The sequence below is a fragment of the Hymenobacter segetis genome (assembly GCF_054776495.1).
On the sequence record NZ_BAAHBV010000001.1, the window covers coordinates 2,070,931 to 2,186,273 of the forward strand.

Annotated in this window: 97 protein-coding genes, 1 tRNA gene and 1 pseudogene (1 of these 99 running past the window's edge); 35 read left to right on the top strand and 64 right to left on the bottom strand. The window is 59.5% G+C overall.

Annotated features, from left to right (window positions below):
• Positions 1-88: 88 nt before the first annotated feature.
• The 3 genes from ACYU70_RS08580 to ACYU70_RS08590 all read left to right on the top strand — a co-directional run bounded on the left by ACYU70_RS08580 (position 89) and on the right by ACYU70_RS08590 (position 2,967).
• Positions 89-436: a HesB/IscA family protein gene (locus tag ACYU70_RS08580; RefSeq protein ID WP_168675019.1), complete on the top strand. Its 348-nt coding sequence runs from the start codon at positions 89-91 to the stop codon at positions 434-436.
• Between the two features lie 93 nt (positions 437-529).
• The gene (locus ACYU70_RS08585; RefSeq protein WP_342300890.1) at positions 530-2,725 is read left to right on the top strand and encodes a penicillin acylase family protein; all 2,196 of its coding nucleotides are present in this window, start codon (positions 530-532) and stop codon (positions 2,723-2,725) included.
• Positions 2,726-2,778: 53 nt separating this feature from the next.
• The gene (locus ACYU70_RS08590) at positions 2,779-2,967 is read left to right on the top strand and encodes a hypothetical protein (protein WP_342300892.1); all 189 of its coding nucleotides are present in this window, start codon (positions 2,779-2,781) and stop codon (positions 2,965-2,967) included.
• A gap of 144 nt (positions 2,968-3,111) precedes the next feature.
• Here ACYU70_RS08590 and ACYU70_RS08595 read toward each other — a convergent pair whose 3' ends face one another.
• From ACYU70_RS08595 to ACYU70_RS08630, 8 genes are all read right to left on the bottom strand, one after another.
• Entirely contained in the window at positions 3,112-3,618 is a 507-nt protein-coding gene (locus ACYU70_RS08595) for a cupin domain-containing protein (protein WP_342300893.1), read from the bottom strand.
• A 66-nt stretch (positions 3,619-3,684) separates the two neighbouring features.
• Positions 3,685-4,569, bottom strand: coding sequence for a ChaN family lipoprotein (locus tag ACYU70_RS08600; protein WP_342300895.1), 885 nt, complete (start codon positions 4,567-4,569; stop codon positions 3,685-3,687).
• Positions 4,570-4,806: 237 nt separating this feature from the next.
• Positions 4,807-6,201, bottom strand: a complete 1,395-nt coding sequence (locus ACYU70_RS08605) for an ABC transporter permease (RefSeq protein WP_342300897.1) — start codon at positions 6,199-6,201, stop codon at positions 4,807-4,809.
• 9 nt (positions 6,202-6,210) lie between these two features.
• Positions 6,211-7,158: an ABC transporter ATP-binding protein gene (locus ACYU70_RS08610; RefSeq protein ID WP_342300898.1), complete on the bottom strand. Its 948-nt coding sequence runs from the start codon at positions 7,156-7,158 to the stop codon at positions 6,211-6,213.
• Between the two features lie 150 nt (positions 7,159-7,308).
• Positions 7,309-7,959 carry a hypothetical protein gene (locus ACYU70_RS08615; protein ID WP_342300900.1) on the bottom strand — a complete coding sequence of 217 codons (651 nt, stop codon included), beginning with the start codon at positions 7,957-7,959 and terminating at the stop codon, positions 7,309-7,311.
• Entirely contained in the window at positions 7,959-8,468 is a 510-nt protein-coding gene (locus tag ACYU70_RS08620) for an RNA polymerase sigma factor (RefSeq protein ID WP_342300902.1), read from the bottom strand. The genes ACYU70_RS08615 and ACYU70_RS08620 overlap by 1 nt, the downstream gene beginning before the upstream one ends.
• A 164-nt stretch (positions 8,469-8,632) precedes the next feature.
• Positions 8,633-9,775, bottom strand: a complete 1,143-nt coding sequence (gene dnaJ / locus ACYU70_RS08625) for a molecular chaperone DnaJ (protein ID WP_342300904.1) — start codon at positions 9,773-9,775, stop codon at positions 8,633-8,635.
• A gap of 145 nt (positions 9,776-9,920) precedes the next feature.
• The gene (locus ACYU70_RS08630) at positions 9,921-10,511 is read right to left on the bottom strand and encodes a nucleotide exchange factor GrpE (RefSeq protein ID WP_342300906.1); all 591 of its coding nucleotides are present in this window, start codon (positions 10,509-10,511) and stop codon (positions 9,921-9,923) included.
• A gap of 178 nt (positions 10,512-10,689) precedes the next feature.
• Between ACYU70_RS08630 and ACYU70_RS08635 the strand changes: the two genes are divergently transcribed.
• Positions 10,690-10,899, top strand: coding sequence for a hypothetical protein (locus ACYU70_RS08635; protein WP_460615959.1), 210 nt, complete (start codon positions 10,690-10,692; stop codon positions 10,897-10,899).
• 1 nt (position 10,900) lies between these two features.
• Here the strand turns inward: ACYU70_RS08635 and obgE are convergent, their stop codons facing one another.
• The 5 genes from obgE to ACYU70_RS08660 form a co-directional block, all read right to left on the bottom strand.
• Complete coding sequence (gene obgE, locus ACYU70_RS08640) at positions 10,901-11,890, bottom strand: Obg family GTPase (RefSeq protein ID WP_460615960.1); 990 nt, start codon at positions 11,888-11,890, stop codon at positions 10,901-10,903.
• 170 nt (positions 11,891-12,060) lie between these two features.
• Entirely contained in the window at positions 12,061-12,684 is a 624-nt protein-coding gene (locus tag ACYU70_RS08645) for an adenylate kinase (protein WP_342301205.1), read from the bottom strand.
• A gap of 75 nt (positions 12,685-12,759) precedes the next feature.
• On the bottom strand, positions 12,760-13,299 hold the full coding sequence (locus ACYU70_RS08650; protein WP_342301180.1) for a phosphoribosyltransferase: 540 nt from the start codon (positions 13,297-13,299) through the stop codon (positions 12,760-12,762).
• A 216-nt stretch (positions 13,300-13,515) separates the two neighbouring features.
• The gene (locus tag ACYU70_RS08655; protein ID WP_342301182.1) at positions 13,516-15,780 is read right to left on the bottom strand and encodes a sodium-translocating pyrophosphatase; all 2,265 of its coding nucleotides are present in this window, start codon (positions 15,778-15,780) and stop codon (positions 13,516-13,518) included.
• A 246-nt stretch (positions 15,781-16,026) separates the two neighbouring features.
• Complete coding sequence (locus ACYU70_RS08660) at positions 16,027-16,941, bottom strand: M20/M25/M40 family metallo-hydrolase (RefSeq protein WP_342301184.1); 915 nt, start codon at positions 16,939-16,941, stop codon at positions 16,027-16,029.
• 120 nt (positions 16,942-17,061) lie between these two features.
• Here ACYU70_RS08660 and ACYU70_RS08665 point away from each other — a divergent pair, with 120 nt between their 5' ends.
• Both ACYU70_RS08665 and ACYU70_RS08670 read left to right on the top strand, forming a co-directional pair.
• A complete protein-coding gene (locus tag ACYU70_RS08665; protein ID WP_342301186.1) occupies positions 17,062-18,315 on the top strand; it encodes a tetratricopeptide repeat protein in 1,254 nt (417 codons plus the stop codon).
• Positions 18,316-18,325: 10 nt separating this feature from the next.
• Positions 18,326-19,687, top strand: coding sequence for a hypothetical protein (locus ACYU70_RS08670; protein WP_342301188.1), 1,362 nt, complete (start codon positions 18,326-18,328; stop codon positions 19,685-19,687).
• Between the two features lie 2 nt (positions 19,688-19,689).
• On the opposite strand, the gene ACYU70_RS08675 is transcribed toward ACYU70_RS08670, so the two are convergent.
• The 28 genes and pseudogenes from ACYU70_RS08675 to asnB all read right to left on the bottom strand — a co-directional run bounded on the left by ACYU70_RS08675 (position 19,690) and on the right by asnB (position 50,443).
• Entirely contained in the window at positions 19,690-20,760 is a 1,071-nt protein-coding gene (locus ACYU70_RS08675; RefSeq protein WP_342301189.1) for a glycosyltransferase family 4 protein, read from the bottom strand.
• A gap of 7 nt (positions 20,761-20,767) precedes the next feature.
• A complete protein-coding gene (locus ACYU70_RS08680) occupies positions 20,768-21,016 on the bottom strand; it encodes a hypothetical protein (protein WP_342301190.1) in 249 nt (82 codons plus the stop codon).
• A 40-nt stretch (positions 21,017-21,056) separates the two neighbouring features.
• Positions 21,057-21,938 carry a formyltransferase family protein gene (locus ACYU70_RS08685; protein WP_342301191.1) on the bottom strand — a complete coding sequence of 294 codons (882 nt, stop codon included), beginning with the start codon at positions 21,936-21,938 and terminating at the stop codon, positions 21,057-21,059.
• Positions 21,938-23,494 (bottom strand): glycosyltransferase family 39 protein, encoded by a 1,557-nt coding sequence (locus ACYU70_RS08690; RefSeq protein WP_342301193.1) that lies wholly within the window; start codon positions 23,492-23,494, stop codon positions 21,938-21,940. The genes ACYU70_RS08685 and ACYU70_RS08690 overlap by 1 nt, the downstream gene beginning before the upstream one ends.
• A 5-nt stretch (positions 23,495-23,499) precedes the next feature.
• Complete coding sequence (locus ACYU70_RS08695; RefSeq protein ID WP_342301195.1) at positions 23,500-24,648, bottom strand: glycosyltransferase family 4 protein; 1,149 nt, start codon at positions 24,646-24,648, stop codon at positions 23,500-23,502.
• Positions 24,641-25,894 carry a glycosyltransferase gene (locus tag ACYU70_RS08700; protein ID WP_342301197.1) on the bottom strand — a complete coding sequence of 418 codons (1,254 nt, stop codon included), beginning with the start codon at positions 25,892-25,894 and terminating at the stop codon, positions 24,641-24,643. Before ACYU70_RS08700 ends, ACYU70_RS08695 begins: the two co-directional genes overlap by 8 nt.
• A gap of 134 nt (positions 25,895-26,028) precedes the next feature.
• A complete protein-coding gene (locus tag ACYU70_RS08705) occupies positions 26,029-27,810 on the bottom strand; it encodes an ABC transporter ATP-binding protein (RefSeq protein WP_342301199.1) in 1,782 nt (593 codons plus the stop codon).
• A 138-nt stretch (positions 27,811-27,948) separates the two neighbouring features.
• Positions 27,949-28,170, bottom strand: a complete 222-nt coding sequence (locus ACYU70_RS08710) for a hypothetical protein (RefSeq protein ID WP_342301201.1) — start codon at positions 28,168-28,170, stop codon at positions 27,949-27,951.
• A 64-nt stretch (positions 28,171-28,234) separates the two neighbouring features.
• Positions 28,235-29,479, bottom strand: coding sequence for a glycosyltransferase family 4 protein (locus ACYU70_RS08715; RefSeq protein ID WP_460615961.1), 1,245 nt, complete (start codon positions 29,477-29,479; stop codon positions 28,235-28,237).
• Between the two features lie 2 nt (positions 29,480-29,481).
• On the bottom strand, positions 29,482-30,495 hold the full coding sequence (locus tag ACYU70_RS08720) for a glycosyltransferase family 61 protein (protein WP_342299579.1): 1,014 nt from the start codon (positions 30,493-30,495) through the stop codon (positions 29,482-29,484).
• 191 nt (positions 30,496-30,686) lie between these two features.
• On the bottom strand, positions 30,687-32,234 hold the full coding sequence (locus ACYU70_RS08725; RefSeq protein WP_342299577.1) for a lipopolysaccharide biosynthesis protein: 1,548 nt from the start codon (positions 32,232-32,234) through the stop codon (positions 30,687-30,689).
• A gap of 177 nt (positions 32,235-32,411) precedes the next feature.
• Positions 32,412-33,374 carry a glycosyltransferase family protein gene (locus ACYU70_RS08730; protein WP_460615962.1) on the bottom strand — a complete coding sequence of 321 codons (963 nt, stop codon included), beginning with the start codon at positions 33,372-33,374 and terminating at the stop codon, positions 32,412-32,414.
• A gap of 7 nt (positions 33,375-33,381) precedes the next feature.
• The gene (locus ACYU70_RS08735) at positions 33,382-33,957 is read right to left on the bottom strand and encodes an acyltransferase (RefSeq protein WP_342299573.1); all 576 of its coding nucleotides are present in this window, start codon (positions 33,955-33,957) and stop codon (positions 33,382-33,384) included.
• Between the two features lie 106 nt (positions 33,958-34,063).
• Positions 34,064-34,780: a WbqC family protein gene (locus ACYU70_RS08740; protein WP_342299570.1), complete on the bottom strand. Its 717-nt coding sequence runs from the start codon at positions 34,778-34,780 to the stop codon at positions 34,064-34,066.
• A complete protein-coding gene (locus ACYU70_RS08745) occupies positions 34,777-35,853 on the bottom strand; it encodes a DegT/DnrJ/EryC1/StrS family aminotransferase (RefSeq protein WP_342299568.1) in 1,077 nt (358 codons plus the stop codon). Before ACYU70_RS08745 ends, ACYU70_RS08740 begins: the two co-directional genes overlap by 4 nt.
• Before the next feature lie 382 nt (positions 35,854-36,235).
• Entirely contained in the window at positions 36,236-37,177 is a 942-nt protein-coding gene (locus ACYU70_RS08750) for a glycosyltransferase (protein WP_342299567.1), read from the bottom strand.
• A gap of 174 nt (positions 37,178-37,351) precedes the next feature.
• On the bottom strand, positions 37,352-38,131 hold the full coding sequence (locus tag ACYU70_RS08755; RefSeq protein ID WP_342299565.1) for a GNAT family protein: 780 nt from the start codon (positions 38,129-38,131) through the stop codon (positions 37,352-37,354).
• Positions 38,132-38,295: 164 nt separating this feature from the next.
• A complete protein-coding gene (locus tag ACYU70_RS08760; protein WP_342299564.1) occupies positions 38,296-38,703 on the bottom strand; it encodes a sugar 3,4-ketoisomerase in 408 nt (135 codons plus the stop codon).
• 23 nt (positions 38,704-38,726) lie between these two features.
• Positions 38,727-39,839 (bottom strand): DegT/DnrJ/EryC1/StrS family aminotransferase, encoded by a 1,113-nt coding sequence (locus tag ACYU70_RS08765; protein WP_342299562.1) that lies wholly within the window; start codon positions 39,837-39,839, stop codon positions 38,727-38,729.
• A 293-nt stretch (positions 39,840-40,132) separates the two neighbouring features.
• Entirely contained in the window at positions 40,133-41,062 is a 930-nt protein-coding gene (locus ACYU70_RS08770) for a glycosyltransferase family 2 protein (protein ID WP_342299560.1), read from the bottom strand.
• A 274-nt stretch (positions 41,063-41,336) separates the two neighbouring features.
• Positions 41,337-41,759, bottom strand: a complete 423-nt coding sequence (locus ACYU70_RS08775; protein WP_342299559.1) for a sugar 3,4-ketoisomerase — start codon at positions 41,757-41,759, stop codon at positions 41,337-41,339.
• A 6-nt stretch (positions 41,760-41,765) separates the two neighbouring features.
• Positions 41,766-42,722: a UDP-glucuronic acid decarboxylase family protein gene (locus ACYU70_RS08780; RefSeq protein WP_198066916.1), complete on the bottom strand. Its 957-nt coding sequence runs from the start codon at positions 42,720-42,722 to the stop codon at positions 41,766-41,768.
• Between the two features lie 67 nt (positions 42,723-42,789).
• Positions 42,790-44,130: a UDP-glucose dehydrogenase family protein gene (locus ACYU70_RS08785; RefSeq protein WP_342299557.1), complete on the bottom strand. Its 1,341-nt coding sequence runs from the start codon at positions 44,128-44,130 to the stop codon at positions 42,790-42,792.
• A 143-nt stretch (positions 44,131-44,273) separates the two neighbouring features.
• Entirely contained in the window at positions 44,274-45,767 is a 1,494-nt protein-coding gene (locus tag ACYU70_RS08790) for a hypothetical protein (protein WP_342299554.1), read from the bottom strand.
• Positions 45,768-45,864: 97 nt separating this feature from the next.
• Positions 45,865-46,083: pseudogene (locus ACYU70_RS08795) on the bottom strand (asparagine synthase-related protein); the annotation flags it as partial.
• Between the two features lie 24 nt (positions 46,084-46,107).
• Complete coding sequence (locus tag ACYU70_RS08800) at positions 46,108-47,724, bottom strand: hypothetical protein (RefSeq protein WP_342299551.1); 1,617 nt, start codon at positions 47,722-47,724, stop codon at positions 46,108-46,110.
• A gap of 37 nt (positions 47,725-47,761) precedes the next feature.
• Positions 47,762-48,472: a glycosyltransferase family 2 protein gene (locus tag ACYU70_RS08805; RefSeq protein ID WP_342299550.1), complete on the bottom strand. Its 711-nt coding sequence runs from the start codon at positions 48,470-48,472 to the stop codon at positions 47,762-47,764.
• Between the two features lie 66 nt (positions 48,473-48,538).
• Complete coding sequence (gene asnB / locus ACYU70_RS08810) at positions 48,539-50,443, bottom strand: asparagine synthase (glutamine-hydrolyzing) (RefSeq protein ID WP_342299548.1); 1,905 nt, start codon at positions 50,441-50,443, stop codon at positions 48,539-48,541.
• A gap of 138 nt (positions 50,444-50,581) precedes the next feature.
• Between asnB and ACYU70_RS08815 the strand changes: the two genes are divergently transcribed.
• Together ACYU70_RS08815 and ACYU70_RS08820 are read left to right on the top strand one after the other, a co-directional pair.
• Positions 50,582-51,016, top strand: coding sequence for an acyl-CoA-binding protein (locus ACYU70_RS08815; RefSeq protein ID WP_342299546.1), 435 nt, complete (start codon positions 50,582-50,584; stop codon positions 51,014-51,016).
• A 201-nt stretch (positions 51,017-51,217) separates the two neighbouring features.
• Complete coding sequence (locus ACYU70_RS08820) at positions 51,218-52,873, top strand: amidase (RefSeq protein WP_342299543.1); 1,656 nt, start codon at positions 51,218-51,220, stop codon at positions 52,871-52,873.
• Between the two features lie 97 nt (positions 52,874-52,970).
• Here the strand turns inward: ACYU70_RS08820 and ACYU70_RS08825 are convergent, their stop codons facing one another.
• A complete protein-coding gene (locus ACYU70_RS08825; protein ID WP_342299541.1) occupies positions 52,971-54,392 on the bottom strand; it encodes an FAD-binding oxidoreductase in 1,422 nt (473 codons plus the stop codon).
• Between the two features lie 89 nt (positions 54,393-54,481).
• Here ACYU70_RS08825 and ACYU70_RS08830 point away from each other — a divergent pair, with 89 nt between their 5' ends.
• The 4 genes from ACYU70_RS08830 (at position 54,482) to ACYU70_RS08845 (ending at position 59,651) form a co-directional block, all read left to right on the top strand.
• Positions 54,482-55,063 carry a C40 family peptidase gene (locus ACYU70_RS08830; protein ID WP_342299539.1) on the top strand — a complete coding sequence of 194 codons (582 nt, stop codon included), beginning with the start codon at positions 54,482-54,484 and terminating at the stop codon, positions 55,061-55,063.
• Between the two features lie 148 nt (positions 55,064-55,211).
• Positions 55,212-58,655, top strand: a complete 3,444-nt coding sequence (locus ACYU70_RS08835; protein ID WP_342299537.1) for a TonB-dependent receptor — start codon at positions 55,212-55,214, stop codon at positions 58,653-58,655.
• A gap of 36 nt (positions 58,656-58,691) precedes the next feature.
• The gene (locus ACYU70_RS08840; protein WP_342299536.1) at positions 58,692-59,261 is read left to right on the top strand and encodes a hypothetical protein; all 570 of its coding nucleotides are present in this window, start codon (positions 58,692-58,694) and stop codon (positions 59,259-59,261) included.
• A 316-nt stretch (positions 59,262-59,577) separates the two neighbouring features.
• Positions 59,578-59,651: transfer RNA gene (locus tag ACYU70_RS08845), tRNA-Ala, on the top strand.
• A 134-nt stretch (positions 59,652-59,785) separates the two neighbouring features.
• On the opposite strand, the gene cysK is transcribed toward ACYU70_RS08845, so the two are convergent.
• A complete protein-coding gene (gene cysK, locus ACYU70_RS08850) occupies positions 59,786-60,709 on the bottom strand; it encodes a cysteine synthase A (protein ID WP_342299535.1) in 924 nt (307 codons plus the stop codon).
• Positions 60,710-60,804: 95 nt separating this feature from the next.
• Positions 60,805-61,653, bottom strand: coding sequence for a serine O-acetyltransferase (locus tag ACYU70_RS08855; RefSeq protein ID WP_460615964.1), 849 nt, complete (start codon positions 61,651-61,653; stop codon positions 60,805-60,807).
• 158 nt (positions 61,654-61,811) lie between these two features.
• On the opposite strand from ACYU70_RS08855, the gene ACYU70_RS08860 reads away from it, so the two are divergent.
• Positions 61,812-62,156 carry a cupin domain-containing protein gene (locus tag ACYU70_RS08860; RefSeq protein ID WP_342299531.1) on the top strand — a complete coding sequence of 115 codons (345 nt, stop codon included), beginning with the start codon at positions 61,812-61,814 and terminating at the stop codon, positions 62,154-62,156.
• A gap of 96 nt (positions 62,157-62,252) precedes the next feature.
• Here the strand turns inward: ACYU70_RS08860 and ACYU70_RS08865 are convergent, their stop codons facing one another.
• From ACYU70_RS08865 to ACYU70_RS08890, 6 genes are all read right to left on the bottom strand, one after another.
• Positions 62,253-65,444, bottom strand: a complete 3,192-nt coding sequence (locus ACYU70_RS08865) for a PAS domain S-box protein (protein ID WP_342299529.1) — start codon at positions 65,442-65,444, stop codon at positions 62,253-62,255.
• Positions 65,445-65,649: 205 nt separating this feature from the next.
• Positions 65,650-66,465 carry a mechanosensitive ion channel family protein gene (locus tag ACYU70_RS08870; RefSeq protein ID WP_342299528.1) on the bottom strand — a complete coding sequence of 272 codons (816 nt, stop codon included), beginning with the start codon at positions 66,463-66,465 and terminating at the stop codon, positions 65,650-65,652.
• Positions 66,466-66,612: 147 nt separating this feature from the next.
• Positions 66,613-68,661 carry a peptidylprolyl isomerase gene (locus ACYU70_RS08875; RefSeq protein ID WP_342299527.1) on the bottom strand — a complete coding sequence of 683 codons (2,049 nt, stop codon included), beginning with the start codon at positions 68,659-68,661 and terminating at the stop codon, positions 66,613-66,615.
• 84 nt (positions 68,662-68,745) lie between these two features.
• On the bottom strand, positions 68,746-69,855 hold the full coding sequence (locus ACYU70_RS08880; protein WP_342299526.1) for a glycosyltransferase family protein: 1,110 nt from the start codon (positions 69,853-69,855) through the stop codon (positions 68,746-68,748).
• A 187-nt stretch (positions 69,856-70,042) separates the two neighbouring features.
• Complete coding sequence (locus ACYU70_RS08885; RefSeq protein WP_342299523.1) at positions 70,043-71,617, bottom strand: T9SS type A sorting domain-containing protein; 1,575 nt, start codon at positions 71,615-71,617, stop codon at positions 70,043-70,045.
• Between the two features lie 174 nt (positions 71,618-71,791).
• A complete protein-coding gene (locus ACYU70_RS08890; RefSeq protein ID WP_342299521.1) occupies positions 71,792-72,286 on the bottom strand; it encodes a redoxin domain-containing protein in 495 nt (164 codons plus the stop codon).
• A 189-nt stretch (positions 72,287-72,475) separates the two neighbouring features.
• On the opposite strand from ACYU70_RS08890, the gene ACYU70_RS08895 reads away from it, so the two are divergent.
• The 7 genes from ACYU70_RS08895 to ACYU70_RS08925 all read left to right on the top strand — a co-directional run bounded on the left by ACYU70_RS08895 (position 72,476) and on the right by ACYU70_RS08925 (position 80,283).
• On the top strand, positions 72,476-73,411 hold the full coding sequence (locus ACYU70_RS08895) for a hypothetical protein (RefSeq protein WP_342299519.1): 936 nt from the start codon (positions 72,476-72,478) through the stop codon (positions 73,409-73,411).
• A gap of 183 nt (positions 73,412-73,594) precedes the next feature.
• Complete coding sequence (locus ACYU70_RS08900; protein ID WP_342299517.1) at positions 73,595-74,071, top strand: nucleoside deaminase; 477 nt, start codon at positions 73,595-73,597, stop codon at positions 74,069-74,071.
• Positions 74,072-74,211: 140 nt separating this feature from the next.
• Positions 74,212-75,756 carry an FAD binding domain-containing protein gene (locus tag ACYU70_RS08905; protein ID WP_460615965.1) on the top strand — a complete coding sequence of 515 codons (1,545 nt, stop codon included), beginning with the start codon at positions 74,212-74,214 and terminating at the stop codon, positions 75,754-75,756.
• A gap of 126 nt (positions 75,757-75,882) precedes the next feature.
• A complete protein-coding gene (locus tag ACYU70_RS08910) occupies positions 75,883-78,174 on the top strand; it encodes a xanthine dehydrogenase molybdopterin binding subunit (protein ID WP_342298712.1) in 2,292 nt (763 codons plus the stop codon).
• Positions 78,175-78,310: 136 nt separating this feature from the next.
• Positions 78,311-79,330 (top strand): hypothetical protein, encoded by a 1,020-nt coding sequence (locus ACYU70_RS08915; RefSeq protein WP_342298710.1) that lies wholly within the window; start codon positions 78,311-78,313, stop codon positions 79,328-79,330.
• 3 nt (positions 79,331-79,333) lie between these two features.
• Positions 79,334-79,705: a hypothetical protein gene (locus ACYU70_RS08920; protein ID WP_342298708.1), complete on the top strand. Its 372-nt coding sequence runs from the start codon at positions 79,334-79,336 to the stop codon at positions 79,703-79,705.
• Entirely contained in the window at positions 79,702-80,283 is a 582-nt protein-coding gene (locus ACYU70_RS08925) for a hypothetical protein (protein ID WP_342298706.1), read from the top strand. Before ACYU70_RS08920 ends, ACYU70_RS08925 begins: the two co-directional genes overlap by 4 nt.
• Positions 80,284-80,411: 128 nt before the next feature.
• Here ACYU70_RS08925 and ACYU70_RS08930 read toward each other — a convergent pair whose 3' ends face one another.
• Positions 80,412-82,820 carry a glycoside hydrolase family 3 N-terminal domain-containing protein gene (locus ACYU70_RS08930; RefSeq protein WP_342298704.1) on the bottom strand — a complete coding sequence of 803 codons (2,409 nt, stop codon included), beginning with the start codon at positions 82,818-82,820 and terminating at the stop codon, positions 80,412-80,414.
• Between the two features lie 359 nt (positions 82,821-83,179).
• Here ACYU70_RS08930 and ACYU70_RS08935 point away from each other — a divergent pair, with 359 nt between their 5' ends.
• Complete coding sequence (locus tag ACYU70_RS08935; RefSeq protein WP_342298702.1) at positions 83,180-83,536, top strand: hypothetical protein; 357 nt, start codon at positions 83,180-83,182, stop codon at positions 83,534-83,536.
• An 85-nt stretch (positions 83,537-83,621) separates the two neighbouring features.
• Here ACYU70_RS08935 and ACYU70_RS08940 read toward each other — a convergent pair whose 3' ends face one another.
• The 7 genes from ACYU70_RS08940 to allB form a co-directional block, all read right to left on the bottom strand.
• On the bottom strand, positions 83,622-85,061 hold the full coding sequence (locus ACYU70_RS08940; protein WP_342298700.1) for a DUF6986 family protein: 1,440 nt from the start codon (positions 85,059-85,061) through the stop codon (positions 83,622-83,624).
• Positions 85,062-85,170: 109 nt separating this feature from the next.
• Positions 85,171-85,509, bottom strand: a complete 339-nt coding sequence (gene uraH / locus ACYU70_RS08945; protein WP_342298698.1) for a hydroxyisourate hydrolase — start codon at positions 85,507-85,509, stop codon at positions 85,171-85,173.
• Positions 85,506-86,015 carry a 2-oxo-4-hydroxy-4-carboxy-5-ureidoimidazoline decarboxylase gene (gene uraD / locus ACYU70_RS08950; protein ID WP_342298696.1) on the bottom strand — a complete coding sequence of 170 codons (510 nt, stop codon included), beginning with the start codon at positions 86,013-86,015 and terminating at the stop codon, positions 85,506-85,508. Before uraD ends, uraH begins: the two co-directional genes overlap by 4 nt.
• Positions 86,002-86,274 carry a hypothetical protein gene (locus ACYU70_RS08955; protein ID WP_460615966.1) on the bottom strand — a complete coding sequence of 91 codons (273 nt, stop codon included), beginning with the start codon at positions 86,272-86,274 and terminating at the stop codon, positions 86,002-86,004. The genes uraD and ACYU70_RS08955 overlap by 14 nt, the downstream gene beginning before the upstream one ends.
• Before the next feature lie 10 nt (positions 86,275-86,284).
• The gene (gene allE / locus ACYU70_RS08960; protein WP_342298694.1) at positions 86,285-87,031 is read right to left on the bottom strand and encodes a (S)-ureidoglycine aminohydrolase; all 747 of its coding nucleotides are present in this window, start codon (positions 87,029-87,031) and stop codon (positions 86,285-86,287) included.
• Position 87,032: 1 nt separating this feature from the next.
• A complete protein-coding gene (locus ACYU70_RS08965) occupies positions 87,033-88,286 on the bottom strand; it encodes an allantoate amidohydrolase (protein WP_342298693.1) in 1,254 nt (417 codons plus the stop codon).
• 4 nt (positions 88,287-88,290) lie between these two features.
• Positions 88,291-89,628 carry an allantoinase AllB gene (gene allB, locus ACYU70_RS08970; RefSeq protein WP_342298691.1) on the bottom strand — a complete coding sequence of 446 codons (1,338 nt, stop codon included), beginning with the start codon at positions 89,626-89,628 and terminating at the stop codon, positions 88,291-88,293.
• A gap of 276 nt (positions 89,629-89,904) precedes the next feature.
• Between allB and ACYU70_RS08975 the strand changes: the two genes are divergently transcribed.
• Together ACYU70_RS08975 and ACYU70_RS08980 are read left to right on the top strand one after the other, a co-directional pair.
• Positions 89,905-91,323: a urate hydroxylase PuuD gene (locus ACYU70_RS08975; protein ID WP_342298688.1), complete on the top strand. Its 1,419-nt coding sequence runs from the start codon at positions 89,905-89,907 to the stop codon at positions 91,321-91,323.
• A 1-nt stretch (position 91,324) separates the two neighbouring features.
• Positions 91,325-92,335: an XdhC family protein gene (locus tag ACYU70_RS08980; RefSeq protein WP_342298685.1), complete on the top strand. Its 1,011-nt coding sequence runs from the start codon at positions 91,325-91,327 to the stop codon at positions 92,333-92,335.
• Between the two features lie 101 nt (positions 92,336-92,436).
• Here the strand turns inward: ACYU70_RS08980 and ACYU70_RS08985 are convergent, their stop codons facing one another.
• The 3 genes from ACYU70_RS08985 to ACYU70_RS08995 all read right to left on the bottom strand — a co-directional run bounded on the left by ACYU70_RS08985 (position 92,437) and on the right by ACYU70_RS08995 (position 95,974).
• A complete protein-coding gene (locus ACYU70_RS08985; RefSeq protein ID WP_342298682.1) occupies positions 92,437-93,051 on the bottom strand; it encodes a DUF4136 domain-containing protein in 615 nt (204 codons plus the stop codon).
• Between the two features lie 221 nt (positions 93,052-93,272).
• The gene (locus ACYU70_RS08990; protein ID WP_342298680.1) at positions 93,273-93,869 is read right to left on the bottom strand and encodes a histidine phosphatase family protein; all 597 of its coding nucleotides are present in this window, start codon (positions 93,867-93,869) and stop codon (positions 93,273-93,275) included.
• Positions 93,870-94,090: 221 nt separating this feature from the next.
• Positions 94,091-95,974 carry an ABC transporter ATP-binding protein gene (locus tag ACYU70_RS08995; protein ID WP_342298678.1) on the bottom strand — a complete coding sequence of 628 codons (1,884 nt, stop codon included), beginning with the start codon at positions 95,972-95,974 and terminating at the stop codon, positions 94,091-94,093.
• A 140-nt stretch (positions 95,975-96,114) separates the two neighbouring features.
• Here ACYU70_RS08995 and ACYU70_RS09000 point away from each other — a divergent pair, with 140 nt between their 5' ends.
• Positions 96,115-96,615 (top strand): hypothetical protein, encoded by a 501-nt coding sequence (locus ACYU70_RS09000; RefSeq protein WP_342298675.1) that lies wholly within the window; start codon positions 96,115-96,117, stop codon positions 96,613-96,615.
• A 211-nt stretch (positions 96,616-96,826) separates the two neighbouring features.
• On the opposite strand, the gene ACYU70_RS09005 is transcribed toward ACYU70_RS09000, so the two are convergent.
• Complete coding sequence (locus ACYU70_RS09005; RefSeq protein ID WP_342298673.1) at positions 96,827-97,105, bottom strand: DUF1294 domain-containing protein; 279 nt, start codon at positions 97,103-97,105, stop codon at positions 96,827-96,829.
• 528 nt (positions 97,106-97,633) lie between these two features.
• Between ACYU70_RS09005 and ACYU70_RS09010 the strand changes: the two genes are divergently transcribed.
• Together ACYU70_RS09010 and ACYU70_RS09015 are read left to right on the top strand one after the other, a co-directional pair.
• Positions 97,634-98,206: a helix-turn-helix transcriptional regulator gene (locus ACYU70_RS09010; RefSeq protein WP_342298671.1), complete on the top strand. Its 573-nt coding sequence runs from the start codon at positions 97,634-97,636 to the stop codon at positions 98,204-98,206.
• Between the two features lie 124 nt (positions 98,207-98,330).
• On the top strand, positions 98,331-98,750 hold the full coding sequence (locus tag ACYU70_RS09015) for a hypothetical protein (protein WP_342298670.1): 420 nt from the start codon (positions 98,331-98,333) through the stop codon (positions 98,748-98,750).
• Between the two features lie 186 nt (positions 98,751-98,936).
• On the opposite strand, the gene ACYU70_RS09020 is transcribed toward ACYU70_RS09015, so the two are convergent.
• The gene (locus ACYU70_RS09020; protein ID WP_342298669.1) at positions 98,937-99,518 is read right to left on the bottom strand and encodes a phage tail protein; all 582 of its coding nucleotides are present in this window, start codon (positions 99,516-99,518) and stop codon (positions 98,937-98,939) included.
• A gap of 488 nt (positions 99,519-100,006) precedes the next feature.
• On the opposite strand from ACYU70_RS09020, the gene ACYU70_RS09025 reads away from it, so the two are divergent.
• From ACYU70_RS09025 to ACYU70_RS09065, 9 genes are all read left to right on the top strand, one after another.
• Positions 100,007-100,813, top strand: a complete 807-nt coding sequence (locus ACYU70_RS09025; protein ID WP_342298668.1) for a DUF4468 domain-containing protein — start codon at positions 100,007-100,009, stop codon at positions 100,811-100,813.
• A 15-nt stretch (positions 100,814-100,828) separates the two neighbouring features.
• On the top strand, positions 100,829-101,218 hold the full coding sequence (locus tag ACYU70_RS09030) for an eCIS core domain-containing protein (RefSeq protein WP_342298666.1): 390 nt from the start codon (positions 100,829-100,831) through the stop codon (positions 101,216-101,218).
• Positions 101,219-101,286: 68 nt separating this feature from the next.
• Positions 101,287-101,910 (top strand): mercuric transport protein MerTP, encoded by a 624-nt coding sequence (gene merTP, locus ACYU70_RS09035; protein ID WP_342298664.1) that lies wholly within the window; start codon positions 101,287-101,289, stop codon positions 101,908-101,910.
• A 10-nt stretch (positions 101,911-101,920) separates the two neighbouring features.
• A complete protein-coding gene (locus ACYU70_RS09040) occupies positions 101,921-102,154 on the top strand; it encodes a GDCCVxC domain-containing (seleno)protein (RefSeq protein WP_425293331.1) in 234 nt (77 codons plus the stop codon).
• 85 nt (positions 102,155-102,239) lie between these two features.
• Positions 102,240-103,484: an MFS transporter gene (locus tag ACYU70_RS09045; protein ID WP_342298662.1), complete on the top strand. Its 1,245-nt coding sequence runs from the start codon at positions 102,240-102,242 to the stop codon at positions 103,482-103,484.
• Positions 103,485-103,625: 141 nt separating this feature from the next.
• Complete coding sequence (locus ACYU70_RS09050; RefSeq protein ID WP_342298660.1) at positions 103,626-105,686, top strand: DUF3857 domain-containing protein; 2,061 nt, start codon at positions 103,626-103,628, stop codon at positions 105,684-105,686.
• Between the two features lie 56 nt (positions 105,687-105,742).
• Positions 105,743-107,794, top strand: a complete 2,052-nt coding sequence (locus ACYU70_RS09055) for a DUF3857 domain-containing protein (protein WP_342298657.1) — start codon at positions 105,743-105,745, stop codon at positions 107,792-107,794.
• Positions 107,795-107,862: 68 nt separating this feature from the next.
• Entirely contained in the window at positions 107,863-109,839 is a 1,977-nt protein-coding gene (locus ACYU70_RS09060) for a DUF3857 domain-containing protein (RefSeq protein ID WP_342298656.1), read from the top strand.
• A gap of 45 nt (positions 109,840-109,884) precedes the next feature.
• Positions 109,885-111,825, top strand: a complete 1,941-nt coding sequence (locus ACYU70_RS09065) for a DUF3857 domain-containing protein (protein ID WP_342298654.1) — start codon at positions 109,885-109,887, stop codon at positions 111,823-111,825.
• Positions 111,826-111,928: 103 nt separating this feature from the next.
• Here the strand turns inward: ACYU70_RS09065 and ACYU70_RS09070 are convergent, their stop codons facing one another.
• Positions 111,929-115,343: the 3' portion of a T9SS type A sorting domain-containing protein gene (locus ACYU70_RS09070; RefSeq protein ID WP_342298652.1), read on the bottom strand. It continues 77 nt past the right edge of the window; the window shows 3,415 of its 3,492 coding nt (coding positions 78-3,492); its start codon lies off the right edge, out of view — the gene reads right to left on this strand; its stop codon occupies positions 111,929-111,931.

Below are 115,343 nucleotides of genomic sequence, written 5' to 3' on the forward strand. Positions count from 1 at the left end.
CTGTTTCCTATCCGACTTGCTACGGCGGGCTACTCCGGTTGCCGCTGTATCTTTGTTGTCCACCTGTTCCTAACATCGTCTTATCATTATGGCTGCTGTTGCCACCCTCGCCCCCATTACCCTCACCGACCGCGCCGTAGTGGAGGTGAAAAACATCATCCAGGAGAAGAACGTCCCGGCCGATTACGGCCTGCGCATTGGTGTGCAGGGCGGCGGCTGCTCGGGCATGAGTTACCTGCTCGGCTTCGACAAAGCCAAGGATGCCGACGAAACCTACGACCTCGACGGCCTGAAGCTCATCATGGATAAAAAGCACGCCATGTACGTGCTGGGCATGGAAGTTGACTTCCAGGACGGCCTCAACGCCCGTGGCTTCGTTTTCAACAACCCCCAGGCCAAGAGCACCTGCGGCTGCGGCTCGTCGTTCTCGGCGTAGCCCTTACTACTGCTTTCAGAACAAAGCCCTGGCCTACCGGCCGGGGCTTTTTCGTTTACTTTCGCGCCGACTGTTTCACCTATTCCCGGCCCGATGCGTTTACTTCTTTCGCTGCTGTTGATTCTTACTGGGCTGGCGGCTCAGGCCCAGAAATTCAGCCCCGCCGAACTGGCGCGTTGGCAGGAACAGGCCCGGCAGGTGAGCATCACGCGTGACACGTATGGCGTGCCGCACATCTACGGTAAGACGGATGCCGACGCGGTTTTCGGCCTGCTATACACCCAGTGCGAAGATGATTTTGACCGCGTGGAGGCCAATTACCTCGATGCGATAGGCCGACAGGCCGAGGTGGATGGCGAAGCCGCGCTGTACCACGACCTGCGTGCCCGCCTGTTTATGGACAGCACGCAGGCCCTAGCCATCTACCAGAAGTGCCCGGCCGACATGAAGAAGCTGCTCGACGCCTTCGCCGCCGGCACTAATTATTACTTGGCCACCCACCCCACCGTGCAGCCCCGGCTACTGCGCCGCTTCCAGCCCTGGATGCCGCTTATGTTCAGCGAGGGCAGCATTGGGGGCAACATCAGCGTGGTGAGTATTGAGCGACTGAAGGCGTTTTACAGCCAGAAAAAGTCAAGCTCATGGATTGATACCGATTTCGGCCGGGCCGACCGTGAGCCGGTGGGCTCCAACGGCTTTGCCATTGCACCCGCCAAAAGCGCCAGCGGCCACGCGCTGCTGCTCATCAACCCGCACACCTCGTTCTACTTCCGCTCCGAGGTACAGATGGTGAGCCAGCAGGGCCTGAATGCCTACGGAGCCGTGACGTGGGGACAGTTTTTTATCTATCAGGGCTTTAATGAGCATTGCGGCTGGATGCATACTTCCAGCCAAGCTGATTCGATGGATGAGTATCTCGAAACCATCGAAGAAAAAGGCGGTAACTTCTTTTATAAATATGGTGGCAAGCTGCGCGCCGTGACGGCGCAGAAAGTGTCGTTGCCCTACAAATCGGGCGATAAAATCCTGCGCAAAACCTTCACCATCTACCGCACGCACCACGGCCCCATCGTGGGCCAGAAAACCGACCAGCAATGGGTGGCGGTGCGCATGATGAACGCGCCGCTGGCCGCGCTGCAACAGTCGTACCTGCGCACCAAGGCTACCGACTACGCCAGCTTTCAGCAGGTGATGAAGCTGAACGGCAACGCGACCAACAACACCGTTTTTGCCGACACCAAGGGCAGCATCGCCTACTGGCATGGCAATTTTATGCCGAAACGCGACCCGAAATTCGACTGGAGCCAGCCCGTGGATGGCAGCAACCCGGCCACCGAGTGGCAGGGCTTCCACCCGGTGAGCGAGTTGGTGCAGGTGCATAACCCGGCCAGCGGTTTCATTCAGAATTGTAATTCCACGCCCTACACCGTGGCCGGCCCGAGCAGCCCGGTCCCGGCCAAATACCCCAAATACCTGGCCCCCGATGCCGAAAACTATCGGGGCCTCAACGCCGTGCGCGTGCTCAGCCGCAAAGCCGTATTCACCCTCGACACCCTGATTGCGGCGGCCGACGACCCGCACCTGACCGCCTTCGACGACATGCTGCCGCCCCTGCTGGCTGCCTACCAGCCTACCTCAGCCGAAAAAGCTGCCGCGCCTGCGGTGGGCGAAGCCGTGGAAGTGCTCCGTGCCTGGAACCACGGCTACAGCCAAACCTCCGTGGCCCAAACCGTGGCCATCTATTGGGCCGAGCGACTGCTGTCCAAGGCCCGCGCCCGCGTGCCCGCCGCCCAGCCCCAGCTCGACTACATCAGCTTCACCCGCTTCGCGCTGGCCAATACCACGCCCACAGAAAAAGTAGCTACTCTCACCGAAACGCTCGACGACCTAACCCGAGACTTCGGCACCTGGAAGATGCCCTGGGGCGATGTGAACCGTTACCAGCGCCTCACCGGCCGCATTGAGGAGAAGTACGACGACCAGCAGCCCAGTCGGCCGGTGGCCTTCACGTCGTCGGCTTGGGGCTCACTGGCGGCTTTCGGAGCGCGGGCCTATCCCGGCACTAAAAAGCGCTACGGCAACGTGGGCAACAGCTTCGTGGCCGTGGTGGAGTTTGGGCCGCGCATCGTGGCGCGCTCCGTGGTCACGGGTGGGCAGACCAGCCGGCCCGGCACGCCGCACTTCACCGACCAGGCCGATTTATACTGCAACGGCCGCTTCAAGGAGGTGCGATTTTATCCCGAAGACGTGAAGGCCCACACCGAAAAAACGTACCATCCCGGCGAGTAAGCCCGAACCGGGCTTACCTTCAACGCCATTCACTCACGCTAACCCCACCACGCATGGACGTTAAATATCTCTCCGACGACAAAGGCAAAATCACCGGCGTTTTCATTGCCATTGAGGAATGGGAGCGGCTGCAAAAGCAGTACAACATCAGCGAGAAAGCCCCGGCCGACTCCGGTGCCAAGCTCCAGCAGTCGCTGGCCGAGGCCATGAAGAAGGTGAAGCCCAGCGAGGAGGCCGAATAGAGGAGGCTGGATAAAAAAGAACGTCATGCTGAGCGCAGCCGAAGCATCTCTACCGCGAGAGTAATTACTTCCTCGGTAGAGATGCTTCGGCTGCGCTCAGCATGACGTTCCAGGCTATTGTGTTCCGGCTACTCCCGCAAAAACCTAACGGCCAAAATCGTCCTGCACGCGCACAATGTCATCCTCATCCGAAGGGTTATCCGCGTCGGTATGCTGCCAGATTTCGGCCAGGATGCCCCAGTCTTTCAGGCCCACGAGGCGGTGGCGCTCCCCCTGACGTAGGATGATGCGCTCGCCCACTTGCAGGCTTTTTACTTCGCCCTGCTCGTCGGTTTCGCTGGTGGCCACGCCCACAGGCCCCTGCACCACTTGCCAGATTTCGGCGCGGCGGTGGTGGTATTGCCAACTCAGACGCTGGTGCGGGGCCACCACCAGAATCTTCGGGCTCAGCCGGCCCGAAATCCGTAGGCTATCCACCAGAAGGCCGTCGAAATAGGTGTTGGCGAACTTCTGGGCCTGGGCTTCGTCAATTACGAAAAACCCGCCCCACGGGCGCGTGGGGTCTTCCTTGGCAATGGTGAAGCCTTGCTGCTTCAGCGTCTCGGCTACCTGGTGGAATAGGGCGCGCTTTTGGGAGTCGGTGTCGGGCATGAGCTTTTTCGTTTGGATTGAAGCAAATATATCAAGTTCATTATTTATAGCCACCTAGCAGCTTAATCAATACGTTTTCGCAGCATCAGCCGGCACCACCACCACATAATCGGCCACGTTCACCTGCTCTTTTTCTAGGGTCTGCAGCTGCTCCTGGGTCACTACGCTGATGGTTTTCACGCGCAGCTTGGGCGCGTACTGGTGCAGCCAGGCCCCGATGCCGTCGTGGTGGTCGGAGTGGTAGCTGCCGTTGAGGTGCAGCATGGTTTGGCCGGGGGCGAGGCTGGCCTGGATGAAGTGGGCCATGGTGGCATCCTTCAGGGCCTGGGCCTGGATGATGTTCTGGGCACCGCCGCCGTGTGCCTGGCCGCTGCCGCCGAACATAGCGGCCATGTTTTTATAGCCGGGCAGGTCGTAGTCTACTTTCAGCGGCAGCGGGGCGAGCAGGGCGCGGTCGTTGGCGGGCAGCTTGTCGAGGGCGGTGAGGCTGCGTTGGGCCACGGTTTTGGCGAAGGGACGCGGGGCGTTGGTGCCGATGACGGGCAGGTGGTTTTCGCGGGCGAAGAGTAGCAGCGGGCGGTAGTCGGTGGCGTAGTTGGGCCACGGGCGGGCTTGGCGCTCGAATGCCGTATCGGCCAGGGTGCCGGCGGCATATTGGGCCACCAGCGGCTGCACGTCGCGCTCAAACATTTCCATGCCTACTACCAGTTGGCCGGGCTTTTTCAGCTTCTGGAGGTCCTTGGCAACTTGCAGCTCCAGCCAGTGGGCGAGGGCATCGTTGTGCTGCTCGCCGAAGAGCACCACGTCGGCCTGGGCCAGTTCCTGGAGCATCTGGTCGTAGTCGGCGGGCAGGCCGGCGGCGCTGAAGAGGCGGTAGGCGGGCCGGTCGGCGGTGAAGGCCAGCAGCGGCAAAAGCAGCAATAAGAAGCGGAAACGCAGGAAACGGGGCATAAATCAGCAGGTAAGGAGTGGGTTTGGCCTTCGGGAGCTGATTAGTGCTCCACAAACGCCTTTTGCACACACAAAAGTCGTTTGTGGAGCAATGCAAATGCTTTTTGCGCGTGCAAAACAGGTTTGCAGCATACTGCAAATGACTTTTGCACTCACAAAATCGGTTTGCAGCATATCGCAAGCCTGTTTTGTAAGCGCAAAAGTCATTTGCGAAGTTGTAGCCAATTGCCGGGCCGGCTAGCCCTTATAAAACATCCATTTGCCCAGCTCCTTATACGTCACTTTCTTGCCGTACATCAGAATGCCCACGCGGTAGATACGGGCCGCCACCCACACCGTGCCCAGAAAGCCGAGAATGAGCAGGAAAATGGACAGCGCCAGCTGCCACATCGGCACGCCAAACGGCAGGCGGATGACCATGGCAATGGGCGAGGTCAACGGGAACATCGACATCCAGAAGGCCACCGGCCCGTCGGGATTGCGCAGGATGACGGACACGCCCACGATGTAGCTCAGAATAAGCGGCATCGTGATGGGAAACATGAACTGCTGGGTATCGGTCTGGTCGTCTACGGCCGCGCCCACGGCCCCGAACAGCGCCCCGTACAGCAGGTAGCCACCCAGGAAGTAGATGATGAAGCCGAACAGGATGGTGCCCAGCGGCAGCTCGGCCAGGGTGTTGAAGAAGCTGAAACGGCCGGCCGGGTTGGCCTGGGTTGCCCCTTGTTGGGTGCCCTGGTCGAAGCGCTGGGTGGCCGAGCGGGGCTCGTCGTCGGCAACGACAACTGCCGTAGCCCCAGCAGCCGAGGTGCCGGCGGCAACTTCCGTCTTGGGCTTTTCCTTGCCCGTCAGCAAAGGCATTACCACCGAGCTCACGCCGAACGAGAGCACGCCCCACAGCAGAAACTGCGTGAGGCCCACCGCCGCGATGCCCACAATTTTGCCCATCATCAAATCAAACGGCTTCACCGACGACAGCATTACTTCCATGATGCGGCTCGACTTCTCCTCCCCCACCCCGCGCATAATCTGCACGCCGTAGATGAAGATGAACATATAAATGGCCAGCGCCAGCGCGTAGGACATGCCCGAGGTGGCCAGCGCGTTGCTATTAGCCTCTTTGCCGGTTTCATCGAGACTCACGGCCTGCAAATCCACCTTCGAGCGCAGGCGGTCGAGCTGGTCCTGGGTGAGGCCGGACTTCTGCATTTTCAAGTCCGAAAAGGCCTTATTGAGCGCCGATTCCACGGCCGACTGCTTTTTCAGGCTGATGTTGCCTTTGCCAAAAAACTGCACGCCCACGGGCTTCTCCACGTCGAGGCCGGCGGGCAGGTACACCAGGCCGTCGTGCTTGGCTTTCTGGAAGCCTTTTTTGGCATCGGCCAGCGTGCCGGTGGTGGTTTCGAAGCGCAGCTGCGGGGTACTCACGAGGCGGCTGGCCACGCCCAGGCCGGAGTCGTCGCGCACTTCTATCACGTCGGTGGTGTCGTTGTCGGAGCTCGCCATTTTGGCGATGATGAAGCCGAACCCCGCCAGCAGCAGCGGCACGGCCAGGGTGAGCACGATAAAGGCTTTTTTGCGCACGCGGCTCAGGTATTCGCGTTGGGCAATGAGGAGGAATTTGGAGGCCATGATGACAGATTAAAGCAGCGCGTTAGCGGTTTCGAGGAGGGTTTCGGGCATGGTTTCGCGCACGCGCCGGATGAAAATCTCGTTGATGCTCGGGATTTTCTCGCGGAAGGCTTCCACTTCCACTGTGCCGATAAGGTAGCGCAGCAAATCGTTCGGCCGCACGCCATCGTGCAGCTGCACGCGGGCGTAGAAGTGGCCGTTTTCGCGCTCCTTCTGCTCCACCACTTCAAAATCGGGGTGCACCAGAATGAGCTTGCCCCGGCCCTCCACCTCGTAGGTATTGGTCTTGAACTGGTCGCGAATCACGCCAATGGGCCCGTCCAGCACCTTGCGCGAGCGGTTGATGAGGGCAATGTTGTCACACATCTCCTCCACCGATTCCATGCGGTGCGTCGAGAAAATGATGGTCGCGCCCTGGTTCCGCAGCTCCAGAATCTCGTCCTTAATCAGGTTGGCATTAATCGGGTCGAAGCCCGAGAACGGCTCGTCCAGAATAATCAGCTTGGGGTCGTGCAGCACCGTGGCAATGAACTGCACCTTCTGCTGCATGCCCTTACTGAGGTCTTCCACGTTTTTGCCGGCCCACTCCTTTATCTCGAAGCGGTTCAGCCACTGCTTAATGCGGGCCGTGGCATCGGCCCGGCTCAGGCCGCGCAGCTGGGCTAGGTAGAGCAGCTGCTCGCCCACTTTCATCTTCTTGTAGAGGCCACGCTCCTCGGGCAGGTAACCGATTTGGGCAATGTGGCTCGGATTCAGCCGCTCGCCGCGAAAGCGAATTTCACCCTCATCAGCCCCCGTAATCTGGGTGATGATGCGGATGAGCGAGGTTTTGCCCGCCCCGTTGGGCCCGAGCAGGCCGAAGATGCTGCCCTCCGGTATTTCCAGGCTCACGCCGTCGAGGGCGACGTGGTTGGCGTAGGCCTTGCGCACGCCGATGGCTTCCAGTATTGGTTTCACAGAAAGAAGGGTTGGTTGGTGGGTTAAATGTAGAAGAATGGAGTTGGGCAAATGTATTGAGTGCCTCCCTTACTTGCCAGAAGCCGGGAGCTAAGCGGCCGCAAACCGTTCCCAAACGGTGAATAAGGCAGATGAATGGGGCCGAAGGTTTTAGCGGGCAGTGGCAGGCTCGGGCTCGTCGCCCAACTCGCGCAGGCTGGCTTCGAGGCGGTCGAGGTGCTGGCCATAAAGACGCTGGAGGTACCATTGGGTGGCCCGGCGCATCCCGTAATAAATAAAAACCCCCAGCATACCATACACCACGCCCAGCAGGCCCAGCCCGGTCACCAGCTTGGGCTCGGCAAACCGCTGCACCATGCGCCCGCCCACAAACAGCAGGCTCACCGTGAGCGAGGCCGGCACCGACCACATCGTGGCCCGGTAATACAGTTGCACCAGGCTGCGCAAGCTGTGCAATTGCTGCCCCATGTGCTCGCGCACGGCCTGGCCCGCCACTTCGCCCAGGCTGCGCAACAGGGCCAGCTTGCGCCGGTAATAAAAACCACTGAGCACGCAAATGAGCCCCAGCCACGCCACCGCAGCCAGGTAAAAGCTGTCCTGGGTTGAGGCGGCTACCCCAATGCAAACCGCCAGGCACACCCCCACAAACCCGATTTCCAGCCAGGCATTGCGGCGCATCTTGGCCACCGGGCTTGCCGAGGCCCGGGCCAGCAGCTGCGTCAGGGCCGCCTCATTGAGCACGGCCGGCCCATCAGTGGGCGCAGGCTGCTTCCAGCTTGCACGAAGGTCATCGAGTTCCATCAGGCGGCGGGGACTAAAATAGAGCGAAGTTTTTCCTGCACGCGGTGCATTTTCACGCGCACATTGTTTTGGGTAATGCCGAGAATGTCGGCCATTTCCTCATAGGGCCGGTCTTCTAGGTAAAGCAGAATAAAGGCCTTATCGACCTCCGACAGACGTCCAATGGCCCGGTAGAGCTGGGCGCGGTCGTCGGCGTCGAAGCCCGTTTCCGGGGCCTGGGCTACGGCCAGCGCCTCGGCATCCAACTCGCTCGGGGCCGGGCGGCGGGTGCGCTGGCGCAGGTTCGAGATGGCCACGTTCAGCGCAATGCGGTAGAGCCAGGTGCTGAGCTTCGCGCCCGGCTGGGGCACATAGCGCGGCCACGCCCGCCACAATTGCAGCACCATTTCCTGGAACAAGTCCTGGCGGTCATCCGCATCCTGGCAATACAGCCGGGCCACGCGCCGCAGCAGCGGCTGATACTCATGCAGCGCGGCAACAAAATCAGCAGACGGGGTGGCGGAGGCCATGCGGGGGTAAGAGTTTTTCAGGGAGTGAATCGCCGGTTAAGGCGTAGCATTACAACCGCCAATAAAAATTTCCGCAATAACCACAATTGCCTGTCATGCTAAATGCAAAAAGCCCCGCCTGACCAAGGGCCAGACGGGGCTTTGCAAAACTATTCAATCACGAATTATGCGAAATACTCCTTCACTTTCTCGAAGAAGCCCTTCTCGTTCTTGCCGGGGTGCGGCGTGAAGTTGTCCGAGTCGCGCAGCTTCTCCAGCAACTCGCGCTCCTGGTTGCTCACGTTTTTGGGCGTCCACACATTCAGATGAATCAGCTGGTCGCCACGGCCGTAGCCGTTCAGGTCCTTGATGCCTTTGCCGCGCAGGCGCAGGATTTTGCCTGGCTGGGTGCCGGGGTCGACCTTGATTTTCACCTTGCCTTCGATGGTGGGCACTTCCAGGCTCGCACCTAGGGCCGCATCCACGAACGAGATGTACTGCTCGAACATGATGTTGTTGCCGTCGCGCTTCAGGAATTCGTGCGGCTCCTCCTCAATCTGAATGAGCAGGTCGCCCGGCACGCCGCCGCGCTCGGGGAAGTTGCCCTTGCCGTTCATGCTCAGCTGCATGTCGTTGGCCACGCCGGCGGGGATGTTGATGGGAATCACCTCCTCGTGCAGCTGACGGCCTTCGCCTTTGCACACGTCGCAGGTCGTCACAATGGTTTTGCCCTCGCCGTTGCAGGTGGGGCAGGTGCTGCTGCTCACCATCTGGCCGAGCATGGTGTTCACCACGCGCTTGGTCTGGCCCTGGCCCTGGCAGGTGGGGCAGGTTTTGAGGTCAGTGCCGTTTTTGGCCCCGGTGCCGCTGCACGGCGAGCAGGCCACGTAGCGCTTCACCTTGATTTTCTTCTCGACGCCGTTGGCGATTTCCTCCAAATCGAGCTTCAGCTTGATGCGCAGGTTCGAGCCTTTCTTCTGGCGCCGGCCGCCGCCCTGGCGCCCGCCCCCGAAGAAGCCCTCGAAGCCCCCGCCCCCGCCGAAAATATCGCCGAACTGCGAGAAGATGTCCTCCATGTTCTGGGCACCGCCGCCACCGCCGCCCATGCCCTGATGGCCGTACCGGTCGTAGCGCGCCCGCTTGTCAGCGTTGCTGAGAACTTCATAAGCCTCGGCGGCTTCCTTGAATTTGTCCTCGGCGGTCGGGTCGTCGGGGTTTTTATCGGGGTGGTACTTGATGGCCATCTTGCGATAAGCCGACTTGATAACGTCGCCTTCCGCCGTTTTGGTAATGCCTAATACCTCGTAATAATCGCGCTTCGTAGCCATCTGCGTGGTGTTATTCTGCCAGTCATGCTGAGCGAAGTCGAAGCATCTCTACCGAGGAAGTAATCAGTTACTCTCGCGGTAGAGATGCTTCGACTTCGCTCAGCATGACCGTCTTTATTTATTGTTCTAAATCCAAACCCTAAAATTACTGCCCAAGCACCACTTTAGCATGGCGAATCACCTTATCACCCAAATAGTAGCCCTGCTCCACCACGTCCACAATTTTCCCTTTCAGGTCGTCGCTCGGCGCGGGAATCTGGGTGATGGCCTCGTGCAGTTCGGCATCGAAGTCGCCGCCCTTGGCTTCCATGGCGGTCAAACCCTTTTGCTGCAGCGTTTTGTTCAGCTTGCTCTGAATAATTTCGATGCTTTCGCGCACAGCGTTGGCATCGGTGGTGCTGGCGGTGGCGTTGCGGGCGCGCTCGAAATCGTCGAGCACGGGCAGCAGGGCCGTCATCAGCTCCTGGTTGGCGGTTTTAAACAGTTCGATGCGCTCCTTAGTGGTGCGACGCTTGTAGTTCTCAAACTCGGCAGCCAGGCGCAGGTACTTGTCTTTGAGGTCGGCCAACTCGGCATCGGTGCGGGAGCCTTCGGCTTTCGGAGCAGCCGATGCGGAAGCCTCTGCGGCGGCGGCGGTGTCAGTGGTTTCGCCGTCGGCATCGGCCATTTCGCCAGCTACGTGGTTGGGGTCGGCGGTCAGGTTGTCGTCCTGGGGCAGGTTGTTCTCGTTAGCCATTTGCGAAAATATTCGTCGGAAGGGGTTTTTCACGGGGTTAGCCGGTTAGTCAAGCTGCGGGCGCAATTCACTTGCCAAAGGGGCGCGGGCTGCCATAGTGGCACGAGGAAGCGAGACTAATTTTTCCTTTACTTTCGCTTTCCCAAGGAATTTACTTTTCACGCAAAATTACATTCACATGAGCCAAAGAGCATTTATGATAGCGCTAGCAGACCGTATTGGTCGTAACAATCAAGAACGCGTTATCGAAGCGTATGCTAATGCTGAACGCCGTGGTGAAATAGCAAGAGGCAGTAATATTTACGCTAAATCTTCTGAGACCTATGCTCGAGGACTATGGAATGATGGTATGCGTAAAGGCTGGTTACGTCACCCTAGCCAACTATAACTTAATCGTGCAATGCCTTCCAAATCATATCCTTCAACTGCGTGATGTTCTTATTCGTAAGGCTGGAAATGAAGATGGCGGGCACCTCGGCCGGAAGCGTCTGGCGAATTTCAGCCTCCAGCTCCTCGTCAATCATGTCGGACTTGGTGATGGCCAGCAGGCGCTTCTTGTCCAGTAGTTCGGGGTTGAACTGCTCCAGCTCGCCGATTAGCACGTTGTATTCGGCGTTGATGTCGGGCGAGTCGCAGCTTATCATAAAGAGCAGCATGGAGTTGCGCTCGATGTGGCGCAGGAAGCGGGTGCCCAGTCCCTTGCCCTCGGCCGCACCCTCGATGATGCCCGGAATGTCGGCCATCACGAAGGATTTGTAGTCGCGGTAGGCCACCACGCCCAGGTTGGGCACGAGGGTGGTGAAGGCGTAGTCGGCAATTTTGGGCTTGGCGGCCGATACCACGGAGAGCAGCGTGCTCTTGCCCGCGTTGGGGAAGCCTACGAGGCCTACGTCGGCCAGCAGCTTGAGCTCCAAGATGATGATGGCTTCGATGGCCGGCTCACCGGGCTGCGCATAGGTCGGGGCCTGGTTGATGGAGTTCTTAAAATGGTCGTTGCCCCAGCCGCCGCGCCCGCCGGGCACGAGAACGAGCCGCTGGCCGTGCTCCGTGATTTCGAGAATGTGCGTGCCGTCGGGGTCACGAGCCACCGTGCCGAGGGGCACTTGCAGCACGATATCTTCGCCTTGGGCACCGCTGCGCAGGTTTTCGCCCCCGCCCTCGCCGTCTTTGGCGAAGACGTGGCGCTGGTATTGCAGGTGCAGCAGCGTCCAGAGCTGCGAGTTGCCTTCGAGGATGATGTGGCCGCCGCGGCCGCCGTCGCCGCCATCGGGGCCGCCATTGGGCAGGCCCTTGGCCCGGAAGAAGTGGTGCGAGCCGGCACCGCCTTTGCCCGAGCGGCAGATGAGTTTGACGTAGTCGATGAAGTTATTGGAGGCCACGGGGATTGGGGTATTAAGGTAAAAAAACGGTCATCCTGAGCGTAGCGAAGGACCTTATCACGGCCGAACGATTTGCAGTGACGCTAAACCGTGCAAGCGTGATAAGGTCCTTCGCTACGCTCAGGATGACAGTCGTATCTAAAAGATGACAGTCGAATTAAAACGTAAAGTTACGCCTTTACTTCTTTGGTCGCCTCGGCCGGGGTTTCGGGCTTGGCGGCTTGGTGCAAGTCAATCAGGCCACAGATTTGGCCGAAAATATCGTCAATTGGACCGATGCCGTTGAGGGCGTGGAATTTCTTTTGGGCGGCGTAGTAGCCGGCCACTTGGGCAGTTTCGGTGTTGTACACCGTTACGCGGCGGCGGATTTTGGTTTCGTCCTGGTCGTCGGGGCGGTTGCTGGTTTTGCCACGCTCCAGTAGGCGTTTCACCAATTCCTCTTCCTGCACTTCCAGCGCAATCATGCAGCCGATGTGGGTGTTGTGCGAGGCCATGAGCTGGTCGAGGCTTTCGGCCTGGGCCACTGTGCGCGGGAAACCATCGAAGATGAAGCCGCCGGCCTGGGGGTTTGTTTCCAGAGCGCTGCCAATCATGCCAATCACCACGGCATCGGGCACGAGCAGGCCTTCATCCATCAGCTTTTTGGCGGTGAGGCCCAGCTCGGTGCCTTGGGCAATCTGGGCCCGCAGCAGGTCGCCGGTGCTCAGATGCACGAGGTTGTACTTGGTGATGAGCTTCTGGCTCTGGGTTCCTTTGCCGGCGCCGGGGGGGCCGAACAGCACGATATTCAACATGTAGAAGACGCGTTGCGCGAGGGAGGTGATTTTGGTGGGTTTGGGCAAGTTACTCAATCGTGGCCAGAAACGTTGCTATACGGCCACGTACACATCGGGCAGATTGCGGCCCAGGCCGTCGTAGTCAAGGCCGTAGCCGACCACGAAGTCGTTGGGGATTTCCCGGGCCACGTAGCGCACCGTAAGTTCATGACGAAGGCTAGCGGGCTTGAAAAATAAGGCCGCAATCTCGACCGAAGCCGGGCCTTTTTCCAGCAGTGTGGGCATGAGGTGGTGCATGGTGGTGCCCGTGTCCACGATGTCTTCCACGATGATGAGGTGGCGGTCCTGCACTTCTTCGCGCAGGCCCAGGATTTCCTGCACCACGCCGGTGCTGCCAGTGCCCTCGTAGGAGGCCACGCGGATGAAGACGATTTCGCATTCGCCCACGAAGCGCTTCAGCAAATCGGAAGCGAACATGAACCCACCGGTAAGCACGACTACAAATAAAGGCTTCTGCCCGGCATAGTCGGCGCTGAGGCGGGCGGCCAGGCCGGTCACGACTTCATCCAGCTGAGCAGCCGATAGATACGGCCGAAATTCTTTGTTGTGGATGGTGATGTTGGCGTGGCCCATGCGGCGCGGGGAGGGTATAATGAGGGTGCAAAGCTACTCACGGAATCGGCCTCGGCCTCCACCTCTCCCTCGGGTACCCGAGGGGAAGCCGAAGATGCGCAGGGATTGAAAACGGAGTAGAAAGCATGAAAAAAGCCGCGACAAATGTCGCGGCTTTTAGTAATCAGCAACCTTATTGCAAGCGCTTTGTGGGTGGATGCAAAGGCTGGCACTCCCCTACCGCACGCCGTGCAACACCGTGTAAATCACGCGAAATGCTGCTGGAGCAAAAGCTTCGGCGTAGCGAACGTGGGGCTGAACGACGGCTTCGATGCGCTCCTTTTCCAGGTGCACGGGAGCCATGCCGCGCTCGCCACCTTTCTCAGCAATGTGGGGCGCGATGACCAGCGACACGATGCTCATCAGCTTGATGAGGATGTTCATGCTCGGGCCGGAGGTATCCTTGAACGGGTCGCCCACGGTATCGCCCGTTACTGAAGCCTTGTGCGCGTCGGAGCCTTTGTACTGCATCACGCCGTTCACCATCACGCCTTTTTCGAAGGACTTTTTGGCGTTGTCCCAAGCCCCACCGGCATTGCTCTGGAACATGGCCATGAGCACGCCACTCACCGTGACGCCGGCCAGCAGGCCGCCTAGCACTTCGGGCGAAGACGCATTTGAGAACAGCCCCCGGCAGCCGAAGCCCACAATGATGGGCGTGAGCAAGGCGATAGCGCCGGGCAGAATCATCTCCCGAATAGCGGCTTGGGTCGAGATGGCTACGCACTTTTCGTATTCAGGCCGGCCGGTGCCTTCCATAATGCCCGGGATTTCGCGGAACTGGCGGCGCACTTCCTGCACCATGGCCATGGCCGCACGACCCACGGCGGCAATGGCCAGCGAGGAAAAGATGAACGGAATCATGGCCCCAATGAACACGCCGGCCAGCACGGGAGCTTTGCTGATGTCGATGGACGTGATGTTGGCCGTGCCCATGAAGGCGGCGAACAGCGCGAGCGACGTGAGCGCAGCCGAGGCGATGGCGAAGCCTTTGCCGGTGGCGGCGGTGGTGTTGCCCACGGCATCCAGAATGTCGGTGCGCTGGCGCACTTCTTTGGGCAGCTCGCACATTTCGGCGATGCCGCCGGCGTTATCGGCAATGGGGCCGAAGGCGTCGATGGCAAGCTGCATGGCGGTGGTGGCCATCATGCCAGCGGCGGCAATGGCCACGCCGTAGAGGCCGGCGGCTTCGTAGCTGAGTACGATGCCGGCCGCCAGCACCAGAATGGGCAGCACCGTGGATTCCATGCCCACGGCCAGCCCGCCGATGACGGTGGTGGCGTGGCCCGTGCTGCTTTGCTGAATGATGCTATTGACCGGGCGCTTGCCCATGGCCGTGTAATACTCGGTGATGATGCTCATCAAAGTACCTACCACCAGGCCTACCAGCACGGCGTAAAAAACATGCATGGCATCGAAGCTGATGCCGCGAATGGTGAAGGTGCCGGAAGGCAGAATCCACATGATGAGGCCGTAGGCTCCGGCTGCGGATACTGCTACCGAAATGTAGTTGCCGGTGTTGAGTGCGCCTTGCACGTTGCCACCTTCTTTTACGCGCACACAGAGGATGCCGATGAGCGAGGCGATAATGCCCATACCCGCAATAGCCATTGGCAAAAAGATGGGCGAGAGGCCTCCGAACTGGTCGTTGGTCACAGTTACTTCGCGGCCCAATACCATGGTGGCCAAAATAGTAGCGACGTAGGAGCCAAACAAGTCAGCCCCCATGCCGGCCACGTCGCCCACGTTGTCGCCCACGTTGTCGGCGATGGTGGCGGGGTTGCGGGGGTCGTCTTCGGGAATGCCGGCTTCGACTTTGCCCACAAGGTCAGCCCCTACGTCGGCCGCTTTGGTGTAGATGCCGCCGCCCACGCGGGCAAACAGGGCAATGCTTTCAGCGCCCAAAGAGAAGCCGGTGAGGACTTCGAGGGCTTTTTCCATCTCTGCGCCATTGGCGAGTCCGCTGGGCACGAACAACTTATAAAACACAATAAACAACGAGCCCAGGCCCAGCACGGCCAGCCCGGCCACGCCCATGCCCATCACCGAGCCGCCCGAAAACGACACGTTCAGCGCGGTGCTGAGGCTCGTTTTGGCGGCCTGCGCGGTGCGCACGTTGGCTTTGGTGGCGATTTTCATCCCAATAAAACCGGCCAATGCCGAAAACACGCCCCCAATCAGAAACGCGATGACGATGATGGGGCTCGAGTTGCCGCTCGTAGTGCCCAAGTAGAATAGGAAGGCCCCGGCGATGAGGCCAAATAGGGCCAGCACCTTGTATTCGGCCTTGAGAAAGGCAATGGCCCCGTCGGCGATATAGCCGGCGATGGTGGTCATGCGGGCATCACCGGCATCCTGCTTCGTGACCCAACCGGCGCGCAGCCAGGTATAGAGCAAGGCAAAAATGCCCAAGGCGGGCACGGCGTAAAGGTATGGGGTCATAAAAAGTGAATGGGTGGGAAAAAGTGAGTTGAGCGGTTTTCGGTTCGCAAAGTAGCGGAAATCCTATCGAATACAAGATTTTCAATTAACGCCTTTAGCAAAAGCACCTTGCCGGGTTACTCAAGCCAGCGAAAAGCGGGTAAGCCGGCCCTCTGACCGCACGCAAAAAGGCCTGATTTGAATTGCTCAAATCAGGCCTTTTTCATTCATTTTTCGTTCGCTGTCGGGGCCACAACCGGCGTCCAGCTATAGTTTCTGCATCAACTCCTGATAAAGGGCCAGCATACTGGCAATGTCGCGCTTGTCAACCAGCTCATCGGGCGAGTGCACATGGTCCTCGGGCGCGCCGATGAAGCACCAGTCCCAAGGCGCGGCGGCATGCTGCAATTCCTTGGCATCGGAACCGCCGCTGCCTTCTACCTCCAGCTGATGAGGAATGCCCGAATCGACTGCAATGGCCCGAATCCGGTTGACATAGGCCCGGCGCGGAATGAGCGAGTCGCGTAGCGAGATGGCACAGCCCTGGCCGGCGTGCACCCCCTCGGTGACCCAGGTGATGTCCGAAATCAGGGCCTGGCGCACGCCGTAGGTTTCGTAGATGTATTTGGCGAGGTAGGCCACCGAGCCGCCGCCGTGCTCTTCCCAGCACGAAAAGGCAATGATGCCGTCCTCCAGGGTTTCGCACAGGCGTAGGGCATTCCACACGCCGAGGCGGTTGTCGAGGTAGCAGCTTTGCACGGTGGTGGCCGTTTCGCGGAAGTCGCAGTAGAACGTGAGCTCGGTGCCCCGGTCAATATCGCGGTGGAACGCGTAGCCCAGTTCGCCCGTTTCTTCGTCAACGGTTAACGTACAGTCTACTTCTCCTTGCGAATCCTTTCCTACCAGGCGGTACCCCGCTTCGGCCTGCGGGCCGCCAATTCGGACCAACTGCCGGCCATAGCGCACTGTGAAACCGATGCTATCGAGATGGGCAAAAACGGCCGTGCGCGGCTTTCCGAACACCAGCAGGATGCAGTCCTGAAACCGTTCGTCGGCGATGATTTGGGGTTGGTGCCGCCAGGCATGCTGCTGCTGCCGAACGTAATCGAGTACAAATTGGGTGAGCGCGGCTTCGTTGCCGGCGGGGGCCGGCAGGCGGCAAAGCGAGTGGAGCAGGTGCATAAGCGAGCAGAAGTACGGCCAAAGCTAGGGCAAACTCCGTACTTTAGCAGGCCCGTTCCCTGCACTTCCTCATCTGTGCCGGCAGAACAAGGGTTTGGGGCTGCTATCTACTCTCATTCTATGCTGCGTTCGCTGTTTTGTATCTGCCTGGGGTTGCTCATGCTGCCATTGCTGGGCAGGGCCCAAACGCCCGATACAATCCGCACCCCGCCCCCGATGAAGACGGTGGCGCTCGACTCGGTGGGCGTGTTGCCCTCGGCCATTGATACCAAAGGCTGGCTGCTGATGGACAAGGACATCCAGATGGAGCTGGATGGGGCCGTCTATAATATTTACAACTTTAAGTTCGACAAGGCCGAAAAGCAGTTCCGCTCGCTGCGCCGCCGCTACCCGAACCACCCCATGGCGTATTTTATGCTGGGGCTGAGCACCTGGTGGAAAATTCGCCCCACCAACTTCCAGAGCACGCAGTACGACAAGCCCTTTTTCGCCTACATGGACACGGCCATCACCAAGGCCCAGGCACTCTACGACGCGGATAATCACAACTACGAAGCCAGCTTCTTTCTCTCGGCGGCTTACGGCTTCGATGCCCGCCTGCACGCCGAGCGGCACGACTGGCGCAAGGCCACCGTGGGGGCCCGTCGCTCACTTAACTATCTTAAAAAGAGCCAGGAAGCCAATGGACTGAGCCCGGAATTTCAGTTCGGCCAGGCCTTGTTCAATTACTACGCCGTCTGGATTCCGGACAATTACCCGCTGCTCAAGCCCGTGCTGCTGTTCTTCCCAAAGGGCGACAAGAAGCTGGGTCTGGAGCAATTGCGGAGCGTGGCTACCAACGGTTTTTATACGGCCACCGAGGCCCGGGTATTTCTCATGGGCATCCTCAAAAACGAGGAGAACAACGCCGAAGAAGCCATGCCCGTGGCCAAATTTCTGGCCAACAAGTTTCCGGACAACGGCTATTTCCAACGGTTTTACGCGCTGCTGGCCTACGACCAGGGCGAATTCACGGACTGCGAGCGGGTAAGTCGCGAAATTCTGGACAAGATTAACAAGGGCATGCCGGGCTACGAAGGCATCAGCGGGCGCTACGCCAGCTACTTCCTGGGCTACCTGATGCAGAACCGCTACCGCGACATTGCCAAAGCCAAAGACTACTACCAGCGGTGCATCGTGTTTGCCGAAAGCACGGGCGACACTTCCGGCGGGTTTTATTTGTTTGCCAATGCCAACCTGGCCCGCCTCGCGGTGAAGGACAAGGACTTGGCGGCCGCCAAGCGCTATTACGCGGTAGTGGCCGACAAAGCCGACCACAAATCGGAACAATACAAAGAGGCCAAGGCGTGGTTGAAAAAGAACCCCAAAGCCTAGCCCGCGCATTATGGAGCTAAAGGATTTATATATTACCCCGCTTTATCTGGCTCTTATATACGGCATTGCCTTCGGGGTGCGCGGGTCGGTGACGAACGTGTATACGAAGAAGTATTTCATTCCAGCCCTGACAGTCAAGATAGTAGGCGCCATTGCCCTGGGCATCCTGTACCACACGCTCTACAGCGGCGACACGAACAACTACTTCAAGCAGGCCGGCATTATCTACCACGCCTTCGGCGACTCCTTCACGGCGGGCCTAGAGCTGGTGACCACTTCCGGCGATGTAACCCCCGCCATTGCCAAGTACACCGGCCAGATGCAGTGGTTCGGGCGTGGCAGCAACGAATACTTTGTGGTTCGGGTAGCGGCGGTGTTTGCCGTGTTTAGCTTTTATACTTATACCGTTATCGCAGTGCTGTTTGCGGCCATTACTTTCAGCGGTATGTGGGTGATGTACATGACGTTTGCCAAAATTCGGCCGCAGGTATACAAAGAGTTAGCAATTGCCGTTTTTTTCCTGCCGTCAGTATTTTTCTGGGGTTCAGGCCTGCTCAAGGACTCGTTATGTATGGGGGCATTGGGGTGGCTGTTCTATTGTTTTTACCGCGGAGCCATTGAGCGCAAGAATATCATTCGCTGCGTGGTGCTGGGCGTAATGATGGGCGGGGTTATCCTGTCGATGAAGACGTACATTCTGCTCGCGTTTATGCCGCCGGCGCTGTTGTGGGTATTCAACGAAAACACCCGCAACATTAAGAGCGCGGCGGTACGCTGGGTGGCCAAACCTTTGTTTCTGGGAGTTGGCGGGATGGTGGCCCTCTTCGCCATGTCGCAGTTGGCCGCCGCCGATGCGCGCTTCAACCTAGACAAAATCGGCGAGCAGAGTAAGCTAACGGCTGACTACCTGCAACAGGTAAGTAAATCTGAACAGGGTTCGGGCTACAACATTGGGGTTCAGGATGGTACCCTAAGCGGTATGGCCAAGCTGGCACCCCAAGCCATTATCGTTTCGCTGTTCCGGCCATTCCTGTGGGAAGCCCGCAACCCGACTATGCTACTGTCGGCCCTAGAAGCCTCGTATTTTATCCTGCTGACGCTGCGCATCTTCTGGCGCGTAGGTTTTTTCAAGACCCTCGGCGCGATAGGAAGTGTGCCCGTGCTTACGCTCTGTTTTGTATTCAGCCTGATTTTTGCTATTTCGGTAGGAATTTCCAGCGGCAACTTTGGCACCCTAGTGCGCTATAAAATTCCGCTTATGCCCTTCTACCTGAGTGGTTTGTATATCCTGCAAAGCATCACGGTGCCGCAGGCCGCTGCCCGCGCCGGGCAGCGGCGCGTAGCGGGTGTGCCCCGCCTAGCGCGTGCTTAGGCTTAGCTGAACAGGTTCAGGAAGTTGGGGGTGTTAGCGAGTACCGAGTAGCGTTGCTCGATGGTGGCGCGGGCGGCCGCGCCCAAGTGCTGTCGGAGGCTGGCATCGGCCAGCAGCTGGCGTAGGCTGGCTTCCCATTCAGCAGGCGTAGCGCACACAAAACCGTTGTAGCCGTGCTGCACCACTTCGGTATTCATGCCCACCGGCGACACCAGCGCGGGCACGCCTAAGGCCATGTACTGCAGGGCCTTAAAGGCACATTTGCCTTTGGCCCACGGGTCGTCCTCCAGCGGCATCAGGCCTACGTGAAAGCCCAGCAAGTCGGCTATTTCCGTGTCTTTGCGCCAGGGCAGGTACACGAGGGAATTCAGTGGGAAAGCGGGGGGCTGGTTGGAAATAACCCGGAATTCGAAGTCCAGTCCTTCGGCTTCCAGCTTGGCCAGCACCGGCACCACTTGGTCGAGGTACTTGAGGGTGGAGTGCGTGCCGGTCCAGCCGATGACGAGACGGCCGGGCGCGGCCTGGTCGCGCACCTGATTGTGCAGGTGCACCGTATCGATGGTAGTGGGGTTGACCACGGCGCGGGGGTTGAACTGCCGGGCATAATCGGCCAGGTAGGCATTGCCGCAGCTGTTTTTATAGGCCCAGCTGCAGATGTCGGCCACCTTGTGGTGCCACTTCACGCCGGCCGCTATTTTGTTGGCTTCGGACGTATTGGCCAGCCAGATGGCATCGTCGAAATCGTAGATAATCTTCTTGCCGAGGACTTTGCTGATAATCCACTCGAACACCGGCGGCCCCACGGGCGCGGCTTCGCGGTGCACGAACACGAAATCATAGTTCGGCACGCGGAACATGAGCGCCAGCCGCCGGGCAAAACCGCCCAGAATGCCCAATACCTTAGCACCCGCCTGGCCCGGCTGGTAGAGGATGTTCCAAGTAGCCACCGAGATGAACGGGGCCAGGTGGTAGGTGTGCCCGGCCGCCGTAAGGATATCCAGGTACTGCTCGAAGCGAAAACGCTGGGAAGGTGCCCGGCCGGGCGGATAAGGCACGAGAAATAAAATGCGCATACTGGAATTAATAGGTCTGGTAAAAGCCCGGGACCTCGCCGGTGATATTGAGCAGCAGCGCGACCATTTCCAGCGTATCGGTGCAGGAAGTGGTGGGCAACACTTTGCGAAAACCCAATTGCTTCCCCAAAAACCGATGCGCCCGCTGGATAAACAGTTCATCACCGTAAATCCTGCCGAAACGCACCGCTTGCTCGACGGAGCGGATTTCGTTGCCAGGGAAATACGGTTTGTTGAAGGGAATGGGGGGATGCATGCGCGGCAGTAGGCCGGCAAAGGTACGGCCAGACCGGGCCTTACTCGAAGTGCGACCGGAACCGGGCCAGCGGCAGGGCGTCGTCGCCCTTGCTGTTGCGCAGGGTGGTGAGGCGGAGCAGGCCGGTGCCGCATACCACTACGGGCTGCCCGGCACGCACAAACAGCACTTTGCCCGGCGTGCGGTTCTCAATCTTCACATCGGGCTCGGGCTCGGCAGCCAGCACGCGGTGTAGCTGGCCGTTGAGTATCGTACTGGCTCCCTGGTAGGGCCAGCCCAACGCATCGACGAAGCGGCGGATGGTGGCGCTATCGGCCCGCCAGTCGATGCGGTAATCCTGCTCGTCGCGCCAGAGACTGTACGTGGCATCGGCTTCATTTTGTGGAGTACCGGGCAATAGCTGGCCGGCACGGAGGCCGGGCCAGAGCTGCGTTATCAGCTCCAGATAGCACTCGACGGCTAATTGAATGGCATCAGCAATGCGCAGCGGATACTGCACCGGGCGTGAGGCCTGGCCGAGTATCGGCCCTTGGTCAAATTCGCCCGTGGCGAATAGGGCGGTCACGCCAATAATGGGTTCGCCATTAATAAGGTAGCTTACCAGCGGCGCGAAGCCGCGGTAGCGGGGTAGCAGGCTGTCGTGCAGGATAATAAGCTGGCCAACATCGGCAATCAACCAGCGCCACGATACGGCCAGCGCGTAAGTCGTGGTTGCAACTGGCTGCGTATTCCGGCGCTGAAACGGAATACCGGACTGCGCACACAGGTACTGGATTTCGGCAAAAAAATCCTGCTCCAGTCTGGGGTCCGGCGCGCCCACCACCAGGGATATCACCGAAATATCAAGATGAGCTACTATGTGCTGGAGCACCCGGTAGCCCTTTTCCGTCATCAGGAACAGGGTAAGACTTGGATTTGCCATCAACCTTTCGTGGGTTTCTTCGTCGACGATGTAGAACGGGCGGGCCCAGCCGTGATGGCTTGGTGCTCGGGGTTCGGAAGCGTGGCGGGCCACCAGCGCCCCAGCCAGAGGGCTGCCGGCACGAGCAGCAGCACATCGGCCTGCAACAGATAGCGCATTTCCAGCCCCCGGTATAGAAAGCAAATGTAAAAGTACAGCCCCCCCGCAACGGCTGCTACCAGCCAACGGGCATTGCGCTGCCCCTTTAGCACCAGTAATCCCCCCCAACCCAGCAGCAGCAGCGCGGTTCGGTAGCCCAATAGCAACCGCAATAGCCCCGTGTAGGGCAGCGCAGGGCGTGGAGCCAGGGCCTGGTCCGTGGTCAGGGACGATTTGAACAAGGCTTTCCGAAGGTTCTGCAGCGGAACATCAAAACAAAACCGAACGGGATGCTCGGCCATGAACTGCTGGCGCAAGGCTTGGAAACCCGCTCCGATTTCCGCATTGCAATGCTGAAAATGATGACGCTGGTACGCTGTATCGGCACGCATTGCGGCGGCGTTGCGGTAGCGGGTGCCGTTGCCAGCGCCACTGCGCAACACCCAGAAGCCAGACCCGCACTGCCGTGCCTGAACTACCAGTCGTTGGGCTTGCGCCTGGGTGGCCGCCGAGCCGAAGGTAGCCGCCGCCGGAAAGCGAACGGCTCCCGTGCCTACCAGAACCGAGTCGAGCCAGGGGTTTTCGTCAGGCGTCCAGCAGTGCACCCATTGGTAGAACTCGTCGACGTCGGAAGTCTGGTTGGCGTAGCCCGCGGCCCGGGGTTTTAGTAGGATGAGGCGGTGCGCCAACAAGTAGTTGCGCACGGGCCAGCCTCCATATAGTAACCCAAAACCGACCGCCACCAAAGCGGCGTAGCGCACCAGTCCCCGCTCCCGCTCCGCCCAGCATTGCCATAGCAGCCAGGCAAACGTGATGGGCAGCAGGATGCCCATGTACTCCCGCACCAGCAGCCCGAGGGCCAATAGCATGCCCAACCCCAACGCGTACGCTGCCGTGGGCCGCCAGTGCAGCAATGCCCACAGCCACAGCAAAGTCAGGTCGACACTGAGGATTTCGGTGCCCATTACGGGTATCCAGACGATGATAAACGGATAGGTGGCGTATAGCAATGCCCCTAGATAAGCCGTGCGCGGCCGGTGAGGCTCCAGCCGGTGCAGGATGGCGAATATCAGCCCAATGGCCCCGGTATCCAGCAGCACCTGGCTCCAGGCAGTGGCGGCAGCGGCCCGCTCGCTGCCAAATAAAATCCAGTGCGCACCATAGAAAAACGGGTAGCCCGGCAATCGACCAAAAGCTGCGTCAGGCTCCAGAAAATCAAACGTATAGCGCCCTTTATTCCACAAGTTTTCGAACGCTAGGGTGTAAGACGACGAATCACCGTTCAGGGCAAAGTATTCAGGGCTGTGGTACATCACGGCCGTGCCCTTGAGCAAAAAGGCTATCCGCAGCCCTAGCCCCAGCAGCAATATCCCGAACAACCAGCCCGCGGCTATGCGATTGGGAACAGTTGAGCTCATGGGTGTTAGGGGCGCGCCAGCACCTGACGGTAGCACGCGTCCAGCCGCTCATACGTATGGGCCGGGGCAAATTTCTGCCGGACGAATAAACGGCTGGCCGCCGAGAATTGCTGCCGCAACGCCTCATTGCCGGCCAGGGCTACGATGGCTTCGGCCATTGCCGGCACGGCGCGGTTTGGCACCAGCAGCCCTGATTTCCCGTTTTCAAACAGCTCGGCAGGCCCCCCGCAATCGGTGGCAATGAGTGGCACCCCATAATAGAGCGCATCAAGACAGGTGAGGGAAAAAGACTCGGCTTCCGAGAAATTCAGTACGATGTCGTGCGCCTTCATAGCGGCCTCCGTATTGGCCGCGAACCCGTCGAAATGCACTACTTCGGCCAGGCCAGCGGCCCGGGCAGCAGCTTCGAGTTCCTGTCGGAATTCCTGGTTTTTCACCATGCCCATATCGCCGCCCACAAAGTGCAGGCGAAGGTTCGGGTTGCGGGCATACGCCTGCCCAAAGGCCTCCAACGCAAAGTTCTGGCCCTTGCCCCGGATGTAGTTGCTGAGATATAGCAGCCGCACCGGGCCGTCGCTTCCGGCAGCTACTGCGTACGGTGGCAGCTCCTCCCCACGCGCGGGCAAAGGGTCATACACGGTGCGCACCCCGGCATGAGCCGGCGCAAAATAGCTCCGCACGGCTTCCGACACGCATAGCACTTGCTGGGCGGCATGCTCGGCCAGCCAGCGCCAGGTGCGGGCTAGTGGCTGCGGCAGGGTCTGGGGCAAAAACCGCACGTGGGTGAGCACCTGCAGCTGTCCCAAGCTAAAAAACCGCGCCACGTAGCCCGTGAGATTGTAGAAATCGTTGAGATGCACCAAGCGTGCGCCCCGCTTTTGGGCCAGCCGATGAAGCCGCCAGCCGTTGAGCAGCAGCAACGGCACGTATTTCAATAAATCGGCCTTGCGGCGGCTGATTTCCACAAATGGCAGCTCGTGCACCACGTAGCCGTCGGCTTCCAGCACGGGCCGGCCGGTGCTGCCGGTGGGCAGCACGTACTCAAAGCGCAGCCCCGGCCGCAAGGGCCCGGTGGCATGGCGCATGGCATTGAGCGCGCCGGTCACCGCACGGGAATTGTCGATGACCAGCACCAGCGGCGATGACTTATCCACGGCTCATCTCCTCCACCAATTGCACCCACTGTCCAAAAATGCGCTCCCGCGTGAAGTCCTGCATGCGCTCGCGGGCCAGCTGGCCCAGGCGCTGCTGTTCGGGGGCATCGGCGAGCAGGGCGGCCATGGTTTCGGTCCACACGGCCTGGTCGGCTGCGAGCGTGGCGGGCTGCGTGAGCATGGGCAGCAGCAGGCCAAAGGCTCCGCGCTCGGCTTGGCGCAGGGCGGTGGCGGGGGCTTCGGTGGCCGGGGCCAGCATTTCGCGGGGGCCGGTGGGGCAGTCGGTGCTCAGCACCGGCAGGCCGCAAATCATGGCTTCGCCCAGGGCCATGGGGAAGCCTTCCCAGGACGAGGGAAACACGAAGGCCGTGGCGGGCCGCAGGTACTTGAAGGGATTTTGCTGCAAGCCCAGGAAGTACACGTCGTAGTCGGGCGTGAGCGGGGTTGGACTTTCCCAGGCGGCGTACACGCGCAGGCCCAGCGCCCGGGCGCGGGTAGTGAGCTGGTCGCGCAGCTCGCCATCGCCCACAAAGACGAGCTTAACGGGCTGGCGGCGGCGCAATTCGGCGAAGGCATCGAGCAGGGGGCCTTGGTTCTTTTGCAGCGTGAGGCGGCCCGAGGTTACCAGCACCGGGGCAGCGGCATATACCGCCGCCTCGGCAGCCGACAGGGACTCCCGGCTTTTGGCCTCAATCTCGGCCACTTCAAAGAAATTATTAATCGTCAGCAACTTGGCGGGCTTCACACCAAAGCCGTTGACCAGCTCCGGAATAATGTCGCGGCTGACGGTCACGATGCGGTCGGCCCGGTTGTAGAGGGCGGGGATGAGCACGTTTTTGCGCAGCCAGCCCACCGGCCCCCGAATGTTGGCATCGTGCAGCTTGGAGCCGTGCACGCAGAGGATGGTTTTGCCGGGGCCGCCGCTCAGCAGGTTCACGTAGTCGGCCCCTTCCAGGTGGCTGATGACCACGGCCGGCTGCAGGCGCTCGCGCAGCTGGCGCAGCCCGCTGATGCGTCGCCGGAAGTTCTGGATTTTGGCCAGTGCCCCCCCTCCCCCGCTCACGTCGAGGCTCACCACGGGGTTGCCGCTGGGGTACAGGTCGCCGCCCTCCAGGTTGAATACGGCCTCCGTGACGGCGTAGTGCCGGGCCAGCTCTACGCTGTGGTCGTGAAAGACGCGCTGGGCGCCGCCCAGCCCCAGATTCGGTATCAACAACAGGATTTTCGTGCGGATTGTGTTTGCCATATTAAGTAAATGCGCCCACCTGCTTCGGGACGAAAACGGCCCGAATAAATGCGGCTTAGCCAATTTTACGCCGCGCCTGTTTGGCACGTGGCAGGCCGGTTTGGCGCGGAGCAAAGTTAACCCCGCAACAGGCTTCACCCCGAATGCGGCAGCTCATCGTACCGATGCACGCCCACGATGCGCCCCTGGCGCATGTCGTATATGCGGTCGCACTCCCGCAGAGTGGTCAGACGGTGGGCAATGATAAGAATGGTCATGTCGGTGTGAGCTAGGTGCGTAATGGCCTCGTTCACTTCGCGTTCGGTTTCGTTGTCGAGGGCACTGGTGGCTTCGTCGAGCAGTAAGATTTCGGCCTGTTTATACAAAGCCCGCGCAATGCCGATGCGCTGCCGCTGCCCGCCCGAAAGCTTCGCCCCCCGCTCGCCGATGAGGGTGGCCAAGCCCCGGGGCAAAGCCGCCACGAAATCTGCCAGCGAGGCCTGCGCAATGGCATAGCGCAGCCGCTCGGCATCGACCTCGTGGGCGGGCGCGCCCAGCGTCACGTTGTCCTGAATGGATGCTTCCATCAGAAAGGTGTCCTGCCGAACGTAGCCCACCAGTTCGTACCAGGCCTGCAAGTGCTGCGGCGTCAGGGCCTGCCCGTCTACCAGCACCCGCCCGTGTTGCTCGCGGTAGAAGCGCAGCAACACGTTCATAAGCGTAGTTTTGCCCGAGCCAGACGAGCCGACAAATCCAATTTTTTCGCCCCTCCCAATGCGCAGGCTGATGTGTTGCAACACCGGCACTTCAGCGGCGGACTGGTCCGGAAAGGTGAAGGAAACATCGTCCAGCACCAGCTCACGACGGAAAGGCAGCGGCAATTGCACGGCGGGCGGGGTTTCGTCAAACGCCGCCCCCCGAAACAATTCCAGGTTTTCGAGCGCATACTGGTTCTGCTTGATGAGCACCACGGCGGTGAACATGCGGTTGACCGAAGGCATGAGGCGGTAGGCGGCCGCCGCAAACGTGCCCACCAACGCCAGCAGCCCCCCGCTCCCCACCGGGCCATACAACGAATACAGGAAAATGGTGAGCACCCCCATAATGGCCACCATTTCGATGACGCGCACGGGCAGTAGCGCGTACAGGTATGCTTCGGCATCGAGGGCCTGCACGGCGGCCTGGTTCCGTAGCAGGCGCTCAGCAAACTGGCCCTGGCGGCCGGCCAGCTTCAACTCGACAAAGCCCGCAAATAAGTCCTGAATGATGCTGAACGATGCCGGCCGTAATTCATTCAGCTCGTTGCCGATGCGGCGCGACCGGGTGCGCAGGGCGCGGTAGGTGAGCAGCGCAGCCGGGGCCAGCACCAGCAGCAGAATAACCAGCAGAATTGGCTTATACAGCAAAATGCCCACGCCAATCACCAGCACCACGGTCAGCTCCGAGAAGAAGGTGAACAAGGGCCGCACTACCCCACTCACGTAGGTACTGGGCACCTGCACGGCGCTGTTTATCAAGTTGGCCGAGCCAAAATCGGTTAAATACCAGAACGGCAGGTGCAGGTATTTGCGCAGTTGGCTTTGAATAATTTCCAGGCCCACCGCCGCCGTAAACCGGGCCTGGATGTAATTGACCCAGGTGCTAAAGAGGTTTTTGAGCAGGAAAAAAGCCAGCAGCCCCGCTATCAGCGCCACCAGAAAGGTGCGCTCCGAGCCGAACCCTGCGTATTGGTAGATGGCGAAGAAAAAAGGGCTTTGCCGCACCCCGCCCGGCTGGGCCGCCACCAGCAACACCGGCACCAGCGAGGCCAGTCCGAACACATCCAGCACCGACGAAACCAGTAGCAGCCCAAACTGCACCGCCGCCTGCCGGCGCTGTTTCGGCCCCACGTAGTAAGCCACGCTGCGCAGCGCCGTAGGAATAATGCCGTGTATCATAGTGGAGCCGGTGGGCTAGCAGCCGGAGGAAGCTTATCCGGCGCAGCCATGGCATACGCATTACCCGCCCCGACAGCCCACTGCGCCGGGGGACGGGGCAAGGATATCACGCATTCACCTAAGGCTACAGGCGCTGCCTCATGCCGATTTTTTGGAGGCCAGCCGCATGAAGGGCTGCTCTACAAAACGATAGAACAGGTAGGCTCCGGCCAAGGCAACCGCAACCGACAGGCCCGTGATGAGGAGCTTATTCGCCGTGGTGGTGGGCGGAATAATTTTTATCAGCACAAACTCGCAGGAAATATCGATGAGGACGTGCAGCGGATAAATGGAGTACGCCCGCGGACCTTTGCCGACCAAATATCCCAGTGACAGCTGCTCTGCAACAGCTCATATTGGTTTTTCGAATGCTTTTCAGCAGATATTATTCGTGCGGAACTATTGCTTTAGCGCAATCCTGGTACAAGCTCATGTAAGAGGCCACGCAGCGGCTCATGTCAAACTTGGCGAAAGCCTGGGGGGCCAGGGCCTGGTGCCGGAGCAGCAGGTCCGGCTCCGTAGCGTAGCGCTTCATGGCCTGGTATAGCTGCTGGACATCGGCCAGCCCCTGCGCGGGGAAATCGGTGAGTAGCCCCGCTTCCTGGCCATCATCAGTGCGAATCATCTGCTCAATTTCGCCCACATTGGTGGATATCACGGCTTTGCCGCAGAACAGGTACTCCGCGATGGAATTGGGCAGGCTTTCTTTCAGGGACGAGGCCAGAATGCCCACATCGAAAGCGGCGGCACAATCGACGGGGTTGTTCACGAAACCCAGGAAGCGCAGGTCCTCGTCGGCAGCATGGGTGGCCCGGAGCTGGTCGAGGAACGCACTGGCCCCCACCAGCACCAGTTTCATGGGGCGTGGCACGGTGGCGCGCAGCTGCTGAAAAGCACTGATAACGGGCTCCCAACCCTTTTCCGGCACGCCGCGCGCCACCATACCAAACACCAGTTCGTCGGGGCCAATGCCCAGCGCCGCGCGAGTGTAGCTGGCGGCTTCGCTGGAGAAGCGGCCTTCCATGCCATTGTAAATCCGGCGTACCTGAATGTGGGTGGCGGGGCCAATGCCGGCGGCGGGCTGAATTACCTCCAAATTTTGCTCCGACAAATACGCGATGCCGTTGATGCGGGCAATGGTTTCTGCCAGCTTTTGCGGGTAGTTGGGAATGGCGTACTGCTGCTGTTGCCGGTAAAAAACCAGGAACTGTTCGTAATCACCGTGCATGGTCACCACCAGCGGCACACGCGGAAACGCCTGGAGCGCCTGCGCCTGCAAATGGTCGCACTTGAAGGTATTGCTGCTGACAACGTCAATTTTCCGGGTCCGGATAACCTCGCGCAAGTGTTTTAGCAGCACCCGTTTGCGCAGGCTTACCGCCCAGCCCTTGCGCTGGAACCAATCGTCGGCGCGGGAAATCAACAAATCCAGCTTTTCGTTGGCCGGCTGGTACTGCAGCAACTCCACATCCGGGGCCAGGCGCTTAACCAAATCGTGCTCCGTGTACTGCCAGTACATGTTGTATAAATACACCTTGTTTCCGGCCTCGTGCAGGGCCTGAGCCAGACGTAAGGCAAAGGTTTGGGCACCTCCAATACGAAACTCCTCAACGGCAACCAGAATATTCATCATCAATTATTTGGGGTGGCAGCCGGCAAATGCGTGAGGCCATAATTACGGCCGGCCGACTGGTTTTCCAGCATTCGGACCACGGCTATTTCGAGCATGTTTACCTCTACCGGGTACTCCTTACCCGCCCGCATGTTGCCACCGACCACCACGTCGTAGTAATGCATGCCCAGGGTATGGGCTTGCCAGTAGTATTCCGGCATCAGGCGATTGCGGGGCATAATTTCAATCACATGCCCTTGCGCGTAAGTCATGAAAAACTGTTGAATCAGGCCAGCCCCGGTCAGGGCTACCAAATACTTGGTTTCCTGAAAGAGGGCCGCCTGTTGCTCAATATTCAGGTTCTCCGCAAAGACTTCTTCGAAACCGTGGCGCTTAAGCATGGCCACTACTTCGTCTTCGTTGTCGAGGTAGCGGCCATAGCGCCGCCGGTCGCGGTTGAGAAATACCTTGCGCCACGGTGCATTGTTTGGCAAATTATAGAGCGCCCGCATGTTGCGCCACGATGCGGGGCTGAAGGCGGCGGTATTAAACTTGTACAGCTTTTTTACCTTCACCCACTCCTTAGGGCCTACCACATACCAGTTTAGCTTCTGCATTTCGGGGCTGCGCCGATACAGATACTGGAAAAAATCCATTTCATACATCTGCCGGGTAATAAGCAACGGCGTATCCGCTGGCAAACCACTCTGTTCCAGCAGTTGCAGGCTGCTCAAGGCGTCCACGAAGTGGTGGTAATAATTACGTGTTGCCGACCCGTCGTACCAAATAGCCACATCAAAGCTGGTGCACTTAGCCGGGCGCAGCAAATTGGGCAATATGAACGGATATTGCCGGTCGTGCTTATACACAATGGTTTGCTCCACTAGCTGGCGGCCTTCCCGGCTCCCCAGCAAACGCTCGGGCTCCAATAGCACATCCGTCACTTCCACAATCGTGCTTTCCTGCATCGTCCACCGTTTGGTGTCCTTCGCAATAAACTCGCTAAAGCCGGGGTCCGTGAATTGCGTTGGCATGCCGGCGAATACATCGTCGGTCTGACGGAATAAGAAACGGAATCCATCCCCCTGCTCCCGATTTTTCCAGTAGCGAGCAGCGATGTACTGCCCCAAACCAGTACGCCAAAGAAAGGAGCGGGTAGCTTTAGTGAAAAAGTTGGTACTAGTGGTCATAGAGCTGAAGCGAAGGCCTAAACAGGGTGAGCAGATTAGGAATTAATAAACAAATAACGCCGGAAACGTTCGGGGATGTATTCACCCAGGGGCACACGCAGGTACAGTAGCCACACAAATGCCGCCATGATGCCCGTGGCGACCACGCCGGCCGGCGCAAACCACAGCCAGTGATTGAACGCCGGCTGCCGGGCCACCAATTGCACCAGCAGATATACGCCCGTTCCGGCAAGGCTAATGCCCAATACCGGCCAGATAATTGGCCGCACCACCGAGTCCATGGGCGCAATGTCCAGATGCTTATAAAGCAGATAAGGCACGTACCAGAACGATGTAAGCAGCGAGGCCAGAATGGTGCCGAGCAGAATCCCGCTCATCCCCATCTTGTATCCCAGCCCAATGGATAGCGCCAGATTGAGCGCGGCTTCGACCATTGCCACGAAGCTCAAGGCGCGGGCAATGCCTTTGGCATTGAGGAAAAAGGCCCCCGTGCGGGTAATAGTTTGCTGCACCATGATGATGAGGGCCAGCACCAGCACCTGCTGCCCGGCAAAGAAATCGGCCCCCACCCAGAGCCGGATAAACCATTCATCCAACGCCAGCATCAGCCAGAAGGCCATCATGCTCAGCGCCACAATCAGCAGCATCATGCGGTGGAAATAGAGCCGGGCCCGGGCCGGCCCTTCGTGCACCACAATTTCGGCTACCGCCGGGAGTGAGTTTTCAGTGATGCGCCCCAGCAGACTCATGCCCACTTCCGGAATACGCACCGTGAGCGAGAACACCGCTACCAGTGCCAGCGACAATACTTTGCCAATTACCAGGCGGTCGGTGTACAAAATCACCTGCGTGGCCAGCCCCTGCAGGAACATAAAAAACCCATAGTCGAGCATGGATTTGGTCAGTTCCTTATCGTAAAAGCGCGGCCGGATGCGCAGTTCCGGATAATACATGTGTAGCAGTACCAGTTGCATGGCAAAGCTGGTCAGCATCTGAAAAACGTTAGCGTACACAAACGTCCAGAGGCCCACCCCGCGTGAGAGCAACAGCAGCGTGAGGCCGGTAGTGAGCAAGCTCACCACAAAGTTGGGCGTAGCAATCAGCGTCTGCCGATGATGGGCGAAGAAAATGCCTCCCAGCCCCCGCTGGATAAACTGCCCGCCCACCAGCAAGCTCAGGGTAATCACAATGGGAATAGCCGGGGCAGCTAGGTCGGCACGCAGGTGGTAAACATGGGGCAGCAATGGCGCAAAGCAAATGCCTATCACCGTCACCAGTAGCCCAAAAGCCGCCGCCACCAGCACCCCCGTCGACATGATTTTGTTCACCATCAGCCGGTTGTGGTCGTCATCGCCCCGATGCAAAGCAAGGTTGCGGATTACGGCCGTCGACAGCCCAAAATCAAACAGGGCCAGATAGTTGATTATTTGAAAGAAAATAATGGATAGCCCATAGGCATCTTTATCCAGATACCGCACCATCAGAGGAGTGCTGACGATAGACACCACCATCGAAATAATGGTGAATGCCTGGGTAGATATTATTCCCCAGAAAGCAGATTTGGTACGAGAAATTTCAGGCATGAGATATATGTTTCAACTGCTATTACGCGATGAGTGCCGCTACGTATTGATATGCATATTTCAGCAGGTCACCCAAAGCTCGGCTGGGTCAAATTTGGTAGAAGTGCAAATGTCAGATACAATCGTTTACAATTCGCATCAAATCCACGCTGCTTTTCCTACGCTTTTTTACGTGAATTAATGATGTTTATACCAATTAATAATGCGTTGCCCCGAATATCTTATTTGTTTTATCCAGCTATATCGGGCTGTCGATAAATGCTGCGGCGAGTGCAATAATTGTTTCATTACCAGCGAATAATCTTCCATTATCAGGTCAAGCATCTGTGTCTTGTATTCCAGCAGAAAGCTATCAAGACGAATCGCGTCCATTCTGGACAACATTTGCAAACAATCAAGTAGTTGCTTAAGTAATTTCTGCTTCACTTCGCCTTTAAATTCTTTTCGCAAGTAATAAATAGCTTCAAAATACATGATAACCCGGCCAGAATCGTCTTGACGAGTCCAAATTCCTCCATCATGAATACGATAAGCCCCCATTACGTCTGGGAAATACATGACTTTCCCGTGCCGTGCAGCGAGCATGTGCAAGCAATAGTCCCCTATTTTAGTATGCACGAACCAATCAGGTAATCCAGTAGGATTTGGCCCGGCAGTGAAAGTATTACGATAAATGCAGGAAGCAGTTAATAACACATTAGCAATAGCCAGGTTTTCCAGCGTATAAGTTGTCGGGATTTTTTCAGGACGTATTAAATCATTGATGGCCTTACCAGCAGCATTGATTACACTGAGATTGTGGGCACTTACAGCATAATCGGGATTATTCTCTAAAAAATCGACCTGTTTCTGGAGTTTATGCGGTACCGTCCAGCAATCATCTCCCTCTAGCATAGCAATATACTTACCTTTACAAGCTAAGAATGTTCTCGTAAAGTTCTGCTGCGGACCCACATTAGGCCCTTTTGGGATTAACCGAATACGCTTAGGATAACGCCGAACATAATCCTCAATTATCCCTCTGGTATTGTCAGACGAGGCGTCTTCGCCCACCACTAATTCTACTTGAAAATTCGTCTTTTGCCCAAGAACAGATTCAATTGCTTTTCCAATATATGCTTCATGCATATAAGTAATCATGCAAACGCTAACGGTAGGTTCCATTAATAAAAATTGATTCAAGTTCTAGCAAATGACGGCTACGGTCTCGTATTTTACGAGCGGGAACACCACCTACTAATGTAAAAGCGGCGGTATCATGTGCCACGAGAGAATGAGCCCCAACTGCAGTGCCTTCTGCGAGGGTAACTCCTGGCAAAACGGTAGAGCCTGTGCCAATAAGTACATGCTTCCCCGCAATAACAGGGGCAGTTATTGTACCCAGTAACTCGCGTGGTATAGTTGCGTTCGCTAAATGCTTACCGCTATAATCATCAGATGAGGTGAATATGCTTACATAAGGGGCCGTGGTGAAATAATCTGAGAGAATAATATCACCCATCCCATTAATGAAATTGAATGCTGAAATCTGCGAATTATTACCAATAACTAATTTCCCTGTCCCCGATGGTGCAATGACACAAAAATTATCAATCCGAACATTATTCCCAATGCTAATATTACTCAAATTATAGATAGTAGCCGTTTTGGAGATAAGTACATGCTCCCCTACGGCAGCAAAACCTAATTCACGCAGTTCCGCATCGGAATAGTAGCCTATCATATAAAAAAATTTAAAAAATCACGCTATCCACAATCTAGTATCCCAACTATGATTGCAAATTGCAAATGCTGATTGCATTTGCAATTTAACACAATTAATATACATACTATCCTTCCGCTGCTCGAAGAGAATAGCTCTGAAGAAGGCTATGAATCTCAGGTTTAGAGTTATGCATCAACGCATCGACTATTGAAAGCCCGGGCACGAATTCACCATTTTTCACTTGCTGTGGATAGGGCGGCAACTCGGGTTGAATAAATTTGAGGGAAATGCCCGCTTGTTGAAATGTTTCCCCATCATAGAGCGCGCGCCCACCCATTGCGTTGATGTAGCAGGTTGCCCCTTCCTGCTGGCAGATATCGACTACCCGCGCTTGCGCGCGAAGGTGGGCATTATTGTAAATATCAGAGCTTGGAATGAGTTGCACGGGCAGGTTTAGATATTGCACTATTTGCTGTAGGCTATTACGAACTAAATCGGCGATGGTACGGGCATCGGCCTCAAATATTTGTTTAATCAGTTCAAAGACCGGTTCGTAGTGAGGGGCCCGCCGATAGTTCTGACTTATGGTTTGCAATAACTTTGGCTGCCACAGGTCGCGTGGCCGCAATTCAATGTCCCGAATTAGTCGATTGGGGCTAGGCTGGTCAAGCGGCACGGTGAACATCCACGGCTGGCCATTGACTAACAGTTGATTACGATTTATCCATCCGCCCTTAATAAACTGCACATCATCATACACGACAAAACGGTCGGCAGCTGTCAGCAATTGAAAGTAGCCCACGTATGGAAACAAGTAAGGCTGCATAATGACGAGATTCATCGGCAGGCTGCTTGGATAAGTTGGGCAATGCGCCGGACATCTGCGGGTGCCAGGTCCTGATAGAATGGCAGGCACAGCACGCGCCGGCTGATATCTTCGGAAATGGGGCAATCGGCTCCGGTGTGGTACGGCAGCTTATTGAGTGAAGGGAAAAAGTAGCGGCGCGTACTGATTTCGTGGCTCAGGAGATACTCTTTCACCTGATGCATCTGGGATTCGCTGGCAAATACAATGGGGAAGTAAGCGTAATTATATTCCAGGCTCGGCTCGGCCGGCGCGGGATATTGCAAGCCCAAACCGGCCAGTTCGGAGGTGTAGATAGTGGCTAGCTGCTGGCGCTGGCGAATAAATTCCGATACTCGTGGCAGATTACAGAGGCCCATCGCAGCATGGAATTCAGAGTTTTTGCCATTCACCCCCAAGGTAAAATACTCATCGCCAATGTGCCCAAACGACTTGTAGAGCCATACGTTGCGTGCCAGCTCTTCGTCGTTCATCACGATAGCACCGCCCTCTACAGTATGAAAAAGCTTGGTGGCATGGAAGCTACAAGTAGCCAAATCGCCGTAGCTAAGAAGTGGGCGGCCATGCACGCGCACCCCAAAGGCGTGGGCACCATCGTAAATCACTTTCAGGTTATGACGTTGGGCAATAGACTCTATTGCCAGCACATCGCAGGGGTATCCGTACACGTGCGTAGCCAGAATTGCTGTAGTGCGGGGGGTAATTGCGGCTTCAATTTTAGCAGCATCTATGCAAAAGGTCTGGTCTTCGATATCTACGAATACAGGCTCGCAGTTCTCCCAAAGTATAGCAGTTGTTGTGGCAACGTAAGAAAACGGAGTGGTGATAATCTCTCCCGATAAATCCAGCGCTTTGATGGCAATTTGCAAAGCAATTGTGCCATTAGACAGGAATTGAACCTGTGAGCCATCCAGGTACTGATTCAAGTCGGTTTCAAGTTGCTGTACCAAAGGCCCGTTGTTAGTAAGCCACCCTCTTTCCCAAATGCCTTCTAAGTATTGGGAGTATTCTGCAAGCGGCGGCAAATATGCTTTTGTAACATTTATCATAAACAGAAAGTCGATTCAAGACATTGAATCACATAGTACCCTCGAAGGTAATACATGCTTACCAGTGTACTCCGGATGGTATATCTGAAGTGGCCGGTCAAAGCGGGATAGAATGGAGTCGCAACTTTCCTTACGTTCGAAAGACAGGGCAATACCAGACAAACCACGCAAGCATGATGCGGCCTTCCACGCCACAGCCTTGCTTCTGGACGACTGGACAAGCAGAGCACTCAATCGAGTTTTTTGAACTAGAGAAATGGTCCTCGTCACCGATTCTCCCGACTATTCTACTGTAATCACCATTGCTGACACTTCAGCATCAGCGACAAAACTTCCTGCGCCACTCATCAGCACTTCAAATAACTGCTCAGCCTGCATTCTTTTATATCCGAGGCTTAAGGGCCAACAGTTGGCGTATCACTTTGTAACTTATTCCCAAACGGGCCAGGACCCAGAATACTCCTATCTTATTGCTCTTTGATTCGCGAAAGGCATACCATAGTTTTTCTCGGGCTGCAGGGCCTACGCTGGCGTAATAGTGTTCGGCCTGGTCGGCCAGATTGTGGCGGGCGGCGGCCCATTCGGAATCCCCCTCGAAGTAAGCTTTGTTGTAGATGCGGAAGTATGTCTCGTTCAAGGCTACCCGGTTGGTATGAATCGCGGAAGCGTTGTGCACCCGATACCCCCCCAGACTACCTGGCAGGTAGGCAAAGCGAAAGTGCCGGGACAGTCGCAACCACATATCAAGGTCTTCCGAGTAGAGCGACAAATCGTATTCCCCTACCTTATCCAGCGCACTATGGCGAATGGTGGTGGTGAGTGCGGGCACATAAAACCCCTTTAGCAGGGGGACGATGAGGTTGCCTTGGGGTGGGTTATCGGCGAAGGAAGGGTCAAAAAATTGCAGAAAGCTGGGTGCAATCACTTTCCCTGTGGAGTCGATAATCTCACAATCACCATATACGGCTCCGCAGTCCGTGCCCTGGCGTTCAAACTCGGCTACGGTTTCGGCCACCATAGTGGGGTGCAGTACATCGTCTGACCCCACCCAGCTCACGTACTCGCCGTGGGCATGAGTCCGGCACTCGCTGAAGGTTCTGACGATGCCTTGGTTGCGCTCGTGCCGAATAAAAGTGGCCGGGTAATTAGTACGGGCTAACCAATTGGTAATTACTTCAACCGATTTATCAGTAGAACAATCATCCACTACAACCAGTTCAACCAATGGATGCGTCTGATTACGAACACTATCCAGCATCTGCTCAATATAATGAGCATTGTTGTAAGATGCTATTCCGATAGTAACCAGAGAGGGAGTATACATCCTGTTTGAGTAGTTTTATTTAAGTTTCAGTAATACTGGGTTTCCAAGACTAGAAAGGCATCATGAAAACATGCCCAGCGTATTATTTTTTCTAATTAAATATTTAAAAGCAGTACGTTGAATAGATTATACCTATTTGGTACAGATAACTATTTTGGCACAGCTAACCATTTATTATGAATAACAAGCAAACACATGGGTCGTATTGCCAAGCCGAAAACCCAGCTTTTCGCAGGTGCGGAACACTGCCCGGTTCGTTGCCTGGGTAGTCATCAGGACATTGGATAACTGATTGGTGGCGGCCCGACGGACGGTTTCGGCTACCAGCTTCACATGCCAGCCCCGGTTCTCGGGGCCTACCGCAGTGAGCAGCACCCGGGAGTAGCCACTATCGGCGATGAGAGGGTCCGGCGCGGTGTCTCCGATTGCCAGAAAGGAGTCGACCACTAAGTCGTCTTCAGCGGGCACCAGCACTGTATCGGCGTACGTGCCCGCCACAGCGGCCTCAGCATAGCGGGTGAGCATTGCGGCCGCCCGTTCTTCGCCAAACCAAGGGTCGGCATGGAAACGGTCGTAGTCGTTACGGGCTTGGGCCGATACCCGGCCGAGATGACTGGCCTCGTCGGGGCGGGCGGCCCGCACCAAAGCCGGTGGCACCGGCAAGGGTTCAGCCGTGGGACGATAAAAATTTAACCTGGTTTCAATCAGCCCCCATCCGCCCTGGGTCAGTGCTTGGATTAGCTGAATATCCTCGGCTGGTACGATGCTGAAAGCATAGTATGCGCCGCGCTGCGCAAGTTCGGCTCGCAGCTCGCGTGCCGCCTGGGCTAAGGCATCAGGGGAAGTAGCCGTGGCAAACAGCCCTGTGAATAATCGGTAGGTATCGACCCCAAAAAACGCCGTGTCCCAGGCCAAGTGTTGTACCAGCCACTGTCCGGCAGCCGCATCAGCCATTGGCAATACCTCTTCCCCGGTGCCTGTTCCGAAACGCTGGGCCGCCCCGGTGCCATATTGCTCTTGTTGGATGGCAAGTGGGATATGCCGCAGGAAGCTGGTAGGCGAATACAGGCCCAATGCTTCCGCTCTTTCCTCAATTAAATCCGGCCTTGGCACAACATTTATTTGCTCTGCCATATTTCTTTGAAATCGGTATAACTACGAATGTAATCATCCTCGTTATAAACGTCGGAAGCTAGGACAAGCTGAACAGCCGCATGCGAGTACTGCATGGTATGCCAGGCGTGGGGGGGCACGTAAAGCCCTACATTGGGATTTTCCAGGCGGAATATCTGAATGGTGCCATCGCTCAGCTCCGTGGTGACGGTAATGCGCCCGGCAACGGCAATCAGCACTTGCTCGGTTTTATGATGCGCGTGCCGGCCACGGACGATGCTTTCCGGAGTGTAATACGTCCAGAAAAGCCGCTTCACCTCAAAGGGAACCAGGGTATTTTGCTCAACAACAGAGATGTAGCCAATCTCTGGGTTGCCCATTTTAGGAAACTCTATCAGGTGCGGGTTTAGCATTGAGCAGTTGTGTAAAAGCAAGGTTACCCTCTATCGCCTAAAAAGCTTCGGATGGCCTTGGCTACCGCCAAAACGTGCTCCTCCGTCATTCCGGGCCACATGGGCAAGCTCAAACACGTCGCCGCCAGTTCTTCCGCCAGCGGATAAGTGCCCACCGGAATTGCCAGATGAGCATAAGCCTGCTGCTGGTGGGGCGGGATAGGGTAATGAATGAGCGTGCCGATTCCCTGCTCCGTCAGGTATTGCTGCAAAGCTGCCCGTTGAGTGGTCCGCACCACATACAGATGGTACACGTGCGTGGCCCCGGGAGCAGTTGCGGGCAGCTGCAAGTCAGCTATTCCGGCAAGGTGCTGGTTGTAGAGTTGGGCAACGTTTTGCCGCTGGGCAGTCCATTCCGGCAAATAGTTGAGCTTAACCCGCAGGACAGCCGCTTGTAGCTCATCGAGCCGCGAATTATGGCCGATTACTTCGTTGTAGTATTTCTGCTGCGAGCCGTAGTTGCGCAGCACCTGCACTTTGTGGGCCAGGTCGGCATCATTGGTGGTCACAGCCCCGGCATCGCCGAGGGCCCCCAAGTTTTTGCCGGGGTAGAAGCTGGTACCGTTCACGGCGCCGAAGCTGCCGGTCAGGCCTCCCTCCCACGCGGCGCCCTGCGACTGGGCATTGTCCTCCACTACCCACAGGCCGTGTTTGCGGGCAATATCCATGATGGGGCCCATTTCGCAGGCTTGTCCATACAGATGGACCGGCATAATGCCCTTGGTGCGCGACGTGAGCGCGGCTTCGATACGGGCCGGGTCAATGTTGTACGTGTCGGGATTGGGTTCGACAGGCACGGGGACGCCGCCCACGAAGGAGATGGCCAGCCAGGTCGCGATGTAGGTGTTGCTGGGGACAATAACTTCGTCGCCGGGCTGTACACCCAAGGCTTCCAGGGCCAGATGCAGGGCATCGAGGCCATTGGCTACCCCGATGGTATGGGCTACGTGGTTGAAGGTGCTGTATTCGGCCTCAAAGGCTTTCACCTGCTCGCCAAGCACGTACCATTGCTTATCGTAAACATCAGCAATAGCACCCAGCACTTCTGAGCGAATGGGATTGTGTTGAGGAGCAAAAGACAGAAACGGAACGGTCATAAAGCAGGCGGAAGGCGACTATCGAAGCTGCAAAGATAGCAGCCCCGCTCCAACCAATTGCATTTATACGATTCTCCCACCTTGGCGGCACCCGTCAATGGGCCATGTATTGTTGGGCCGATTGAGTGAGCAGAAATAAAAAAACAGCGGCTTGTCGCAGGAAATTGATGTTGCTTCAGACCGCTTTGCTTAAGGCGTTCGTGGCATTGGTAGCCGCACCTAGATAGGACTGACAGGATGATTCTTGAAAAGGCAGATTCAGGCAGTATTATTGTGCTAATCAGACCATAATATCAGTCGAATATTTCGCGAACCACGTACAGTGGCCGCTTCCTGGCTGCATCCAGCCCGCGCCATACGTACTCGCCAATTACGCCCAGCGCAATCATCTGAAAAGCTGACACGAACAGCATAACCACCATAAGCGTGGTCCACCCGGCGGGCTCATCGGGGCGGGCCACCTTGAGGGCAATCACATACACACCGTACAGGAGGGCAATGAGGCCCAGCCCCAGGCCCAGCACCGAAATGGCGCGGATGGGCACAAAGGAAAAGGCCATCAGCGAGTCGATGAGTAGCTTGATTTTCTTGTTTAGCGTCCAGCGCGACTTCCCGATTTCCCGCTTGCGGCGGGTGTAGGGAATGTTGACATAGGCAAAGCCCAACCACACCATGAGGTAGAACACATTGGAGTTGCGCTCGTGTAGCTTCAGCACCTCGGTGGCTACCTGCCGGTCAAAGAACACGAAATCGAAGCCACCGTCAGGGATGTTGCGCAGGGCCAGGTTCTTCATCAGCCAGTGAAACAGCTTGGCCATGGCTACGGAAAGGCCTTTCTCTTCGCGGTCCTGGCGGTTGCCGATGACCAGCTTAATGCCTTGTTGCCAATAGCCGTACATCTGCACCATCAGCTCGGGTGGGTCCTGCAGGTCAGCGGTGATGACGGATAGGCAGTCGCCGGTGGCATGGGCCATGCCGGCCACGATGGCATTGTAGGAGCCCACGTTACCCGCTAAATCCACGATGCGAATGCGGCCGGGATACAGGGCCTGCGCCCGGCGTAGCGCACCGAGGGTGTCGTCGCCGGAACCGTCGTTCACGAAAACGTATTCGAACGTGACTTCGGGCGGGAAATTCGCTTCGTTCGCCACAAGTTCGCGGGTCGTCACCGGAATGTTATCCTCGTTAAAATAGCAGGGAACGATGACGGAGAGCTTGGGCATGGATTGATTGGATAGAATTGCCGCTGGGCCGCACGGGTGGGTACGCTCAGCCGGAGCTTTGAAATGAAAAGAAGGAAAGCTGATTAGAATGTTAGAATGCGCGAATGGTGTCGGCCACGGCCAGCAACGCACCCTGTAACTAGTCGAGGCGGGAATAATACCCAGAACGGTTATCAGCAGGGCTTTGGGCCGGCAGTGCGGGCACGGGGCTCCGTTTCAGCCATTGGCTTCGCGTCAACTTCGGTTGGCCAGACCTGAGCCAGCCGTAAGCGGCTCAGGTTTGTTGCGCCCATCGCTCCCGAAAGGCGGCGTATTCGCGGATATAATCTTCCTCAGCATAAGCCTGCGAGGCCAGCACCAACTGCACCGCGGTATGCGAGTACTGCATGGTATGCCAAGCCGAAGGCGGTACATAAAGTCCCACGTTAGGGTCTTCGAGGCGGAAAATCTGAATATCACCGGTGGCCGTTTCCGTGGTGACGGTGATTCGGCCCGCCACGGCAAACAAAAGCTGCTCGGTGCGATGATGGGCGTGGCGGCCCCGCACGATGCTTTCTGGGGTGTAGTACGTCCAGAAGACCCGCTGCACCGCAAAGGGCAGCGGGTCTTTGGCGTTTTCGCCCACGGAAATGTAGCCAATGCCCGGTGCCCCCAGCCTGGGGAACTCGATAAGGTGTGGGGCAGGATAATCGGCCATCGGAAGCTATTTGACGTGTTCTTTGAAATACTCCAGCGTGCGACGCAGGCCTTCAGCGCGGTCCACCTTGGGCTCCCAGCCCAGGATTTCCTTGGCTTTGGTGATATCCGGGCGGCGCTTCATGGGGTCGTTTTCGGGCAGGGCCTGGTAGGTCGGCTTGAATTCGACGCCGGTGAGGCGCGCGATTTCTTCACCAAACTCCTTGATGGTGATTTCCGACGGGTTACCAATGTTCACGGGCAGGTGGTAGTCACTGAGCAGCAGACGATAAATACCTTCCACCAGGTCGTCCACATAGCAGAACGAGCGGGTCTGCGAGCCGTCGCCGAACACGGTCAGGTTCTCGCCGCGCAGAGCCTGCGAGAGGAAAGCCGGCAGTACGCGGCCGTCGTCCAAGCGCATCCGCGGGCCATAGGTGTTGAAAATGCGGATAATGCGCGTTTCCAGGCCGTGATGGTTGTGGTAGGCCATAGTGATGGCCTCCTGGAAGCGCTTGGCCTCGTCGTAGCAGCCACGCGGGCCCACGGGGTTCACGTTGCCGAAATACTCTTCCACCTGGGGGTGGATTTCGGGGTCGCCGTACACCTCCGAGGTGCTGGCAATCAGCATGCGGGCACCTTTCACGCGGGCCAGGCCCAGCAGGTTGTGCGTGCCGAGCGAGCCCACTTTCAGGGTCTGAATCGGAATTTTGAGGTAGTCGATGGGCGAGGCTGGCGAGGCGAAGTGCAGGATGTAATCCAGCTTGCCGGGCACGAACACGAACTTGCTCACATCGGCCTGATGAAACTCAAAATCGGGCCGGCCAAACAGGTGCTCAATGTTCTGGATGGAACCCGTAATCAGGTTGTCCATCGCCACCACGTGGTAGCCCTCTTTCAGGAACCGGTCGCAGAGGTGCGAGCCCAGAAAACCGGCCCCGCCGGTGATGAGGACGCGCTTTTTTTCTTCGGAAGTATTGGTCATAGTATCGGTATTGGGTCATTAGAACGTCATGCTTCGCTACGCTCCGTATGACACTCTTTTCAAAAAATTAGGCGGCCGGCTCCTTGTGGTCGGTTTTGATGCCGATGCAGTGGTACACGAAGCCAAGCTCTTTCAACTCCTTCACATCGTAGATGTTACGGCCGTCGAAAACAACTTTCTGCTTCATCAGGCGGCCCACAACGTCAAAATTGGGGGAGCGGAAATCGGGCCATTCCGTGACGATGAGCAGGGCATCGGCGTCAATCAGGGCCGCAAACTCGTCTTTGGCGTAGCTGATGCTGTCGCCGAGCGAGTGCTTGGCTTCGGGCATGGCCACGGGGTCGTAGGCGGTGACGGTGCAGCCGGCGGCCAGCAGCTTCTCGATGATGACCAGCGAGGGGGCCTCACGCATGTCATCGGTTTTGGGCTTGAAGGACAGGCCCCACACGGCGATTTTCAGGCCGCGCAGGTCGCCGCCGAAGTGCTTGCTGACTTTGTTGAAGAGCACCGATTTCTGGTCTTCGTTCACGCTTTCCACGGCGCGGAGCACCTGCATGTCGTAGCCGTTTTCTTGGGCGGTTTTGATGAGCGCCTTCACGTCCTTGGGGAAGCACGACCCCCCGTAGCCGATGCCGGGATAGATAAACTTGGTGCCGATGCGGGCATCGGAGCCGATGCCCCGGCGCACCATGTTTACGTCGGCCCCCATGATTTCGCACAGGTTGGCCACGTCGTTCATGAAGCTGATTTTGGTGGCCAACATGGAGTTAGCCGCGTATTTCGTCATTTCGGCCGACGGGATATCCATGAAGATAATCGGGTGGCCGTTGAGCAGGAAGGGCTTGTAGAGCTTGGTCATCACCTCTTCGGCGCGCTCCGAGGCGATGCCGACCACGATGCGGTCGGGCTTGAGGAAGTCGTCGATGGCCGCGCCTTCTTTCAGGAATTCGGGGTTGGAAGCCACGTCGAACTCGACGTTGGCCCCGCGCTTGGCCAGGGCCTGCTCGATTTCGACGCGCACCTTAGCGGCTGTGCCCACGGGCACCGTGCTCTTCGTGACGATGACACCGTAGCTATTCATGCTCTCGCCAATACCGCGGGCCACGGCCAGCACGTATTTCAGGTCGGCCGAGCCGTCTTCGCCGGGAGGCGTACCCACCGCAATGAAGGCCACGTCACAGTCTTTGATTGCTTCGGCCAGATTGGTAGAGAAGTGCAACCGCCCTTTTTCCACGTTGCGGGTAACCATTTCTTCCAGGCCCGGCTCGTAAATCGGCAAAATGCCTTGGTGTAGATTCTCGATTTTTTTATGGTCGATATCAATACACGTCACCTCGATGCCAACTTCGGCAAAACACGTGCCCGTTACCAAACCGACGTAGCCGGTGCCTACAACTGCTATTTTCATAAGATGCGGAATGCGTGGAGATTTATACTCAATGGAACAAATTTAGGTCTTTACGGTCCACCCTACCGGACCTCGCGGTTAGTCCTTATTCTCACGCCAATGAGCAAGCAGCAGAACGCAGGGGTAAATCAAATGATTATAAGTCAATTATCATTACGAATAATCTGAAAATTGATTTCATGATTTTGCAGAACAGCACGCTGCGAGGCACTATGGCCTTCAAATTGATAGGCGGGATATTTCATAAAGTAAGGACTATCGGCCACTACTTTGCCGGGGTTCAAGTGCGCAGGCCGGTAACAGTTGATTGGGTATAGATAGGCGAAATTCAGCAACTGAAAAGTGGGATTTCGATGCTTTTGCGTCACTTGGCTGCGCAGGCGTGGCCCAAATAATCGATAAAATATGAGGTGCTCGTCGCATACATTGACCTGGCTTATCGCAACCTGCGCATAATCATAGATGTCTGCGCGGTACGCTACATCGCAAGGATAATCAATGGGGAGGTAGCTGGCTACAAATACTCCGAAATGCCACAGGGCAATGCCGCCACTACCCCAATAGAGCCAAGTGCGGGGTTGTCTAGGGCGACCAACCGTGCGCAATGCCACCAGCGCCCCCATGATGATGAATGGCACAAAAAAGTGCAGCGTGCGCCCGTAGAACACCAACTTATGGCCCACCTGAACCACCAAAGCATAGCCCAGCCACGCCAAAAAGCCAACCGTGAGCAGGCGCACAAGCCCTCGTGTGGCTCCGCCATCGGCGGCAAACCAGCCCGAGCACCAACTCAACCCTAACCCAACCCCGAATAGCACCAGCAGACCAATGCCGAGCCAGCCTTCCACATGCCAGAAATAGCTACCGAGGAAGCTAAACCCTTCGGCAAAGCTGCCTTGCGTGACGGTAGTGGCAATGTAGCGGCTGCTGTTCCAGTACGAAGTGTGGCCTAGGCGAGCCAAGCCTTCAAAGGCCAAAAGCACCGTTAGCAGGCCAGCCAGTTGGGCAGCGGCGGGCTTTGCAGCACGAAGCCAATCCGGACGCGGGGCCTCGAAACCGGTCATGAGCGCTAAGGTCAGCAGCAGCACAGGCCCCATAAAGTAGCCGGGATAAATGGCGTAGCTAAGGCCGCTCAATACTCCTGCCAGTGTCTGAAGCTTGAGGCCGACGGCTGCTTTGGGCCGCAGCAACACTGTAAGCGCCAAGAAAAAGAAGAACAGGGAATGGTCGTAGGGCAGCAGATGACGCAAATATAAGTTAGTGTTTACCAAGCCCGAATACAGCGCAAGGCCCAGCAATGCCAGGCCAACATTGAAAAAGCGCCGGTAAATGTGGTAGAGCAGCAGGGCATTTAGACTTACGATGAGCACGTTGAACACCTGAGGGACTTGCAGCGAGGGCGGCGCGTTGGGGTTCAGGTCGAAGACCCGCAGCAGGATGGCTTGGCCCAGACCGGGGATGGCCCGCCATATACCGTCGCCCGGGCGGGCGCCCATGGAGTTGATATAGCGCAGGAATTCCTGTCCGTGACCTTCGCTGAGCGAGCGCAGGCCCAGCATGGCGTTGACGTAGCGGGACTCATCCACAAACGCCATGGTGCCTTTGCCAACTAAGCTGAGGCGCACCAGCGTGAACAAGACACCAAATAGAAGGGCCAGCCGTTGCGGCCGGCCCACTAGGTACCACCAATCATGAATTTGACAAAATGCATTCACATTCAACAACTTACTTCGTTTACTGCTTCCACCAGGTCTGGAAGACGATGAGGCCCCAGATGCGGGCGTGCACGTCGCCGGGGCTGCGCGAGAACAGCTGCGCCTTGAGGGCGCGGATGGCCTGCACGTCGAAAATGCCCTGGGCTTCGATGAACTCGTCGCGGAGCAAATCATCTTCGATGAGGCTGCGCAGCTCGCCGCGCATCCATTTCAGCAGGGGCACTTCGAAGCCGTGCTTGGGGCGGTCGTAATTTGGTTACAATTATTCGACTTTGATTGCTTTTCTGTCTTGAGAAGGTATCGTATAAATCTGAAACTGATATGGCCAAGTTTTTAACAACTGACGTTCCCGGGAATTATATGCCTCATATTGGTACGGAAGGAATTCTGACATATCGTCTCCTTGTGCCAGCAGCACACCACGGTTCCGTATATCGACCAGAGTGTTGTGGCAACGAATAGGGTAAAGTGTACCAAAATTCACAAGTAGAAGCGTATCATTTGCATTGGCTGCTGCAAGATTTGGTCTGTCGCTGTACTTAGCCTGAAAAGGTTCATAATCATAAACATCGTTTCCACAGGCCGTATTATAGCGTATTACGTGTGCGGGAAGCGGCGCAAAAATCTTATTATCAAATGCAACGTCTTTCACATAAATAACTTTGGAGTAGCCTATAAAGAAATACAGGAATGATGCGACACTGATTAGAATCAAAATATATCTGATGCTGCTGTGCTTAAAATTAGCAATACCACAAATACAAACCAGTACCAGCATCGGCATAAACAGATGCAGAATTCGCCCATAAAAAACCAATTTGTGCCCCAAATAGACCAAAGATGCGTAACAGAGCCAACCGAGCATCAGCACAATCGTCAGTAATACCCTTTGCTTCCGGAATTCAACTGTTTCAGTTACACCAAAACGAGTTGGCCACAGTATTGACACCAGCGACCATAGAAGCAAAATCAGCAACAGGCAGCCCAGGCCCCTTTCAACATTAATTAAATAAGATGCCGCAAAGGAGTACCCCTCCGAAAAATCTCCTTGTGTAATAGTAGAAGATAAAGTACTACTACTCATGAGGTAACTCACGCCCCCTATTCTGGCAGTTATTTCAAAGGCCATTATCACCATACCAAAACCGAGTACGTAAACAGCTCCTCGTACCAATAACCGTTGCAGGCTACTTTTAATAATTGGTAATTCAATCATCATCAGGCCCAGCATGGCTGGTGCCAGGAAGTAGCCGGGATATATAACAAACACTATTCCGGAGAAAACACCGATTTTAAAAGCAGGCAGCTTATTAGTGAATAATTTTCCTTTATAATCCTTAATAATCAACCAGAGTGCTAGTAAAAAAAAGCACATAGACATGTCGTACGGCAGGATATGCCGCAGGTAGATGTTGGTATTGGCCAAGCAGGCATAAATGATGACTGCTACTTTACTCCACCTATTATTGAAAAGCGCATTTGCAATTTTGTAAAATAAGACTATATTAATTATTAGCATGGCCCAATTCATCCAAGCAGCCGTTACCAGTGATGTCGGCGTATTGGTGTTAATATGAACCACCTTGAACATTGCGGCCTGTACCACCGCAGGAATCAACCGGATAAATGCATCACCTGGCCTTCCTTGAGTTGAGTTAAGCGCAACAATGCCCTGCGTGAAGTGTCCTTGGGAAAATTGCTTTACAGCATCTAATGTACAGAAATAGCGGTATTCATCTATAAACGAAACCAATCCCTTACCTATCAAGGTTGTCCGAAGGATAAGGATAGCAACTATAATAAAATAGAAAAGGAGATTTTCCTTATCTATTTTATTATAGTTTGATTCAATTGATAAAGTAAAAGTATTATTTCCCATTGCCTAATTATCTAAACTCCCCTTACACACCAGAATGCTATGCAAACAAGCCATATTTAATAATGCAATAGATAGCCCGAACACCGTCGCGCCAACCTATTTTCTTGCCCTCGGCATATGTGCGCCCATAGTAGCTAATGCCAACCTCATAGATACGAACGTCTTTCACACGCGCTACTTTGGCGGTAACCTCGGGTTCAAAGCCGAATCTTTTTTCCTCCAACTTAAGCCCTTGAATAATATCGCGGCGAAACAACTTATAGCAGGTTTCCATATCTGTCAGGTTCAAGTTATTGAACCCATTGGAAAGCTGCGTCAGCCATTTGTTGCCGATGCTGTGCCAGAAAAACAAGATGCGGTGCGGACGCCCCCCCATGAATCGGGAGCCGAAAACAACATCTGCAAAGCCCTTAATAACAGGCTTTAATAGCACATTATATTCTTCGGGGTCATACTCAAGGTCGGCATCCTGAATCACAACGTATTCACCGGTTGCTACCCTTATACCTGTGTGCAGGGCGGCACCTTTTCCCATGTTTACCGCGTGGGCGTGATATACAATCGGTACATTGGGGTGTTCGCTCATGTAGCGTTGCACAGCAGCTTCCGTGTTGTCCGTTGAGCAGTCGTTAACGATAATTATTTCTTTTTCAATTCCACCAACCAATTGTACTGCATCAATCAAATTGAGTATCTCGTGAATGGTTGGGCCTTCGTTATAGGCTGGTATTACAATGGAAAGCTTCATATATCAGATTGAAATGCAAATCAGAATTATTGCGTTGAAACAAAGTTATGTCGAAACAAAGTTAGCTTAGGCCATATACTGCTTCCACCAGGTCTGGAAGACGATGAGGCCCCAGATGCGGGCGTGCACGTCGCCGGGGCTGCGCGAGAACAGCTGCGCCTTGAGGGCGCGGATGGCCTGCACGTCGAAAATGCCCTGGGCTTCGATGAACTCGTCGCGGAGCAAATCATCTTCGATGAGGCTGCGCAGCTCGCCGCGCATCCATTTCAGCAGGGGCACTTCGAAGCCGTGCTTGGGGCGGTCGTAGAGCTCGACGGGCAGCTCGGAGCGGAAGGCGTCCTGCACGATGCGCTTCTTCATTGTGGCGTCGACCTTGCTGGTGACGGGGATGGAGAAGGCGAAGTTGACCACTTTGTAGTCGAGGAAGGGAGTGCGCACTTCCAGCGAGTTGGCCATACTCATCATGTCCACTTTCGTGAGCATGTCGTAGGGCAGCACCAGGTTCATGTCGGTGAGCAGCACCTCGTTGAGGTCGCCGTCGGCGTGCAGGTGCTCCAGAATGTCTTTGCGGCGCTTGGCGGCGGCTTTTTTGCCCACTTTGCGGCGGCTGGCGGCGCTGAGCAGGGTGTTGGCATCGCTGGCCGAGGCGAAGCTGGCCCAGTCCCAGTACCGGTCTTTCACGCCGGCCGTCATGCCGCGCGAGAAGCGCTGGAGTTGCCTTACGCGGTTGCCGAAGAAGCTGTTGCGCGACTTGGGCAGGGCGTCCCACACGAAGCCGAGGGCCGTGACGGCTTCGGCTTTCACGCCGCCCTGGCGCACCTTGAACTCGCCCATGTGCTTATTGTAGCCGCCGAACATTTCGTCGGCCCCGTCGCCGCTCAGGGCCACGGTGACGTGCTGGCGGGTGCGCTGGCTGAGGATGTACACGGCCAGGGCCGAGGAATCGGCAAACGGCTCATCGAGGTAGTCCAACATGCTGTGGATGTGCTCGTAGAGGTCGTCGTTGGTGAGCGAGAAAACCGTGTGGTTGGTCTTGTGGCGGGCGGCCACGAGGTTGGCGTACTTGGTTTCGTCGAAGAAGGGCTCGTCTTTGAAGCCGATGCTGAACGTGTTGAGGTGCGGCGTGTGGCGGGCGGCCAGCGCGGTGATTACGCTGGAGTCGATGCCGCCGCTGAGGAAGGCACCGAGGGGCACGTCGGCCACGAGGCGACGCTGCACGGCTCCGTCCATCAGGTCGACCAGCTTTTTCTGCTGCTGCTCGTAGCTGAGCTTGTTTTTGGCGACCTTTTTGGGGTCGTAGGGGATTTTATACCAAGCTTTGCCCACCACCTTGTTGTCCTTGATATACAGGTAGTGGCCGGGCAGCATCTTCTTCACGCCCTTGAAAATGCTGGCGGGGCCGGGGATGTAGTTGAGCTGCAAATACTGGCTCAGGGCCACGTAATCGAGCTTGCGCGGCACGCCCAGGGCCATGATGGACTTCATTTCGGAAGCCAGGAACAGCTTGTCCTCGTCGCGGTAGATGAGCAGAGGCTTCACACCAAACCGGTCGCGGGCGATGAGCAGCGAGTTTTCCTCCTTGTCGTAGATGGCAAAGGCGAAAAAGCCGTTCAGCTTCTTGATGAAGCTGCGGCCCTCGGTGATGTACATCTGGAGAATAACCTCCGTATCGGTCTGCGAGTGAAACTTGCAGCCGCGCTTAATGAGCTTTTCGCGCAGCTCGCGGTAGTTGAATATCTCGCCGTTGAAGACGATGGTGTAGCGTCCCGATTCGTCGGTCATCGGCTGGTTGCCGTCGGCCGAGAGGTCGAGGATGGCCAGCCGGCGAAAGCCCAGACCGCATTGGTCGTAGACAAAGTGGCCCTCCGAGTCGGGTCCGCGGCGAATGATGGCGTCGGTGGACGCTTGCAGGTTGGCCAGCGACTGACGACCTGTTTCCGTAAAGGCAAATACTCCAGTTATTCCGCACATAGTTGCCCGCAAAAGTACGACCCCGCAACCTAAAGGCCCACCGCAGGGTATTGTCATTAACGCAAATGGCACCGAATTCCTGCCAAAACCCCGCCGTAGCGGCCCTGCTCCTCTTTTTCCAGCCCTCCTTTTTCAATCATGAACATCGACGAACAATTCCAGGCTGCGGCCGAACAAGTAAATAACCTGCCCGGCGACGTGGCCGCCAAGCACATGACCGAGCTTTACGGCCTCTACAAGCAAGCCACCGAGGGCGATGTGAACATGCAACCCGGCGAAGTAGACGCCGCCGCCGCCGACCAGGCCAGCGGCCCTGCCGGTCTTTCGCAGGCGCAATGGGACTCGTGGAACCAGTTCAAGGGTGTGTCGGAGGAAGAAGCCAAGCGGCGCTACGTGGCCAAAACGGCCGAAATAACCGGCGGCGCTAAACCGGCCACCGAGGCCAGCGAAGTGCCCACCGACAGCCAGACCGGTGCCCCCAAAACCACCGACCACGGCGGCCTGCGCGGCGATATCAAAGCCGGCAGCCCATATGGCGGCGAGGACAAGCTGAAAGGCCAGCAGGCGGAATAAGCCGCACTATTCCAGCGCTACTGCGCTTGATATGTTAGTCAAACAAAAGCCAGTTCTTAGCAGAACTGGCTTTTGTTTTTATCCAGAAGCCGGCGGCCAAAAACTTGTTGGTACGGCGGTAGTTGTCGGGCTCCCGGCGGGCAGTATTATTGCCAGTCGGCGGCCGATGGCCGCTTCTCCCCTACTCCGTTTCTGCTTTTTATGGACCGTCGTCTTTTCCTGAATCAAAGTACCCGCGTGGCCCTCACGGCCGCCCTCCTACCCGCCGTGGCCTGCCAAACTACCCCCGGCAAGCCCGTAACGGACGCTCCGGCCGGAGCCCCGGCAGCGGAAGAAACGGCAGGGACCGGCGCGGCCGACAACTTCGAGCTGCACGAGCTGACCGTGGCCGACTTGCAGGACCGCATGGCCAAGGGCACGGACACCGCCCGCAGCCTGAGCGAGAAATACCTCGCCCGCATCAAGGCGCTTAACGAGGCGGGGCCGATGCTGCGCGCCGTCATCGAAACCAACCCCGATGCGCTGAGCATTGCCGACGGCTTGGACCAGGAGCGCAAGGCCGGCAAGCTACGCGGCCCGTTGCACGGCATTCCAGTCCTTATTAAAGACAACATTGATAGCGGCGACCAGATGATGACCACGGCCGGCGCTTCGGCCCTCAGCGGGCACAAGGCGAAGCAGGATGCCTTCATCGTGCAGAAGCTGCGGGCCGCCGGGGCCGTGCTGCTGGGCAAAACCAACCTGAGCGAATGGGCCAATTTCCGGTCCTCGCACTCGGTGAGCGGCTGGAGCAGCCGGGGCCGCCAAAGCCGCAACCCCTATGTGCTGGACCGCAGCACCAGCGGCAGCAGCTCGGGCTCGGGGGCGGCGGTGGCGGCCAATTTGTGCGCCGTGGCTATTGGCACCGAAACAGACGGCTCGGTGGTGTCGCCGGCTTCTTGCAACGGCCTCGTGGGCCTCAAACCCACGGTGGGCCTGCTGAGCCGCAGCGGCATCATCCCGATTTCGAGCACCCAGGACACGGCCGGCCCCATGGCCCGCACCGTGCGCGACGCGGCCATTTTGCTGAGCGCGCTGGCCGGCCCCGACCCCGCCGACCCCGCCAAACTACCCATTCCCAAAGGCGCGCTGACCGATTACACCACGTTTCTCAAGTCGGATGCCCTCCAGGGCCAGCGGCTGGGCGTGGAGAAAGCCCACCTCAACGGCCCGCCGGCCGTGGCCGCGCTCCTGAAGCAAGCCGTGGCCGCGCTGAAGGCAAAGGGCGCAACCATTGTGGAAGTGGAGCTGAATAAGCTGGTCAACCCGCTCGGCGAGGCTGAGTTTGACGTGCTGCTCTACGAGTTCAAGGACGGCGTGAACAAGTACCTGGCCGATGCCGGCGCGACCGTGAAAAACCTGGCCGAGGTCATCGCCTACAATAAGGCCCACGCGACCGAAGCCATGCCGTTTTTCCAGCAGGAAACCCTCATTCGGGCCGAAGCCGCTGATGGCCTCAACAATCCTAAATACAAGGCCGCCGTGCAAAAAACCGTGGCCGGAGCCCGTCAGGCCATCGACGGCCTGCTGAAGACCCACCAGCTCGCGGCCATCATCGGCGTGACAACCGGCCCGGCCTGGTGCATCGATTGGGCAAACGGCGATTACTCGACGGGGGTAGATTTTTCGTCGCCAGCGGCCATGGCGGGCTACCCACACCTCACCGTGCCCATGGGGCAGGTGCTGGGGCTGCCGGTGGGCCTGTCGTTTGTGGGGCCGGCGTACCACGAAAGGCTGTTACTGGCCCTGGGCTATGCCTATGAGCAGGCCACGCACAAGCGCGAGGCCCCGAAGTTTTTACCGACGGTGGCCGTATAGCACGAGTACCCCGAATTTTTATTTCGGGCCGTTGAACAATTGATGTTCACGCAGCCCAAAATAAAATTTCGGGGTACTCGTGCTATACGCCCCTCACTTAAAAAATCTTGCCCGGGTTCAGGATGCCATTCGGGTCGAATACGCCTTTGATGCCGCGCATCAGGTTCAGGTTGGCCTCAGCCAGGGCGATGCCGATGTAGCCTTTCTGCACCAGCCCGATGCCGTGCTCGCCGGAAATAGTGCCCCCCAGCTTCACGCACAGTTCGAAAATTTCGGTGATGGGCTGGCGCAGGCCCACGTTCCACATCTCGTCGCTGAGCTCGCCGCGGATGATGTTGACGTGCAGGTTGCCGTCGCCGGCGTGGCCGTAGCACACGCTTTTGAAGCCGTAGCGGGCTCCTATTTCCTTCACGCCTTTGAGCAGGGTGGGCAGCTCGGCGCGGGGCACCACGGTGTCCTCCTCCTTATACACGGAGTTGTAGCGCACCGAATTGCCAATGTTGCGGCGAATTTTCCAGAGGTCGTCCTTCTGGCCGGCGGTGTCGGCGAGGAGAATTTCGCCCACGTCATACTTTTCCAGCACGCCGTACACCTGCTCGGCTTCCTTATAGAGCTGGTCCAAATCCTGGCCGTCCAGCTCAATAAGCAAATGAGCCAGGATATCCTCAGGCAGCGTGAGCGGGATTTTCAGATAATCGGAAGACCAGGCAATGGCCTCACGCTCCATAAATTCCATGCCCGACGGGATAATGCCGGCCCGAAACACCGCCGAAACTGCCTCCGCCGCCTGCTCCACCTGCCGGAAAGGCACCAGCATCAGAATATTCTGCTGCGGGAACGGCAGGAGCCGGAACACCACTTTGGTGATGATGCCCAGCGTGCCCTCCGAGCCCACCATGAGTTGGGTCAGGTTGTAGCCAGTGGAATTTTTGAGGGTGTTGGCGGCCGTCCAGATGATGTCGCCGGTGGGCAGTACCACCTGCAGATTCAGCACGTAGTCCTTTGTGGTGCCGTATTTCACGGCTTTGGGGCCACCGCTGCTGTGGGCCAGGTTGCCGCCCAGGAAGCAGCTGCCCTTGCTGGCCGGGTCGGGCGGGTAGAACAGGCCCACTTCCTTCACGGCGTTCTGAAACGTCTCGTTCACCACGCCAGGCTCCACGGTGGCTTGCAGGTTGCGCTCGTCAATCTGGATGATTTTATTGAGCCGCTCGGTGCTCAGCACCACGCCGTGGTGGATGGGCAGCGCGCCGCCGCTCAGGCCCGTGCCCGCCCCGCGCGGCGTGACGGGAATGCGGTGCGCGTGGCACAGGCGCATAATCTGGCTGATTTCGTCGGCATCGGCCGGGCGCAGCACTACGTCGGGGGCAAACTGGAGGTCTTCGGTGTGGTCGCGGCCGTAGTCGGCGTAGGCATCGGCGGTGGCTGTGGCCTCGGCGCGCTGGGCGGTGAGGACGTGCGCCGGGCCAACGATGGCCTCAAAAGCAACAATTAATTCGGCGGTAAGCGCGTTAAAATTCATGAGCGGTAAAGCTGAACAGGCCGCGCAAACTATCTTTGCGGCCGATGGGGAGGGTGACAACGAAGATACTACCGCTGCTGCTGCTGACTTTGGTCTTGTTAGCCGGCTGCCACCGCAAGCTTAACTATCGCGACGGCCAGTACCGCTCGGCCCGCGAAATGGTGCGCCTGAAAAAGGGCGGCCGGGTGAGCCCGACCGGCAAATCCAAAGTCGTCGTCGCGGCCCCCAACGGCTCCAAAACCAAAGTGGTAACCAAGCGCCCCGCCCGCGTGGGTAGCGCCACCGGCACCCTGGCTTCCGTGATTGAGGCTGCCCGCTCCTACCAGGGCACCCCCTACCTGTTTGGCGGCACCACGCGCCTGGGACTCGACTGCTCGGGGCTACTACAGTTGTCTTTTGGCGAGGCGGGTGTCACTATTCCGCGCTCGTCCAACGAGCAAGCCGTGTGGGGCGACCCCGTGAAATCCACTGACTTACGGCCCGGCGATTTAGTATTTTTTGGAGCTTCGCCCGGCAGCCGCACCATCACCCACGTGGGAATGGTGACCGTGGCCGACGATGAAGGCGTGGATTTTATTCATGCCTCAACTTCGCTGGGCGTGGTTGAAAACAGCTTAGAGTCTGACTATTACCTCAGCCGGTTCATTCGGGCCGTGCGGCCCCGCCTATGAGGTATCGGCCCATTACCTTTGCCGGACAAATACCTGATTCCGGCGATATTAATCAATGGTAAAATTTACGTAATATTGGCCCTTTCGGCACCGTCGTACCTTTGTCCCGCTTTTACAAAGCTCACTGTTTCCACCAACCTTTTTCAACATGAATAATTTACGTTTACGCCACCTGCTACTGCTGGCGCTGATGCTCCTGACGGCCCGCCTGGGCTGGAGCCAAGGCGCGACCACAGCAGCCATGAGCGGAGTTATCTCCGATAAAAACGGCGCGGGCCTGCCCGGCGCTACCGTAATTGCCATTCATACCCCCACCAACACGCAGTACGTAGCGCCCACCAACTCCGATGGCCGCTTCAACATCCAGAACATGCGCGTGGGTGGTCCCTACACGGTTCGGGTCACGTTTGTGGGCTACAAAGACATTTCCCGCGAAGGCCTGTTCCTGAGCCTGGGCCAGAACCAGCGCTTCGACCAGACCCTGAGCGATGCCACCACCGAGCTGTCGGAAGTAACCGTGAGCGGCCGCCGCGACCCGGTTATCAACGCCGGCCGCACGGGTGCCAGCACCACGGTGCAGCGCGAGCAAATCGAGCGCCTGCCTTCGCTGAGCCGCTCGTTTGCCGACTTCACCCGCCTCACGCCCCAGGCCAGCGGCACGGGCAACAACAGCTTCGGTGGCCGTAACGGCAACTTCAACAACATCACCATCGACGGTGCCATCTTCAACAACTCCTTCGGCCTGAGCGGCACGGTGGGCGGGCAGGCCAACGCGCAGCCCATCTCGCTGGACGCCGTGCAGGAAATTCAGGTGAACCTGGCCCCCTTCGACGTGCGTCAGGGCTCGTTCACGGGTGCCGGCGTAAACGCCGTAACCCGTTCGGGCACCAACGACATCTCGGCTTCGGTGTACGGCTTCCGCCGTTCCAGCAGCTTGGTGGGCACGAAAGTGCGCGACATCGACCAAGTTTTCCCCGATTTCTCGCTGACCCAGCTGGGTGCCCGCGTGGGTGGCCCAATCATCAAGGACAAGCTTTTCTACTTTGTGAGCGTGGAAGGTGAGCGCCGCGACGACCCGCCCGGAACCTACGTGGCCAACCGCGCCGGTCTGCCCATCCCCAGCCCCAACAGCACGACTTCGGCAGCAGCTGCCACTGACCTTGACGTCCTGTCAGGTTTCCTGCAAGACAAATACGGCTACAGCACAGGTGCCTATGAAGGTTACAAGCTGGCACAGAATTCGGATAAGATTACGGCCAAGCTGGATTGGAACATCAACTCCAAGAATACCTTCTCCATCAAGTACAACTACCTGAAGTCGTACCGTGACGTACAGCCATCCAACTCGGGCTCGCCGACGGTAACGGGTGGCCGCGGCATGTCGACCAACACGCTGCCTTACCAGGCTGCTTTCTACCGCATCAACAACAACCTCAACTCGTTTATTGCCGAGTTGAACTCCACCTTCGGCAACGGTATTTCGAACCAGCTGCAGGCCGGCTTCACGGCTCAGCGCGACTTCCGTTCGTCGCTCGGCGGTGCTCAGTTCCCCTTCGTTGACATCCTGTACAACGCCAACGGCCCTGGTGCCAGCGGCAACGAATTCACTTCGTTCGGCTACGAGCTGTTCTCGCCCATCAACATCCTGAACTCGGATATCTACCAGTTGTCTGACAACATCAGCAAGACGGTGGGCAACCACGTGCTCACGCTGGGTACTTACAACGAATACTACAAGTTTGAAAACGGCTTTGCCCCGGACCTCTACGGCCGCTACCGCTTCAACTCGCTGACCGATTTCTACAACTCAGCCGGCTATAACTACGACCCTGCAGCAGCTATTGGCAGCCAGATAACGGCCCGTCCAGGCGGTGCCCTGGCTTCGGCTACCAACAACTACACGGTACGCTACCCGCTGAACGTGGATAACGGCAACCCCGGCCTGAGCTTCCCGCTAGCCCAGACCAAAGCGGCCCAGCTGGGCTTCTATGCCCAGGATGAGTGGAACGCCAAAACCAACCTGAAAGTGACGGCCGGCCTGCGCATCGACGTACCGATTATCCTCAGCGACCTGCAGCGTAACAACGACGCGGCCAGCATCAAATTCCGCGACGGCTACCAGATTCTGACCGACCAGGTGCAGAAGTCTTCGGTGATGTTCTCGCCCCGCGTGGGCGTGAACTGGGACGTGAACAACGACGGCAAAACCCAGCTGCGCGGCGGCACGGGCATCTTCACCGGCCGTGTGCCCTTCGTGTGGATTTCGAACCAAGCCAGCAACAACGGCCTGCTGGGCGGTGTGTACAGCGCCGGTGGTATTGCCTTCAACTCTACGCCGGGCTTCCTGCCTGCTACGGCCAACATCGACCAGACCAAACTGCCCGCTACCTACAACCTGGCCGTGACCGACCACAACTTCAAGTTCCCGCAGGTATGGCGCACCAACATCGGGGTTGACCAGCGCCTGCCCGGCGACGTGGTGCTGACCCTGGACGCTATTTTCACCAAAGACATCAATGCGGTGTTCTTCGATAACGTGAACCTGCCCAACCCCTTGGGCAACGCCAAAGGCGCCGACACGCGTCAAATCTACCGCGAGCCCACGGCCCTGAACCGCACGACGGCGGCTCCCCGCCTGTCGGATTACCAGGTGAGCCCCAAAATTGTGAGCAGCGACGGAGCCATCGTAATGCGCAACACCAATAAAGGCTATTCCTACAGCCTGACCGCCATGCTGCAGAAGTCGTTCAGCAACGGCCTGGCCGCCAGCTTGGGCTATACCTACTCCGATGCCCGCGACGTGGCCATCGGTGGCTCGACGCCCTTCTCGCTGTGGTCAGCCCGCCCCATCTCGGGCGACCCGAACGCCAACACCCTCGGTTACTCGGATTTCCTGCGCTCACACCGCGTTATCGCTTCGCTTTCGTACCGCAAGGAGTACATCGGCCACTTGGCCACCACCCTCTCGGGCTTCCTCGATTTGGGCCCCAACGGCCGCTACTCGTACGTGTATAACGGCGACATGAACGGCGACGGCGTAGGCAACAACGACCTGATGTACATCCCCCGCAGCCGCAGCGAAATCAACCTGACCAACCTGACGCTGTTCAACGGCACGCCCCAGCAGAGCGTGTACACGGCCGACCAGCAGTGGACGGACCTCGACAACTACATCAACCAGGACAAGTACCTGAGCAAGCACCGCGGCGAAATTGCCGAGCGCAACGGCGCCGTGCTGCCCTGGGTTGGTTTTGTGGATGCCCGCCTGTTGCAGGACGTGTTCACCAACATCGGCAAGAACCGCAACACCCTGCAGTTTAGCCTGGACGTGTTCAACATCGGCAACCTCATCAACCGCAACTGGGGCGTGAGCCAGACGCAGCAGCGCAACTCGCCGCTGTCGTTCGTGGATTACGACCAAGCTTCGGGCCAGCCGCGCTTCAACTTCAACCCCATTGTGAACTCGCGCACGGTATTCCCCGACGGCACGGCCACGACCAGCGTGCAAACGCTGAACACGACGAACCGCTACGTAACCACCGAATCGTCGCGCTACCGCATCCAGTTGGGCCTGCGTTACACCTTCAACTAAGCGCGTAGTCGCCTTCACTTCGTAATCAACGCTAGTATGAAACAGTTAATTTTTGCCCTCCTCGCTGGCCTGACCCTGGCTTCGTGCTCGGAAATCAGCACCGACCCGGCCCCGGCCCGCGTGACCCGCACGGCGCAATCGGTGGCCATCTCCTATGCCCTCACCGCACCCACCGCCCTTGTCGGTGATACCTTGCTGCAAGGTGCCCGCGTGGATGTGTACACGCTGGCGCCGACCGTCAATGCAGATGGTACCATTACCTATCCCGCCATCACGTCGGCCTCAGTACCAGTCTTTACTACCACCAACGTTACCACCACCGCTCAGACGTTCACCATTCCCTTGGCCAGCAGCCTGACCGTGGCGGAGAACACGCCCAACCTGGGCATCCGCGTCGTGCTGAGAACGACTAACCGTCCCGGCCGTCGCACCACCGCTACGGGTAACCCGTTCAACTCGCAACGCCTGACGGCCTCGGTGATTATCAACGGCGCAAGCAAAGCCACCTTTATTCACCAGGGCACGAACTTCTCGAAGACGGCAACGGCCAGTGGTGGATTCTTCACCACTACCACGGATACCAATGTCGCAGCTTACGTTTTCTAGAGCGCAAGCTTTAGCCCGGTTCTCTTAGTTGAGAATTGAGTGCTGGCTTAAACGCCCGCTGTCTTTTGGCAGCGGGCGTTTTGCGTATCAGAAGTAGTTATAACAACGGTGATATGAACCTTTGATAACACCGGCCCCACTCCTTTGCCCCATGAAGCGCATCATCGGTTCATTAACCTCGACATTTTTTGTAGCTGACTTTATGGCAATTGCGTCATTTATCAGAAAATAATGCGTCCAGCACTTGCCAAACCAATATTCGCCCGTACTTTTGTCGAACCAAAGCGCAAATGGCACGGCGGTAAATAACCAATCAGGGGGATTAGCTCAGCTGGCTAGAGCGCTTGCATGGCATGCAAGAGGTCATCGGTTCGACTCCGATATTCTCCACTGAAGAAGTGAATAAAGAAAAAGCCCGTTCAGTTTGCTGAACGGGCTTTTTCTTTGCCCTCCGTCCCTGTCAACGAAAAACGCCCCCAGAAATAAATCCAGGGGCGTTTTCGGTAGTAGTTCGGAGCCGGTGGCTATACGAACAGGCCTTCCACCGACAGGTACCGCTCGCCGGTATCGTAGCAGAAGGTGAGCACGCGGCTGCCCTGCGGCATATCGGGCAGCTTCTTGGCGATGGCGGCCAGCGAGGCCCCCGACGACACCCCCACGAAGATGCCTTCCTCGCGGGCAGCACGGCGCGTCATTTCGTAGGCTTCGGCCTGCGATACCTGGATGGTGCCGTCGAGGATGTCGACGTGCAGGTTATCAGGGATGAAGCCGGCCCCGATGCCCTGGATGGGGTGCGGCCCCGGCGCGCCGCCGCTGATAACGGGCGAAGCCTCGGGCTCAACGGCGAAGGTCTTCATGTTGGGAAAATGCGGTTTCAGTGTTTCCGTCACGGCCGTGATGTGGCCGCCGGTGCCCACGCCGGTGATGTGGAAGTCGAAGCCCTCGGGGGCATCGCGCAGAATTTCCTGGGCCGTGGTTTCGGCGTGGATTTTAGGGTTGGCGGGGTTGGAAAACTGCATGGGCATCCAGGCCCCGGGGGTGCTAGCTACTATTTCGCGGGCTTTCTCGATGGCCCCTTTCATGCCTTTTTCGCGGGGCGTGAGTTCCAGATTGGCCCCGTAGGCGGCCATGAGGCGGCGGCGCTCGATGCTCATGCTTTCGGGCATCACGAGGGTGAGCTTGTAGCCTTTCACGGCGGCTACCAGGGCCAGGCCCACGCCGGTGTTGCCGGAAGTGGGCTCCACAATCAGGCTGTTTTTGGTGATGATGCCGTCCTTCTCGGCCTGCTCAATCATGCTCAGGGCAATGCGGTCTTTGATGGACCCGCCGGGGTTGGCGCGCTCCAGCTTCACCCACACTTCCACATCGGGGCGGGTGGCGGCAAATATGCGATTGAGGCGCACCAGCGGTGTGTTGCCGATGGTGTCGAGAATAGAATTGGCTTTCATGCGGCGAAATGGTGATGTGTGAGATAGTGAGTTGAAAGACCGTCATGCAGAGCATTGTGCCTGATGCGCAGAATGCTCTGCATGATGGTCAAGACCTAGATGGAAAAAACCAGTTCGGCGGCCGGGTCGACGTTGCGCGAAATCTGGATGTGGGCCCGGTGGTACACCCGCGAATGCGAGGGTACGCTTTCGGTCAGCCACACGTTGCCGCCGATGATACTGTGTGCCCCCACCACCGTGCTGCCCCCCAGGATGGTAGCGCCGGCGTAAATAACCACATGGTCTTCAATGGTGGGGTGGCGCTTAGTGCCCTGCAAGCCCTTGGTGACGCTGAGCGCGCCCAGCGTCACGCCCTGATATATCTGCACGTTGGCCCCGATAATGGCCGTTTCGCCGATGACGAGGCCCGTGCCGTGGTCGATGCAGAAGGCCGGTCCGATGTGCGCCCCTGGGTGAATATCGACGCCGGTGCGCTGGTGGGCATACTCGCTCAGCAGGCGCGGCAGGCGCGGCAGCCCCCGCTGGTGCAGGGCGTGGGCCAGCCGGTAGAGCGCCGTGGCGTAGAAGCCCGGGTAGGAGCTGATGATTTCGGCCAAGCCCTGGGCGGCCGGGTCGCTGGCCAGAATGGCGCTGGCATCGCGCAGCAGGGCCGCCCGCAGGGCTGGCAGCTGGGCCGTGAACTCATCGGCCAGGGCGGCGGGGGTGGCGGGCAGGGCGGGCACATCGGCTAGCAGCACGGCCAGCTCGGCCCGGAAGTATTGCAGTTCGGCCTCCACGGCATCAGCATTGGGCAAGGGCCGCTCGGCACGCTGCGGGAAGAGCAGGGCGAGCAGGCCATCGGCGAGGGCGCAGAAGGCCGCACCGGGCAGGGCGTCAGGGGCTACGGAGTGGGCGTGCGCCAACTCTTCGGCAAAGGAATGGGGAAGCACGGGGGCTAGAAACATAAGCAAAAGAACCAGTGGAATCAACCAGCAGCGGAGGGGAAGGTTTTGGACGATGGGGCAACGGCGGCGCGGCCTTCGCCGTTTAGCCAGTGCCCCGCCGACCATTGTGGCCGCCGGGCCAAAAGATACTCTTGTTTTTCTCCTTTTCCCGCATTGTCATGGCCGCCGATACCTCCATCACCAAAGTTGATTCGCAGTACTCCCCTACCGGCCCCAACGGCGAGAAGTACCTGGCCTCGGGCACGCACATCGCCATGCGCATGTGGGAAAACGAGCAGCCGGGCGAGCCCAAAGCGCCGGCTACCCGGCCCTACGAAACAGTAGGCTACGTACTCAGTGGCCGCGCCGAGCTGCATCTGGCGGGCCAGATGGTTATTCTGGAGCCCGGCAACTCCTGGGTAGTGCCCAAGAATACGGAGCACACTTATAAAATTCTGGAAAGCTTTTCGGCCGTGGAAGCCACGTCGCCACCGGCGCAGGTGCATGGCCGCGAGGAGAAATAAGCAGCGGCCTCAGTACTCCTGCCTTGCGGGCCCAGCGATGAGCGCCAGGCCGTGGCTACGCCGAAACTGGTGAACCGTTAGCATGGCCGCCAAAAGTTAGTCGGCGGCGCGGGCCGGGGCCACCACGGCCCAGTCGTACACCATTTTCAGCAGGGAGACTTCCTGAAAAGGCTTGGTGAGGTAGTCGTTCATGCCGGCGGCCAGGCACTTGGCCCGCTCGCCGGTGATGGCGTTGGCGGTGAGGGCGATGATGGGCACGGTGAGGCCCATTTCCTGGCGCAGGATGCGGGTGGCTTCGTAGCCGTTTTTGATAGGCATCTGCACGTCCATCAGAATCAGGTCGAAAACTTGAGTGCGGGCCATGTCCACGGCGGCCTGGCCGTTGGGGGCTTCCGTCACGCTCATGCCGGCGTTGGTGAGGAAACTGTTGGCCAGCATGCGATTGAACAGGTTGTCTTCGACCAGCAGAATGTGCTTGCCGTGCAGCTCCTGCTGCAAGCCATCGAGGTCGCCGGGGTCTTTCGTCGAGAGGTGGTGGGCAGTGCCCACGGGCAGGCGCAGGGTGAACCGGCTGATGGTGCCGTGGTTTTTCCGGCTTTCGATGCGCAACTCGCCGCCCAGCAGGCGCACCAGCTTTTTGCTGATGCCCAGGCCCAGCCCGGTGCCGCCAAACTGCCGCGTCACGGTGGAATCTTCCTGGCTGAAATCGTCAAAAATGTGGCTCAGGTACTCGGCTTCGATGCCGATGCCGGTATCCTCAACGGTGAATTCGGCCAGCGCTTCGTCCGGATTGGAATGGTTGAGCCGCTGGCAGCGGATGCTGACCGTGCCCTGCTCGGTGAATTTCACGGCATTGCCCACCAGGTTCAGCAGTACCTGGATGAGGCGGAAGGGGTCGCCGAGCGCCACCTCGGGCATGGCCGGGTCAAGGTTCGCGATGAATGTGAGGCCCTTTTCCTCAGCTTTGTATTGCAGGGTTTTCTTGACCTGGGCACAGACACTCCCGGGGCTGAACCCGATGTGCTCGATGGCCAGCTGACCGGCATCAATCTTCGAGAGGTCGAGGATGTCGTTGATGATAACGAGCAGGTTTTCGGCCGAGGCCGTGATGGCGTGCAGGTAGCTGGCCTGCGGCGCCGCCAGCGGGGTTTTGGCCAGTAGCTGGCTCATGCCCAGAATGGCGTTCATGGGCGTGCGGATTTCGTGGCTCATGTTGGCCAGGAAATCCTGCTTGGCGCGGGTGCTGCTTTCGGCCTGCACTTTGGCTTCGCGCAGGCTGGTTTCGAGGTGCTTCTGGATGGTCACATCGAGGTAGATGCCAATGGAGCCGATGTGCCGCTGGTGCTCGTCGTAGAGCGGAGCGCCGCTCACCAGCAGCCACTTGCGCTCGCCGGCTTTGGTGGTCACCACAATCTCATAGGAATCAGAAATACCGTGCTCGCGGGTGCGCAGCTTGCTTTCTACCAGCTCTAGGTCGGGGCCGGTGAGCAGCAGCGGCGAGAGTCGCTGGCCGGCCAGCTCGTCGGTGCAGTAGCCGGTCATGTCGCAAAAGCTCTGGTTGGCGTAGAGCAGATGGTCGTTCAAATCGGCCTCCACCAGCCCCAGCGACATGTTTTCGATGATGCCCCGGTACTTTTCCTCGCGGCGCTTCAGGTCCTCTTCGGCCTTGATGCGGGCCGTGATGTCTTCGTACTTCCAAAGGTGGCCGATGTAGCGCGGGCCGTCGAAGATGGGCGTGAAGGCCCGCTGAAGGGTGCGGCCGTCGCGCAGCGGAATAATATCGCCGGTGGCGGGCTGGCGGCGGCGCAGCAGGGCCGCGATGCGGGCCACGTACTGGTGCGGCTTCTTCACATACTTGCGGGAGCCTTCGGTGAGCCAGGCCCCGTTGCGGCCGTGCAGCTGAGCAGGAGCCACGGGCACCTCCAGCAGCTGGCAAAAGGCCTCGTTGGTGAACACGATGCGGCGGGTTTCGTCTTCCAGCACTAGGCCATCCTGGAAGTGCGCAATCACGGCAGCCAGCTGCTGGTTCGACGTATCGAGGGCTTCTTCGGCATCTTTCTGGGCCGAGATATCGCTGTGCAGGCCGCTGAGCATCAGGGGCTGGCCGGCGGCATCCCAGACCGTGATGGCGGCGCGGCTCAGCACCCATTTATAGTTGCCGTCGTGGCAGCGCATGCGGTATTCGGCGGTGGCCATTTTCCCGCCGGCAAGGACGTAGTTGCGCACTATCTTCTGCACCTGCTCCAGGTCATCGGGGTGCACATGCGTGAGCCAGTTTTCGTAGTCGTTCGGAAAATCGTCCTCCTGATAGCCCAGCATGGCTTTGTATTCCGATGAGAACGAAATTTTATGGGTGCGCAGGTTCAGCTCCCAGCCCCCGTCGCCGAAGCCTTCCATGGCCAGCCCCAGCCGGAGGTTGCTGTCGCGCAGGGCGCTTTCGGCCAGCTTGAGGGGCGTCACATCAAGCAGAATTCCGCTGTACGTCACCCAATCGGGGCCAAAGCTGGTCACAATCGAGCTGCCCCGCAGCCAGCGGATGGGCTGGCCAGGCACCACAATGCGGCCTTCGTACACCCACGGAGCACGGTTGCGGGTAGCATCGTCGAGGGACTGCAGAAACCCTTCCAACTCTTCCGGATGGATGAAATCAGTCATCCGGCTCAACTCCTGCGGGGCGATGCCGAACAGCTCCTGCACCTTGGGGCTCACGTAATCGAAATAGAAGGTGCCGTCGTTCTTTTTACGCCACTCGTAGAGCACGCCGGGCACGTTTTCGGCCAGGTCTCGGAAGCGCCGCTCGCTGTCCACCAGCCGCAGCTGGGCTTGTTTCCACTCCGTAATGTCTTCGAGCAGGCCCACGAAATGGACCACGCCATCGTCCGTTCCTGCCACCGGCCGCACGTTCACGCGCAACCAGCCCCCCGAGCCCGGCCGCGGATTAACCACCTCGTATTCAAACGGCTCGTGCCCCCGCAGGCTGTCGCGGATGTGGGCCACCGTGGCCGCATCGCGCAGGCTGGGGCGCAGGAACGATTCGGGCTTTTTGCCAACTACTACGCTCATTTCCAAGCCACAGAGCTTCGTAAAGCCCTTATTTACCCACTGCACGTAGCCGTCACCATCGGTCAGCACCACGGCCGTGTGCTGTTCTTCGAGCAGGTAAGCCAGCAGGCTGGGCGGCACATAAGCCGCCGCCGGGGGCGCGGTGGCTACCGCCAGCTGGGCCCGCAGGGCCGCATTCGCGGCTTGCTGCTGGGCTAATGCTACTTCAAGCTCGGCATGGGTCATAGGAATGCGTCAGCTAAAAGTTCTTCGGTAGGTGAATGAACGCTGCGTAAGAGACGATGCCGAGGCCAGGGCTGGACAGAGCGCGGGCCAACGAGAAGCCAATCAACATTTAGCCAATCCATTAGTACTACGACACTATTGGCCAAGCATACGAGAGTCAGAACCGGCGCGGACTTTAGCGGCCGGTTTTTCTCAGCGCCCGGCCTTAGTCGGGCAGGGTGCGCACGTAGCTGTGCTGCACCGGCACCGGGCTGCCCACGCCCTGCTGGGCCAGGGCCCGCTGGAGTTGCTCGATGAGGCGGCCCTGGGCCGGGCCACTGCGCCCGGCCGGCGTGTAGGCCCGGAAGGCCACCGTCATGCCCCCCGGCTTGAGGGCCGTGACTGCTACCTGCGGGGCGGGAACTTGCAGCACGTCTTCATCGGCCTGCAGCAGCGGGATGGCCCAGCCGCGCAGCGCCGCCAGGTCGGTGGCGTTGTCGAGGTCGGCCACGATTTCGACCAGGGCCTTGTTCTGGGCCGTTTTGTTGATAATGACGTTGTTGGACGTAGCGCCGTTGGGCAGGATGATGGTGTCGCCCTGCGGCGTGACGAGGATGGTATTGAAAATCTGGATTTCCTTCACCTCGCCCGATTTGCCCTGCGACTCAATGGTATCGCCCACCACATAAGGCTTGAAAATGAGGATGAGTACGCCGCCCGCGAAATTGGCCAGCGTGCCCTGCAACGCCAAACCCACCGCCAGCCCCGCCGCTCCTAGAATGGCTACAAACGACGTGGTTTCAAAACCCACCATACCGGCCACCGATATGAGCAGCAGCACTTTGAGCACGATATTGACCAGGCTAGTCAGGAACGAGGCCAGCGACACATCGAGCCGCGTGGCAGCGGTGGCAATAATGCGGCTGGCCCAGCCAATGAGCCACCAGCCCACCACCAGCGCCACCCCGGCCATGAGCACGCGGGGCAGGTAGAGAATTGCCAGAGCTTGCAGTTGCTGGGCGTAGGTGCTGACTTGGTTCATAGCGGCAAAGGAAGAGGAAAGGGAAAAGAATGGAAAGTAGAAACGTCATGCTGAGCACAGCCGAAGCATCTCTACTGCAATAGTAAACCTAATCGATTGGATTATTACTGCGGTAGAGCTGCTTTGGCTGCGCTCAGCATGGCGTTCTTATTCCTTACTTCCGCTCCCCGGCCCCACCAGCTCCACGCCCAGAATCTGGTCGCCGATGTCGAGCTTGTGCACCACGTCCATGCCGCCTACTACCTGGGCAAAAATGGGGTAGCGGCCGTCCAGGTGCGGCGTGGGCGTGTGGGTGATGAAGAACTGGCAGCTCTCGGTGTCTTTGCCGGCCGAGGCCAGGCCCACGCTGCCTTCCTCGTAGCGCAGGTCGCCGAACTCGGAGCGCAGGTTGTAAGGGGCGCTGCCGTTGCCATCGCCGCGCGGGTCACCGCCCTGGGCCACGAAATTTGGCACCACGCGGTGGAAATACAGGTTATCGTAGAAATGCTGGCCAATGAGCGTGACGAAGCTGGCCACCGCGCCGGGCGCTTCCTCGGGCTTCAATTCCAACAAAATAATGCCCTTGCTGGTGCGCAGCCGCACTTGCTGCCCCAGTGGCACGCCCTGCACCACCGTCCAATCGATGGGGTGCTGCGCGGCCGTGGCCAGCGGCGAAGGGGTAGGCTTCGGGGCTTTAGTTAGTTTGTCGAGGGCTTGCTGAAGCCCCTGCCAGGCTTCGATTTCGGTGGGTAGCTGCAATTTGGTCTGGGCGGCGCGCAGGGCGGCGAGGTCGGCCGGCTGCGCTTCGGGGTAAAGCTTGGCATCGGCCAACGCCTCGGCGGCGGTGCCGAGCTGGGCCACGTCGCCGCTGGCCAGGGCCTGGCGCATGGCGGCGGCAAAATCGGCTTGCCGGCCGGCCGGAAAATCGGCACTGCGGCGCATGGTGAGCAGTGCCCCCAGCGCGTAGCCCGCCACCACCGGCGACTGCCCCGCCGCGAAAGCCTCGGTTCGCACGAAGTCGAACGCGGCCGGGTCTTCGCTCAGCGCTTCCAGCAAAAAGCCCTTTTCATATACCGTGGGCGCCGTTGGGTAGCGTTTCTCAATGGTTTCGACGAGGCTGGGGCGGGCCGCCGGGCTGGCGTGGCGCACGGCCGCTCGCAGCAAAGCAGCGCGCACCCGCACCGAAGCCTGCTTGTTGCCATCGGCCAAAGCGGCTAGGGCCGCGCCCGATTCGCCTTTAGCGTGAGCCAGCAGCCACTCGGCGGCCGTGAGCGCCACGGCCGGCTGGTCGCGGTTGAGGGCCGTGAACACGGCTTTACGGCTGCCCGCATAGTTTTCTGTATCAAAAGGCAACGCCCGAATGGCGCTGAGCCGCACGCGGTAATCGGGGTCTTTGGTGGCGAGACGAGTGAGCACAGCGGCCGATGCTCCGACCTTCGCCGGCGTAGCCACGGGCGCAGTAGCAGCACTGGGCACCACCGCCGCGATTCGGCCCAGCGTGGTAACGGCCGCTGCCCGCACGGCATACGACCGGTCTTTCTGAGCCAGGCGCAGCAGCGTGCTTTCGGCCAGTCGGGCCAAATCCGCATCGAGGCCCCGGGTTCGCGAAAGCGCTACTACGGCAGCCAGCCGGCCGCGCCCGGGCAGCTTGGGCGAGTTCAGCACGGCCACCGTGCGCCGGATGGTTTCGGGCGAAGTGAGGCCGCGCAGGGCGGCGCGGCTCAGACCCCAGGCCAGGGCGGCAGCGCGGGACGTGTCGTTCAACATCTCGACGCGCCAGAGCTCGGGCAGGCTATGGCGGGTGACGGTGCGGCCCAGCGCCTCATGCACGTAGCGGCGCACGAGGCCGTCGTTTTCCTTGAGGACGCGCACGCGCAGGCTGTCCACGGCGGTGCTGTCGCCGGTCTGGCCCAGGGCGTAGGCGGCGGCGCGGCGCACGCCAGAGTCGGCATCGCGCAGCAGCGGAATGAGGCCGGGCACGGCTGCCGGGGCCTGCACCGAGGCCAGCGCCAGCGCGGCCTCGCGCCGGTAGGTGGGGTTTGAATTCGTCAGAAAAGGCAGAATGGCGGCGGTGTTGCGCTCGTCCTGCGCCGTACCGATTTGGCGGATGGTGGCGTCGTGGTATTTGTTGGCGAGGCCGGTGCTGGGGCGCGGCGTGCGGGCGCAGGCGGCCGCCAATAACAGCAGCGGCCAGAAACGAAGGGTACGGAAAGGCATAAGGGAGTTGTAACGCGTGCTTTAGCTTGCGCTTACGGGACAAGGGTAGTTATGGCTGGACCGGGGCGCAAGCTAAAGCATGCGCTACTCGCCACCCCAGGATTCCTCCTGCGGCGCGGCTTCGCTGGGCAGATATTCCGTTGCAATGTCCTTCAGCAGCGCATCCAGCCCGGCAAACAGCACGTTATTTCCTTTCTGCCGATAGCCAGCCAGGGCCGTTTCAAAGTTGCTCAGGCCGTAGAGAAACGCCCGCAGGTTATCGGCCGTGATGGCCTCGAAATGCCGGCCGTAGCCCATTTGCTGCACTTCGGCCGCATTCAGCCACTGCTCGAACTGGGCCGGAATGGGAATGGCGCAAATGGGCTTGTGCAGAAACACGGCCTCCGAAATCAGCGAGAAGCCGCCGTTGGTGACCACGGCGCGGGCGCTGGCCAGGTCGGCAATAAAGCCGGCTTCGGAAAAGGCGCAGAGCTGCACGTTGCCGTGACTTTCCTGCTTATTGAAGCCGTAGACGCGAAATTCCTGGTCGGGCAGTTGTTGCAGCAGCGGCACCAGGTTCTGCTGCGTGGTAGCTGATTGATAGACCAATACGTGCTGGCCTTTGGTGGGCATGGCAGCCAGAATCTCGGGCCGGATGATGGGCGGCACCAGCGTGGTGCGCTGCTTGGCCAGCGGCAAATCGAAGAAAGTGGTGACAAAATAGTGGCGGCTGTGCGGCAGCTTGGCCCGCACAATGCTTTTGGCCACCCGGTAGTTTTCGCGCTCCGCTTTCGGCACGGCCACATTCAGCTTGGCCCTGCTGATAATCTGCATATTATCAATGCTGACAATGGGCAGCCGGCGCAGCTTCGCAAACAAAAAACTGAACGATTCAAAATCCGAAACCACCACTTCCGGCTCGAAACCACCCAGCAGCTCACGGTACCGAGCAAAGTTGACGCGCAAATCCTCGGGCGCGGTGCGAAGCGTGAGCACGGCCGTGCGCAGCTTGCTCACCGCCAACCCATTATACGCCAGGTGAAAGCCTCGGATTTCGTGCACCCGGCCGGGGAACGCGGCTGCCAGCATGGTATAGGCGCGGCTGCTGCTCACCACGCGCACCTCGTGCCCCTGCGCCAGCAGGTGGCCGATGACAACTTTGCTGCGGGTGGCGTGGCCCAGGCCCTCACCGGGCACTCCGTATAGAATCTTCATGGGCGCAAAGATGGGCGGTAAAACCCTGTCATTGCGAGGCGAAGCCGAAGCAATCCGTCCTGTACCACGTGCTAAGCCCTGAGATGTGAAAAGCCCCGGTACTGTGCAGTGCCGGGGCTTTCTGGGACAAGAAAATGTCTGGGTTTAACGGGACGGATTGCTTCGCTACGCTCGCAATGACAAATACTTACTTCACCATCAGCTTTTCGCTGCGAGTCCCTTCGTTCGACTCCAGCCGCACGATATAGATGCCGGGAGCCACGCCCGCCAGCGGCAAAGGCAGCTGCTGCGGCCCGGCCGGATACGCTTTCTGGCGCACCACGGCCCGCACCAGCCGGCCGGTGGCATCGAGCAGCGACACCGTGACGGGGCCGGCCCGCTCCTGCTGGAAACTGATGCTGCCGCTGCCGCTGGCGGGGTTGGGGTACACGGCCATCTGCACGGTGCCGGGGGTGGTGGCCACGCCGGGCGCGGTGCTGAGCACGATGTTTTCGTCGCCGGCGCGGTAGGGCAGCAGGTCGAAATAAGTGAGCAGCATTTCGGCCGTCGTGCTCTCGCCCCACTGCGTGGTGAGGGGCGGGTTGTTGGGGTTGCGCGGGTTTTGGGCGGTGTTGTCGTACACGGCATCAGCCATGAGGCGCGAGCCGGCCGGGATTTTCAGCGGCGCGGTGAAGCGGAAAATGCCCTGCCAGCGAAAATCCCAGTCATTGATTTTGACCAACTTAATGGTGTCGCCGTTGGGCTTCACTACCCACACTTTCCAGCTTTTGCTGAGCAGGTGGGCGTGGGGCGCGGTGCTGAGAATGGTGACATCGGCCGGCACGTTGAGCTGGGCGTGGAAGGTGCTCACCTGGTTGGCCGGAATGATAAACGGCCCGTTGCTGAGCGTGCCCGGCGAAATAGCCGGCACCGTTTGGATGTAACGCGTGACGGGCTGGCGGGCAAAAAACACGTTCACCACCGACGAGTCTTTTTGCGTCACGTAGTTGGGGCCGTAGTGCACCTGCACCAGTAGCGAGGCGTGACGATAGAGCTTCTTGCCCATGCCCGAGGGATAAAACCGCGACTGCATGCCCGGCACCCAGGCCGCGAAGTTGGTTTCGAGGGGGTTGAAGCCAAAGCCGCCAAACTGCGTGTAGCCATAGCCGGGTGCGGCCGCATCCAGGGCCTGAGCCTGCTGCGTGGTATCCATGCCGATGATGACGTGATGCACAATGCCCTTGTTACCAGGCCGGAACTCGATGGCGGCGATGTCACGGTCGGCGGGCATGTTCACGGGCAGCACGAAAATGCGGTACATGTCCTGGCCATTGCCCTGATGCGTGAAGGCCTGGGCCATCGGAATCACCATATCGGGCGTGCCCAGCTGCGAGCCGCTGGGGTAAGTGGGCAGGGCCGGCGTGAGGGCGGGGTTACCCTGCGGCGTGCCGGCATCCACCCAAGCCCGGATTTTGGCGATTTCCGCGTTGGTCAACGTGTTTTCGTCGAGGTAGTGGCGGTAGTTGGGGTCGGGCTTCCACGGCGGCATGTAGCGCGTGCCGGTCACGTACTTGATGGTCTGGGCGTGGCTCACCACCTCGGCATAGGTGGTGAGTGGGAACGGAGCTACTTCGCCGGTGCGGTGGCAGGGCGTGCAGTGCTGGTACACCAGCGGCGCAATGTCCTGGCTGAAAGTGTACTGCGGAGTGGTTTGGGCCTGCGCCCGGGGGACAGCCACCCACAAAGCCAACAGCAGGAGCAACGGAGAGAAGCAGTGTTTCATGAGGTTTGAATGGCAGAGTTTAAGCAGAACGTCATGCTGAGTGTAGTCGAAGCATCTCGCGTGTGGTAGTAATTCAATCGTTGCAAAGGGTTAGCGGTGGCACCCGAGATGCTTCGGCTACGCTCAGCATGACGTTCATTGTGTTAAAGTTAACCCCCCAGGCTCTCTCCAAATCTACTCAATAAAGCAGCCCACCGGCTCGGTGCGCGGCACGGCAACCGGCTGGCCGGCAGTCACGGCGGCCAGCGCATCGGCCAACTCGTGCTGGCGCGTCACGGCGCGGTGCTGCCCCAGACCGGCGTAGGCATCATCGAGGCGGCCCTGGTAGAGGACGGTGCGACCGTCGGCGGCCACCACCACGACTTCGGGCGTGACGCGGGCGTGCAGCTTTTTGGTGAGCTGGTGGCCGGCATCGGCTTGCAATGGGAAGGCCAACTGGTAGGTTTTAGCGAAAGCCGCCAGCCCGGCCGGATTGGTTTCCCTGGCTGGAAACACACCTACAAACCGCACGCCCTGCGCCCCGTAGCGGCCGTGCAGCTCCCGCAGCGGCAGCGTGGCCGCCTGGCTGATGGGGCAGGTTTCGGCCAGAAAAACATAAACCGTGGCGCGTGGTACGGGCCCCGGGCCTGTTCCGAGAAAATGCAGCAGAAGAAGTAGCAAAAGCGGCATAGGCGAATTCTGAGAGAAGCAATTAGCAAAGAAAATTTTCATTCCGATGCCGGAGGAATCTGATAATTTGTTACTCAGATTCCTCCGGCATCGGAATGAAAAGCGTTTATCAGACACCTGCCTGATGGGCCGGGTTCCGACTTTTCGGCCCGGTTTTCGTTTACGCCGCTACAACTTCTCAACTCAACTATGAATACCGCTGTTTTACGCTCCCGCCTGCGGCCGTGGGGCACGGCTTTGGCCGCTGCTTCCCTCCTGCTGGCCACTGCCTGCTCGGCCCCGCGCGCTATCATCGCCACCGGCAAAGTCACCCCCCAGGGCGAGTTCCGGGTGGGCTACAACCAAGGTTTCAACCTGGCCACCGCGCCCCTGGCCAAAGCCGGCAGCGCTGTAAAGGAAGCCGCCAGTCAGGCCGCTACCCAGCAAAAAGTCGACTACACCGACGCCACCACGCAGCTGCAAGCCGCCGCCCTGGCCTACATCCTCGACCCGGTGCAGCCCACCGCCGACCTTAACATCCGCTACGGCATCGTGCCGCGCCTCGATGCCGGTTTCAAATACGCTTTCGGCTCCTATGTATTTGATACGCAGTACCAGCTACTCGGCCCCACCGGCTCGCCCGAAAACCCCGACCGGGGCGCGGTGAGCGGTACCACCTACGCCAGCATCGGCCTGCAGTTTGCCACCCAGCGCGCCAAGCTGCCCAGCCTGCCCTTCCTGTCCGACATCAACTCGGTGCTGAATTTCAGGGCCACGCGCAATGATTTGCTGGTGCCGCTCACCTTCAGTCAGTCGTTTGGGCCGGAGGAGGAAATCGGGGCCATCAGCTACGGCCTGGTGTACGCCCACAGCTGGGTGAGCTACGGCTTTGCGCCCACCAAAATCTACAACGGCTCGGTGCAGGTGCCCGAGCTGCCGCTGCAAAGCCGCAACTTTTCCTCCTTCGGTGGCTTCGTCAACCTCAAGCTGGGCTACCGGTATTTGTACGTCATCCCGGCCGTGTCCGTCTTCTACCAGAATTACGGCGACTACGCCCTGCTGAACGGAGCCAGCACCTCGCTGAGCGGCGTCACATTTGTGCCTTCTATTGGCCTGCAGCTGCGCATTCCGAATTTGATGAAATAGTCGCTCGCTATCCATCTTATCTGGCCCGAGTAGTGCGCCCCGAGCGGGTACGCTACTCGGGCTTTGTGTTGAAACCCATTTCCAAAGTTGGTTGGCAGCGAATATGGTATTCCGTCGCTTTCTTTGTTGCCCGTTTTTCAAAACTTTACGCAGCCTCTGCCGCTCACCTTTTCCGCCCCACCCATGGAAGCTCCCAACCCCGAATTCATGCGCGAAGCCATTCGCCTGTCCATCGACCAAATGAAGGCCGGCCACGGCGGCCCCTTCGGCGCGGTGGTGGTGAAGGACGGTAAAATCATTGCCCGCGGCTTCAACCAGGTCACCACCACCCACGACCCCACCTGCCACGCCGAAGTCGATGCCATCCGCAAAGCCTGCAAGGAATTAGGCACTTTCCAGCTCGACGGCTGCGACCTCTACACCAGCTGCGAGCCCTGCCCCATGTGCCTCGGGGCCATCTATTGGGCCCGCCCGCGCCGGGTGTTCTACGGCAACACCAAGGCCGATGCGGCCGCCATTGGCTTTGATGACCAGTTCATCTATGAAGAGCTGGACCAGCCCATGGAAAACCGTAAATTGCCCATGACGCAGCTGCTGCGCGATGAGGCTTTGGCCGGGTTTAAGGCCTGGACGGAACTGGAAGGCAAGACGGAGTATTAGTAGTTGATGAATACAAAGGCGGTCATGCTGAGCGCAGTCGAAGCATCTCTACCGCAGTAGTAATCCATTAAATTGAGTTAGTTGCGCGGTAGAGATGCTTCGACTGCGCTCAGCATGACGTTCCCATTGCTTTCTGATTTATGATTGAGTTTCTCCTCAACGACCAGCCCATTCGCACCAGCGAGGCCCCAGCCAGCGCCTTGCTCGATTTCGTGCGCTACCACGAGCAGCTGAAGGGCACCAAAATCGGCTGCCGCGAGGGCGACTGCGGGGCCTGCACTGTACTAGTGGGCGAGCTGAATGCCGACGGCCAGACCGTGAACTACCAGAGCATGACCAGCTGCCTCACGCCGCTGGGCAACGCCCACGGCAAGCACATCGTGACGGTAGAGGGCATCAACGCGGCCGGCAGCCAGCTCACGCCCGTGCAAAAGGCCATTGTCGACGAGGGCGGCTCGCAGTGCGGCTTCTGCACGGTAGGCTTCGTGATGTCGCTCACCGGCCACAGCCTGAGCACCCAGCCGGCCACCGAGAAAAGCACGATTGCCGCCATCGATGGCAACATCTGCCGCTGCACGGGCTACAAATCATTGGAGCGCGCCGCTGCCAAGCTCACGGCTGACCTAGCAGACCGGCCGAATGAAAATGCTTTGGCCTGGCTCAGTGAGAAGCAGTTCGTGCCCGGCTACTTTGCCGGGATTCCGGCCAAACTAGCCAAGCTGCGCCCCGATGAAGCCCCGGTAGCTGAAGCTTCTTCAGCAGTAATAGCAGCTGCGGCCACAGCCCATTCCAACGGCGGCAGCGCAGTTTCGACCTCGCCCAACGGCCACGCCCAAAACCAGAACGACCACGGCCACTTCCCTCCTGCCCCTTTCACCCATCCCCTCGTCGGCGGCGGTACTGACCTCATGGTGCAGCGCCTCGAAGAGTTGCGCGAACAGCCCGGCGTGCGCCTGATTTTCGACCAACCCGGCCGGCGCGGCATCCGCCACGAAACCACCGGGCGCGTGGTGCTGGGCGCCGCCACCACCGCCAGCCAGCTGCTCGAATCTGACCTGATGCGCGGGCTGCTGCCCAACCTGCCGCAGTACCTGAAACTGGTATCAAGCACGCCCATCCGCAACATGGGCACGGTGGCCGGCAACTTCATCAACGGCTCGCCGATTGGCGACCTCACTATTATGTTCCTGGCGCTTGGCGCGTCCGTCACGCTGCTCGACGCGGCCAGCGGCACCCGCGAGCTGGCCCTGCCCGACCTCTACCTGGGCTACAAAAAGCTGGCGAAGGCGGCCGACGAGCAGGTCATCGAAATCAGCTTCCCCGCCCCACTGGCCGGCGACTTCTTCCATTTCGAGAAAGTCTCCAAGCGCACCCACCTCGACATTGCCAGCGTGAATTCCGCCGCTTGGCTGCGGGTTGAAAACGGCATCATCCAAGCAGCCCGCGTGTCGGCCGGCGGCGTGGGCCCAGTGCCGCTGTACCTGGCCCGCACCAGCGAGTTTCTGGTGGGCCGCGAGCTGTCGGCCGAAACCGTGAGCGCCGCCAATGCTGTGATGCAGGAGGAAATCAGCCCGATTTCCGACGTGCGCGGCACCGCCGACTACAAGCGGCTATTGCTACGCCAGCTGCTGTGGGCGCATTTCCTGCAGTTTGCGCCGGAATTGGCAGTGGATGAATTGATTTAATTAGCAATATTAGACGGTCATGCTGAGCGAAGTCGAAGCATCTCTACCGCGATACTAAAATTGATTAGTTGCGCGGTAAAGATGCTTCGACTTCGCTCAGCATGACGTTCAAGAATTACCCGAACCATGAACCACCTCGACCCCAACCGCCACGTGCGCGGCGAATCGCAGTACCTCGACGACGTGCCCGTGCAGCAAGGCACGCTCTACGCGGCCGTGTTTGAAAGCCCGCTGGCCCACGGCGTGCTCCGTAGCCTCGATTTCAGCGCCGCGCTGACGGCGCCCGGCGTGGCGCGTGTGCTCACGGCGGCCGACATTCCCGGCGAAAACCAAATTGGCGGCATCGTGGCCGATGAGCCGCTGCTGGCCGAGGGGCACGTGCATTTTCGGGGGCAGCCGGTGGCGCTGGTACTGGCCCGCACCGAGGCGCAGGCCCACGCCGCCCTCAAGCTCATCAAGGTCGAAATCGACCCGCTGCCCATCATCACCGACCCGCGGGTGGCGGCGGCGCAGGGCGAATTCATCGTGCCGCCGCGCACCTTCAAAATCGGCGATTCGGCAGCGGCCTGGGCTTCTTGCGCGCACGTGTTCGAGGGCGTGGCCGAGAACGGCGGGCAGGAACATTTGTACATCGAAACGCAGGGCGCGTACGCCTTCCCCACGGAGATGGGCGGCGTGCGGATGATTTCTTCGACGCAGGGACCGACGGCCGTGCAGCGCCACACGGCCGTGGTGCTGGGCCTGGGCATGCACCAGGTGGAAGTGGACGTGACGCGCCTCGGCGGCGGCTTCGGGGGCAAGGAAGACCAGGCTACGCCCTGGGGCGCGTTGGCCGCGCTGGGCGCCTTCCTCACCAAAAAGCCGGTGAAGCTGGTGCTCGACCGCATGGCCGACATGCGCATGACCGGCAAGCGCCACCCCTACTCGTCCGATTTCAAAATCGGCTTTGATAAGGACCTCAAAATCGTGGCCTACGAAGTCACCTTCTTTCAGAACGCGGGCGCGGCGGCCGACCTCTCGCCGGCCGTGATGGAACGCACGCTCTTCCACGCCACCAACGCCTATTTCGTGCCCAACGTGACGGCTACGGCCTTTTCGTGCCGCACCAATCTGCCGCCCAACACCGCCTTCCGGGGCTTCGGCGGGCCGCAGGGCATGTTCGTGATAGAATCGGCCATGACCAAGGCGGCCGAGGAGCTGGGCCTGCCCACCCACGAGCTGCAGCGGTGCAACCTGCTGCGTGAGGGCGACCTGTTCTCGTACCGGCAGGCGGCCGAAATGTGCCACGCCGAGCAGGCCTGGGACACGGCCGCTCGCGAGTTCGACCTGGCCGGCATGCGGGCCGAAGTCGAGCAGTTCAACCAAACCAACAAGCTGAAGAAGAAGGGCTTCGCGGTGATGCCGATTTGCTTCGGCATCTCCTTCACCAAAACGCCCATGAACCAGACGCGGGCGCTGGTGCACATCTACTCCGACGGCTCGGTGGGCATCAGCACGGGCGCGGTGGAGATGGGCCAGGGCGTGAACACGAAAATCGCGCAGGTGGCGGCCCGCACGTTGGGCATTTCGATTAATCGCATCAAAATCGAAACCACCAACACCACCCGCGTGGCCAACACCTCGCCCAGCGCCGCCAGCGCCACCGCCGACCTCAACGGCAAGGCCACCGAAATGGCCTGCGCCGCCCTGCGGAAGCGGCTGCTGGAGCACGCCAGCACCGAGTACACGCTCAACTACGAGGGCCTCGAAATCCACGACGAGCAGGTGCTGGCCGCCGGCGTGCCCGCCGATACCAACTGGGAGAAGCTGGTGTCGTCGGCCTTCTGGAAGCGCGTGGCCCTCACCGAAAACGCCCACTACGCCACCCCCGACCTGCATTTCGACGCCACCGTGAACCAGGGCCACCCCTTCGCCTACCACGTGTACGGCACGGCCCTCACCAGCGTGACGGTGGACTGCCTGCGCGGCACCTACACCGTGGATGCCCTGCGCATTGCCCACGATTTCGGCCAGAGCTTCAACGAAATCATCGACCGCGGCCAGATTGAGGGCGGCGCGGTGCAGGGCATCGGCTGGATGACCATGGAAGAAGTGGCCTACAACGCCGAGGGCCGCCTGCTCAGCAACTCGCTCAACAGCTACAAAATCCCCGACATCTACGCCGCCCCCCGGGTGCTCGACGTGCATTTCCTCGACACGCCGGGCCACCCCAAGGCCATCCTGCGCTCCAAGGCCGTGGGCGAGCCGCCTCTCATGTACGGCATCGGCACCTACTTCGCCCTGCGCGACGCGGTGCGGGCCTTCCAGGGCCACACGGCCCTCCCCTTCTCCGCGCCGATGACGCCGGAAAAGGTGCTGGTGAGCTTGTACCCGGAGTTTGTGGGGATTAACGAAACTGCGACGGTGGCACGGGCTTAGCCGAGACAGTCTACCTTCTGAACTATATTGTTCAAAAGATAGATGGTACCTTTCTTGCCTCCGGCAGCATTATGATATCCAGTGCTTAGCCAAAGGAGAGGCAATTGATACATATTAGATTTTACCAGAATACCATATGAGAAAAAATTTATACTTCATACGAACTAAATATCAACTAAAAAGGCATTCAACAAATTGGAAAATCAGAAAAAGACATGCCACCCACATTATTTCCAATTATTTTAAGAGGAAAAATTTTAACAGCAACAGAAAATTCAAATCATACAAGGTTTTAGTAGCACCAGAAAACTTTTCTTTTATAGAGAACACAAATGAAGTGCTCAATTATTTTAATGCATCAAGAAATTTAATTACAAAAGCCAACCCTGTATATCTAGACATCTCAAAAATTTCTAATTTAACGCCTGATACAATTGCATTGTTAATGGCAAAATTGAGTGAAAAAGCAAGCAAAAAAGCTGGCTTCAGTGGCAATGCCCCAACAAAACCAGCTTTAAAAAAGCTCTTTATAGAATCTGGTTTTTATGATTATGTAAAGAGCAATGGAACAAAGGTTGCATCTCAAACAAACAAATTATGGAAACATTCAACCAATAATGAGGTTGTGAGTCAAATCGCCGGGAATGCAAAGAAAGCATGCAAAGACCTATTAATTTCCGATTCTAACAATGAGGTATCAGACCCGCTTTACAATCTTCTTGTTGAAGCAATGTCTAATACAATACATCACGCACAAAAAAATAATACGCTTGATGGACTTAACTGGTGGCTATATTACTACCTTGACGAAAACACCAATACACTAAAATATAGTTTCATTGACCTAGGAATAGGGATATTCAAAAGTGCAAACTTTAATACATTTAGAAAAGCTTTTAGCTATGTGTATAAAGGCAATATGTTTCTAGTAAAACCTTTTTTAGATGGCCAAATTACTTCTTCAAGAGAAAACGACAACGAAATAAGTGGCAAGGGTGTAAGGCAGATACTGAGCTGCTCCGCGTTACCTGAATTTAAACGCTTCATTATCATTACTAATGATGTAAAAATCGACGTCAAAACTCAGCAAAGCGAAGAATTAGACACTAACTTTGAAGGCACTTTCATCTATTGGGAAGTAGCAAACGTCACCTAAACCATGGAAATCAGAGATAGAATAAACATCGCCAAGGATTTTTCAGAATATCCAGGCGGCCGTTACAAATCTGAAGGAGCGTATTCCGGCGAGGACTTTTTACTGAATCATTTAATGGGAAAACTCATTGGTGCTCTAGTAGGCGGATATTTGCTGGAAATTGATTTAACTGGCATGAACGGATATCCATCATCATTTTTATCAGGTTCATTCGGCAAAATAACTTATGAATTAGGCAAAGTTATAGGAGCCAAAAAGGCCTCCGATGTTATCAGAAATCTAATCGTATTAAAATGCGATGATAGTGTCACTAGAATCCAAGCGGTTGAAAGTGAAATAGCAAATCCGGTTACAAAAACCGAGAAAAGGAAATGAAGGCCAATGACTGGGTAGCGAATGTAGGGCTATACACTATTGCCGGCGTAATAGGCATTGCATTGGGATGTATCATCCAAGCTAAGACACCGATTGAAATCGACCACAAAATCCGATATTCAGAGCTAATAAATTGGTTAATAACAATTTTTATCGGATTTTGGGTTGGCTATCGTTTAAAAAACGATTTTGAAAACAACAAAACTATTAAATCAATGCTGATTGATGATGTCAAATTCATTATATCAGAATTACACAAATCTAATTCCTTATTCAGTAAACTCAGGAGCGAAGTAAAAGAAAATGAATTTGACAACAGTCAACAACAGTCAATCAATTTTCAACTGAACTATGTTGACCAAAGAATTTACATATTTTGCGAAGCATTAAAAGAGAATTACAATTCACATTATAGAGAAATACAACAGAAATTAGTTGATAAATTTTTAGAATTAAATAAAATTGCAACAGACCCCGATGACGTAAATCAGAGCTATTTTGATAATGTCACGAGAAAAGCAACTGCGTTAGAATCTGAGCTTAAGAGTATCGTTCAAAAAATCGTCAGCAAAATGTGATTTAGTTCTACTAATGACATTTCATATTTATTATTCAACGCAAAAGAGGCTGAAGCTCCCGTAGCTTCAGCCTCTTTTCGTTTCTGTCGCAGCGCAGGGCTTTGGGGAAGGAGTTGGGCAGCGCTGAGCTACTCCGCCTTGCTCACGAACGTCTGCTTCGCCCGAATATCCGTCGAGGAGCTGCCGACCAGCACTTCGAATTCGCCGGGCTCGACTACCCAGTTCATGTTGCGGTCGAGCAGGGCCAAATCGTCGGGGCGGAGGGTGAAGTGGATGGTTTTCTTCTCGCCGGGGGCCAGGCTCACGCGCTCGAAGCCGCGCAGCTGGCTGTCGTAGGTGATGACGGTGCTGAGCTTGTCGCGCAGGTAGAGCTGGACCACTTCGTCGCCTTTTACCGGGCCGGTGTTGGCCACGTCCACCGCAATTTCGATGGGAGCTTTGGGGGCGGCTTCGCGGGGCGTTATCTGGAGGTTGGAATAGGCGAAGGTGGTGTAGCTCAGGCCGAAGCCGAAGGGATAGAGGGGGCCGTTGGTGGCGGTTTTGCCGCCGCCGTTGGGGTCGCCGCCGATGGGCTGGTCGGCCTGGGAGGCGGGCTTGAAGGGGAAGTTGAACTCAATCTGGCCGGTGCTTTTGGGGAAGGTCATGGGGAGCTTGCCGCCGGGGTTGTAGTTACCAAACAGCGCCTCGGCGATGGCCGTGCCGCCCGACGGGCCCGGAAACCACGCTTCCAGAATGGCCGGCACCTGGCGCGCCGCCCAGTTGATGGTGAGCGGCTGGCCGTTGATGAGCACCAACACCACAGGCTTGCCGGTGGCGTGCAGGGCCTCCAGCAGCTGTTGCTGGCGGCCGGGCAGCTCGAGCGAGGTGCGCGAGAGGCTTTCGCCCACGGTTTTGTCGTCTTCGCCCAGCACGGCCACGATGACGTCGGCGGCCTGGGCTTTGGCCACGGCTTCGGCGATGCCCTGTTGCTCGGGGGCGCTCAGGGGCGTGGGCACCAGCTCGGTATCGGGCCAGCCGGGGCACACCACGTCGCAGCCCTTGGCGTACTGCACCGTGAGGCCGGGGCCGGCGGCCGCTTGCAGGCCCTTGAGCACGGTGGTGACGGGGTTGTTCGAGGGGCCGTAGCGGCTGATGGCGGGGTCGGGATTATCGGCCAGCGGGCCTACTACGAGCAGGTTTTTGAGCTGGCTTTTTTGCAGGGGCAGGCGGGCGTTTTCGTTTTTCAGCAGGACCAGTGATTCGCGGTTGGCTTGCAGGGCGAAGGCCTCATCGGCGGGCGTGTGCACGGTTTTGTCGGCCTGCCGGGGGTCGGGCACGTAGGGCTGGTCGAAGAGGCCGAGGCGGAATTTCACGCGCAGCACCTCGCGCACCCGCGCATCGACGGTGGCCTGGGCCAGGCGGCCGGTTTTCACCAGCTCGCGCACGTTGTTGATGTAGGTGGCGGGGGTGTAGAAGTTGGTCCACACGTTCAGGCCGGCCTCCACGGCCTGGCGCGTGCCGTCGAGGAAATCGGGCGCCACGTGGTGCTTCTCGGAGATGAATTCCACCGCCCGGCTGTCGGACACTACGTAGCCATCGAAGCCGTATTGCTGGCGCAGCAACTCGGTGAGGAAATAATGGCTGCCGGTGATGGGCACGCCGTCCCAGTCGTTGTAGCTGCTCATCACGCCCAGCGGGTGGGCCTCCTGAATGACGCGCCGGAACGGGTAGAGGAACAGCTGGTGCAGCTCGCGCGGCGCCACGTGCGGGTCGGTGCGGGCGTTGCCGTCGCGCCCGCCCTTGGGCACGCTGTACACGGCGAAGTGCTTGAGCGTGGCGGCCACGCCTTGGCCCTGCACGCCGAGCACCATCTGCTTGCCCAGCTCCGCGATGAGGAAGGGGTCTTCGCCGTAGCACTCCACCACGCGGCCCCAGCGCGGGTCGCGGGCGGGGTCCAGAATGGGCACGTACACGTTGGTGTAGCCCAGGGCTTTGGCTTCGCGACCCACGGTTTCGCCGGCGCGGCGCACCAGGGCCTTATCCCAGCTGCTGCCGATGCCGATGGGCGCCGGCAAGGGCGTGGCGCGGTCGTGGTTCAGCCCGTGGATGCCTTCATTGGTGAAATCGACGGGGATGCCCAGCCGCGTTTCCTCCACGAACCAGCGCTGCACGTTGTTGATGCCCACGGCGTGCTGGCTGAACGGGTAGGTGTATTTGCTGGCGGCTTTCGGGGTATTGCGCACGCCGTTCAGCTCCTCGTCGATGTTGGCGATACCGTCTTTCCAGACTTCGTTTTTCCAGCCGGGCGTGGGCATCTCGTCCTTCAGCACCCGCCCGAAACCGTAGAGCGTGGCCATCTGGCAGGTTTTTTCGTCCAGGGTCATCTGGGCCAACAGGTCGTCCACGCGCTTTTCCAGCGGCTGCATCACATCCTCGTACACGTCGCGCCGGCCGTTTTTGTTGAAGTCGACCCAGCCCTTGTGGTAGAGGTTTTTCTGGGCGTGCGCCGTGGTGGCCAGCAGGCAGCCCAGGGCCAGCAGCAGGGGTTTTCGGTTCATAAAGCGCAGTCGGGTGGGATTTGAGGAAGCTGGAATCAGCTGTAAACTTCCCGCCATAATGGTCCGAAACCAACGCTTTTCTGCGCAAACGTTTACGGCCTACCCCTGGCTGGCAGTCAGTATGTTGGCCAGCGGCACTGCGATTGGAACAATATAATTTTTTGGGTTAAATATTTTATTATTCACCTATACAACATATGTTTACTGCTGCCTCAGGGCACCCCGCCAACATATTTTTTCACTTTAACACTTTCGCTCACATGCAACTACGTCAACTCTTCGCAGCTAGCGCCGTCCTGGCTCTTTCCCTGATATTTGCGCCGGCCGCGGTTGCGCAGAAAATGCCGTCCGCTCGCGCAATGGCCACTACTGGCGATACGGTCTGGGTTATCGTGAACTCGGTGAAGCCCGACAAGCGCGCCCAGTACGAGCGGTTTGTCAACGAGCTTTTCTGGCCTTTGGCGGCGAAGATGAGCGCCACCGACCAGCGCACTTTCCGTCAGACGCGCGTTCTGAATGCGTACCGGCCCGAAACCGACGGCACATACTCCTACATGTTTATCATGGACCCCGTGCTGCATGGCCACAGCTATGACATCCTGAAACTGCTTGAAAAGGGATACGGCAAGACCAAAGCAGCCGAATACAACAAGCTTTTCACCGAAAGCCTGGCCCGGCCCCAGAAGCAGTACGCGGTGGTGCAGTCTCGCTTCTAAGTCCTTGCGCCAACAAAAACCCCCGTTGCCCCAGTCCCCGCGTAGCAGGAACCAAGGCGACGGGGGCTTTGCGCATGCCGGCTGGCTACTTCGCTGCTTTGGCGCGACGTCCTTCCAGAATGCGGAAGAACGAGCGGGTCTGCACCTCTTCCAGCGTCAGGCCAGTCGCCAAAATCTCCTCTTCCGAAATGGCGCCGCAGTTCAGGGCTTTCAGGAAGAAGTTGAGCAGGCCCTGGCCGGTGGCGGCATCGTCGAAGATGTCGCCGGTAAGGGTAGAAATGGCGGCGCGCTCCACGAAGGTTTTCAGACGGAAAACCGCGTCGTCGTAGCTGCTGAGGAAGAAGTTGTAGGTGGCGGCGTAGCGCATCGGCAGCTGCGCGGGGTTCAGGTCCCAGCCCTGGTAGAAGCCGTTGATGAGCGAGTGCGTGCTGTGGTGGTACGCTTGCCGCCAGGCGTTGTGTACCGACTCGCGGTTTTCGCGCAGCTGGGCAAACGTCAGGTTGTCGCCGCGGTGCGGGCCGATGGGCATCACGTTGGTAGCCCCATCCGAGAGGAAAATGCCGGTGCCGCCGAGCGCCACTTTGGTCATGTGGTGGGCGAAGTCATTCACCGGGTGGCCCATGGTCTGGTACTTGGCCGTGATGCCGCAGCTGGCGGTGTAGTCGTAGGTGCCGAAGTGGGCCGCGATGCAGCGCCCCTCGCTGGCCCGGATGATGCGCATAAGTGGGTTGCGCCCCTCCTCGTCCATGATGATTTGGGTGGCCTCCACCATCGTCTCCATTTTGAGGGTGCCGGGGGCCAGGCCGTTGGCCTTTTCCAGCAGCTCAAACAGGCGCACCATTGTGGTCATCTGCTCCGGGATGGTCACTTTGGGCAGCATCACCACGAAGTTGTCGGGCAGCTTGCCGCCGGTTTCGGCCAGCAATGCGGTCAGGAAAATGTCGAGCGTGCGCACGCCACGCTGCTTCAAATCTTCAGTGAAGGGCTTGATGCGGATTCCGATAAACGGCGAGAGCGTGCCCTGCGTCATGCCTTTGGCTACTTCCTTGGCAGCACGCACGGCGGTTTCGTCCTCCTCCGCATCGGGCCGGTTGCCGAAGCCATCTTCAAAATCGACGCGGAAGTCTTCCACGGCCTCGCGCTTCAGCTTCGCCACGATTTTATTGTAGACCGAGTAAGCCAGCCAGGCGGGCTCCTGCTTGCGGTCCTCAGGGCTCATGGCGTCGAGTTTCGCCGTCAGGGCGGCTACGTCGGCTTCGAGGTGCGGCAGGTGCTCGTGGTTTTTAAACTGGAGGGCGCGGGCCAGCTCCACGAAATTGGGAGCGTAGGTGAGCAGGTTGTTGAGGGCGATTTCGCCCATTTTCACGCAGGTATCGGCCTTGAAAAGATTGGCACCGCCGTACACGGTATGCACGGGCTGGCGGTCGGGCCGGTCGCCGGGGTAGGTGTGCTGGAATTTGATATTGGCCGCGCCCAGCTGGTCGAGCAGGGCGGCTTTGTCGGATTCGGGTAAGCTGAGTTTCATGGTGGGAATTAAGATGTAGCGCGAAGCTCCAGCTTCGCGTGTCGTTGAACGATAATCGTGGTAATGGCGCGGACGAAACGCGAAGCTGGAGCTTCGCGCTACATCGTTCTCACGAGCCGCGGTAGGTGGAATACCCGAATGGATTCAGCAGCAGCGGCACGTGGTAATGCGCGTTTTCAGCCACGTTAAACACGATTTCCACGAAGGGATAAAAATTCGCCGTGCCGTCTTGGGCGAAATATTGCTGGGTGTAGAACTTCATTTTATACACCCCCAACTCCACCTGTTTTTCCTTCGGCAATAAGTCGGGAATACGGCCATCGGCGTTTGTTTTGCCGCGCGCAATTTCCTGCCAGTCCTCCCCCACTTGTTGCAGCAGCGCAATGCTGACATTGGCCGCCGGCTTGCCCTTGGTGGTGTCGAGAATATGAGTGGTTATCTGGCTCATGCGGCGAGGAGTTTTTCGAGGCGAAGGCGGGTGATTTTGTTCTGTTCGCCGGCGGCGATAAGGATTTCGTCGGCGGGGTCATTGGTGAGGCGGGCTTGCAGTAGGGCCAGCATTTCGTCGGCCGTTTTGCCTGTGGCGCACACGATGAAAATGTAGCCAAACTTGCGCTCGTAGTCTTCATTACCAGTCGCCAACGCTTCCAGCGTTTCCTGCGAAGCCTGTTTCACAGAGGCCTGCTCGCCCTCGGCCCAGGTGCTGGTGCTGGCGAATTTGGCGCGTAGCGCTTCCACATCGCCGCCAATTTTGGGGTGGTGGGTGAAGGCTTCGCGCCAGTCGGCTTCGTCCAGCTTATTCCACGCGGTGTTGGCCTCGTCCATCAGCGTTTCGGCATCGGACACGGGGAAGGCGGCGAGCATATTTTTCACCCAGGCAGTCGAGCCGCAGCACTTTTGCAGGGCTTCGGCGAGGGCGGGTTTGGGAAGATTATTGAGTTCAGAGAGGGTCATTTATTCCATTATAACGTTTCAGCAGCTCCACTTTAGCTTCTTCCAGCGTAGCTATGAATTCATTTAAATTGATGGTAATAGAGTCCGGCAGACCGTAGTTGACACTAGCGTGGTTGTGAAAACTGACACTGAATTCACCTATTTCAGTATCAATAGCGCAGATATAAAATTTGGCGTAATACACCTCTGCACACAGATACTTACCGTCTGTTGCGCTTGACAAGTCAAACCAAAATTCCTCGGGCGGCCAATTTCCCATGGTGATATAATTAAACCATCGTTGGAAACCGGTTTACATTCTTGTAATAGATATAAACCGACGGCTCCTGGCCCATGGCCGTGGCCCACTGCTGGCAATACGGCCCCATCCAGATGGAATCGCCTTTTTTCACCGGGTACCAGCACTGGTCAAGCATATAAATGGCCTGGCCTTCAAGGTACATTAGACCGTGCTCCATGATGTGGGTTTCCACCATGGGCAGGTTGCCGCCGATGCCGTAGGTGAAGATGTTCACGGCCATATCGAAGCCCGGCACGTTCGGCAGCAGCTCTTGGATGCGCAGGGCCTCGTCGTTCATGTAGATGGGCGCTTTGCTGTAGTCGCGCTCGCCCCAGAAGATGCCCGGCGTGGCGTGGCCGGCCAGCGGCTCATACACTTTATGAAAGGTCAAAAGCTGCGTGCCGGCTTCGGGTTGACTGAATTCATAAGTCTGACTTACGGGCACATACACGTACTCGCCCACTTTCAGCGTGCGGGTTTCGCCGCCCACGGTGGCCGTGCAGCCGCCCTGCACCACGTAGAAGAAAATCTGCGAAGCCTCGGTTTCGCCCTTCACATTGCCGGCCTCGGTGAGGGTGATGAGCGTTTGGCAGAGGCGCGCGCCCATCTGCTCGTTGATGATGACGTTGGTGGTGCAGCCGGTCCAGCCGGGCACGTTGCTGTTGATGTAGCCATCGGGGGCGATGATGGCGTGGTTGCGCTTCACAACTGAGCGCGTCAGGGCGGACATTTCCATATTAACGGGTGGGATTTTGAGTGCGGAGAAGGGTGATGAATTGGTCGGCCACGGCGATGGCGGCGGCCAAATCAGCCAGTTCTACATTCTCCAGCGGATTGTGACTGATGCCTTTGTAGCAGCGAATGAATAGCATCGTAGCGGGCGCCACGAAAGAAACGGGCACGGCATCGTGGCCCGCGCCGCTCACCAACGGGATGGTTTCGTAGCCACTGTCGGCGATGGCCTGAGCCAGCAAAACGTTCAGATTAGCATCGCAGGCGACGGGCGCGGTTTGCTGAATCAACTTCCACTCCAGCACCACGTTGCGCTGCACAGCCAAGGCTTCGGCGTGGCTGCGGAGGAAGTCGTAGGCCTGGGCCAGCTGCTGCTCGTCGGGACTGCGCAGGTCGAGGCTGCACGTTACTTCGCCGGGAATGACGTTGCTGGCGGCGTGGCTGATGGCCAGCTTGCCCACCGTGGCCACCAAACCCTGGCCGTGCGCCTGGGCAAATTGCTCGGCGATGAGCACGAACTCGGCGGCGGCGCAGAGGGCATCCTGGCGCATGTTCATCGGCACGGTACCGGCGTGGCCAGCCATGCCTTTAAAAGTCAGTTCCACGCGCTGCTGGCCGGCAATGGCCGTCACCAGAGCCACCGGCACGTTCCGTTCCCAGAGCACCGGGCCCTGCTCGATGTGCATCTCAAAATAGCCCAGCCACTCGGCGGCCGGAATGGCATCCAGCGTGAGCTGCGAGGCATCGGCGTCCATGGCCACCAGCGCCTGGTCTAGGGAGATGCCGGCTTCGTCGCACCGGGCCAGCAGGGCGTGGTCGAAAGCCCCGGTCACCACTTTGCTGCCCAAGTAGGTGGTGTGAAAGCGCACGCCTTCCTCGTCGCTAAACGCAATCAGCTCGATGTGAAAGGGCAGCTCGGCTTTTTGTGCCAGCAGGTTTTCCAGCAAATCGAGCCCCATGAGCACGCCCAGCGGGCCGTCGAATTTGCCGGCGTTCACCACCGTATCGATGTGCGAGGCCAGCACGAAGGTCTTGGCATCGGGGTTCGGGCTTTCCAGGCGCGCGCGCAGGTTGCCAATGCCATCGACGCGGGTGGGCAGGCCGGCGGCTTCGAGCCAGCTTTGCACCAGGTCGCGGCCTTCGAGGAAGGCGGGCGTGCCGAAGGTGCGCGTCACGCCATCCGCGTCTTCGCTGATGGCCGCCAACTCGTTGATGCGCTGCATAATTCGCTCAGCGCGTGCCGTGTATTCCTGCTGCATTCCGCTACCGGGTTAAAAATTCGCCGTGGTTGAGGTGAGTGAAATTGGGGCGCTGAAAAACCTGTTCGCCTTTGAGAAAAGTTAATTCCACCACGCCCGCCAATTCCTGGCAAATGTAAGGCGACACTTTGTGTTTGTGCAGAATCATGTCTTCGCTCACCTCAAAGTTCTTTTCGGGGTCGAAAACGATTAAATCCGCATCGAAGCCGGGCGCGATTTGACCTTTTTTCCCGCTCTGGCCGGCCAGCTTTGCCGGGTTCGTGCTCAGCCATTTCACAATATCGGACAAGCTGGCTCCGCGCTGGCGGGCGGCCGTCCACAGCACCGGCAGGGCAAATTGCAGCGAGGCAATGCCGCCCCAGGCCGTCGTGAAGTCCCCGTTTTCGAGCTGCTTCAAGTCGGGCGGCGCGGGTGAGTGGTCAGTGGCCACGAAATCAATAACCCCGCTCTGCAGCGCCGCCCATAGCTGGTCGTTGTTCGCCTTCTCGCGGATGGGTGGGGCGCACTTGAACTGCGTCTGGCCGTCGGCAATGTCCTCGGCGTTGAAGTAGAGGTAGTGCTGGCCGGTTTCTACCGTCAGCGGCAGGCCCTTGGCCTTGGCGGCGGCAATGGGCGCAATGGAATCGGCCGACGACAAATGCACGATGTGCACCGGGCAATTAAACTCCTCGCACAGGCGAATCATCATGGCGATGGCATCGTCCTCCCACTTTTTGGGGCGTGATGCCAGGTAGTTCGGGTACGAGCGGTGGTCGTTTTTTTTCCACTCGTCGTTGTCTTCCGACAGCTCGCAATGCACCAGCAGCGGCAACTTATACCGCGCCAGAATGGGCATCACCCGCCGCAAATCATCCTCCGTGGCATTCGGAAAATCATCAATCCCCGAGTGCGTGAGAAAGGCCTTGAAGCCGAGTACGCCAGCCGCAATCAGCGGTTCAATCTCCTCGGCATTGCCCGGCACCACGCCACCCCAGAAGCCCACGTTGGTGTGCAACTGGCCCTTCGTAGCGGCTTTTTTCAGTTCTAAATTGGCCACCGATGTGGTGACTGGCGCGGAGTTCAGCGGCATATCTACCAAACTGGTGAGGCCGCCGGCCAGTGCGGCGCGGGTGGCCGTATCGAAGCCTTCCCAGTCGGTGCGGCCGGGCTCGTTGATGTGAACGTGCGGGTCAATCACGCCGGGGAGGATGGCGTGGGAGCCGACATCGATGAGCGTGGCGCCGGCCACGTCGGCATCATGGGGCAGCACGGCGCTGATACGGCCGTTTTCGACGAGGAGGGTGGCGGCGCGCTCGCCTTCAGGCGTGACGACGCGCTGGCTGCGCAAAGCAAGAGTTGACATGAGTAGGGAATTTGGCGCTAAATTGGGGGCTTTTTCCCGGTTTAATTAATTGGCAGGGGCCACATGGTGGCATCCTTTTGAAAGAACGTCATGCTGAGCGCAGCCGAAGCATCTCGCGTGCAGTAGTAATCTAATCGTTGAACATCTAATCGGTCAATGAAAAGATTTAGTTGCGGCACGCGAGATGCTTCGGCTACGCTCAGCATGACGTTCCAGGTTTTTCCTTGATACTCCCTACTCCCTCTACCCAAAATTCCCCTATTACCCGCTTACCATATGCTTCAATACATTACCCTGCTCTCCCTGATACTGGCGTTTCTGCTGCTGTTGGGCGTCATTTTCGCCCTCCAGCGCGTGGCCAAAACCCGGCCCGATGGCGGCGTGGTGGGCGAAGGCGGCTCTACGCTGCAAGGCTATTCTTACCTACTGATTCTGCTGGCCGTCATCGCGGCGGTGGGCATCGCCTACGTGCTGGCGCGTGATACGCCCTGGGCCGGGCACATTCTGGAATGGCTCAACATCGTGGTGCGCCTCATGCACATCACCTTCGGCATCGCCTGGATTGGGGCGTCGTTCTATTTCGTATTCCTCGAAAACGCCCTCAACCGCACCGACAACGTGCGCGAGGAGCTGGCCGGCAACCTCTGGGCCGTGCACGGCGGCGGTTTTTATTATCTGGAGAAATATAAGTCGGCCCCAAAGGTCATTCCCAAAAGCTTGCACTGGTTTAAGTACGAGGCGTATTTTACCTGGCTTTCGGGGTTCAGCCTGCTGTTTGTGGTGTATTATTTCAACGCCAGTTCGATGCTGATTGACCCGCGCGTGCTGGATATTTCGCCGCTGGCGGGCGTGGGCATTGGCGTGGGCTCGTTTGTAGCGGCCTGGCTGATTTATGACGGACTGTGCCGCACGGCGCTGGTACGCAGCAAGTGGTTCATTGTCACTGGATTTATCATCGCTACGGCGTTTGCGTTTTTCTATGCGCAGGTGTTCAGTGCGCGGGCGGCCTACATCCACTTCGGGGCCATGCTGGGCACGCTGATGGTGGGCAACGTGTTTTTCACCATCATCCCAGCCCAGAAGGCCATGGTGAAGGCTGCCACCGAAGGCACGCCGCTCGACCCGCAGCTGGGCAAAAACGCCCTGGCGCGCTCGCTGCACAACAACTACTTCACGCTGCCGGTGCTGTTTGTGATGGTCAGCAACCACTTTCCCAGCACTTTTGGGCACTCATATCCGTGGGCCATTCTGGCGGCCATCACGCTGGGCACGGCCGGCGTGAAACACTGGCTGAACCTGCGCGAAAAGCATCAGACCGATACGGCGGTGTGGGTGCTGCCCGCCGCCGTGGCTCTGCTGCTGGGCGTGGTGTTCGTGACGGCCCCGCCGGCCCAGTCGGGCAGCGCGGCCGGCGGCAGCGCCTGCACCGAGCAGGTGACGATGAGCCAGGTGAACATGATTGTGCAGAAGCGCTGCATCCAATGCCACTCCGCGCACCCGACGGACGACGTGTTCAAATCACCGCCTAACGGCGTGGTGTATGACACGCCGGAAGACATCATTCGCCTGAAAGACAAAATCATGCAGCGCGTAGTCGTTACCAAGACGATGCCCCAGAACAACAAAACCCAGATTACGCAGGAGGAGCGCGACCTGATTGCGTGCTGGATTAATCAGGGCGCCCAGAACAAGTAAGATGCCCGCCTCGCCCCGCGACCTGCCCGTTTGGACTCTCGCCGCTGCCAGCCAGCAGGCCGGCACGCCCGTGGCCCTGCTGGCCGTGCTGCGTAGCGAGGGCAGCAGTCCCGGCCGCCAGGGGTTCAAGATGGCCGTGACGGCCGATACCGTGGCCGGCTCCATCGGCGGGGGCATTATGGAGCACAAGTTTGTGGAGTTGGCCCGCCAGCGCCTGCAAACCGGCGAAATCACACCGCTGCTGCGACCCCAGATTCATCGGCGGGAAGCGCCGGCCGACCGCTCCGGCATGATGTGCTCGGGCGAGCAGGACGTGCTGCTCTGGCCCCTGACTGCAAACGACTTAGCGACCGTATCCGCCATCGGAAATGCTTTGCAAACGCTCAGCGGCGGCTTTTTGGAATTGAGCGCGGCTCATGGGTTCCGGTTTCTTCCCGCCGCCACGGCTTCTGAATTGGCTGATGAAGTTGCAACGGAAACGGAATCAACCCATTTCTACAACTACCAGCCGGGCGCGGCGTGGCGCTACCGCGAGCGGCTGGGCTTCCGCGACCAACTTACCATCGTGGGCGGCGGGCACGTCAGCCTGGCGCTGTCCAACGTGGCGGCGGCGCTCGATTTTGAGCTAACCGTGCTGGACGACCGGCCCAACCTGCCCACGCTCGAAAGCAACCAAGCGGCGCACCACCGCCGCGTCATCGACTACGAAAAGGTGGCCGCCGAAGTACCTGCCGGCCCGCACCGGTACGTGGTGGTGATGACCGTGGGCTACCGCACCGATGCCGTAGTGCTGCGCCATTTACTGCGCCGCTCCTACCACTACTTAGGCGTGATGGGCAGCGTGGCCAAAATAGCTGAGCTGCGCCGGGGCCTGCGGGAAGAAGGCTTTTCGGAAGCGGAGATTGCGCGGCTGCGCGGCCCCATTGGCCTGCCCATCCAGAGCCAGACGCCAGAGGAAATTGCCATCAGCATCGCGGCTGAGCTGATTCAGGTGCGGCGGGCGAGGCACTAGGCACGAGTACCCCGAAATTTTATTTCGGCCCGTCAGAACATCATTGTTGTCGGAACGTCATCGTTCACACGGCCCGAAATAAAATTTCGGGGTACTCGTGCTTAGCGGTCTGTGTCGCTGGCCTCGTTGTTGGGGACGGTGCCGTTGGCAAATTCTTCGGTGAAAATGCGGTAGCGGTCCAGGATGGAGCGCACGGAGCGGCGGAGCACAACTTCGCCCATGGGGCCTTCGGGTACGGTCACGCCCGAGGCGTAGCCGTTCCAGACGGCGCGGTTGGTTTTCACGTCGATGAGGGTGACCAGAAGCGTGCCCTCGGCCAGTAGCAAGCGGATGGGCTCGTAGCCCTGGCGCTCTTCCTTGGGCGTGTCGTCGGTTTCCTCGATGTTGCGCTTAATCCACTGGCTGAGGTCTTCCTGCTGGAAGCCGTGGAATTTCATATCGCCCTGATACACCCGGAAATTCACCAGCATATCGGGCCGGCGCTTGGCCCGGCGGTAGCCCTGGGCCAGGAAGCGCTGCTGAATGGCTTCGCGCACCGACTGGCCCAGGGCGCTGCTGTCGGAGGTGAGGCCGGTGCCGGTCACGAAATCGTAGGTACGGTAGTGGCGAAAATTGCCCCGGTAGCTATAATCCGAATCAACCCGGGCTTCGCGGGTGGCCATGCAGCCTGTGAGGGCCAGCACGACGAGTGCCAATAATGTAGTAACAGGCTTCATGACTAAGGGAATTCTCGTGAGGCGATGGAATTACCAATTTACGAAACCTTAGGCACTTAGGCGCTTACACCCGGCGAAAAAATTATGAACATCCGCCCCACGGCCTGCCAGCCCCGATTACTCGGCAACCGGCAGCTTACATCACGAGCTGCCCGGCGCAGCGCCTGCTCTGGCCGGCCGGGCTTCGCGCCCGCCAAGCTCCCCGGACCGGCATGCCAGGCTTAGCCCGGGCAAATTGCCGAAGGGCGGATGTGCTGCCGGCTTTTGGCCAAAACCGGATGCTTGGCTTTGCCCTTAGCCCCACCGCCGCTGAAGCTGATGGTCCAGATGCTGTCGAAATCGGTATCGGGCCAGTCCGACACGTTTTCGAGGCCCAGGTCTTTGGTGATTTCCACGATGTTATCGTGCTCCCACACCACCAGCACCGTGCCCCGGAGCTTCCGCAGCTGCCGGGCAAAGGCTTTGGTGTTTTCCACCATAAAGTCGCTGTTGATGGTGAGGTTGTGTTGCACGGCGTAGGGCATCACGGTTTGCAGCATCCGCACGCGGGTCGTGTCCTTGTCGTTGGTGCCGATGACGGGCACGAAGGTGAGGTTGGGCGGCGAGAGCATGAGCTGATTGAGCACGGCGGGCAGGGCCAGCGCCCGATTCAGGCCGGCGCAGGAAAGATTATCGCCCTCGGGCGGCTTCTCGCCGTGCCGGATGATGACGATGCGCAGCACGGGCGCGGGCGGCACGACTGCCGCTTTCGGGGCAAACGGCGGGAGTTTGGATATCAGATACAGCCGGGCTTTATCGGAATCGGTGAGTTTTGGCATGGTGGAAGCGATACGGGAAAACGGCCGGGACGGCCGCAAGGTAGCGGGTGGGTGGTGCCGAGGGCTTATTCAAAAAAACCCAGAACGTCATGCAGAGCGCAGCGAAGCATCTTTACCGCCACCACTAATCCTTTTGATTGGATTACGTTGCGCGGTAAAGATGCTTCGCTGCGCTCTGCATGACGTCCTTTTATGACGTTCCACTACCCCGCTTCCTTCTTCTACCGATACCCGGCGGCCTGCAAGGCAAACAGCTCCGCGTAGCGCCCGCCCCGGCTCAGCAGCTCCTCGTGGCTGCCGATTTCCACAAACTGACCGTTTTCGATGACCAGAATCCGGTCGGCCATGCGGACGGTACTGAAGCGGTGGCTGATGAGGACGGCGGTTTTGCCCTGGGTGAGCTCCTTGAAGCGCTGGAAGACTTCGTACTCGGCGCGGGCGTCGAGGGCGGCGGTGGGCTCATCGAGGATGAGGAGCTGGGCGTCGCGCATATAGGCGCGGCCGAGGGCGATTTTCTGCCACTCCCCGCCGCTCAGGTCCACGCCACCGTTGAAGCGGCGGCCAATCATCTGGTCGTAGCCGCCGGGCAGCTTGGCGATGACGGTATCGGCGAGGCTCTGGTGGGCGGCGGTTTCGATGCGGGGCTGGTTGTGGCGCTCCTCAATGCGGCCCACGGCCACGTTTTGGCCAGCCGGCAGCTGGAAGCGCACAAAATCCTGGAAGATGACGCCAATTTCGCGGCGTAGCTCGGCCGGGTCGTACTCGCGCAGGTCGTAGCCATCGAGCAGGATTCGGCCTTCAGTGGGGTCGTAGAGGCGGGCCAGGAGCTTCACCAGCGTGGTTTTACCGGCCCCGTTTTCGCCCACCAGCGCCAGCTTTTCACCGGCTTGCAGAGTGAAACTCAGGTTGCGAATGGCCCATTTTGTACCATTCTTGTACTGGAATCCGACGTTTTCAAACTCGAAACCCTGCTTAATGGGCCGGGGGAAGGGAATGGGCCGCTCGCCGTAGAGCGGCTGGGTGACGATGCGCGGCCGCAGCGCAAAGAAGTCGAAGAAATCCTGCAGATACAAGGCCCCGTCGGCCACCGAGCTGAAGCGGCTGAGGATGCCTTCGAGCAGCCCCCGCAGCCGGGCAAACGAGCCAGCCAGGAAGGTGAGCTGGCCCAGCGAAATCTGCCCAGCCACGGTGCGGGCAATGATGTAGACGTATGCGCCATAGTAGCCGGCCGCGCCGATGGCGGCGAAGAGCGTGCCCCAGCTGGCGCGACGCAGCACGAGGCTCTTGTTCTGGCGGTAGAAGTCGTCGGACAGCTCGCGGAAGCGGGTTATCAGGAAATCGGAGAGGCCGAAAATCTTCACTTCCTTGGCCGTTTCGTCGCTGGCGCCGGTCTGGCGGAGGTAGTCAAGCTCGCGGCGCTCGGGCGTCCAGGAGTGCGAGAGGGAGTAGCTGCGCTCGTTGAAGTGCGACTCGCCGAGGAAGGCGGGCACCACGGCCAGCAGCAGCAGCCCCAGCAGCCACGGCTGAAAGGCGACGAGGCCGCCGGCCAGCAGCAGCAGCGTCACGAAGTCCTGGCCCTGGCTGAGGACCTGGCTCATGAGCACGGTGCGGGAGAGGGTTTGGCGGCGGGCGCGCTCCAGCTTGTCGTAGAAGGTGCTGTCTTCGAACTGGTCGAGGTCTAGCTCGGCGGCGTGCTCCATGAGGCGGATGGACGACTGGTTGGCGAACAGGTCGCCGAGCAAGCTGTCGAGCAGGGCCACGCCGCGGCCCAGGGCATCGGCCAGCAGCACCAGGCCGAACTCCAGCGCCACGAGGGTGAGCACGGGCGTGAGCTGCCGCGCTGCCGCGGGCAGCTTGGTGAGGGCCACCACATCGTCGATAATCAGGCGGCCGATGTAGAGCGTGGCCAGCGGCAGAAACGCCCGCAGCAGGCGCAGCGCGATGTTGCCCAGCGCCAGGCCGGGGCTGGTGTGCCAGATTAGTTTCAGGAAGGCGGGCAGGTGGCGCAGGGCCGATACCCGCTCGCGCACGCTCACGGCGGGCTTTTCGGGGCCGCGCCCGCCGTTGGGATTCTTGGCGGAAATGGATTTCAGGAATTCAAACATGGCCCGGGCTGGGGCAAGCTTGGGGCCGGGTTTGGGGGGCGGCCGTTTTGGCAGGGGAAGTTTACTGCAAGCCAATATATTGCGACATCATTTTAGCCCCCCTTAGCTTTACATCCATCCACGAATTACTTAACACCTCAGTGCTTTACTTCAGCAGCCCTATTCGTTTCTTAGTGATGATGTCACTTGTTGGGGTAGTTGGTTGCTCCAAAAAGGAAACTCCAGCTGCAGCTCCTGCCCCGAATACCGGGAGTTACGTACTGGATGGCAGTGCCAAAACGTGCAACGCGAAAGTGTATATACATCCTGGTACTCCTTCCCCACTTGGTAGCTTCGATGTGCTGGAATTACAACTCCTCACCATTCCTGTACCGCAAGCCGGAGCAGAAACACTCTTATTTAACTTCGTCAAGCAAACCGGCGACCCCACCTCCGCTTATCGACTTTCCAGAGTTATTCTGAACAATGGGGCCTACCCGCAAAGCAGGTGGTACTCAACCAATGTCAATTTCACACTGGCTGACATCCCTGGCGGTGGGTTTACTGGCACCTTTTCGGCACTGTCCTCCGCAGGAGTTCCCGCTGCTGGCGACCCTAGCAGCGCCATTACGACAGGTATTTTTACCAATGTTCAGCCCTAGCAATTGTTGAATTAATCTATCTTACAAACCAATCAACCAATACGCTCCACCCACAATACTCCCAAGAAGCCCCAGCCCCGCCAGCGGCTGGGGCATCTGCATGGCACGGCCCGCCGAAAGCCGCTATCGGCCCCAACCTTGGTACGAATGATTCCACCGATGCGGGCGCTGCTGCATGCGCCAACTCCCCGCAGGCAGCCGGTTGACCCGTTTAAAGCGTTGCCTGAAAATAGGGCCACGTGAAATAGAGCACTGCCCCTTGCAGCAGCGTCAGCCCCAGGGTAATGCCCCAGAAAGCGGCTTTGCGGTTTTTATGGTGCAGCAGCCAGATTGCGGCCCACGCGCCGGGGGCCGCGCCGGGCAGCGTGGCGAGGTGCAGCGTGTTTTCGGCAATGCGCCGCTGGCCCCGTTGGGCTTTGCGTTTATCCAGGAAGAAGAGCAGGAAACACAGTAGATTGAAAAACAACAGGCAATTCAGGAGGATTTTCATGGGGCGGGCCTTGCGGCTTGGGCTGGGCGGGGTTTTGGCCGGGGTGGTCGCGGCACGGGTTAGGCGGGTTCAACAAGGGGCGAAGTAGACGGGCTAATCGCAGTTTGGCCGACGAAGATGGCACCAGCGGAGCCGCAAGTTATGGCCCTCGACTGGCGCGAGTTTAGCGGAGCGTAACTCGTGACCAGCCATGACGCGGAGGCTGTGCCTCCGCTGCCGCGCCAGCGGCAATTTGGTACTGTGGCTACAGGCTTCCACTAGTGCTTCGTGCTATTGCGAGGCACAGCCTCGCCCGAAAAACCGTCACGAGTTACGATGCGCTAAACTCGCGCCAGATACGGCATCATGCATCCAATGAAGTAGCCTAAGCCCCAACCCCACCAGCGGCTGGGGCTTCTTCGTGTCACAGCCCGCCGGAAACCACAGATGCATCAAACCTGTACGGTATTATTGCAAAATAAAAAAATACCGTACACTTTCTATTCCGAATCTGTACGGTATTTTTCATTTTACAATAATACCGTACACATGCCTCGTCGCGCTACTCCTTCGACCAACCTGCTATCCCGCGTGCGGGTGTGGTTTGGGCTGCAACAAAATGAAATGGCCCTGTACCTGGGTGTGAGTCCTGAGCTAGTGGGGGCCATTGAGGCGGGCCGGCGCAACCTTACGTCCGACGTGCTGATGGCCCTGCGCCCGTTGCTGCCGCACCTGCCGCCGGCCGATGCGCCCGCTACCCCAGCCGCCGAAGTGCAGCCCGCCCTGCCCGCCCCCGAGGCGGCGGAGCTGGATTTCCGGCGGCGGGTGTGCGCGCAGCAGGCGGCGAAGCTGGGGCGCGAGCTGGCCGCCATCGAGGCCCGCGCCCGGGTGGCGACTCGCTGGGCGCAGGCCCTACCCGCCCTGCTGCAAGCCGCCGCCGAAACCATTCCGGCCCCCGACAACCCCGGCCGCCCCGCCTGGCTGGCCGACTGGCTAACGCGGCAGGCCCGCCCGCTGCCCCCCGAGGCTGCCACGCGGGCCCACCTGCTGCGGGCGCGGCTGGCCGGGCTGGCGGCCGAGACGGCGGCGCTGGTGGCGGCGCCGGAGGGGCCGGGCAGGTAGTCGGCACTGCTCAGCGGGGACAACGAGTATCATTTTCAGAAATGACACTGGTCATTTCTGCCCCTCCTGAGTGCCGTTAGCTTTGGCCCATTCTCAACCCCATTTTTCTTCCCCAACCTTATTTATGGCCTTGGATTACTCCTCCCTGACCGACCGGGCGCTGTGCGACGCCGCCACCGCCGAAGTTGAGTTCGAGCTCAAAACCTTCACTACCCGCGATGCCGTGGGCGAGCTGGCCGACGACCGGGCCACCCGTGCAAAATCCGATACCACGTCGCAATTGGCCAAGGTGAACGCCAAAATTGCCTCGGCCGATGCCGTGCTGGCGGCCCCCGGCATCGACGCGGAGCTGCTTGAAACCACCACCGACGAGCGCGCAGCCCTCGTGGTGCAGCAAACCCGCCTCACCAAGCGCAACCGCCTCAGCTCGGGCCTCACCCGTTTCCTGGCCGACGTGGATGCCGAGCAGGTGAGCACCCAGATTGCCACCCTCAACACCGTGAAGGCCGGCATTGCCACGCACCGTGCCACGCTGACGACCTAACCGCATCGGTTCGCAGTACCCAAAGCCCCGCCGGCCCTGCCGCGCGGGGCTTTTTTGTGCCTTGTCCGTCCCACACCTGGCATGCGTTACTACGCGGCGCTAAACTTGTGCGGTCAGTAGCCAAACGCCACATAGCTCAACTGCTGTAGCACTCATGCCTCATGAGCGTGCATTGCCGGGCGAGCTTTATTTCACCCTGATGATGTAGTACACGTAGGCGTTTACCGGCCGGGTTTCCTGGTCGCCGCCAGCAGTGATGGTATGCTCATGGTTGCCTGCTACTGGCATAGCAATGGCTAAGTCAGGAGAGAGCACTTCGCCTCCATGGTCATGAGGACCAGGACCCTGACCTATTATACCACCGTGGCTGTGTTCACCGGCAACGTTGGTTTTGAACGGGTCGCCGCTTGGTTTTGCCGTGCTGAAGGCCTGCATCGAGCCCACGTTGATGCCGGAATTCCCGTTGTTCGGGTTTGCGTCTTGCCGGGGTGCAACCCGCTTCTCCCGTTCGAGGTCGTATCTGGCCGTTTTGCCATTATCAACGCCCCGCAGGAATGCCCCGCGCAAGTCGGGCAGATAGAAGTTGGGCGCGCCATCGCCGCCCCAGGAGGTGCCGATTTGCTGAAATAGGTCGTGGTAACCTTCTGAATTCATCGTTTGCCCTTCGCAGACCATCCAGCCTTCTGGAATTTTATTGGTGGGCCCGGCAAAAGCCACGACTGAACCTATGGGGACTTGTACCGGCACGGGGATTATTGGCTGTTCCATCGCTCAAGAGTAAAAAGGGTTGGAGTGTTCGTAAAAATACCCTCCACACCAGCTGAATTGCATCAGTGTTGGCACTGAAATCGATGCCAAATCCAGCACTCATTGCCCTCACATCCGGCGCTGGTTTGGCGTAGCGTTACTCGTGTACCAACCCTTGACTCGCGCGAGTTTACGCGGAGCATAACTCGTGACCAGCCATGACGTGGGGCTGCGCCAGCGGCAATTTGGCACTGTGGACATAAGCTTCTACTGGCGATTCGTGCTATTGCGAGGCACAGCCTCGCCCGAAAAACCGTCACGAGTTAAACAGCGCTAAACTCGCGCCAGATGACGCCCCGCAATACGCTAACCGGCCTTATCTTGCTCCATCATTTCCAGCGGCAGCCTTTTGGGCCGGCGTGCAAAGCAGCTCCTTGCTTTTTTACCTCCCTGGTCCCTCAGCCGGGGCACGCCCCTATCAGCAGCCCCGACTTATCTTCTTTCCCTGCATGAATCGATTGCTATCCATCGGGCTGCTGGCGGCCCTGCTGCTGCCCGCGGCCGTGGTTGCCCAGAAGCTCCCCGCCTCCGACCCGCCCAAAACCTACCGGGCGGGCAGTGAGCGGGTACTGCTCTACCGCAGCCCGGCCGATACCGCGCGGGCCTCCGGCACCTCCCTGGCCCCCAACGAAACGGTCACGGTAGTGGGCCGCTACTCGCCGCGCTGGCTGGTGGTGAAGCGCACGGGGTTTCTGTTTCTGGCCGCCAGCAGGCAGCTCATCGACCCCGATGCGCTGGGGCCGACGGCGGTACCCAGGCTGGCCGATGGCACCCCGCTCCCGCTCGATGAGCAAACCCGGCACGTCACCTACGAGGGCGTGGTGGAAGTGCCCGGCGCTACCCAGAACCAGCTCTACGACCGCGCCCTGGAGTGGATGGCCAAAACCTACCAGTCGGCCAACGACGTGGTGCAAATCAAGGACAAGGAGCAGGGCAAGCTGCTGGCCAAGGGCGGCATCCTGTTTTTTTCGCACGGCACGCCCATGGGTTTCGTGGTGCACACCCAAACCATTTACGTGAAGGATGGCCGCTACAAGTACGTCATGACCGGCTTCAGGCATCAGAACCTGCTGACCAACGGCCCCGTGGCCCGCGATGGCTCGATGGGGGCGCTGGAACAAGCCACCCCGCCCGAAGGCTTTCGCGACAAACTCTGGTTTGAGATGCTGGCCGGCACCAACGCGAAGGTGAAAGCCATGATTGCCGACCTGGAACAGGCCATGCAGGCCAAGGGCAAAGACCCCAGCAAGTTTTAACCAGCTCCGGATAGCATGAAGAAGCCCAGCCCACCAAAACGCAATACCACAGGCCTGCCCGACCAGCTCAAAGCAGGCGTAGAAAGCCTCTCGGGCTACTCGCTGGATGAGGTGCGGGTGCATTACAACTCGGCCAGGCCCGCACAGCTGGAGGCGTTGGCCTATGCGCAGGGCACGGATATTCACGTAGCGCCGGGGCCGGAGCAGCACCTGCCGCACGAAGCCTGGCATGTGGTACAACAGCAGCAGGGCCGCGTTCGGCCAACCGCCCAGCTGGCTGGGCAGAGGGTCAGTGATGACGCCACCCTGGAACGGGAAGCCGATAATATGGGCTCGAAAGCGGCGCGGCGGCCAACGGGCGCAGCTTTCGCCTCGGATGCGGCGCAACAAGTGGAATCGGCTTAATTTCCCGGCCCGAAGTAAGAGCCGGGACGCTGCCGGCCCCGGCTGGCAGCTAAACGCATGCTATCCCGATGAACAACGCTTCCCTCGCTTCCGCTAAGTCTGTTTTTGGGGCCGGTCTGCTGGCCGCCGTTGCGGCTTCGCTCTGCTGCATTACGCCGCTGCTGGCGGTAATTGGTGGGTTGAGCGGAGCCGCCGGGGCCTTCGCCTGGGTCGAGCCTTATCGGCCCTATCTGGTGGGGCTCACGGTGGCCGCGTTTGTCGTGGCCTGGTACCAGCAGCTCCGGCCGAAGCCGGCGGCCGACTGCTGCGCAGCCCCGCAAAAGCTGACCTTTTTGCAGTCCCGGGGCTTTTTGGGACTGGTGACGGTGCTGGCGGCGGCGCTGCTGACGTTTCCCTATTATGCAGCCATACTTTACCCCCGGCCCCAGGCCCGAGCAGCACTGTCCGCGACCAGCGGCGCACTCCCCACTTGGCAGACCCGCACGTATCGCATCGGGGGCATGACCTGCGCGGCCTGCGCCCAGCACGTTGAGCAGGCGGTGCAGCAGGTGCCCGGCGTGCAAGCCGTGTCCGTTTCCTACGACCAGGCCACCGCGCAAGTGCGCTTCGACGCAGCGCAGGCGCAGCCGGCCCAGGTAGAAAGCGCCATCAACAGCACCGGCTACCACATTCTGAACCCCACCAGCCACTAACTACCCGATAATGTCGCCCACGCCGCCCATGGTCACGCTCACCTCCGTACTCACCTGCCCGGTTTGCCAGCAGCCGCACTCCGAGCAGATGCCGACCAATGCCTGCCAGTATTTCTACGAGTGCCCGAGCTGCCGCACCGTGCTGAAACCGCTGGCCGGCGACTGCTGCGTGTTCTGCTCATACGGCTCTGTGCCCTGCCCTCCCATTCAGGAGCAAGGCCCGGGCACCTGCGGCTGCTGCTAACGGGACCGCAAGACCTTGCCGCTAGGCCCGCAGGAACCGGCGCACCGCTGCCGCCCGGCCATTCCTGCCGACCTTTGCGGCACCCATGCCCGCAACTGCTGCCCCCGCTTCCCGCCCCTACTCCACCGGCTTCTGGCTCATGTGCCTGTCGTCGTTCCTGTTTTTTCTCAGCTTCAACCTGCTGCTGCCCGAGCTGCCCGACCACCTCACCCGGCTGGGCGGGGGCGAGTACAAAGGCTTCATCATTGCCCTGTTTACGCTCACGGCGGGGCTGAGCCGGCCGTTTTCGGGCAAGCTGGCCGATACCGTGGGCCGCATTCCGGTGATGGTGTTTGGCTCGCTGGTGTGCTTCGTATGCGGGTTTTTCTACCCGTGGGCGCTCACGGTCACGGGGTTTCTGGGGCTGCGGCTGCTGCACGGGTTCAGCACGGGCTTCAAGCCCACGGGCACGGCCGCCTTCATCGCCGACATCGTGCCCGTGGAGCGGCGCGGCGAGGCCATGGGCCTGCTGGGCGTGACGGGCAGCCTGGGCATGGCGGCCGGGCCGGCATTCGGCTCGTGGGTGGCGGCCACGTTCTCCCTCAACACCATGTTTTACTGCTCCAGCGCGGCGGCCCTGCTCTCGCTGGTGGTGCAGGGCACCCTCACCGAAACGCTGCCGGTGGCCCAACGGGAGAAATTCAGCTTCGGGCTGCTGAAGCTGAACTGGGGCGAAGTGCTGGAGCCCAAGGTGCTGCCGGCGGCCCTCACCACGCTGCTGTGCCTGTTTCCGTTCGGAGCGGTGCTCACCGTGATACCCGACCAGAGCCGGCTATTGGGCCTCACGGGCTCGCACAAGGGCTGGTTTTATCTGTGCTACACCATATCGTCATTGGCGGTGCGGCTGGTTGCGGGCAAGTCATCAGATAAGTACGGGCGGGTGCCGGTGCTGCGCTGGTCCACGGCTATGCTGGCCCTGGGGCTGGTACTGCTGGTTCTCACGCCCTCGGTGCCGGTGTTTTTGCTGGGCGCGGTGGTATTTGGGCTGGGCACGGGCCTGAACTCGCCCACCCTCTACGCCTGGACCATCGACCTGAGCGAGCCGGCCCGCCGGGGCCGCGCCGTGGCCACCATGTACATCGCCCTCGAAGCCGGCATCGGGCTGGGCGCGCTGGCGGCGGGCTGGATTTTCAGCAACCACGCCACGCACCTGCCCTATGTGCACGGCCTCAGCCTGGCGTGCGTGCTGGCGGCGTTGGTGTATTTGATGCGGGTGCCCGCCGACCGCCCAGCCGGCCACTCGGCCGCGGCCGATGAAGTCCCCGAGCCCTCGGCCGAGGAAGTGGTGTAGGGGCGGAGGCGTACCCGGTAGGGCTTATCGCCGCCCCTACACCATTTCATTTAGAGAAATAAGATGAAAAATAGATGATTTTTAACTGAATTTCAGTAGTTTTAGCAGTTCAAAGATTGTCTATCCCATTCTTTTTTCTGCATGCAAGCATCTCTACTCGCCAGCCGCTGGCGGGGCTTACTGTCGGCGCTTTTGCTGATTATCAGCTATTCGGCCCGCGCCCAGAACGAACCCATTAAGTTCGGAGTGATTGATAGCCGGGAGCTCACGGCCGCGCCGTTTGTGGGCGATAGTGCGGCTTCGGCTGTGGTACTGTGCGACTTTGGCCGCTCGCGCCTGAAAGGCCAGGGCGGCGGGTTTCAGGTAATTTTTGAGCGGGTGACGCGCATCAAAATCCTCAAAAAGCCCGGCTACGAGTACGCCACGGTTGAAATCCCGCTCTACCACCGCGACGACGACCAGGAAAAGATATCGAACCTGCGGGGCTTCACTTATAACCTGGTGAACAACGCCGTGGAGAAAACCCGGCTCGAAACCAGCGGCGCATTTCTGGAAAAGCGCACGCCCACCGTCAGCGTGCAAAAGTTCACGCTGCCCAACGTGCGGGTGGGCTCGGTGGTGGAATTTGCTTACACCCTGACTTCGGATTTCCTCTTCAATTTTCAGGACTGGACGTTTCAGCGCGATATTCCGGTGCGCTGGAGCGAATACCGGGTGAGCATTCCGGTGTTTTACCGCTACAAAATTATCTATCAGGGCGCGCAGGCTTTTGCCGTGAACAAGACTTCGGTGGGCTCGACCAACCTGTTGCTGGACAGTAAAGTGCCTGCGAGCGGGGGGCTGAGCTCCGGCCAAACCACGGGCACCCTCACCGTGAGTGCGCCTACCGAGGAGCATATCTGGGCGCTGAAAGACGTGGCGGCCTTCAGCGAAGAGCCGTTTATGACCACGGCCGGGGACTACGTGGCCCGGCTCGATTTTGAGCTGACCGGCGAGCAGTGGCCCGACGCGCCCTACCACGACCTGACCGGCACCTGGGAGAAAATCAACGCCCGCCTGCTGGCTGATGATGAGTTTGGCGGCCGCCTGGGCCACATCGGCTTTATGCAGGACCAGCTGCAGGGCCTGGCCGCCAAATACCCGGCCGTGACGGACCGCGCCGCCGCCGTGCGCCAGCTGGTGATGGCCGCCGTGCGCTACGACGGCACCGACCGCTACTACGCCCCCGACCCGCTGCGCAAGGCCTACGATGCCCACCACGGCACCTCGGCCGATGTGAACCTGCTGCTGCTGGCGGCCCTGCGCGAGGCCGGCATCGAGGCCCACCCGCTGCTGCTGAGCACCCGCGACCACGGCTCCGTGAGCAAGGAATACCCGCTGCTGGAGCGCTTCAACTACGTGGCCGCGCTGGTGCCGCTGGCCGATGGCAAAGACCTGCTGCTGGACGCCACCGAGCCCCTGCTGCCCTGCGGCGTGCTGCCCCCGCGCTGCCTCAACCGCGTAGCCCGCCTCATCACCAAAAAACCCGAAGACGGCCGCTGGGTGGACCTGGCCCCCGCCCTGCGCCGGGTGCGCTACCAGCAGGTGGCCCTCGTGCTGGATGCCCAGGGTGGCCTCACGGGCAAGGTGCACGACGAGCACGGCGGCTATGCCGGTGCCGAGGCCCGCGCCCGGCTGGCCGGCCAGGGCGAGAAAAAATACCTGGCCGCCGCCACGCAGCGCCACGAAAACTGGACGCTGACCAGGCCCGCCCTGACCCAGACCGATAACGTGAACAAGCCCCTGCTGCTAGACTACGAATTCGCGCAACCCGCCGAAAGCGCAACGGCCGCCGGCCCCATTTACCTGAGCCCACTGAGCGAGTTTGGCCTGGGCCAAAACCCGTTTCGGCGTGAGGAGCGGGCCTTTGCCGTCGATTTCGGCATTCCGCAGGAAGAAACGCTGGTCGTGAACCTGACGCTGCCGGCCGGCTACGAGCTGGCCGCCGTGCCCAGGCCCGCCGTGGTGGACCTGCCCGAGGGCGGCGGCCGCTTTATGTGTAGCGTGGCGGCCACGCCGGGCGCGGTAACGCTCACCAGCCGCCTGACCCTGCGCCAGGCCGTGTACGGTGCCGCGCAGTACCCCAACCTGCGCGAGCTCTACCGCCTGATGCTGGAAAAGCAGGGCGAGAAGCTCATCATTCAAAAGAAAGCCGGCAGCTGAGCGGCGGGTCTTTTCTGCAATTAATTATCTCTTTAACCTTTCCTAACCCGCTTTCTATGAAGCACTCCTTACGCTACCCGGCAGCACTGGCTGCCCTGGTACTGGCCAGTCTCACGGCTCAGGCCCAAACTGAGCCCATCAAATACGGCAAGCCCGACCCCAAGGACTTTACGGCCGCGCCATTTGTGGGCGACTCGGCTGCGGCGGCCGTGGTGCTGTGCGACTATGGTACCACCAACTTCCAGTACAACAACAACGATTTCCAGCTGATATCGGAGCGCACCACGCGCATCAAAATCCTGAAAAAGGCCGGCTACGATGCGGCCACGATAGAAGTCCCCCTCTACCACCGCGGCGAAAACCAGGAGAAGATGTCGAGCCTGCGCGGCACCACCTACAACCTGGTGAATGGCCAGGTGGTGAAAACCAAGCTGGACGGCACCAACACCTTCACCGAAGACCAGACGGCCAACGTGCGGGTGCGCAAGTTCACGCTGCCCGACGTGCGCGAGGGGTCGGTGATTGAGTACAACTACACGGTGATTTCCGACTTCCTGTTCAACTTTCAGGACTGGACGTTTCAGCGCGACATTCCCGTGCGCTGGAGCGAGTTCCGGGCCAGCATTCCGGAGTATTTCCGCTACAAGATGCTGCAGCAGGGCTACCACCCGATGGCCGTGCAGAGCCAGAGCGAGGGTGCCATACAGTTTACCGTGCGCACGTCTGGCAGCACGGTAGGCAGCGGCTTCGGTACCACGCACCAGGCCGGCAGCAGCGATGCCATATCGGCGCGGACCACCAACTACGACTGGGCCATGAAGGACGTGCCGGCGTTCCGCAGCGAGCCGTACATGACCACGTCGGAAGATTTTCTGGACCGCATCACCTTCCAGCTGGCCGGCGAGCAGTTTCCGAACCAGCCCTACCAGAACGTATCCGGCACCTGGGCCAAAATCGATATGGAGCTGCTGAACAGCGACGATTTTGGCGGGCAGCTGGACCGGTGCGGCTTTTTGAAGGACCAGATTATGCCGCTGGTGGCCCAATACCCGGACCTGTCGGCCCGCGCCGCCGCCGTGCGCGAAGTAGTGATGGCCGCCGTGCGCTACGACGGCACCAACCACTACGCCACCACGGCCTCGCTGCGCAAGGCCTTTGATGCCCACCACGGCACCTCGGCCGATGTGAACCTGCTGCTCATTTCGGCCCTGCGCATGGCCGGCATTCCGGCCAATCCGCTGCTGCTGAGCACCCGCAGCCACGGCCGCGTCGACCAGAGCCAGCCCATGCTCTCGCGCTTCAACTACGTGCTGGCCCTGGTGCCGCTGGCCGATGGCAAAGACCTGCTGGTGGATGCCACCGAGCCCCTGCTGCCCTGCGGCGTGCTGCCCAAGCGCTGCCTGAACCAGGCCGGCCGCCTCATCATGAAAAATTCGGAACTGGGCCGCTGGGTTAACCTCAACCCGGAACAGCGCTACGTGCACTACCAGCAAGTGGCCCTGACTATGGATGCCAAAGGCGGCCTCACGGGCAAGGTGCACGAGGAGCACGGCGGCTACGCCGGGGCCGAGGCCCGCGAGGAGCTAAGCAGCCTGGGCGAGAAGAAATACCTGGCCCAGATGACCCGCCCACACAGCGGCTGGACCGTACCCAAGCTGACCGTAGGCGAACGCGAAAACGTGGCCAAGCCCCTGGCCCTGGACTACGAGTTTACCCAGGCCGCCGACGACAACGCCACCGCCGATATGCTCTACCTGAGCCCGCTGCGCGAGTTCGGCACCGAGCAAAACCCCTTCCGGCACGACGACCGGCTGTTTCCCGTGGACTTTGGCGCGCCGCAGGATGAAACCACGATGGTGACCCTGACGCTGCCCGCCGGCTACGAGCTGGCCGAAATGCCCAAGCCCGCCATTGTGGACCTGCCTGAGGGCGGCGGGCGCTTCATCTGCACCGTCACGGCCGGCGCGCCCGGCGTGGTGCAGCTCATGAGCCGAATGAGCCTGCGCAAGCCCGTGTACGCGGCCGAGGAGTACGCCCAGCTCCGCGAGTTTTACCGCCTGATGCTGGAAAAGCAAAACGAGCGGCTGATTATCAAGAAAAAAGCCTAGCCGGCAACTGAGCAGCCAGTTTTTCTGCCGTCAACTAATCCCCGCCCTTTCCCTGCTCTCTGAATAGTATGAAGCACTCGTTACGCTACCCGGCGATGCTGGCCGCCCTGGTACTAGCCACCCTAACGGCCCGGGCCCAGACCGAACCCATCAAATTTGGCAAGCCTGACCCCGGTGACTTCACGGCAGCGCCGTTTGTGGGCGACAGCGCCGCCGCGGTGATGCTGTGCGACTATGGCAGCTCCCGGGTAGAAATGGGCGCTAATGGGAGCCTGCAAGCCATAACGGACCGCACCACGCGCATCAAAATCCTCACAAAAGCTGGTTATGGGTGGGCCACGGTCGAGGTTCCGCTGTTCAGCATGAGCCAGAAGCTGGTGGGGCTGCGCGGCTTCACCTACAACCTGACCAATGGGGCGGTCGAAAAAATCAAGCTGGAAGACGACGGCAAGTTCACGGATGATGTGACCGCACACCTGCGCATTCGCAAGTTCACCATGCCCAACGTGCGCGAAGGCTCCGTCATCGAATTTACCTACTCGGTGATATCCGATGTTTCGATTAGCCTGCCGGACTGGACGTTTCAGCATGCTATTCCGGTGCGCTGGAGCGAGTACCGGGTCAACTTTCCCGATTATTTCAACTACAAAACCGTGATGCGGGGCTACCTGCCCCTCACCGTGCGCGAGCAAACGCAGGGCAGCACCATCATGGGCAACCGGGCCACCCGCACTTGGCTCTACCGCTGGGCCATGCGCGACGTGCCCGCCCTGCGCGAGGAGCCTTACATCACGACCATGAACGACTACGCGGCGAGCATGGACCTGGAGCTGGCCAGCGTTTACGTGCCCGGCGTGGGGGGCAAGGACTACACCGGCACCTGGGAAAAGATTGACGCTACCCTGCTGCAGGACAAAAATTTTGGCCTGCAGCTGGACCAGGGCGGCTTTATGAAGGATGCCGTGGCCAGGCTGGCCTTCACGCCCGCCACTACGGTGGAGGCGCGGGCCGCTGCCGTGCACGCGCTGGTGCGCGATGCGGTGAAATACAACGGCTACGAAACCATTTATACCTCGAACCCGCTGCGCAAAACCTTTGGGGAGCTGCACCTCGGCAATGCGGCCGACATCAATATGCTGCTGATTGCCGCGCTGCGGGTAGCCAATGTCGATGCCAACCCCGTGCTGCTCAGCACCCGCAGCCACGGCCACCTCACCACGGACTTTCCGCTCGCCACGCGCTTCAACTACGTGGTGGCCCACGTGGCCCTGCCCGATGGCAAAGACCTGCTGCTGGATGCCACCGAGCCGCTGCTGCCCGGCGGCATGCTGCCCGAGCGCTGCCTCAACCAGGTGGGCCGCCTGGTGATGCCTGACGGCAAGGCCTCGCGCTGGCTCGACCTCACGCCCAGCCAGCGGCGCGTGCACTACCAGCAGGTGCAGCTGGCCCTCACGCCCGAAGGCGCCCTCAGCGGCAAGGTGCACGAAGAGTACAGCGGCTACGCCGGGGCCACGGCCCGCGCCGAGCTCGAAAAAGTGGGCGAGCCCAAGTACCGCACCCAGTTTGCCGGCAAGCACACGGCCTGGACGGTGCCCAGCTTCGCCGTGTCGGGACGCACCAACCTGCTGAAGCCGCTGGTGGTTGACTACGAGTTTGCCCAGCCCGCCGAGCAAGCGGCCGCCGGTGGCCTCTACCTGAACCCGTTCAGCGAGTTTGTTGCGGAGCAAAACCCCTTCCGCCACGAAACCCGCACGTTCCCCGTCGATTTCGGAACCAGCACCGAGGAAACCATGATGATGACTCTCACGCTGCCGGCCGGCTACGAGCTGGCCGAACTGCCCAAGCCCGCCGTGGTGGACTTGCCCGATAACGGCGGCCGGTTTTTCTACACCATCGCCGCCACCGGTGCCACCGTCAATATTACCAGCCGCCTGAGCTTGCGCAAACCCGTGTACGCGGCCACCGACTACCAGTACCTGCGCGAGCTGTACCGCCTCATGCTGACCAAGCAGAGCGAGAAGCTGATTATCAAAGCGAGAAGCTGATTATCAAAAAGAAGGCTTAATTTTCTTTCCAACAGTCCTTTCCTTATGAAAGCTTTCCTGACCCTGCTGGCGGCCCTACCGCTCGGCAGTTTCCTGATGCCCCCGGCCGCGCCCGCCCCCAAATATGCCGTGGCCGACATTCCGGCGGCCCTGCGCGAAGGCGCCAGCGCCGTGCTGCGGGCCGACGATGAGGTGGTGACCGTGAAATCGGCCGGCCGGCTGGTGCACACCGTGCACCGCGTCATCACCGTGCTCGATGCGGCGGGCGATGACTTTGGCCGGCACGGCGAGTATTACTACGACCTCGAATCGTTGAGCTACCTGCGCGGGGCGGTGTACGATGCCGACGGGCGCTTGCTGCACCAGCTGCGGGCCGCCGAAATCCACGACCAAGGCGTGGGCAGCAATGATTTAATGACCGATGTGCGGGTGCGCTACGCCGACCTGCGCCAGCCCCAAACGCCCTACACGGTAGAGTTTGACTACGAAACCGTGTCGGACAACACCTTATTCTACCCGCATTGGCAGCCGCAGGAAGCCGAAGGCCTGGCCGTGCAAAGCGCTACCCTGCGCGTGACCACGCCCACGGCCCTGCCCCTGCGCTACCAGGAGCGGCAGCTGCCTGCCGGCACCGCCGTGGCCCACACCAGCACCAACGGCCAGGAAACCTACGAGTGGCACCTGGATAACCTGCCGGCGGTGGACGAGGAAGAGGCCGCGCCGCCGCTGGCCACCCTGACGCCGTCCGTGGCCATGGCCCCCGGCATCTTCGAGGTGCAGGGCCACAAAGGCTCGGCCACCTCCTGGCAGAACCTGGGGCGCTGGAGCTACGAGCTGAATGCCGGCCGCGACGTGCTACCGCCCGCCACTACGGCCAAAGTAGCCGCGCTGGTCAGCGGCATCACCGACCCGCGCATCCGGGCGCAGCGCGTGTATGAGCTGCTCCAGGGCAGCACCCGCTACATCTCGGTGCAGCTGGGCCTGGGCGGCTGGCAAACGTTCCCGGCCAGCTCGGTGGCCAGCAATGGCTACGGCGACTGCAAGGCCCTGAGCAACTACACGATGGCCTTATTGAATGCCGCGAGCGTACCAGCCTACGTGGCCCTGGTAAAAGCCGGCTCCGACGAGCCCGACATTCGGGCCGACTTTCCCAGTACGCAGTTCAACCACGTCATCGTGTGCGTGCCGCCAGCCAAAGGCAGCCAGGCCGACACGCTGTGGTTGGAATGCACCAGCCAGACCGAAGCCTTCGGCTACATGGGCAGTTTCACGGGCAACCGCCACGCGCTGCTGCTCACACCTGAGGGCGGCAAGCTGGTGGCCACGCCCCGCTACAGCACCGCCGAAAACCGCCAGCTACGCCGGCTCGACCTGTTTCTTGACGCCACGGGCAGCGCCACGGCCACGGCCCGCACCCTGCGCACCGGCCAGGAGCAGGACCTGTATGCCCAGCTAATGCACGGGCTGGGGCTGGTGGAACAGAAAAAATACATCACCGACCGCCTCAAGCTGCCCACTTTCACCCTCACCAAATTTAACCTGACGGCGGCCCCGGCCGGCCCGCTGCCGGGCGTGGTCGAGAACCTGGCGCTGGCGCTGCCGGGCTTTGCCCCGCCCAGCGGCAAGCGCGTGTTCATCAACCCCAACCTGCTGAGCCGCCTGCCCGCCCTGCCCGCGCAGGTAGGCGAGCGCCAGGCCGACCTGTGGCTCGACCACGCCAGCCTGCACGCCGACACCGTCCGCCTGCACCTGCCCGCCGGCTTCCACCCCGAAAACCTGCCCGCTCCCGTGCAGCTCAGCACCGCCTACGGCACCTACGCCAGCCAGTATGCCACCCTGCCCGATGGCACCATCCAGTACATCCGCCGGCTGGAGCTGAAGCGCGGCCACCTGCCCAAAACCGCCTACGCTGGCTACCTCGATTTCCGCCGCAAAATCAGCGTAGCGGATAAGACACAGGTGGTCTTGCTGAAAACGGAAAGCTAAGCGGGCTTCTGGAGCTGGAAATCATCAAGACAAAAAAAGCCGTTTCCAATCTGGAAACGGCTTTTTTTGTCTTGATGGCAGAATATCAGAATGACTATTCGGCTTAGTTGCCGGAGTGCACCAGCTTCTGCGTGAAGCGCTGGCCATTCTGCAGCACCTGCACCACGTAGGTGCCGGTGGCCAGGGTGCTCAGGTCGAGCGAAGGCTGCGTAGCTCCAGCTTCAATGGTTTGCCGCAATATCACGCGGCCCGCCAAATCGGTGAGGTTGATGGTGCCGGCCGTGGCCAGGCTCAGCTGCAGGCTCACGCGCTCCTGCGCCGGGTTGGGGAACAGCACGAAGCCCGCCGGGCCGGCCGCACCCACGCCAAACGCCACCGTCCGCACCGGCGAGTATTCGCTGCTGCCGTCCAGGTCCACCTGCCGCAGGCGGTAGTAAACCTTGCCGCCGCCCATTTCGGCAGCGTTGGCATCGAGGTAGCTGTAGTTGTGGGCGCTGGTGCTGGAGCCCGCGCCTTTCACTTCGGCAAATTTCTGGAAAGCCACACCGTCACGGCTGCGCTCCAGGTCGAAACGGTCGTTGTGCAGTTCCGTGGCGGTGTTCCAGTTCAGGCGGGCGGCGCGGCCTTCGGCCTGGGCCGTGAAGGCCGTGAGGGTCACCGGCAGCGGACCGCTAAACTGCCGGCTGCACATCGCGCTGGTTGGAATGACGACCGTGGCACCGCCCGTATCGGGGCCGGAGTAGGAAAGGCGGAACTGGTTTTCGCCGCCATTATCACCGTACAGCGCCAGCAAGGGGTGCGAGCCGACGCGCAGGTACACGGCCGTGCCGGTAGCGGTACGCGGGCCGTGGGTGCCCACGTCCTTCACCACGGTATTAGCGGCAACCAGCGGGTTGGCGCGGGCTGAGTTATCGAGCCAGAGGTAGGCGGCATCATCACTGAGCATCGAGAACGTATAGTTGCCGGCCGTGGTGATGGTGAGGTAGCCCCGGTAGCGGGCACTGTACGAATCGGGATTGGTAACCGAGCCGCTGCCGAAAGCGCCCGACGTATCGCCCCAGGCATTGCTGGCGGTGTAGTTCACGGTGCCCTCCGAGCGCTTCATATCGACCGTTCTGGGCGAATCGAAGAACGTGAGCACATCGTTGAAATAACCCTTGAAATACTCGGCATACAGGCCCTGCGTAGCCGTTGAGCCATCGTAGGTGGTACCGGCGCAGCTGCCGGTGCCGGCGGGCAGCGCCACGGTGGTGGACACGCGCATGGTGCCGGCCACGCCGTTGTTGTTGGTTGCGTCCGGGTCGGGCTCGAAGGCGGTGGCCGAGGCTATGCCTGCCACGGGCTGGTTGTTGTTGGGCAGCGTGAAGGTGAAAGCAAAGCTTCGCACGGCCGCGCCCCGGTTCACCTGCCCGATGGCCAGCGTGGCAATGCCGGTATCGAAATCATACGTGGTGCCGGCCGGAAAGCTGGTGGTCAGCAAGCCCTTGGCCAGCTGCACCGTAAGCACCGTGCTGGTGGCATCGGCCGTACCAGGATTGTTAGGCGTAATATTCTGAACGGTAGCCGTGTACGTAATGCTACTTTTGGCATCCGCTGTAGCAGGGCCACTCAGTGTCACCTTCAAATCAGCCGGGTAAATCACCACCAGGGTATTGGTCCCCGAGTTGTCGTCGCTCAGTTGGCACGCTTCCGAAGTCGTGGTGCTGATGCTGGACGACACGTCGATGGTGCCCGCCACCGAAGGCGTGTAGGTGATGGTCGCATTGGCATTGTCCCCGTTGGCCAGCGTGCCGACATTGGTGAAGGTTACCCGGCCATTGCCATTATTGTAGCTGCCCGAACCCGCGCTGGTGGTCACCGTCACGGTGTTGCCGCCCAACCCGGAAGGCAGCTGCACAAAGCGGGTTACGGTGCCCGCCGCATCGGGCCCGTTGTTGATAAACGTCACATTGATAACCGCTTGCTGGTTAGCCGGCAGCGGGTTAGTACCGAAGCTGATACTGGTGGCCACGTCGGCCACCGCCGGGCACAGGGCCACCGAGCAGGCACTGGCATCGGCGCGGCCCGCGCCGCCGCGGGTGCCTCCGTTGGGCGGAAATTCGGTGAGGGATGACGACAGCGTAGTGCCGTTCAGGCCGCCGCTCACGTCGGTGGTGGGCGTGCCGGTGGTGTAGCTCACCAGGCCGCCGCCGCCGCCGCCACCCGCGCCTTCGGCCTCTGCGCCAATGGCGCTCTGGTTGCCGCCTTTGCCGCCGCGCGCCAGCAGGGAAGTCGTGGTCAGGTTGGTGGAAACCACCACCACGCTGCCGCCGCCGCCGCCGCCGCCCGCGCCGTCATTGTTGCTGGCCGTCGTTACCGAGCCGCCATCGGCCAGCAGCGAGCCGCCGGTTACGGCACCGCCCGATACCAGGTAAAGAAAGCCGCCGCCGGCCGCGCCGGTGGTGCCGCTGTTGTTGTTCGAATCGCCGGCCCCGCCGCCGCCGCCGAAGAAGGCCCGGCCGCTGCTCACGATGGGGTGGCCACCCAGGCCGCCCTTGTTCTGGCGGTTGTCGCCGCCCCAGGCCGTTTGGCCTGCCCCCAGCGTCAGGGCATCCTGGTTGGTGCTGGAGTAGCTGTAGCCGCCGCGCCCGCCGCCGGTGGATGTGGAGGTAGCAAAGTTGGCCGCTTCCAGGTTCCAGGCCGCGTCGTAGGCGTTGCCGGTGCCCCGGTCGGGGTTGCCGGTACCGGTATAGGTGGCTCCGGCCACGGCCACGTTGGCCCCGCCGCCGCCAGCGGCGTTGTGTGAGTTGCCGCCGCCGCCGCCGTTGGCCGGCGCGCCGCGCCCGTAGCGGCCGTTCAGCGCGTCATATTCGGCAATGGTGCCGGCGATGCTTTCGCCTTTTTCGGCCCCGTAGGTATCGTTCGCCGAGCGGTAGCCGAAGTCGTTATTGCCAGCCGCGTCGGTATTCTGCTCCAGCGCCCCACCCCGGAAGCCCAGGGCCGATACGTCCAACGTAGCGCCGGTGGCCAGCGTCACGTTGCCCGTGGTTTCGATAGCTAGCACGCCACCCGTGGTCCCGTTCCAGGCCTGTGCCTTCACGCTCACGTTGGTGTTCACGGCGAGCGTGGTGTAGCGCGGCACGCGCACCACCTGGGCATGGCCGGCCGTAGTGTACGCGCTGTACAGCTTGCAGCTCAGGGCAATGGTTGTACCCGAAGGCACCGACGCCACTTCTACTAGCTGGTAGCGGCCGGCATTATTAAGGGCCGTTACGGTGCCGTAGGTAGCATCATCGGCGGTGCTGATGGCGGCACCCTGGGGCTGCACCAGAAGAAGCAGGTCGCCAGCAGCCAGCGGGGCGGCAAAGCGGCTGTTGGCATTCAGCGCGCTGGCGGCTACTGTGATGGTGGTGGCACCCATGGCCGCGTTGGCCGTGAGAGCGGTGTATTCGTTGACGATGGTGCCGGTAGTGGCAATGGCAACCGGGCCGCTTTTACCCGCTTGGGCGGCGGCCTGCTGATGGCCCGCACCTAGTAGT

Bases quoted from the DNA above. Each gene is read 5' to 3' on its own strand.
- ACYU70_RS08580 (WP_168675019.1), top strand. From the start codon at position 89: ATGGCTGCTGTTGCCACCCTCGCCCCCATTACCCTCACCGACCGCGCC.
- ACYU70_RS08585 (WP_342300890.1), top strand. From the start codon at position 530: ATGCGTTTACTTCTTTCGCTGCTGTTGATTCTTACTGGGCTGGCGGCT.
- ACYU70_RS08590 (WP_342300892.1), top strand. From the start codon at position 2,779: ATGGACGTTAAATATCTCTCCGACGACAAAGGCAAAATCACCGGCGTT.
- ACYU70_RS08595 (WP_342300893.1), bottom strand. From the start codon at position 3,618: ATGCCCGACACCGACTCCCAAAAGCGCGCCCTATTCCACCAGGTAGCC.
- ACYU70_RS08600 (WP_342300895.1), bottom strand. From the start codon at position 4,569: ATGCCCCGTTTCCTGCGTTTCCGCTTCTTATTGCTGCTTTTGCCGCTG.
- ACYU70_RS08605 (WP_342300897.1), bottom strand. From the start codon at position 6,201: ATGGCCTCCAAATTCCTCCTCATTGCCCAACGCGAATACCTGAGCCGC.
- ACYU70_RS08615 (WP_342300900.1), bottom strand. From the start codon at position 7,959: ATGGAACTCGATGACCTTCGTGCAAGCTGGAAGCAGCCTGCGCCCACT.
- ACYU70_RS08620 (WP_342300902.1), bottom strand. From the start codon at position 8,468: ATGGCCTCCGCCACCCCGTCTGCTGATTTTGTTGCCGCGCTGCATGAG.
- dnaJ (WP_342300904.1), bottom strand. From the start codon at position 9,775: ATGGCTACGAAGCGCGATTATTACGAGGTATTAGGCATTACCAAAACG.
- ACYU70_RS08630 (WP_342300906.1), bottom strand. From the start codon at position 10,511: ATGGCTAACGAGAACAACCTGCCCCAGGACGACAACCTGACCGCCGAC.
- ACYU70_RS08635 (WP_460615959.1), top strand. From the start codon at position 10,690: ATGAGCCAAAGAGCATTTATGATAGCGCTAGCAGACCGTATTGGTCGT.
- ACYU70_RS08645 (WP_342301205.1), bottom strand. From the start codon at position 12,684: ATGTTGAATATCGTGCTGTTCGGCCCCCCCGGCGCCGGCAAAGGAACC.
- ACYU70_RS08650 (WP_342301180.1), bottom strand. From the start codon at position 13,299: ATGGGCCACGCCAACATCACCATCCACAACAAAGAATTTCGGCCGTAT.
- ACYU70_RS08655 (WP_342301182.1), bottom strand. From the start codon at position 15,780: ATGACCCCATACCTTTACGCCGTGCCCGCCTTGGGCATTTTTGCCTTG.
- ACYU70_RS08660 (WP_342301184.1), bottom strand. From the start codon at position 16,941: ATGCACCTGCTCCACTCGCTTTGCCGCCTGCCGGCCCCCGCCGGCAAC.
- ACYU70_RS08665 (WP_342301186.1), top strand. From the start codon at position 17,062: ATGCTGCGTTCGCTGTTTTGTATCTGCCTGGGGTTGCTCATGCTGCCA.
- ACYU70_RS08670 (WP_342301188.1), top strand. From the start codon at position 18,326: ATGGAGCTAAAGGATTTATATATTACCCCGCTTTATCTGGCTCTTATA.
- ACYU70_RS08675 (WP_342301189.1), bottom strand. From the start codon at position 20,760: ATGCGCATTTTATTTCTCGTGCCTTATCCGCCCGGCCGGGCACCTTCC.
- ACYU70_RS08680 (WP_342301190.1), bottom strand. From the start codon at position 21,016: ATGCATCCCCCCATTCCCTTCAACAAACCGTATTTCCCTGGCAACGAA.
- ACYU70_RS08685 (WP_342301191.1), bottom strand. From the start codon at position 21,938: ATGGCAAATCCAAGTCTTACCCTGTTCCTGATGACGGAAAAGGGCTAC.
- ACYU70_RS08690 (WP_342301193.1), bottom strand. From the start codon at position 23,494: ATGAGCTCAACTGTTCCCAATCGCATAGCCGCGGGCTGGTTGTTCGGG.
- ACYU70_RS08700 (WP_342301197.1), bottom strand. From the start codon at position 25,894: ATGGCAAACACAATCCGCACGAAAATCCTGTTGTTGATACCGAATCTG.
- ACYU70_RS08705 (WP_342301199.1), bottom strand. From the start codon at position 27,810: ATGATACACGGCATTATTCCTACGGCGCTGCGCAGCGTGGCTTACTAC.
- ACYU70_RS08715 (WP_460615961.1), bottom strand. From the start codon at position 29,479: ATGAATATTCTGGTTGCCGTTGAGGAGTTTCGTATTGGAGGTGCCCAA.
- ACYU70_RS08720 (WP_342299579.1), bottom strand. From the start codon at position 30,495: ATGCCAACGCAATTCACGGACCCCGGCTTTAGCGAGTTTATTGCGAAG.
- ACYU70_RS08725 (WP_342299577.1), bottom strand. From the start codon at position 32,234: ATGCCTGAAATTTCTCGTACCAAATCTGCTTTCTGGGGAATAATATCT.
- ACYU70_RS08730 (WP_460615962.1), bottom strand. From the start codon at position 33,374: ATGATTACTTATATGCATGAAGCATATATTGGAAAAGCAATTGAATCT.
- ACYU70_RS08735 (WP_342299573.1), bottom strand. From the start codon at position 33,957: ATGATAGGCTACTATTCCGATGCGGAACTGCGTGAATTAGGTTTTGCT.
- ACYU70_RS08740 (WP_342299570.1), bottom strand. From the start codon at position 34,780: ATGAATCTCGTCATTATGCAGCCTTACTTGTTTCCATACGTGGGCTAC.
- ACYU70_RS08745 (WP_342299568.1), bottom strand. From the start codon at position 35,853: ATGATAAATGTTACAAAAGCATATTTGCCGCCGCTTGCAGAATACTCC.
- ACYU70_RS08750 (WP_342299567.1), bottom strand. From the start codon at position 37,177: ATGTATACTCCCTCTCTGGTTACTATCGGAATAGCATCTTACAACAAT.
- ACYU70_RS08755 (WP_342299565.1), bottom strand. From the start codon at position 38,131: ATGGCTGATGCGGCTGCCGGACAGTGGCTGGTACAACACTTGGCCTGG.
- ACYU70_RS08760 (WP_342299564.1), bottom strand. From the start codon at position 38,703: ATGCTAAACCCGCACCTGATAGAGTTTCCTAAAATGGGCAACCCAGAG.
- ACYU70_RS08765 (WP_342299562.1), bottom strand. From the start codon at position 39,839: ATGACCGTTCCGTTTCTGTCTTTTGCTCCTCAACACAATCCCATTCGC.
- ACYU70_RS08770 (WP_342299560.1), bottom strand. From the start codon at position 41,062: ATGCCCAAGCTCTCCGTCATCGTTCCCTGCTATTTTAACGAGGATAAC.
- ACYU70_RS08775 (WP_342299559.1), bottom strand. From the start codon at position 41,759: ATGGCCGATTATCCTGCCCCACACCTTATCGAGTTCCCCAGGCTGGGG.
- ACYU70_RS08780 (WP_198066916.1), bottom strand. From the start codon at position 42,722: ATGACCAATACTTCCGAAGAAAAAAAGCGCGTCCTCATCACCGGCGGG.
- ACYU70_RS08785 (WP_342299557.1), bottom strand. From the start codon at position 44,130: ATGAAAATAGCAGTTGTAGGCACCGGCTACGTCGGTTTGGTAACGGGC.
- ACYU70_RS08800 (WP_342299551.1), bottom strand. From the start codon at position 47,724: ATGGGAAATAATACTTTTACTTTATCAATTGAATCAAACTATAATAAA.
- ACYU70_RS08805 (WP_342299550.1), bottom strand. From the start codon at position 48,472: ATGAAGCTTTCCATTGTAATACCAGCCTATAACGAAGGCCCAACCATT.
- asnB (WP_342299548.1), bottom strand. From the start codon at position 50,443: ATGTGCGGAATAACTGGAGTATTTGCCTTTACGGAAACAGGTCGTCAG.
- ACYU70_RS08815 (WP_342299546.1), top strand. From the start codon at position 50,582: ATGAACATCGACGAACAATTCCAGGCTGCGGCCGAACAAGTAAATAAC.
- ACYU70_RS08820 (WP_342299543.1), top strand. From the start codon at position 51,218: ATGGACCGTCGTCTTTTCCTGAATCAAAGTACCCGCGTGGCCCTCACG.
- ACYU70_RS08825 (WP_342299541.1), bottom strand. From the start codon at position 54,392: ATGAATTTTAACGCGCTTACCGCCGAATTAATTGTTGCTTTTGAGGCC.
- ACYU70_RS08835 (WP_342299537.1), top strand. From the start codon at position 55,212: ATGAATAATTTACGTTTACGCCACCTGCTACTGCTGGCGCTGATGCTC.
- ACYU70_RS08840 (WP_342299536.1), top strand. From the start codon at position 58,692: ATGAAACAGTTAATTTTTGCCCTCCTCGCTGGCCTGACCCTGGCTTCG.
- cysK (WP_342299535.1), bottom strand. From the start codon at position 60,709: ATGAAAGCCAATTCTATTCTCGACACCATCGGCAACACACCGCTGGTG.
- ACYU70_RS08855 (WP_460615964.1), bottom strand. From the start codon at position 61,653: ATGTTTCTAGCCCCCGTGCTTCCCCATTCCTTTGCCGAAGAGTTGGCG.
- ACYU70_RS08860 (WP_342299531.1), top strand. From the start codon at position 61,812: ATGGCCGCCGATACCTCCATCACCAAAGTTGATTCGCAGTACTCCCCT.
- ACYU70_RS08865 (WP_342299529.1), bottom strand. From the start codon at position 65,444: ATGACCCATGCCGAGCTTGAAGTAGCATTAGCCCAGCAGCAAGCCGCG.
- ACYU70_RS08870 (WP_342299528.1), bottom strand. From the start codon at position 66,465: ATGAACCAAGTCAGCACCTACGCCCAGCAACTGCAAGCTCTGGCAATT.
- ACYU70_RS08875 (WP_342299527.1), bottom strand. From the start codon at position 68,661: ATGCCTTTCCGTACCCTTCGTTTCTGGCCGCTGCTGTTATTGGCGGCC.
- ACYU70_RS08880 (WP_342299526.1), bottom strand. From the start codon at position 69,855: ATGAAGATTCTATACGGAGTGCCCGGTGAGGGCCTGGGCCACGCCACC.
- ACYU70_RS08885 (WP_342299523.1), bottom strand. From the start codon at position 71,617: ATGAAACACTGCTTCTCTCCGTTGCTCCTGCTGTTGGCTTTGTGGGTG.
- ACYU70_RS08890 (WP_342299521.1), bottom strand. From the start codon at position 72,286: ATGCCGCTTTTGCTACTTCTTCTGCTGCATTTTCTCGGAACAGGCCCG.
- ACYU70_RS08895 (WP_342299519.1), top strand. From the start codon at position 72,476: ATGAATACCGCTGTTTTACGCTCCCGCCTGCGGCCGTGGGGCACGGCT.
- ACYU70_RS08900 (WP_342299517.1), top strand. From the start codon at position 73,595: ATGGAAGCTCCCAACCCCGAATTCATGCGCGAAGCCATTCGCCTGTCC.
- ACYU70_RS08905 (WP_460615965.1), top strand. From the start codon at position 74,212: ATGATTGAGTTTCTCCTCAACGACCAGCCCATTCGCACCAGCGAGGCC.
- ACYU70_RS08910 (WP_342298712.1), top strand. From the start codon at position 75,883: ATGAACCACCTCGACCCCAACCGCCACGTGCGCGGCGAATCGCAGTAC.
- ACYU70_RS08915 (WP_342298710.1), top strand. From the start codon at position 78,311: ATGAGAAAAAATTTATACTTCATACGAACTAAATATCAACTAAAAAGG.
- ACYU70_RS08920 (WP_342298708.1), top strand. From the start codon at position 79,334: ATGGAAATCAGAGATAGAATAAACATCGCCAAGGATTTTTCAGAATAT.
- ACYU70_RS08925 (WP_342298706.1), top strand. From the start codon at position 79,702: ATGAAGGCCAATGACTGGGTAGCGAATGTAGGGCTATACACTATTGCC.
- ACYU70_RS08930 (WP_342298704.1), bottom strand. From the start codon at position 82,820: ATGAACCGAAAACCCCTGCTGCTGGCCCTGGGCTGCCTGCTGGCCACC.
- ACYU70_RS08935 (WP_342298702.1), top strand. From the start codon at position 83,180: ATGGCCACTACTGGCGATACGGTCTGGGTTATCGTGAACTCGGTGAAG.
- ACYU70_RS08940 (WP_342298700.1), bottom strand. From the start codon at position 85,061: ATGAAACTCAGCTTACCCGAATCCGACAAAGCCGCCCTGCTCGACCAG.
- uraH (WP_342298698.1), bottom strand. From the start codon at position 85,509: ATGAGCCAGATAACCACTCATATTCTCGACACCACCAAGGGCAAGCCG.
- uraD (WP_342298696.1), bottom strand. From the start codon at position 86,015: ATGACCCTCTCTGAACTCAATAATCTTCCCAAACCCGCCCTCGCCGAA.
- ACYU70_RS08955 (WP_460615966.1), bottom strand. From the start codon at position 86,274: ATGGGAAATTGGCCGCCCGAGGAATTTTGGTTTGACTTGTCAAGCGCA.
- allE (WP_342298694.1), bottom strand. From the start codon at position 87,031: ATGGAAATGTCCGCCCTGACGCGCTCAGTTGTGAAGCGCAACCACGCC.
- ACYU70_RS08965 (WP_342298693.1), bottom strand. From the start codon at position 88,286: ATGCAGCAGGAATACACGGCACGCGCTGAGCGAATTATGCAGCGCATC.
- allB (WP_342298691.1), bottom strand. From the start codon at position 89,628: ATGTCAACTCTTGCTTTGCGCAGCCAGCGCGTCGTCACGCCTGAAGGC.
- ACYU70_RS08975 (WP_342298688.1), top strand. From the start codon at position 89,905: ATGCTTCAATACATTACCCTGCTCTCCCTGATACTGGCGTTTCTGCTG.
- ACYU70_RS08980 (WP_342298685.1), top strand. From the start codon at position 91,325: ATGCCCGCCTCGCCCCGCGACCTGCCCGTTTGGACTCTCGCCGCTGCC.
- ACYU70_RS08985 (WP_342298682.1), bottom strand. From the start codon at position 93,051: ATGAAGCCTGTTACTACATTATTGGCACTCGTCGTGCTGGCCCTCACA.
- ACYU70_RS08990 (WP_342298680.1), bottom strand. From the start codon at position 93,869: ATGCCAAAACTCACCGATTCCGATAAAGCCCGGCTGTATCTGATATCC.
- ACYU70_RS08995 (WP_342298678.1), bottom strand. From the start codon at position 95,974: ATGTTTGAATTCCTGAAATCCATTTCCGCCAAGAATCCCAACGGCGGG.
- ACYU70_RS09005 (WP_342298673.1), bottom strand. From the start codon at position 97,105: ATGAAAATCCTCCTGAATTGCCTGTTGTTTTTCAATCTACTGTGTTTC.
- ACYU70_RS09010 (WP_342298671.1), top strand. From the start codon at position 97,634: ATGCCTCGTCGCGCTACTCCTTCGACCAACCTGCTATCCCGCGTGCGG.
- ACYU70_RS09015 (WP_342298670.1), top strand. From the start codon at position 98,331: ATGGCCTTGGATTACTCCTCCCTGACCGACCGGGCGCTGTGCGACGCC.
- ACYU70_RS09020 (WP_342298669.1), bottom strand. From the start codon at position 99,518: ATGGAACAGCCAATAATCCCCGTGCCGGTACAAGTCCCCATAGGTTCA.
- ACYU70_RS09025 (WP_342298668.1), top strand. From the start codon at position 100,007: ATGAATCGATTGCTATCCATCGGGCTGCTGGCGGCCCTGCTGCTGCCC.
- ACYU70_RS09030 (WP_342298666.1), top strand. From the start codon at position 100,829: ATGAAGAAGCCCAGCCCACCAAAACGCAATACCACAGGCCTGCCCGAC.
- merTP (WP_342298664.1), top strand. From the start codon at position 101,287: ATGAACAACGCTTCCCTCGCTTCCGCTAAGTCTGTTTTTGGGGCCGGT.
- ACYU70_RS09040 (WP_425293331.1), top strand. From the start codon at position 101,921: ATGTCGCCCACGCCGCCCATGGTCACGCTCACCTCCGTACTCACCTGC.
- ACYU70_RS09045 (WP_342298662.1), top strand. From the start codon at position 102,240: ATGCCCGCAACTGCTGCCCCCGCTTCCCGCCCCTACTCCACCGGCTTC.
- ACYU70_RS09050 (WP_342298660.1), top strand. From the start codon at position 103,626: ATGCAAGCATCTCTACTCGCCAGCCGCTGGCGGGGCTTACTGTCGGCG.
- ACYU70_RS09055 (WP_342298657.1), top strand. From the start codon at position 105,743: ATGAAGCACTCCTTACGCTACCCGGCAGCACTGGCTGCCCTGGTACTG.
- ACYU70_RS09060 (WP_342298656.1), top strand. From the start codon at position 107,863: ATGAAGCACTCGTTACGCTACCCGGCGATGCTGGCCGCCCTGGTACTA.
- ACYU70_RS09065 (WP_342298654.1), top strand. From the start codon at position 109,885: ATGAAAGCTTTCCTGACCCTGCTGGCGGCCCTACCGCTCGGCAGTTTC.